The 90866-nt window shown below is 41.4% G+C and carries 75 protein-coding genes and 2 pseudogenes; 39 read left to right on the plus strand and 38 right to left on the minus strand.

Translation table 11 applies throughout. The annotated features are described in order from the left end of the window. Positions 1-553 precede the first annotated feature (553 nt). Positions 554-769, minus strand: coding sequence for an endonuclease V (locus tag HC733_RS23380; RefSeq protein WP_203219205.1), 216 nt, complete (start codon positions 767-769; stop codon positions 554-556). Positions 770-946: 177 nt separating this feature from the next. Here HC733_RS23380 and HC733_RS07455 point away from each other — a divergent pair. Beyond that, a pseudogene (locus HC733_RS07455) lies at positions 947-1216 on the plus strand (MBL fold metallo-hydrolase); the annotation flags it as partial. 134 nt (positions 1217-1350) lie between these two features. Here HC733_RS07455 and HC733_RS07460 read toward each other — a convergent pair. Next, entirely contained in the window at positions 1351-3885 is a 2535-nt protein-coding gene (locus tag HC733_RS07460) for a glycoside hydrolase family 3 protein (protein WP_238937493.1), read from the minus strand. Continuing rightward, positions 3885-5156, minus strand: coding sequence for a sugar MFS transporter (locus HC733_RS07465; RefSeq protein ID WP_238937489.1), 1272 nt, complete (start codon positions 5154-5156; stop codon positions 3885-3887). Before HC733_RS07465 ends, HC733_RS07460 begins: the two co-directional genes overlap by 1 nt. A 223-nt stretch (positions 5157-5379) precedes the next feature. On the opposite strand from HC733_RS07465, the gene HC733_RS07470 reads away from it, so the two are divergent. From HC733_RS07470 to HC733_RS07505, 7 genes are all read left to right on the plus strand, one after another. Further along, positions 5380-6717, plus strand: a complete 1338-nt coding sequence (locus HC733_RS07470; protein WP_190364430.1) for a GH1 family beta-glucosidase — start codon at positions 5380-5382, stop codon at positions 6715-6717. An 11-nt stretch (positions 6718-6728) separates the two neighbouring features. Beyond that, positions 6729-8072: a glycoside-pentoside-hexuronide (GPH):cation symporter gene (locus HC733_RS07475; RefSeq protein ID WP_190364431.1), complete on the plus strand. Its 1344-nt coding sequence runs from the start codon at positions 6729-6731 to the stop codon at positions 8070-8072. 15 nt (positions 8073-8087) lie between these two features. Continuing rightward, complete coding sequence (locus HC733_RS07480; RefSeq protein ID WP_190364432.1) at positions 8088-9089, plus strand: LacI family DNA-binding transcriptional regulator; 1002 nt, start codon at positions 8088-8090, stop codon at positions 9087-9089. A 212-nt stretch (positions 9090-9301) separates the two neighbouring features. Continuing rightward, on the plus strand, positions 9302-12262 hold the full coding sequence (locus tag HC733_RS07485; RefSeq protein WP_190364433.1) for a TonB-dependent receptor: 2961 nt from the start codon (positions 9302-9304) through the stop codon (positions 12260-12262). Positions 12263-12350: 88 nt separating this feature from the next. Further along, entirely contained in the window at positions 12351-13901 is a 1551-nt protein-coding gene (locus tag HC733_RS07490) for a tryptophan halogenase family protein (protein WP_342365998.1), read from the plus strand. Between the two features lie 14 nt (positions 13902-13915). Beyond that, on the plus strand, positions 13916-14620 hold the full coding sequence (locus tag HC733_RS07495; RefSeq protein WP_190364435.1) for a SapC family protein: 705 nt from the start codon (positions 13916-13918) through the stop codon (positions 14618-14620). Positions 14621-14629: 9 nt separating this feature from the next. Continuing rightward, positions 14630-15643, plus strand: coding sequence for a cupin-like domain-containing protein (locus HC733_RS07505; protein ID WP_342365999.1), 1014 nt, complete (start codon positions 14630-14632; stop codon positions 15641-15643). 11 nt (positions 15644-15654) lie between these two features. Here the strand turns inward: HC733_RS07505 and HC733_RS07510 are convergent, their stop codons facing one another. Both HC733_RS07510 and HC733_RS07515 read right to left on the minus strand, forming a co-directional pair. After that, positions 15655-16686, minus strand: a complete 1032-nt coding sequence (locus HC733_RS07510) for a helix-turn-helix domain-containing protein (RefSeq protein ID WP_190364438.1) — start codon at positions 16684-16686, stop codon at positions 15655-15657. After that, positions 16686-17594, minus strand: coding sequence for a GGDEF domain-containing protein (locus HC733_RS07515; RefSeq protein WP_190364439.1), 909 nt, complete (start codon positions 17592-17594; stop codon positions 16686-16688). Before HC733_RS07515 ends, HC733_RS07510 begins: the two co-directional genes overlap by 1 nt. A gap of 389 nt (positions 17595-17983) precedes the next feature. On the opposite strand from HC733_RS07515, the gene HC733_RS07520 reads away from it, so the two are divergent. The 3 genes from HC733_RS07520 to rmf all read left to right on the plus strand — a co-directional run bounded on the left by HC733_RS07520 (position 17984) and on the right by rmf (position 22946). Then, a complete protein-coding gene (locus HC733_RS07520; RefSeq protein WP_190364440.1) occupies positions 17984-20761 on the plus strand; it encodes a TonB-dependent receptor in 2778 nt (925 codons plus the stop codon). A 39-nt stretch (positions 20762-20800) separates the two neighbouring features. Next, positions 20801-22090, plus strand: coding sequence for a metallophosphoesterase (locus HC733_RS07525; protein ID WP_190364441.1), 1290 nt, complete (start codon positions 20801-20803; stop codon positions 22088-22090). A 685-nt stretch (positions 22091-22775) separates the two neighbouring features. After that, a complete protein-coding gene (gene rmf, locus HC733_RS07530) occupies positions 22776-22946 on the plus strand; it encodes a ribosome modulation factor (RefSeq protein ID WP_190364442.1) in 171 nt (56 codons plus the stop codon). Between the two features lie 60 nt (positions 22947-23006). Here rmf and fabA read toward each other — a convergent pair whose 3' ends face one another. Continuing rightward, complete coding sequence (fabA, locus tag HC733_RS07535) at positions 23007-23522, minus strand: 3-hydroxyacyl-[acyl-carrier-protein] dehydratase FabA (RefSeq protein WP_171624262.1); 516 nt, start codon at positions 23520-23522, stop codon at positions 23007-23009. Between the two features lie 195 nt (positions 23523-23717). On the opposite strand from fabA, the gene HC733_RS07540 reads away from it, so the two are divergent. From HC733_RS07540 to HC733_RS07565, 6 genes are all read left to right on the plus strand, one after another. Next, positions 23718-24575 (plus strand): 6-carboxytetrahydropterin synthase, encoded by an 858-nt coding sequence (locus HC733_RS07540; RefSeq protein ID WP_190364443.1) that lies wholly within the window; start codon positions 23718-23720, stop codon positions 24573-24575. Between the two features lie 13 nt (positions 24576-24588). Beyond that, a complete protein-coding gene (locus tag HC733_RS07545; RefSeq protein ID WP_190364496.1) occupies positions 24589-25407 on the plus strand; it encodes a M23 family metallopeptidase in 819 nt (272 codons plus the stop codon). Continuing rightward, positions 25404-25835 (plus strand): acyl-CoA thioesterase, encoded by a 432-nt coding sequence (locus HC733_RS07550; protein WP_190364444.1) that lies wholly within the window; start codon positions 25404-25406, stop codon positions 25833-25835. Before HC733_RS07545 ends, HC733_RS07550 begins: the two co-directional genes overlap by 4 nt. Positions 25836-26081: 246 nt before the next feature. Beyond that, entirely contained in the window at positions 26082-26504 is a 423-nt protein-coding gene (locus tag HC733_RS07555) for a hypothetical protein (protein WP_190364445.1), read from the plus strand. Next, positions 26501-27976, plus strand: a complete 1476-nt coding sequence (locus tag HC733_RS07560; protein ID WP_190364446.1) for an LruC domain-containing protein — start codon at positions 26501-26503, stop codon at positions 27974-27976. Before HC733_RS07555 ends, HC733_RS07560 begins: the two co-directional genes overlap by 4 nt. 24 nt (positions 27977-28000) lie before the next feature. After that, on the plus strand, positions 28001-28912 hold the full coding sequence (locus tag HC733_RS07565) for an endonuclease/exonuclease/phosphatase family protein (protein WP_190364447.1): 912 nt from the start codon (positions 28001-28003) through the stop codon (positions 28910-28912). Here HC733_RS07565 and HC733_RS07570 read toward each other — a convergent pair. Continuing rightward, positions 28886-29296, minus strand: coding sequence for a response regulator (locus HC733_RS07570; protein WP_190364448.1), 411 nt, complete (start codon positions 29294-29296; stop codon positions 28886-28888). The two genes, HC733_RS07565 and HC733_RS07570, sit on opposite strands and share 27 nt — an antisense overlap. Before the next feature lies 1 nt (position 29297). Continuing rightward, on the minus strand, positions 29298-30227 hold the full coding sequence (locus tag HC733_RS07575) for a glycosyltransferase family 2 protein (RefSeq protein ID WP_190364449.1): 930 nt from the start codon (positions 30225-30227) through the stop codon (positions 29298-29300). Positions 30228-30441: 214 nt separating this feature from the next. On the opposite strand from HC733_RS07575, the gene HC733_RS07580 reads away from it, so the two are divergent. The 14 genes from HC733_RS07580 to HC733_RS07645 all read left to right on the plus strand — a co-directional run bounded on the left by HC733_RS07580 (position 30442) and on the right by HC733_RS07645 (position 47826). Further along, the gene (locus tag HC733_RS07580; protein WP_190364450.1) at positions 30442-31593 is read left to right on the plus strand and encodes a glycosyltransferase; all 1152 of its coding nucleotides are present in this window, start codon (positions 30442-30444) and stop codon (positions 31591-31593) included. Positions 31594-31603: 10 nt separating this feature from the next. Further along, a complete protein-coding gene (locus HC733_RS07585) occupies positions 31604-33022 on the plus strand; it encodes a lipopolysaccharide biosynthesis protein (RefSeq protein ID WP_190364451.1) in 1419 nt (472 codons plus the stop codon). Further along, entirely contained in the window at positions 33015-34379 is a 1365-nt protein-coding gene (locus tag HC733_RS07590; protein ID WP_190364452.1) for an O-antigen ligase family protein, read from the plus strand. The genes HC733_RS07585 and HC733_RS07590 overlap by 8 nt, the downstream gene beginning before the upstream one ends. Next, complete coding sequence (locus tag HC733_RS07595) at positions 34370-35077, plus strand: acyltransferase (protein WP_190364453.1); 708 nt, start codon at positions 34370-34372, stop codon at positions 35075-35077. Before HC733_RS07590 ends, HC733_RS07595 begins: the two co-directional genes overlap by 10 nt. A 3-nt stretch (positions 35078-35080) precedes the next feature. Beyond that, positions 35081-36220: a glycosyltransferase gene (locus HC733_RS07600; protein WP_190364454.1), complete on the plus strand. Its 1140-nt coding sequence runs from the start codon at positions 35081-35083 to the stop codon at positions 36218-36220. Between the two features lie 139 nt (positions 36221-36359). Further along, entirely contained in the window at positions 36360-37853 is a 1494-nt protein-coding gene (locus tag HC733_RS07605; protein WP_190364455.1) for a GumC family protein, read from the plus strand. A gap of 1 nt (position 37854) precedes the next feature. After that, positions 37855-38931, plus strand: a complete 1077-nt coding sequence (locus HC733_RS07610) for a glycosyltransferase (protein ID WP_190364456.1) — start codon at positions 37855-37857, stop codon at positions 38929-38931. Positions 38932-38942: 11 nt separating this feature from the next. Beyond that, on the plus strand, positions 38943-40736 hold the full coding sequence (locus tag HC733_RS07615) for a sugar transferase (protein WP_190364457.1): 1794 nt from the start codon (positions 38943-38945) through the stop codon (positions 40734-40736). A gap of 164 nt (positions 40737-40900) precedes the next feature. Further along, positions 40901-41221 (plus strand): STAS domain-containing protein, encoded by a 321-nt coding sequence (locus HC733_RS07620; protein WP_238937490.1) that lies wholly within the window; start codon positions 40901-40903, stop codon positions 41219-41221. A 15-nt stretch (positions 41222-41236) separates the two neighbouring features. After that, positions 41237-42106 (plus strand): OmpA family protein, encoded by an 870-nt coding sequence (locus HC733_RS07625; protein ID WP_190364458.1) that lies wholly within the window; start codon positions 41237-41239, stop codon positions 42104-42106. Between the two features lie 4 nt (positions 42107-42110). Then, positions 42111-44192, plus strand: coding sequence for an SLBB domain-containing protein (locus HC733_RS07630; protein WP_190364459.1), 2082 nt, complete (start codon positions 42111-42113; stop codon positions 44190-44192). Next, positions 44189-44887, plus strand: a complete 699-nt coding sequence (locus HC733_RS07635) for a capsular biosynthesis protein (RefSeq protein WP_190364460.1) — start codon at positions 44189-44191, stop codon at positions 44885-44887. The genes HC733_RS07630 and HC733_RS07635 overlap by 4 nt, the downstream gene beginning before the upstream one ends. An 8-nt stretch (positions 44888-44895) precedes the next feature. Beyond that, positions 44896-46353, plus strand: coding sequence for a SpoIIE family protein phosphatase (locus HC733_RS07640; protein WP_190364461.1), 1458 nt, complete (start codon positions 44896-44898; stop codon positions 46351-46353). A gap of 30 nt (positions 46354-46383) precedes the next feature. Further along, positions 46384-47826, plus strand: coding sequence for a sigma-54-dependent transcriptional regulator (locus HC733_RS07645; protein WP_190364462.1), 1443 nt, complete (start codon positions 46384-46386; stop codon positions 47824-47826). Here the strand turns inward: HC733_RS07645 and HC733_RS07650 are convergent. After that, positions 47798-48835: a glycosyltransferase family 4 protein gene (locus HC733_RS07650; protein ID WP_190364463.1), complete on the minus strand. Its 1038-nt coding sequence runs from the start codon at positions 48833-48835 to the stop codon at positions 47798-47800. The two genes, HC733_RS07645 and HC733_RS07650, sit on opposite strands and share 29 nt — an antisense overlap. A gap of 21 nt (positions 48836-48856) precedes the next feature. Here HC733_RS07650 and HC733_RS07655 point away from each other — a divergent pair, with 21 nt between their 5' ends. Continuing rightward, positions 48857-49192: an Hpt domain-containing protein gene (locus tag HC733_RS07655; RefSeq protein WP_190364464.1), complete on the plus strand. Its 336-nt coding sequence runs from the start codon at positions 48857-48859 to the stop codon at positions 49190-49192. 5 nt (positions 49193-49197) lie between these two features. On the opposite strand, the gene HC733_RS07660 is transcribed toward HC733_RS07655, so the two are convergent. After that, positions 49198-50058: a gluconeogenesis factor YvcK family protein gene (locus tag HC733_RS07660; protein ID WP_190364465.1), complete on the minus strand. Its 861-nt coding sequence runs from the start codon at positions 50056-50058 to the stop codon at positions 49198-49200. A 170-nt stretch (positions 50059-50228) separates the two neighbouring features. Here HC733_RS07660 and HC733_RS07665 point away from each other — a divergent pair, with 170 nt between their 5' ends. Beyond that, a complete protein-coding gene (locus HC733_RS07665) occupies positions 50229-52238 on the plus strand; it encodes an ATP-binding protein (RefSeq protein ID WP_190364466.1) in 2010 nt (669 codons plus the stop codon). Here the strand turns inward: HC733_RS07665 and HC733_RS07670 are convergent. The 10 genes from HC733_RS07670 to HC733_RS07715 all read right to left on the minus strand — a co-directional run bounded on the left by HC733_RS07670 (position 52221) and on the right by HC733_RS07715 (position 61739). Continuing rightward, on the minus strand, positions 52221-53387 hold the full coding sequence (locus HC733_RS07670; RefSeq protein WP_190364467.1) for a nucleotide sugar dehydrogenase: 1167 nt from the start codon (positions 53385-53387) through the stop codon (positions 52221-52223). The two genes, HC733_RS07665 and HC733_RS07670, sit on opposite strands and share 18 nt — an antisense overlap. Positions 53388-53555: 168 nt before the next feature. After that, a complete protein-coding gene (locus tag HC733_RS07675) occupies positions 53556-54878 on the minus strand; it encodes a Na+/H+ antiporter family protein (protein WP_190364468.1) in 1323 nt (440 codons plus the stop codon). Next, entirely contained in the window at positions 54875-56818 is a 1944-nt protein-coding gene (locus HC733_RS07680) for a transglutaminaseTgpA domain-containing protein (protein ID WP_190364469.1), read from the minus strand. The genes HC733_RS07675 and HC733_RS07680 overlap by 4 nt, the downstream gene beginning before the upstream one ends. Then, positions 56808-57734 (minus strand): DUF58 domain-containing protein, encoded by a 927-nt coding sequence (locus HC733_RS07685; protein WP_190364470.1) that lies wholly within the window; start codon positions 57732-57734, stop codon positions 56808-56810. Before HC733_RS07685 ends, HC733_RS07680 begins: the two co-directional genes overlap by 11 nt. A gap of 8 nt (positions 57735-57742) precedes the next feature. Further along, entirely contained in the window at positions 57743-58648 is a 906-nt protein-coding gene (locus HC733_RS07690; protein WP_190364471.1) for an AAA family ATPase, read from the minus strand. Then, positions 58645-59028, minus strand: a complete 384-nt coding sequence (locus HC733_RS07695; RefSeq protein ID WP_190364472.1) for a response regulator — start codon at positions 59026-59028, stop codon at positions 58645-58647. The genes HC733_RS07690 and HC733_RS07695 overlap by 4 nt, the downstream gene beginning before the upstream one ends. A gap of 349 nt (positions 59029-59377) precedes the next feature. Next, positions 59378-59596, minus strand: a complete 219-nt coding sequence (locus HC733_RS07700) for a hypothetical protein (protein ID WP_190364473.1) — start codon at positions 59594-59596, stop codon at positions 59378-59380. A gap of 30 nt (positions 59597-59626) precedes the next feature. Further along, positions 59627-60124: a hypothetical protein gene (locus HC733_RS07705; RefSeq protein ID WP_190364474.1), complete on the minus strand. Its 498-nt coding sequence runs from the start codon at positions 60122-60124 to the stop codon at positions 59627-59629. A 123-nt stretch (positions 60125-60247) separates the two neighbouring features. Continuing rightward, entirely contained in the window at positions 60248-60655 is a 408-nt protein-coding gene (locus tag HC733_RS07710; RefSeq protein ID WP_190364475.1) for a phosphate ABC transporter substrate-binding protein, read from the minus strand. A gap of 10 nt (positions 60656-60665) precedes the next feature. Continuing rightward, entirely contained in the window at positions 60666-61739 is a 1074-nt protein-coding gene (locus HC733_RS07715; RefSeq protein ID WP_190364476.1) for a porin, read from the minus strand. A 206-nt stretch (positions 61740-61945) separates the two neighbouring features. On the opposite strand from HC733_RS07715, the gene HC733_RS07720 reads away from it, so the two are divergent. Beyond that, positions 61946-63568 carry a methyl-accepting chemotaxis protein gene (locus HC733_RS07720; RefSeq protein WP_190364477.1) on the plus strand — a complete coding sequence of 541 codons (1623 nt, stop codon included), beginning with the start codon at positions 61946-61948 and terminating at the stop codon, positions 63566-63568. Between the two features lie 187 nt (positions 63569-63755). Here HC733_RS07720 and cspE read toward each other — a convergent pair whose 3' ends face one another. The 7 genes from cspE to ggt form a co-directional block, all read right to left on the minus strand. Then, positions 63756-63965, minus strand: a complete 210-nt coding sequence (gene cspE / locus HC733_RS07725) for a transcription antiterminator/RNA stability regulator CspE (protein ID WP_070985466.1) — start codon at positions 63963-63965, stop codon at positions 63756-63758. A gap of 280 nt (positions 63966-64245) precedes the next feature. Continuing rightward, positions 64246-64818: a tRNA-(ms[2]io[6]A)-hydroxylase gene (gene miaE, locus HC733_RS07730; RefSeq protein WP_190364478.1), complete on the minus strand. Its 573-nt coding sequence runs from the start codon at positions 64816-64818 to the stop codon at positions 64246-64248. 82 nt (positions 64819-64900) lie between these two features. Continuing rightward, positions 64901-65548, minus strand: a complete 648-nt coding sequence (locus HC733_RS07735) for a sulfotransferase (RefSeq protein ID WP_190364479.1) — start codon at positions 65546-65548, stop codon at positions 64901-64903. Positions 65549-65649: 101 nt separating this feature from the next. Then, positions 65650-66360: an SIMPL domain-containing protein gene (locus HC733_RS07740; RefSeq protein ID WP_190364480.1), complete on the minus strand. Its 711-nt coding sequence runs from the start codon at positions 66358-66360 to the stop codon at positions 65650-65652. Positions 66361-66414: 54 nt separating this feature from the next. Continuing rightward, positions 66415-67230 carry an ABC transporter substrate-binding protein gene (locus tag HC733_RS07745; protein WP_190364481.1) on the minus strand — a complete coding sequence of 272 codons (816 nt, stop codon included), beginning with the start codon at positions 67228-67230 and terminating at the stop codon, positions 66415-66417. Between the two features lie 97 nt (positions 67231-67327). Further along, the gene (locus tag HC733_RS07750) at positions 67328-69022 is read right to left on the minus strand and encodes an NAD-dependent malic enzyme (protein ID WP_190364482.1); all 1695 of its coding nucleotides are present in this window, start codon (positions 69020-69022) and stop codon (positions 67328-67330) included. A 172-nt stretch (positions 69023-69194) separates the two neighbouring features. Beyond that, positions 69195-70931: a gamma-glutamyltransferase gene (gene ggt, locus HC733_RS07755; protein ID WP_238937496.1), complete on the minus strand. Its 1737-nt coding sequence runs from the start codon at positions 70929-70931 to the stop codon at positions 69195-69197. A gap of 109 nt (positions 70932-71040) precedes the next feature. Here ggt and rrtA point away from each other — a divergent pair, with 109 nt between their 5' ends. Continuing rightward, positions 71041-71628, plus strand: a complete 588-nt coding sequence (gene rrtA, locus HC733_RS07760; RefSeq protein ID WP_190364484.1) for a rhombosortase — start codon at positions 71041-71043, stop codon at positions 71626-71628. A gap of 44 nt (positions 71629-71672) precedes the next feature. Here rrtA and HC733_RS07765 read toward each other — a convergent pair whose 3' ends face one another. Both HC733_RS07765 and HC733_RS07770 read right to left on the minus strand, forming a co-directional pair. Further along, a complete protein-coding gene (locus HC733_RS07765) occupies positions 71673-71975 on the minus strand; it encodes a DUF6172 family protein (protein WP_190364485.1) in 303 nt (100 codons plus the stop codon). Positions 71976-72092: 117 nt separating this feature from the next. Next, entirely contained in the window at positions 72093-73007 is a 915-nt protein-coding gene (locus HC733_RS07770) for a LysR family transcriptional regulator (RefSeq protein ID WP_190364486.1), read from the minus strand. A gap of 107 nt (positions 73008-73114) precedes the next feature. Here HC733_RS07770 and HC733_RS07775 point away from each other — a divergent pair, with 107 nt between their 5' ends. Then, entirely contained in the window at positions 73115-73642 is a 528-nt protein-coding gene (locus HC733_RS07775; protein WP_190364487.1) for an NADPH-dependent FMN reductase, read from the plus strand. Positions 73643-73834: 192 nt separating this feature from the next. Continuing rightward, the gene (htpX, locus tag HC733_RS07780) at positions 73835-74692 is read left to right on the plus strand and encodes a protease HtpX (protein ID WP_190364488.1); all 858 of its coding nucleotides are present in this window, start codon (positions 73835-73837) and stop codon (positions 74690-74692) included. 304 nt (positions 74693-74996) lie between these two features. On the opposite strand, the gene HC733_RS07785 is transcribed toward htpX, so the two are convergent. From HC733_RS07785 to HC733_RS07805, 6 genes are all read right to left on the minus strand, one after another. Then, the gene (locus HC733_RS07785; protein ID WP_194710012.1) at positions 74997-75761 is read right to left on the minus strand and encodes a jacalin-like lectin; all 765 of its coding nucleotides are present in this window, start codon (positions 75759-75761) and stop codon (positions 74997-74999) included. Positions 75762-75840: 79 nt separating this feature from the next. Further along, positions 75841-76032 (minus strand): hypothetical protein, encoded by a 192-nt coding sequence (locus HC733_RS23120; protein ID WP_238937491.1) that lies wholly within the window; start codon positions 76030-76032, stop codon positions 75841-75843. A 23-nt stretch (positions 76033-76055) separates the two neighbouring features. Further along, positions 76056-77342, minus strand: coding sequence for a phosphatidylinositol-specific phospholipase C domain-containing protein (locus HC733_RS07790; RefSeq protein WP_238937492.1), 1287 nt, complete (start codon positions 77340-77342; stop codon positions 76056-76058). 521 nt (positions 77343-77863) lie between these two features. Continuing rightward, a complete protein-coding gene (locus HC733_RS07795; RefSeq protein WP_190364489.1) occupies positions 77864-78211 on the minus strand; it encodes a hypothetical protein in 348 nt (115 codons plus the stop codon). 432 nt (positions 78212-78643) lie between these two features. Next, positions 78644-82732: a GEVED domain-containing protein gene (locus HC733_RS07800; protein ID WP_190364490.1), complete on the minus strand. Its 4089-nt coding sequence runs from the start codon at positions 82730-82732 to the stop codon at positions 78644-78646. A 363-nt stretch (positions 82733-83095) separates the two neighbouring features. Continuing rightward, a complete protein-coding gene (locus tag HC733_RS07805) occupies positions 83096-85903 on the minus strand; it encodes a TonB-dependent receptor plug domain-containing protein (RefSeq protein WP_190364491.1) in 2808 nt (935 codons plus the stop codon). 507 nt (positions 85904-86410) lie between these two features. On the opposite strand from HC733_RS07805, the gene HC733_RS07810 reads away from it, so the two are divergent. Then, positions 86411-86725: a hypothetical protein gene (locus tag HC733_RS07810; RefSeq protein WP_190364492.1), complete on the plus strand. Its 315-nt coding sequence runs from the start codon at positions 86411-86413 to the stop codon at positions 86723-86725. A 253-nt stretch (positions 86726-86978) separates the two neighbouring features. Here the strand turns inward: HC733_RS07810 and HC733_RS07815 are convergent. Beyond that, a pseudogene (locus HC733_RS07815) lies at positions 86979-87415 on the minus strand (acyl-CoA thioesterase). A 632-nt stretch (positions 87416-88047) separates the two neighbouring features. Then, entirely contained in the window at positions 88048-88242 is a 195-nt protein-coding gene (locus HC733_RS23620) for a DUF4260 family protein (protein ID WP_194710013.1), read from the minus strand. A gap of 75 nt (positions 88243-88317) precedes the next feature. On the opposite strand from HC733_RS23620, the gene HC733_RS07830 reads away from it, so the two are divergent. Further along, complete coding sequence (locus tag HC733_RS07830; protein ID WP_190364493.1) at positions 88318-90645, plus strand: S9 family peptidase; 2328 nt, start codon at positions 88318-88320, stop codon at positions 90643-90645. A gap of 65 nt (positions 90646-90710) precedes the next feature. Here HC733_RS07830 and HC733_RS07835 read toward each other — a convergent pair. Next, positions 90711-90866, minus strand: a 156-nt coding sequence (locus HC733_RS07835) for a 4a-hydroxytetrahydrobiopterin dehydratase (RefSeq protein ID WP_190364494.1), incomplete at its 5' end; no start/stop codon positions are given.

Consider the following 90866-nt stretch of genomic DNA (forward strand, 5'->3'; position numbering starts at 1 on the left):
AATTGCGATTAAACCCAGAACTTTACTTGCCTTGGAACTATAAATCACAACGCATAGACTAAATTCTGGACTCAAGCATATTTTTGATGGTGAGTTACGCTAACTTGCCGTAAGCTCACGGTTAAACTTACCACCCAATTTGAAAAGGTGTTTTATGGTGCAGTGGGTAAAGCGCACAACCTTGATATGTATTGTGAAAGACAACAACACAAACGACGACGAAGTATAAAAAGTAGCGAAGCCTTGTTCGCTTAACATCCTCAGCTAATCGACCCTTAACTGCAAACTGATGCTCAAATACGAGTAGGGCTTAACATGTCACACAGATAGACAATTTCCCAATAACGGGATGAAAAAGGCAATCGCTAGTCGATAATGTGAATCAATTTGTTAGACTGGGGGAAAGGTTTAGTGCTTTGGTGGCAGAAATCACGCTGTAGGTTTCTTTTTTAAAGTGTCTGTCCAGTGAACTGTTTGGTGAACTGTTTGCTTTGTAACAAGGGTCTTAGATAAAAATTCTAATCAGCATGAAATAATAAATAGAAACAAAGAGCTATATGGAGGTTGGTAATTGTAAAGTGAGGTTCACAACTTGATCAGCTTTTCTTGTAGTTTCAGGCAAGCGATATTGAGGTGAAAGCCTCAATATCCATTCACAGGCGGTCGCTAGTGAAATACGGTGACCACTAGAAAACGGCGAACTGGCATCAGTCATTGTGAAAAGCTTTTTGGTTAAAGCACAATTTAACCCAAAACACGAACCAATCATGCTGACAAAGTAGGAAAAACCGCGCCTGACGTTTTGCAAATACCACCTAATTCCTGAGTTAATTTCAAAAAACAGCGTTAAGAGGAACTTTTGACATAAAAATATCAAAGGAACTGGTGTTGTACGCTTGTCTTCTTGATAATTTAATGATGACTGTCTTTTTATTTTTCTTTATTTAATATTTGCTTAATGCCAATTGCCTCCTATTTTCATGAAACTGCAGGTAAATGGTATCGAAAAGTGCATATGACGCCAGAAGATGTACTCTACGCGGCAGACGAACTGAATTGTAAAGTAATGATCCCTTGGGTATATGTCAATGCTTCGTGGAAAATAGGTGATAAAAGCTCTCACGCTCCATTATTTAGGTTACTCGGCCAATACCAGCAGTTAAATAGCAAAGTGCCTTTGGTAATATTGAATGAGGGTGATCAGGTCGAATTATAAGGCGTATTAACGTTTAGCTTGTGTTGAAAAATTGCCAACTGTAAGTTCTGCATCACTTGCTTGTGGCACGCATGATTGAGGCATTAAAAAAGGGTCTTTCGACCCTTAGAGATATGAACACATTATTTCGTTAGTTATTCACTGCATGAGTGAATATCTTCATCCCCGAGATTGGCACTGAGGAATATATTTGAAACCGTTAAGTCAAGTGGGCCTCTGCTTGCGATAGCGAAAGGGCTATACACTTTTGCCATGTTGTCGCTGTCATTGGCAAAACAATCGGTGGCAATGTGAATTGTTTGCCATTTTCCCTTGTCCTTGCTTGAGACTAACGTTGACAAAGATACACCTTGTGAGCACGCCGCATCACAATTAATGCCTACTTTGGCATTACTTGGTACATCGCCAGTTAGCATCACATCGAAGCTTAGAGCACTTCCTTTGCCGTTAAATGCGCGTAAATCCTCCGCAAAGGCGTGAGAAATTTCTACTTTACTGACTTCGTTACTCGTAAAACTAATAGCTCGGGCATCTTCTTGTACAAATCGGTCTGTTGTTCTGACTCTCACGTTATCTAACATTGCAGTGTTGCTTGTCATGGTCATCGACTTTTCAGCGCTTTGCAGTTGTAATGACCAAGGTGATTTTACCGTGCCTTGCATAATCGCAAGCTTATTAGTTGAATTTGCTGCCTTAGCAACTTCTTCAGATAGTAAGGGTAGGTTCTTTTGGTCGCGATAAGTGAGGCCATAGCCATAGGCAAACAATGGCGAATACTGCTCATCATGAACATTTACAGTTGTATCATCTGCTCGGTTAGGCCATGAAAACGACAGCTTACCTTTAAAGTCATGCTTTACGGTACCATCAGCGTTACTAAATAGAACATCAGCAATACCATTTCCCTCTGAGCCGGGTAACCAAGCGACTACAAACGCATCAGATGCATTCAACTCAGGATTGACCCAAAGCGGGCGGCCGGTAATAAATACCGATACAACGGGAATACCTTGAGCTTTTAATCGTTTAAGAAGGGCAAGGTCGCTTGCCTGACCTCGTTGGTAATCAAGGTTGTCTAAATCACCATTGCCTTCCGCGTATGGCTCTTCACCAAACACCACAATTGCCACATCGGGTTTATCAGTAAATGACCCGTTAACGCTAAGCTGTGCTTTGCCGCCTTGTGCAGATACTACATTGTTAATGCCATCATAAATCGAACTACCGCCAGGAAAGTCGTCATTACTATTACCTGTGCCTTGCCATGTGATTGTCCAGCCACCTGATTGTTTGCCGATGTTGTCGGCGCCATCACCAGCTACTAATACATTGATGCTTGGCTTAAGCGGTAAAATACTGTCATTATTTTTAAGTAAAACAAGTGATTCGCGAACAGCTTGGCGCGCAACGGCTCGGTGTTCAGGGTGCCCGATCAGTTCAGTTTTACCTGAAAGCGCTCTGTTTGCTGGGCTTGGCTTGTCAAACAGCCCAGCTCTAAATTTAACTCTGAGTATGCGAGATACGGCGTCATCAATACGTGCTTGGCTTATTTCACCGCTTTTTACCTGTGCTATGGTGTTTTCTAATAGTGGTTTCCAAGCATTGGTTGGAACCATAAAAATATCAAGCCCAGCATTTATGCTTTGACTGCAGCTTTCATTACTACAGCCTTTAACTTGGCCGTGACCATTCCAATCACCGACCACAAAGCCGTCAAAGCCCATTTGATTTTTTAACACATCGGTGAGCAAATATTTGTTGCCATGTATTTTTTCACCATGCCAACTGTTAAATGACGCCATCACCGATTGCGCACCAGCACTCAAACCTTGTACGTAGCCCTGCGCGTGAATGTTGAACAGGTCTTGTTCACTATCTAGGTTATTGCCTTGGTCATCACCCCCTTGCGTGCCACCATCACCAATAAAGTGCTTAACAGTGCTAATCACCCGTTTATCACCTAAGAAGCCGTCACCGGATCTGCCTTGCAATCCAGATACGATTGCTGCTGCATACTTTCCTACAATGGCTGGGTCTTCTGAGTAGCCCTCATAAGTGCGGCCCCAACGATCATCACGCACAACCGCTACAGTAGGCGCAAATACCCAGTCGATGCCTGTCACCATCACTTCTTTTGCGGTGATAGCGGCTATTTGTTCAATAAGTTCGGGGTTATTAGCGGCACCTAAACCAATGTTATGTGGGAACAGGGTAGCGCCAATCACGTTATTGTGGCCGTGAACCGCGTCTGTACCCCACATGGTAGGGATACTAATACCATCAAGACTATCGTCTAGCGACGCTTGATACATCTTTTCGGCAAGTGCTATCCAGTCTGCGGGTGTAGCATGCTTATTATTGTTAGGAAAAGCGCCACCACCGTTTAGGTATGAACCAAAGCCATAACGGCGCATGTCTTCAACGGTGACATCACGGATCTCTGGTTGGATCATTTGCGCGACTTTTTGTTCTAACGTCATCTTTGCCAATAGCGCCGATACCTTACTTTCGATATCTTCGTCTATAGGCACAGTTTTGGGCAATTTTGGCCATATAGCGGTGCTTGCAGCGGGTGTTGTCTGCTCAGTATTTGTTTCTAAATCTTGTGCACAACCCGTTAACCCAAAAGCGGCGATAATTACAGATGTGATTAAAGAAGTTCTTGGCATCATAATTTTTCCGGTTGAATGTCGAAGCGTTTAAATTTTTGTGGTGTCGTACCTGCAAAACCGTAATATGCGATATAAACAAAGCACAATAACGGCAATATAAAAGAAGCTTGCAAACCAATACTATCTGCAAGCATGCCTTGTAAAAGCGGCACGATAGCGCCGCCTACGATAGCAAGGCACAATAAACCTGAGGCCTGAGCGGTTTGTGATTTTAATGAGTTAATAGCCAAGCTGAAAATGGTTGGAAACATAATTGAGTTACATAACCCCACGAGCAGCAGTGACCACATAGCCAACGTACCATTGGCAAAAATAGCTAATAGCACCAGCGTTGCTCCCATCAGAGCGTTAAATACCAGTACGTTTGCAGCATTCACCTTTTGCATGACAGCCGCGCCAATAAAGCGGCCAACCATTGCGCCACCCCAATAGTAGGCAATTAAATGCGCTGCATGTGCTTCTTCAAGTCCGACAATATTTTCAAGGCCAATGTAGTTGATTAAAAAGCTACCAATGGCAACCTCACCACCAACGTATAAAAATAAGGCGATTGCGCCCAAACTTAAATGCTTGTGATGCAAAATAGCAAAACGGCTTGTTACGGTATTTTGTGCTTGTTGTTGCTCAACACTTGGCAGCTTTATTAGTGCAAACACCAAAGCCAGTACCAATAACATGGCCGATAACAATAAGTAAGAGAACTGAACTTCACTGCCATCTTGACTTGCAACACCAGCCGAGAGAATCAACATGCTGCCAAATGCCGGAGCTACGGTAGTCCCCAGTGAGTTAAATGCTTGCGTCATGGTTAAGCGAGAAGAGGCAGTTTTGGGGCTGCCTAATATACTTACAAATGGATTAGCAGAGACTTGCAAAATGGTAATACCGCTGGCCAAAACAAATAATGCGCCAAGGAATAAGCTATATTGTGCCAATGCTGCTGCCGGATAAAAAAGTGCGCAGCCTAGAGCAGCTATTAGTAACCCAGCCACGATTCCTTTTTGAAACCCAAGTTTAGCAACCAGTTTGCCAGCGGGAAGTGATACCACAAAGTAGGCACCAAAGAAGCAAAATTGGATCAACATCGCCTGAGTGTAGTTAAGCGAAAACATCGCTTTAAGATAGGGGATCAAAATATCGTTTAAGCAGGTTATAAAGCCCCACATAAAAAACAGTGTTGTGAGTGCACTGAGTGCAAACATATGATTAGTGCCGCTGTGTTGTTCGGCTGTGCCATGTGGTGGCATGACTGTTGGTGACCCTGCCATACTTGTTCCTCATTAAAATTAAACTTTTTATTTTAATAGCTTAGCGATTTAAATATTAAAACGGCTTGACCATTCGCTAGATTGCCATTAACGTTAAATGGAAATGTAAGCGCTTTCATTTATAGCATAGTCATGATGTAAAGCAACAAGCAAGGCTTTTTTGCAATCGATTTTTTAAAAAGCTAACACCGCTTTTAACAATAAAATACTAAGAGTAGAACACATGAACTCACTGAACTTGTCTAACATGTCACCGCTTAATGACCGGTCTTTTATTTTTGGCGTTGCCACGTCTTCGTTTCAAATTGAGGGTGCGCGTGACTCAAGGCAAGATACAATTTGGGATACATTTTGTAACGTACAAGGGGCAATTGCTGACTCTTCGAATGGCGATGTTGCCTGTGAGCATGTTAAGCATTGGCAACAAGACGTACAACTAATTGCGGGCCTAGGCGTAGATGCCTATCGCTTTTCTATTGCTTGGGGGCGTGTTGTTAACCAAGACGGTTCGCCAAATCCAGAAGGATTAGCGTTTTATAAAACCTTACTTAATAAGCTTGGCGAGTTAAATATAAAAGCGTTTGTTACGCTATACCATTGGGACTTACCACAGCATCTTGAGGATAAAGGAGGGTGGCTAAATCGCGAAACGGCAGTTGCATTTGCGGATTATGTGGACATTGTATCCAAAGCGTTCGCAGATAGTGTGTATTCGTATGCAACGCTCAATGAACCATGGTGTAGTGCATATTTAGGTTATGAAGTGGGTATTCATGCTCCAGGTTTACAAGGTAAGCAACGTGGCAAACAGGCCGCTCATAATCTGTTACTCGCTCATGGCTTGGCGATGCAGGTGCTGCGTAAAAATAGTCCAAAGAGCAAAAATGGCATTGTGCTAAATTTTAGCCCTAGTTATGCTGCAAGCAGCAATGAAAAAGATATTGCCGCCGCCAAGCTCGCAGATGAGCACTTTAATCAATGGTATTTGCAACCGCTTATGGAGGGGCGCTATCCAGACATACTTCAAACTATGCCCCAAGAGCACCGTCCGCAGGTTGAAGCGGGAGACATGTCGATAATTTCGCAACCTATAGATTTTCTTGGTGTAAATTATTACAGCAGAGCGATTTATCAGCACTGTGAGCATGATGGCTTTAAGGTTTGTGCGCCTCACACCATGAACCTTACTGATATGGGCTGGGAGGTATACCCGCAAGGTTTGGTTAAATTATTAACTGACTTGAATAAGCGCTACACTTTACCGGACATTTATATTACAGAAAATGGTGCAGCAATTGACGATAAGCTTGTTGATGGTCAAGTGGTAGATAATGCGCGCATCGCGTATTTTCAAAGTCATTTAAGCGCCCTGGAGCAAGCGATAGTTAAAGGTGTGAATATCAAAGGGTATTTTGCATGGAGCCTAATGGATAACTTTGAATGGGCAGAAGGGTATAAAAAACGCTTTGGTATAGTTTATGTTGATTACCAAACCCAACAAAGAACACTTAAACAAAGCGCTTTGGCATATCGAGATATGCTGCTATCGCGTAAAAAATAGAGATAACAATTATGCTGACAAAAACAGAAAAAATAGCATATGGGTTAGGGGATACGGCGAGTAATTTAATTTTTCAAACAGTAATGATGTTTTTGCTACTGTTTTACACCGATGTGATGGGCATTGAACCTGCGTTGGTGGGCACACTGTTTTTAGTTGTACGCATATTTGATGCAGTGACCGATCCGTTAATGGGGGCCATTGCAGATAGGACCCATACTAAATACGGTCAATATCGTCCTTACCTGCTTTGGCTGTGTGTGCCATTTGCGCTGATCAGTGTATTGGCTTTTACAACGCCCGATTGGCCATACAACTTAAAAGTGGCTTATGCATTTGTCACTTATGCATTGTTAATGTTGGTGTATACCGCTATCAATATTCCTTATTCGGCACTAGGCGGGGTAATGACCGCCGATCCGCAGCAACGCGTTTCGCTGCAATCTTATCGTTTTGTATTTGGGATGCTTGGTGGACTTATCATCGCAGCAGGGACCATGCCTTTGGTAGACCTGTTGGGTCAAGGTAATGTTCAAAGCGGCTATCAGCTTACCATGGCGGTTATGGGGCTACTTGGCTTAGTATTGTTTTTATTGTGTTTTTTGGGCACTAAAGAACGCGTAGCAATAAAGCCCAGCGCATCAACTCCTTCTATCTCAAGTGACTTTAAATTGCTATTTAAAAACTCGCAATGGCGTATTTTATCGTTGGTGGGGGTGAGCCTACTTACGGGGCAAGTACTTAAAGCGTCACTGGCAGTGTATTACGTTAAATATTATTTAGAGATGCCGCAAATGGTCAGTCACTTTGTAACCATAGGCATGATTGCAAGCATTTTAGGGTGTGCGTGTTCGAGTTGGCTTGCAAGCAAGGTGTGTAAGGTAAAAGCCTATATAGTGTTACAAGTGTTGGCTGCACTACTTTGTGCATTAGCATTTTTTGTAAGTCAAAGTCAGTGGCAAATTGCATTTGTACTATTTGCATTGTGGAGCTTTTTCTTACAAATGGCGACACCTTTGCTCTGGGCGATGATGGCCGATACCATAGATTACGGGCATCTAACTACCAAGCGTCGCGTTACAGGGATGGTCTATTCATCAGTGGTGTTTTTTATAAAAATGGGCATTGCATTGGGCGGCGCTATTGCAGGTTGGCTACTTAGCTATTTTGGTTATCAAGCTGATATGGCACAATCGGAGCACACTCAGCAGGGTATTGCTTTAAGTTTTAGTATATTGCCAGCATTTGGCTCAATTGTAGTTGCTTATTTGATGCGTAATTACATGCTTGATACGCAAACTATGTCATCTATTCAAGCTAAGCTTAGCGAGTTAAAACACCAACATAGTCAATAGTTTTTAAGGAAGTGTATGGTCACCATTTATCAAGTCTCTGAGCTGGCAGGGGTATCGTTAGCTACAGTGTCTCGAGTAATGAATAACAACGCTAAAGTAAGCGATAAAACCAAACAAAAAGTGTTGGACGCAATGGCTGAACTTGGCTATCAACCTAACTCAATTGCACAGTCACTTGCTTCTAATCGCTCCAATAGTGTGGGCGTTTTAGTCTCAGAGCTTCATGGCCCATTCTTTGGGGATATGATGAGTGCTATAGAAGAAACGCTAAGACACGAGGGTAAGCACACCATTATTACCTCTGGTCACTCAGATGAACAAAGAGAAAAGCAAAGCATAGAGTTTTTAATTGGTCGTAAATGTGATGCGCTAATTTTACATGCTGAAGCTGTGAGTGATGAATATCTGCTTGAGCTTGAACGCCGTGGAATAGAGTTTGTATTGATCAACCGTTATATAGAAAGCCTCAAAAATAGGTGTATTTGCCTTGATAACCGCCAAGGCGGCTACCTTGCAACACAGCACCTGCTTAACTTAGGACATCGACATTTAGTTTATATATCTGGGCCACTTTGGAAACAAGATGCTCAAGCGCGCTTAACGGGCCATAAACAAGCGCTAAATGAGGCAAAAATTGCATTTACCCAAGCTCAGTTGTTTGAAGGTGACTATCGACAAGACTCAGGTTGCAAAGGGCTAGACTATTTTTTAGAGCGAGGACAAAAATTTACCGCAATAGTGTGTGCAAATGACGAAATGGCCTCAGGGGTAATGAGTAGAGCGAGGGAATTAGGCATTGAGGTGCCCGATGAATTATCCATCGTGGGTTTTGATAATATTATCTATGCAAGTTATTTGTATCCAACCTTAACCACCATTGACTATCCCATTTATGACATGGGTAAAATGGCTGCATATTCGATACTAAAAACTGTATACAACAAAAAAGAGGTGCAGGTGACGCCTGTATTTGTGCCTCAACTTAAGGCGCGAGGCTCAAGTGTTTATCATGCGTAGCGCAACAAGTGCCTGATATATAAAATAAATAAAACTAATCAAATAGAGTGTATGATATTTTATTTGACTATAAACATCATATGTTCTAAGTTGAATGTAAGCGCTTTCATATTTTTTTAACTAAATTTGTAAGCGCTTACATTGTGTGTTTCTTGAAAATGTGCACTACGTTTTCGAGAAGCTATAAACAATCGTGTGGTCCGGGGATCAATATGACAACAAAACATTTCAACAAGTCCATGCTAGCAACGAGTTTATCGCTTATTTTAGCGGGTAACTTTGCAACCAATGCAATGGCTCAAGAACAACAAGAAAATATCGAAGTTATCGAAATTTCAGGTATCAAAGGCAGTTTAATTAAATCAATGGATGTGAAGCGAAGCGCTACAGGTGTTGTAGATGCCATTACCGCCGAAGACATTGGTAAATTCCCTGATGCCAACTTAGCTGAATCACTACAACGTATTACAGGTGTGTCGATTGACCGTAGTAACAACGAAGGCAGTAAAGTTACCGTGCGTGGTATGGGACCTGAGTTTAACTTAGTGACCTTAAACGGACGTCAACTACCAACTGTTGGCGGTCGTTCATTTGATTTTGCAAATATTGCTACCGAAGGTGTCAGTGCGGTAGAAATCTATAAAACAACTAAAGCAGATTTACCTAGTGGTGGCATTGGTGCAACCGTAAACATGCTCACCGCCAGACCGCTAACATCGCCAGGCCTTAAAGCGTCACTTGGTGTTAAGGGGGTACTAGAAACCTCAAATGAAGCAGGCGATGATATTACACCTGAAGTATCTGGTATCTATAGCAATACCTTCAATGATGATAAATTTGGTGTGTTGTTGTCGGGTTCTTACCAAGATAGAAATAATCGTGAAGAAAAAGCGGCAATCGACAACTGGATCCCCAATGTTGACTTAAGCGCTTCACCAAACCTAGAGTTAACCGACAATAACCAGCGCTCAGATGGCGCAACTTGGTATCCTCAAAACTCAGGTTACTCTATCAACGATAATGAGCGTACGCGTGTAAATGGTCAGCTTGTCTTGCAATATGCTGTTAGTGATGATTTTACAGCGACCGTTGACTACACCTATTCAAAATTGGAGTTTGAGTCGAATCGTAATGCGTTTGGTGTTTGGTTTAACAACGGTGGTAACGTAAAAAGTGCCACTATCAACGAAAACGGCACATACACCAATGTAGCGGAAATAGGTGGCGACTACGCAACTAACTTAAGTCGTGCCGAATATGAAAATGAGAACAAGTCTTTAGGTTTAAATCTTCAGTGGCAAGCGTCTGATTCGCTTAAATTTGAGCTTGATGCGCACGACTCTTCTGCAACTAATAAAGGTGCTGGTTTAGGTAACGATGCATTTTTGATCATCGGTAACACGTCTTGTGGATTTTGTGATGATGCAGGAGATGCGTTTGGTCCTAATACCGCAAACATTAATGTCAAAACCAATTCGGTAGCGGGTAGCGGTGTACCTTTGTGGGGCTTTGATTTAGTAAACGGTCAAGGTAACCCTCAGGCAGAGCTAACAGGCGCTGACATGGGGTCATTGTTTGGTGCAGTGACACAAGAAGATAAAACCAATGACATGACCCAGTTCCAGCTCAAAGGTGAGTGGGTTAACACCGAAAGCGGCTTCTTAAACAAAGTGTCTTTTGGTGCTGCGCGTACAAAAATGGAATTTAGGCATACCACTGCTTACTCTCAAAACCTACCTGCAGGTTGGTGGAACTGGTCTGCAGTGCATTTCCCTGATGACATGTTTAATCGTGTCGCACTAGATGGTTTGTTAGACGGTTTTTCAAATGCAGGTGATAAGCCAGTTAATTACTATTTAACCGCTGATTTTGACAAGGTTCTTAATCTGTTTGAAACCATTGAAGATACGATTGCTCCGGATATTTTTAACGACGGATGGCCAGAAGACGTTAATGGTAAATTCCAATCTGGGCCAATTGATAACGACAGTCGAGTAAAAGAAACGACCACATCACTTTATACGCAAGCCAATATGACCTTTGAGGTTGCACAAAGACCTTTGAATGTTTCAGTGGGTGTACGCTTTGAAAAAACTGAGATTGAATCAATGGGCTTAGAGCGCCCAGCGGTTGCCATGGAGTGGGTAAACGGTAACGAATGGGAATATGTTTACGCAACAGAACAAAGCTTCTCAGATGGCTCGGGCGATACTGAAGAGTTCTTACCAAGCATTGATATAGATTATGAGCTAGTGGATGATGTAATCGCTCGTGCTTCATACTCACGCTCTTTGACACGTCCACCTATTGATGCACTTGGTTCAACCAAAAACTTCGTTGGGAATCCAAAAGTAGGCCAACGTAAAGTTGAAGTTGGCAATCCTCAGTTAAAACCATATGTAGCTGATAACTACGACGTGTCATTAGAGTACTATTATGACCAAGGCAGTTACGTTTCAGTGGGTTACTTCAATAAAAAAGTGGATAACTTCCTTGTAAATGTAACAACTAACGAGACCATAGAAGGCCTGCGTGATGTATTTACGGGCCCACGTGCTGAAGAAGCTCGAGAGCAGTTAATCGCAGAGGGCATTCAGCCGTCAGATCAGGCTATCCACGACCGTATTAATGCCAATATGGGCGTTGAGCCTGGCACGCGTATCGGCGCTGATGAGACTGATCCGTTAGCCACCTTTGCGGTTTCTAAAGACGTAAACTTAAGAGCATCTCGTTTATACGGATGGGAAATTGGACTACAACATATGTTTGGCGACAGTGGCTTTGGTGTACAAGCAAATGCGACTTTAGTTAACGGTGACGTAAGCGTAAATCGTGATATCACAACGCCGCAGTTTGCGTTAGTGGGCATGAGCGATTCAGCTAACTTATCAGCGATTTACGATAAAGATGGTTTATCAGTAAGAATTTCATACAACTGGCGTGATGAATTCTTGTCAGATTTTGATCAGCACTCATCACCAGCGTTTACGGAAGCGTACTCGCAAATTGACGTTAACGTAAACTATCAGGTAACAGAGCAGTTGACGGTGTTCTTTGAGGGCCTAAATATTACCGAAGAAACGCAACGAGTGTACGTGCGTTACCCTGAGCAGTTCTTAAATGGCGCTCAATACGGAGCGCGTTATAACTTAGGTGCGCGTTATACTTTCTAAACTGAAACGTTTGGAATCGTACTATTATTAATTTAAAGCCGCACTTAATTGCGGCTTTGCTTTATAAAATGTCACGAGAAAAATGCATATGGCACACTCTAAACAAATAAAAAGTGTACTGATTGTTGGCGGTGGAAGCGCCGGTTGGCTAACTGCGGGTATATTGGCCGCAACGCATCGACACGAAATTGAAATAACGTTAGTTGAATCTGCCAATATAGCGATCATTGGCGTTGGTGAAGGTACATGGCCGACGATGCGCCAGACATTGGAGAAAATAGGCATAGCTGAAGGGGAGTTTATTCAAAAATGCGACGCTTCATTCAAACAGGGATCTGAATTTATAAATTGGGGTTGTGCACAGAGTCATTCGTATTATCACCCATTTTCGTTGCCAGTCGGCTTCGAGCAAGGCATTGATATGGTCACGCCTTGGCTCGATGTTAAAGATAAAGTCGATTTTGCCCATGCTGTAAGCGCCCAAGCTTACTGGTGTGATGAAAACAAAGCACCTAGGCTACCCAGCGATATGCAATTTGCGGGGAAAGCCAATTATGGCTATCACCTAAATGCAGATAAATTTGCCAAATTACTTAAAGAACACTGTACTGAGCGACTTGACGTTAAACTTGTCGTCGATGATGTTTGCGAGGTACTTGCTGATAGCGAGGGCGATATACTGGCCGTTAAGACCACAGAGCACGGCCAATTAGTTGCTGATTTATTTATTGATTGTACTGGCAGCAAGTCGCTTTTATTAGGTGAGCACTTTGGCATTCCTTGGTTATCGCAAAAGCATGTCTTAAAAAATGACAGCGCGGTAGCAGCCCAAGTTAGTCATAGTGAAGCGCATGCTAACATCGCGTCATGTACTAAATCAACGGCACAACCTTTTGGTTGGATCTGGGATATCGCACTGCCAACCCGCCGCGGCATTGGCTATACTTTTGCCTGTGATTATTGTGACTTTGAAGAGGCAAAACAACAACTTGCTAATTACATCACTGAACAAGGTTTAGCAGCTCCAGCGCTTGATAGTATTAGAGAAATCAAATTTAACCCAGGATTTAGAGAGAAGTTTTGGCACAATAACTGTGTTGCAATTGGCATGTCAGCGGGCTTTTTGGAGCCGCTTGAAGCGTCCGCTTTGGTTATGATCGAGTTAAGCGCGCAGTATCTTAGTGAAAACTTTCCCAAAACACGTTGCATGATGAATGTTGTGGCAAATCGCTTTAATGCTAAGTTTAGTTATCGTTGGCAACGCATCATCGACTTTTTAAAGTTGCATTATGTGCTAAGTAATCGTGAAGATACCCTTTATTGGCAAACTATGCGCGCTGAGCATATTCCACAGTCTCTGCAAGAGCTATTACTGCTTTGGCAATATCAACCACCGAAGCACGGTGATTTAGATTACATCGATGAGGTTTTTTCGCCAGCGAGTTATCAGTACGTATTGTATGGGATGGGCTTCTCACCTGCGCAATATCAGCGAGCTTCTGCAAATGTCATTACTCAACAAGAGATTAATACGCTATTTAAGCAAGTTACGCAAAATGCCAAGCGAGGTTTGGGAACATTGCCGACAAACCGTGACTTGCTCACTAATATTGCCAAATTTGGTATTTCAACGATTTAGTTAAAGGACGTTTTATGAGTCAAGAGCAACTACTAGATAATATTACCCATAAAGATATCAAGATCCTTACCCAGCGTAGTGCAAGTCTTGGCGACGATGTAAGTATTACGCGGGTATTTCCGTCAGAATTTGCACAATTACAAAGTGATTACCCGATCTTTTTTAAAAAGAATGGCCAAACGGGGCAGTTTGAAGCGGTCGTTTTGCTCGGATTTAACGAGCGTGAGAATTTGTATCTAACAGACAGCGGCTGGCGGGCAGATAACATACCACTGAGCATTTTACGCCAACCCTTTTTAATTGGATTTGTAGAAAAACAGCAAAATGGCATGCCAGTTAGCGAACCTGCGGTGCATATTGATATGTCACACCCAAGGGTGAATACACAAGAGGGAGAAGCGCTGTTTACAAGCCAAGGTGGCATGAGTGAATATTTGCAAAACGTCAATAGCATATTGTTGACCATACATAACGGGCACAGTCAAAGCCAAGCGTTTTTTACCAGTTTACTAAAGCATGAATTGTTAGAAAGTGCATTAATTAACGCTGGGGCAGATCGTTTGAGTGGCTTATATACCATCAATGAAGATACGCTTTCTCGTTTATCAGATAACGCATTGTTTGAGTTAAATAAACAAGGGTTCCTGCAGCATATTTATATGGTATTGGCGTCACTAGGTCAGCTACGAAAGCTAGTACGAGCTAAAGAGCAGCTTTAGGAGATACGCGTGTTAATTGGGCACATAAAGGAGCATAGCGAATTAAACGCACATGATATGGTTGCAACTGTTATCGCTGAGTCTAAAGCGCAAACACCTCAACCTCTGGTGTTTAGAAATGTGGTTAAGGACTGGCCAATTGTTGCAGCTGCAAATCACTCAAATGAAGCATTTTGCGAATATCTACAAGGTTTTGATGCTGGCGTGGGGGTGTATGCCTATCAGTGCGAGGCTAAGTATAATGGACGATTTTTTTATAAAGAAAATCATAGCGAAAAAAACTTCTCGCAAGTAAAAACACATCTTAAAGATTTATTTAATCAATTACTTAATCAAAATAGCGAAAATCAACCAAGTCTCTACATGGGGTCAACTACGTTAGGGTATTGTTTACCTAACCTTCAGCAAGATAACAATTTGCCGATGCTTGAGCTCGGGCCATTGGTGAGTATTTGGCTTGGTAATCAAAGTGAAGTGGCGGCACATTATGATGTACCAGATAATATCGCGTGCGTTGTTGCCGGCAAGCGGCAGTTTACTTTATTTGAGCCACAACTGATTGATTGCCTATACCCTGGACCGATTGACTTTACGCCCGCTGGGCAGGTAGTCAGTATGGTTGATTTTTCTAACCCTGATCATGCTAAATATCCTAAATTTAACAACGCATTACATAGCGCAAAGTTTGTAGCGTTAGAACCCGGGGATGCAATTTACATTCCGAGCATGTGGTGGCATCACGTAAAAAGCACAGAGTCTATCAACGGTTTAATTAACTATTGGTGGCGCCAAGGTGATGTGAATTTGGGCTTACCAACGGATGCATTGCTGCATGCAATTTTGTCTGTTGGCCATTTGCCAAGTGCGCAAAAACAGGCATGGAAGGCGATATTTGATCATTATGTGTTTTCTGATAATACGCATCCACATATAAACCAAGATGCATTGGGAAGTTTAGGTGACATAGATGACGAGTTGGCTAGAAAGCTGCGTTGGCAAATTATTCAGAAGCTAAATAACTAGGCGAAAGTACGCTAAGTTATCTGGGCTCTAAGCTCACTTGGGGTTTTACCCGTCCAGCGCTTAAAAGCGCGCCGAAAATTTGTAATATCACTAAAGGCCAGCGCTTGGGCTACTTGCTCATTGGAGTATCCTTGCGCTGTAATATAAATAAGAGATTGCTGCTTTTGCCACTCATCTTTGAGTAATTTAAAGCTGGTATTGTGCTGCTTTAATTTTCGCTTAAGTGTTGCACTACTCATACCCATTGCTGTTGCAATGTGCTCGCTGGTGGCTTTAGGCATTTTTGCTATTAGAGTTGAGATATATTGTTTAAAACCTATTACTAAATTGAATGGCCTTGCTTGTTTGAGATAGTAATAGGTCATTGCTGGTAGCGCATTGTCATGTGGTTTTAGCAACATGTTGCGGTTAACCGATACGATAAACATCGGGTGTGCGAATGAATATTGATAGCTTAAATGGCTATGAAATTGCTCTATGTGGCTAGGTTGAGCAATCGGGAATTTAATATGATATCCGTGTGACTCTTTACGTCTAGTGGTTGACTTGTTGACATGCCATTTCAGTAGGCATTCAATTAACCCAGCTAGTAACTCATAGAAAAACCCTTTAACAGAGTCACTAGGCTCCGACACTGAAAAATTAATTACAAAATGCAGCTGATTATCTCCGCGGTAGCTTTTGGCGTACATGTATGGGAATAGCTCGAATTGTAGAAGCTGGCTTACTCTAAACATTTGCTGCAAATTGGAGGCATGCATAAGTGCTTGAAAGGCGTTACCGTGCAGGCTATGGAATAAGCGCTCAGCAAGTAAAAAGCTAATGCCATCGGCACTTAACAGCTTGCTGGTATTGCTGATAACACAATGTAATTGTGCAAAACTTATTTGTTTGGTTTGCTTATAAAGGTCGGAGTAAAATAGCTTTGAGCCGTTGAGTATCTTATCGCTTGCAACACCGCGCTGCGCGGCCATTTCAACGATTGGTAAAATAAGCGTATGCGCATCGAAAATGGCATCTTCTACTTCATAAAACCGCGCCATTATGCCGCCGACTTCTGTGTATTTAGCTGCTCATTAATACGAGCAAGTATACCTTTTTGTTGTTCGCCTTTTTGTGCTTGCACGCATAACCAATGCACATCATTACAGCCTGAAATTGAATCTCCTTGCGCGTAGGGCTTATGATTAGACACTCTATCTGCGACCTGACTAATTACTTGCTTTGCTGTAGTCAAATTGGTGTTGGGCATCAGTACGATAAATCTATCGCTGGCGTATCGACAGACCAAATCTGTATCGCGTAAATTTAGTAAGATGATTTGGCCTACATCTGCAAGTAGGCTATTGGCTTTAGTGACACCATACTTAGCGTTAAACGCTGAGAAATCTTTTATATCAATCAATGCGATGCAAAACGCGATATTGTGATGATCTAACGCTAATAGCTCTTTATCTATTTGCTGTTTCATATACTCGGCGCGGTATAAGCCACTAATAAGATCGGTTAAACCATACTCGCGATAGAAACGCTCTTTCTTTAACAGCATAAAGTTAAGTATTTGCTGTTCTTGGTACCAAAAATACATTGCAAAAGACATAAGTATCATCCCAATAAATGCCGGAAAGGCCTCAAATGCACTGAGCCAAGTATTAGCGCTATCAAAACGGTAAAATTCATCGAGGAAGTCCATAAGCATGGATATGTGCAGCGCAGATAATCCAAAAAACAACAGCAGCGTGACTTTCCCTTTAGGTCGAGACAGAAGGGTTGCGACCAACCAAAGTAAGGTCATAAAGGCAATGCCCCCTTCGCCGATGCAATCTACCCAATCTATTGTCGCAAAGCTTTTTAGTGTGCTATTGCTTATAACCGTTAGGATAGTTAATGGGATTATTACACTTAGTATTACCCATAATGATTTGTGCAATTTAAAAAAACTTTGCTGCATAACACTCATTGATTGCCTTAATTGTCCAAATTTATATGAGGTTTTGATTATTGCCCCGATTTCACCAAGCACTTTTACATACCAAAACCAAGCTGAATGAGCAGTATTGCTCAAAGCATATTGATAAGGCAGGGTTAAAATAGCTCATACAAGGGGACAAAATGATGACAATTAACAGGCTTTTACGTTGGATTTGGCATTAAAACGGTAAATTCAGCTAAAAAGAGGGGGTCAAAATGGCTCAAAACCCTCATAAATCGTTCGAATTAATGCAAATTTCGAGGTCTTGTTAACCCGCTGAAATATTTCTTACATATCAATTCTCTATTGTTCGGTGCCGTCGTAGCAAACAGCTGTTTGTAAAATTACCGTGTAACTAGAGAGTAGCAATGAAACCGTTCACATTTTCAAAATCTAAAGTCGCATTGAGCTTAACGTGCGCATTATTTGCGTCTTCAAGCTTTGCAAGCGCCATCGCTGGCAAAATAGCAAGTGAGGGAACTAATGCATTTTTTCAAGGCGCGAAAGTAACCATAGAAGAGCTCAGTAGAAGCGCCGTAAGTGCAAGGGATGGCTCTTTTAAAATAACGAATCTTCCTGCAGGTACCTATACGCTACTAGTTGATTACCTCGGTGCTAAATCTGTGCGCAAAACAGTAGTGATTGGCAACGATGGCACTGTAAATGTTGATGTTTTTTTACAAAGCGACGATGTAACACTTGAAGATGTCATTGTAATTGGTCAACGCGCTGGTCAGGCAGGAGCGCTCAATAGACAAAAAAATGCCCAAGGGATCAAGTCTATCGTAAGTAGTGACTCTATTGGTCAGTTACCGGATCAAAATGCAGCTGAAGCGCTGCAACGTTTGCCTGGGATATTCATTCAACGAGATCAAGGCGAAGGGCGATTTGTAGGTATACGTGGTATCGACCCCAATTTAAATAACGTCACTATTAATGGCGCGAACGTGCCTTCTCCGGAAGCGGGTATACGCAGTGTCGCTATGGATGTGATCCCAAGCGAGCTCATTCAAAGTTTAGAGGTCAGCAAAACTGTGACGCCTGATATGGATGCATCTGCAATTGGTGGCAGTATTGAAGTTAAGAGCTTAAGCGCGTTTGATAGAGATGGTAGAAGCTACAGCGCAAGTGTGCAAAGTACTTATAACGCACAAGTTGAAAAAAGCAGTCCTAAGTTGTCGGCAAGCTATAGCGATATTTTTGAATTATCAAAGGGGTTTGATTTTGGTGTTGCATCGGCATTGTCTTGGTCACAAAGACGTTTTGGCTCGCACAATATGGAAACCGATGGTGGCTGGCGTGCCACTGACCTAGAAGATAGCAGCGGCAATACAACATCAGTGCTATCTGCTGAAGAAATCGAGCAGCGTCATTATACGATTGAAAGAGAGCGACTAGGTGGTGCTATCAACTTAGACTTAAAAGATAAACAGGGGAATCTGTATTATCTCAAAACACTTGTTAGTGAGTTTTCCGATGATGAGTATCGTTTACGTAACGAATACAAGTTTGATAAAGGAGAGTTGGTTGCTTCGGAATTTTCAACAAATTCAGCGTTGTTTGAAGCTGCAAAAATGGACAGAGATACCAAAGATAGATTTGAGGAGCAAAAAGTTATCTCTATCGTTGCAGGCGCGGAACATCAATTAAATGACTGGTTGGTTGAGTACAGCTTAGGTTACTCAAAATCTAATGAAAAAGAGCCAAACCGACTCGACACTAGTTTTGCAGGAAAAGGCTTTTGGCTTGGCTACGCAAGCTTAGGTGAAAAGCCCATTCTAAGAGCTAGTGATGATGCTTACGACTTGAACAAGTTCTCTTTGGATGAAGTGGTTGTTGAAAACAACTTTAGCGAAGATGAGTCAACAAGCTTCAAGCTAGACTTGAGCACAGATTTAGTTGTAGCAAATTACAACGCACAACTTAAATTTGGGGCGAAATTTACACAGCGAGAAAAACTTAAAAACGCAGATGTTTTGGTTTTTGACGGTGGTTTTGATGATGTCGTTGCAGAGCAATTCAAAGCAAACGAGCCCAACTATGATTTAGGTAAGTTTGGTCCAGGGTTAAGTCAAAACGCATTGAGAGACTTCGTTAAGCTAAATCGTAGTTCATTTGAAACCAATAGCTTAGAGAGCAATATCAAAAGTGCTGGTGGCAGTTACACATCAGAAGAGCAAATTAGTGCAGCGTATTTGATGCTCACGATGGATATTGGTCAATGGCAAGTGATCTCCGGACTGCGCTACGAAGCGACCGACTTTGACACGAATGGCAACAGAGTTGAGCTTGTTACAGATGAAGTAAACGACATTGAGCAAACTAACATTACCAAATGGCAAGCTAACAAAGATTATGATCATCTATTGCCTAACCTAACTTTGCGATATGAATATACAGATAATTTAATTACCCGTTTTGCCTATACCAGTACGCTTGCTCGACCTAAGTTTTCTGATTCTGCGGCATTTGCGATCATAGAGACTGAGACATCCCTTGATGATGGCGTGATTGAAATAGAGCGCAAAGCTGAGGTTGGTAATCCGGAATTAGACCCATATGAATCGAACAATCTTGATTTTTCAGTTGAATATTATCCATCTGGGGTAGGGGTTATCTCAGCGGGTGTATTTTATAAAGATATCGCGAACTTTATTGCTATTGAGCAAGTTCAAGGTTTAAGCACATGGTCTGGTTACAAAGAAGTGATGCAAGCACGTAATGGTGGAAACGCCGATTTAAGCGGTGTAGAACTGGCATTTAGCAAAAACTTCAGCAACGGATTGATGTTTAGCACCAATGCAACTTTTATTGATGCGGATAATAAACTGCAAAATCAATCAGACACGGTTGCGAACATGATGTTTGGCTATGAAGATGATGTGCTTTCTACGCGACTTAGCGCAAGCTACAAGAGCAAAAGTTTCCAACACGAAGAGCAAGGAAAGCGAGTTTATCAAGATGCACACTTACAACTGGATATAAGTGCAAAATACAATATTACGGAACAATTCCAATTGTATTTTAACGCGACAAATCTAACTGACGAACCGTACTACTTGTATCACGGTGCAAAGCAGTACAACTACCAATATGAAAGCTATGGCCGCTCTTATGAGTTTGGTGTGAGTTTTAATTCGTTATAAGTTTGTGGAGGCAGCCAATGCAAGTTGGCTGCAATTTATATGAAATACATTTTTACTCTATCTGCATGTTGCTTAGCCATTGCCTCTATTAACGCAACTGCTAAAGAAGCGAGCAATGACAGTTCAACAATAAGTTTTTTAGCCTTTGGTGATGGCGGCTACAGCACCGATTACCCAAAACAAAAGCACATTGATAATCCGAAAAATGCAAAACAGTTTATAGAGTCTGAGAAACAAGATTGGTTAGAGGATCACAGGCCAATAGAAGAATTCGCACACGCGCCAATATTTGTCTACCCCAATACCGACATCGCAACGGAGCAAAGTGGCGCCAAAGCGGTGGGGCAAGCGATGGCTACATTGTGTAAAACAGCACCGTGTGATTTCGCTATTCAGCTAGGAGATAACATATACCCTGATGGCGCTGACGCGAACGACGGCAAAGATGATGAAAAACGCATGAATGACCTTATTCTAGCGCCGCTAAAGCCGCTTTTTGATAATAATAAATCGCTGGTGATCTATTCGGCACTTGGCAACCATGATTGGAAAACGTCGCGTAAAGGTGTTGCACTGCAAACCGCATGGATGGCAAAGCAACCAAACTTTGTGATGGATAAGCAAGGCTATTATAGCTTCAAACAAGGCTTACCAGGTAACGATGTCGAGTTTTTTGTGATTGACACCAATATGTTACTGGCTGGTCAACATTACTACGAAGTACCGCTTAACGCGGATGGGTCGGAACAAAGTTTAGCGAGTGCGCTTGCAAAAGGGCAAGCAACAGTTGAAGAAATTGAACAGCACGAAACGCCATTAAATGGTGAAGATCATAAGCAACTAGCTTGGCTTGCAAAAGGCTTAAAAAACTCTACTGCCAAGTGGAAAATTGTTTATGGGCATCATATCTTATGGTCAATTGGTGGCACAAAATACGACGAAGGTCATGTATTACGAAGACTCATTTTACCTGAACTTTGCAAGTATGCAGATGCCTATATCGCGGGTCACGAACACGATTTAGAGCTTTTAACCGATGATTGCACGCGTGTATTACCACCAAATCATTCCAAACCAAAGCTGCCGCTAATTATCAGTGGTGCGGCATCAAAAATGCGCGGTACGCATACGCCATTTGCTCAATATCAAGAGCGCCAATTCCCTGAATATGACTTAGTTTGGGCAAAAAGTTTCACTTGGGGATTTGCGCACATTGAACTTGATAACGTACGGGATAAATTATCGGTTAATTTTTATAGCACACCTCAAAATGGAACGGGTGAACTGATAAAAGAGCGCAGTTTTAGCTTTAGCCACAGAAGTGATTAAGAATTAGTGGCCACATTAGACTGTTGCATCAATTTTAATGAACAACATTTAAATCTAACCATGATATTCAACACAATCACATTAAGTTTAGCTAACTGAACATATATGGGGACATTTGTTACATTTTAAAGTCCCCTTTATATGGCAGTGTATCTTTGATCTTGAATTGAAAAGAAAAGTTTTTATGTCAAAATTATGAATGTTTTTTTACTCTCAATTAATCAAAAACAAGTCTCTAAATGAATCAGCATTGAATATATAATCTAAAAATATTTTAATGTTGGATAGTTTATCTTTTGTTGGGATTTTAAGTTAAAACTATTGATAAAGATCATTGCATGCCTTTAGCTTATGTGATTTATTGAAGATGAAGGTTTGGCCAATCCTGCTCTATTCCAGTGCTATCGCTGCTATGCTTTTTTATAAAAGTAGATAGCGGTTCAAAGATGTACTGGTTGTTCTCAATTACTCAATAACGCGTGATGTGCGCAAGATACACATCAGTTAAAAAACAATTTCTGTGTTATCAAGGGAGTGAACTTAAAGCTCCATTGTTGGTCACAAATTTAGTGCCAATCGGTTTGATAATTACAGGTTTATTAACTAATTATTAAATGTTGATGATGATCGTAATTATACCGATTACGTCCACAACATCGTTGAAAAAAAGGTGAGGGTTTTACCTATGAAGAGACAGAAAAGAGATCGCTTAGAAAGAGCACATTCACAAGGATTTAAAGCGGGGCTAGCAGGTAGATCAAAAGAGTTATGTCCATATCAACAAATTGAGCCAAGATCAGAATGGCTGGGTGGATGGCGCGAAGCGATTGAAAATCGTAATACCTTTAAAACTTAACAACAAACCGTATTAGAGACAACAAAGCCCCTTTTCGGGGCTTTGTTGTTTTAGACGTTATTAAAACGCGCTTGTATCTTGGAATAGGCCAACTTTTAGGTCTTTCGCTTCGTAGATAACACGGCCATCTACTTCAACAGTGCCATCTGCCATACCCATGAATAGCTTACGTTTGATAACACGCTTCATATCAATTCGGTATGTTACTTTTTTAGCAGTAGGAAGAATTTGACCAGTGAATTTAACTTCACCAACGCCTAGTGCACGACCAAGACCAGGACCGCCAGACCAGCCTAAGAAAAAGCCTACAAGCTGCCACATAGCATCTAAGCCCAAGCAACCAGGCATTACTGGGTCACCTTTAAAATGGCAATCAAAGAACCAAAGACTTGGGTCAATATCAAGTTCAGCGATGATATGACCTTTGCCAAATTCGCCACCGTTGTCGTTTATTTCAATGATGCGGTCCATCATTAGCATGTTATCACTTGGTAGGCGGCAATTACCTTCGCCAAACATTTCACCACGACCACATATGATTAATTCTTCTTTTGTATAGCTATTTTTTGGTTCCATAGTTCACAATCTTTGCTAAAAATTTCCGAGATACTTTAGCGTACAGATGTACGCTAAACAACTCTGAACAGTTAATATTTGTACTTTTGTAAGAATAATTCTCATTAAAATTGAATTCTCCTACGCTTATAGGGCGATCTTTGTCTTAAAAAACTTTATAATAACCCCAGTATTAAACTAATTTACCGGAAGTTTATGATCCTTTTTGTAGATGCACTGACAGTCATTGATTTTTCTTTCCTTTGTAACAAACGTGGCGCGGTTGGCGAAAGTTGGATAGTCGATATGACTTTACATGGTCAGCTTAACGATGAATCAATGGTTTTGGACTTCGCTTTAGTTAAAAAGCAAATCAAGCGCATCATTGATGACACAATAGATCATAAATTAGCAGTCGCAAAAGGCTTTAATGGCGATGTTAAGATTGAAAATGGCAGAGTTGAGTTGGACTGCCAATTTGGGGATGCACATCATCTGGCGATGAGTGCGCCTGAGCAAGCCTTATGCCTTATTGAAGGTGAAGAAGTGACTGAGCAAACCGTTATCGCGTTTTTAAAGTCGGTTATCATGCCCAACATGCCAAGTAATGTAAAAGACATAGGTATTGAGCTGCGACCAGAACCAAGCGACAGTTTTTATTATCACTACAGTCATGGTTTGAAAAAACACGACGGCAATTGTCAGCGCATAATTCATGGTCATCGTTCGCAAATCGGCGTGTTTGTAGATGGTATGAAGCATCCAAGGCTACAAAAAGAATGGGCGAGCAAATGGCAAGATATTTACCTTGGTACGCAAGAAGATATTATCCAGCCGTCTGAGCTTAAATTTGTCACCTCCAAAGAAGGTGATATCTGCTTTGCATATGAATCGACTCAGGGCTACTTTGAACTCGCCATTAGCCAAAACCGCTGTGATATCTTACCTTGTGATACTACTGTGGAATGCATTGCTGAGTATCTTGCTGAGCAAATCAAACACCAAATGCCAGATAACGCAATCACCGTTAAAGCATACGAAGGCGTTGGCAAGGGGGCTATAGCACATGCTTAAAAAGAGCGTGGTGATGTTGGGTGGATTGCTTTGCTCACTGCATCTTGCAATACAAGCTCAAGCACTTGAGCTAAAAGGGCACCTAACTCAAGGCGGCATGGTGATTGGTAAACTCGACAACGCTACCAAAGTGAGCTTTAACGGCAAGCCTCTCAAACTGACACCTAGCGGCGAGTTTGTATTTGGCTTTGGTAGAGATGCACAGACTACACATGTGTTAACTTGGTTTGATAATAAACAAGTCAAGCACGAAAAAGAAATCGTGATCAGCCAGCGTGAATTTAAAATCGATAAAATCACTGGGGTTGAAAAGAAATATGTAACACCCCCAAAATCAGTGCTTGAAAGGATCCGTGCTGAAGCAAAAGCGGTTCGCGAAGCGCGTGCGATTGAATCAGATCTAGAATATTTTAAACAACCAGTATTAAGGCCTGCACCAGGGCGTATTTCTGGTGTGTATGGCAGTCAGCGGTTTTTTAATGGTAAGCCAAGAAATCCTCACTATGGCCTTGATATAGCGAACAAAACGGGAACTCCAGTTTTGGCACCATTACCTGGCGTAGTGACATTTGCAGATCCCGACTTGTATTACAGCGGCGGGACTGTGATTGTCGACCATGGTTACGGTATAAGCTCCACCTATATTCATTTAAATAAACTGTATGTTGAAGTAGGCGATAAGCTCCATACAGGTCACCATTTTGCAGATATCGGAGCAACGGGCAGGGTAACCGGTCCACATTTAGATTGGCGCTTTAATTGGTATAATGAGCGACTTGATCCACAATTATTAATGCAAGATACATTGGCGAGTAAAAGTAGTAACAAATGACACAGATAGATAAAGACGCAATTATTGCAAAACGTATTGAAGATTCAGTAACATCGATCACTAAAACAGTATTTCCAGGTAGAACAAATCATCACAACACCTTATTTGGTGGTGATGCTTTAGCTTGGATGGATGAAGCTGCTTTTATCGCTGCAACCCGATTTTGTCGAAAACCTTTGGTAACAATTTCATCCGATAGAGTTGATTTTAAAGAGGCAATTCCTGCTGGCACTTTTGCTGAACTTGTATCTCGCGTTGTTCACGTAGGTAATACAAGTTTAAAAGTTGAAGTTGAGATCTACTTAGAACGAATGCACAAAGATGACAAGCACTTAGCAATCTCTGGTAGCTTTACCTTTGTAGCTGTTGATGATAATCACAGACCTACACCGGTTATATGTGAGAAAATGTTGTCGGGTTTTCGCTAAATTTTTTATAGAGCCACTACATGTGGCTTAATAAACAACAACACGAGAACACATCATACAAAAGGTTTGAAAATCACGCAGAGCATCAGCGGGGTATTTAGTAGATTTTCAACAAGCGACAGCTTATGTATTCATTGTGCGTTGCAAATTGCAACTGATATAGAATGTTGTTTATTAAAATCAATAGCTTAGTTATGGCCCAAAACTTGATGAACTCACTACATCTACAGTTAAATGGGGTGAGTCATGAAATACTACTTTGTCATATCATGCTGCTTTATAGTGGTTGGATGCGGTGGCTCTTCACAAGAGCAAACCAATCAAGTCAATACACAACCGCAAAATAGTGTGCAACAGATAACACAGCAAACAGCCCAGCCAACGACACCAACGTCGACGCTGCTTATCGATAATCTAGCCGATGATAAATTTCAATTTTCACAGTTTAGTGACCACACACTTGTAATCGATCCACAAAGCTATGGATTTAGTGCCGACACTGTTTTCGTGAAAGTATATACCGAGGATGGCAATACATTGTTCTTAGGTAAGATCAGTGGAGTGCTCAACCTCAATCTATATTTAGAAAACATCAAGTCGAAAGTAATCATCGATATGTTTTCTATTGTCTCTGGCGACCCTCAGATAACTCAGGAGATTAATTTATGAGACGCTTTATTTATGCTATGTACATTATGTGTTGCTTTGAGTTATTAGCAATCGAGTCGGTAAAGTTAAAAAATACTATTCGTCAGGGGGCCGGAGAAATTGATTTGCTCGTTGCACATATTGCCGATAAAAGCCCAACAGTAGGCGACCTGGAGTGGTTTAGGCAAGATAACAGTGGTCATTTGGTATTTGCCATTGATGTTAATGAGGCAGCCAGTGGAAGCGAAAAAGCCCAGTCGCAAGCCGTAACGATAAAAAATGCCTATGTTACGGTTGTTACTCCAAGCGGAACAAAGCAGTACAGCGAATTTTTTACGCCAACAAGCACTGTAGTTGCATCTGATAATGATACCCAACGAACTTTACATTATACCGTAATAGGCGACAGCGGCTCTTCAAGGATAACTGGCAGCACTGATAGTGATATTTATGGTTCATCTTTTGATGGCACTTTATCAATCTCTGTTCCTGATGATATTTCTAATGCTATCAGCGCGTCATTAACGGTTGAGTTTTTACAGACCAACACGTCGCTTGGCGATCCTGAAGCTTTTTACGATTTTAGCGGCGGTTATGAAGATGTTGCTATATTGAGTTATAAAGACAAGGTGTATTTAGAAGAAACCGCACCGGGTGTTAGTGAAGCTCCTTTGGTCGTTGCCAACAGCGAAGTGATAGTCACGCCAGACGCTTGGTTTTACTATCCAAGCAATGGTTCATTTTTTGTTGTGAGCTACGAGGACAGCTACCCTCAACGAGGTGATTACGACTTTAACGACTTAGTAGTTGGCTATAGAGTAGGGTTTGGGATACGAGATAATCAGGTAATTTCGCTCACCGCAACGGGTTATATGATTGCTCGTGGGGCATCATATACCCATGATTGGTATTTACATATACCGTTTAGCACATCGGTATCTGCAATTGCGACTATCAATATTTACCAACCCGGTTCCTCTGTACAAATTTCTGGCTATCCTAAGTCAACACGGTTATCCAACGCTGCAGAAATGCTGGTTTTTAAAGATTCAAAAAGCCTAATGTCTATTCCAGGATTTGAATTTGCCAACACTCTACAGGACGCGCCGATTATACAAGGAAGCAAGTTCACAGTCGTTATGCACTTTGATACGCCCATACCCATGGCGAGTATACCCAATGCCCCTTATGATCCGTATTTATATACCGAAGTAACTGGGCAAGAGATACACCTTCCCGGTAATGGCACTCGGCTTAGTTTCTCGGCTAACAGTGGCAACGTAGACACGCAGTACAAAGACTCGCAAGGTTATCCTTATGCGCTTGTTTTTCCTGAAGACTGGCTCCCTCCAATAGAACACGTAGATTTAGGTGATGCATACGTTAAGTTTTTATCGTATAGCAGAGGGGATGGCAGTGGCGACACAAGTTGGTATTTAAGCCCGAATGCTGAAAAAACCAAGAATATTGGTCAGGCGTTTTGGAAATGGTAACAGTATTGAAAAGCGAGTATTAATTTGAAATACACACCGATTGCTGTTTATGGCTTATTTTTAAGCGCAGCATTTTTTAGCTCGCGGTTGGGGTATTTGGGCGATCTCATCGCGAGCTTTCGTTATCAATGGTTAATGTTGTCATTATTACCCGCGCTACTTGTCTTTTTTTATCATCGCCACTTAGGAGCAATGCTTTTTATCACAAGCTTTACTCTTATAGCCGTTCATTTAAACTGGTTCTCAGATTTGACTGTTGCAGCTAAAGGCTCGGCTAAGTTGTCGGTAAGGCAAATAAATCTAAGTTATTACAATCCTCATATTGTCGAGCAAATGTCGCATCTGGCTTTACAAAATTGGGATGTGTTGATAGTGCAAGAATTTAACGATAATAACAAAGCGCTGTTTGAGACAATAAAGCCTAAATTTTATAGATTTGGCTCAGATGATCGTGTTGGTTTTCCTATGGGGCTTGGCGTCATTTCTCGTTATCCATTGTTAAGTAGCAAGGTGGTGTACGCCTACACACAACGCGTTGGATACATTGAGTTAGACCTGTTAGTTACTGATAAAATCATTAAATTGTTTGCAATTCATCCCCCATCTCCGAGAAGTTATAAAGACTGGAAGTTAAGAAACGAATTACTACAGACGATTCATGTGCTAACACAAAAGCTGGATGGTTTTTGGTTTATAAGTGGCGACTTTAACACAGTACCTTGGTCCGATTATTTTCATTATTCTAGGAAATCTTTATGCTCTAATGCGTTAGCAAATTACCAAACTTGGCAACATTTGAAGGGCTTCCCTTTGATGTTGACAGGGTTACCCATAGATAACTGTGTTGTAAGTCAAAATATGGCTGTCAGCGGACTAAAAATTGAAGAGTTTGTTGGTAGTGACCATCACCTACTTAGCTACGACGTTAGCTTTTAGTTCGTTAAGTTCATTTTTCAAAGCGCAATTTTCCAACAACAGCGCAACGACAGATTCTAACTCAAAGTTATCCCATGGTTTAGACACAATGATGTGCGCTATATCATTACGTAGTGCATCTCGACATTCATCAATATCGGTATATCCGCTTATTAGCATTCTTCCAGAATTAGGGAAGTACGCTGCGAATTCTTTTAGTACTGTAAAACCATCCAAATGTGGCATTTTTATGTCTGATAATATCAGGTCATAATGGCAGTGCTCAAAACTCTCAACTGCTTTAAGTGGATCGCTGTACAAAGTTAAGTCGTAGCGTCTGGCAAAAAGTCGATTTAACGCTCTAAGTACTGGCTCTTCATCATCAACAATAAGTATTTTGTACATGTTATGTCCTTGCAGTTACAAGTTGTTTTAGGTCGTGTATTAAATGCTTAGCGTTGCGTTTATGTGGATTTAAACTAAACGCACAAACGGCGTAAAAAAGAGCACTAAACTTTTTGCCTTGTTCACGTTGATACTCACCGTGGCATTCACTCATTCTGGCTGTTGTTTTTATCTTGGTTTTTAAACTGACGGGATTTTTAGCGTATACACGCGCAATGATGTCTTGCATTGCTTCAATGCGACGAGTTCTGTTAGCCGTGATTGAATCTGAACGCATTAAATATCCCATGGCACACCGATAAGTGTATGCAACATTTCCAATAGAAGCGAGATTTAACCAGCAGTCCCAATCGCTTGCGCTTTTAAGTGAAGGATTAAAGCTGTTTACTCTTTTTATCGCATCGCTGCTAACCATCACTGAAGAAGTGCCAATTACGTTAGCACACAGCAATAAATCTAGCGGGTTTTCTAGAAGCATATAATCTGTTGAGTCTTTAAGTTGCGACTGATAGAACTCAGGCCAATAGGAAAAACAATCTATTATTGGCTGATATTGCTCAGTCACATGCATGTAATTGGTAAAGCTTAAAACACATTCACGGTGAGCCTTCATATAGCTGAGTTGATCTTTTAGTTTGTCGTCAATCCAATAGTCATCGGCGTCCAAAAAAGCGATGTAGGGCGCACGAGCAAGCCCTATGGCTCGGTTTCTCGCTGCAACTACACCAGATCTATGCTGTTTTATTAAAACGAGATTGGAAAGCGTTTTTTGTGCAAGTTCTAACCATTCGATACTGCCATCATCAGAGCCGTCATCAACGACGATAATTTCAGTAATAACACCTCGTTGCTTTAAAATGCTGGCAAATGCAATGGGGAGGTATTGCTTACAGTTAAAATTGGGAATGACCACGCTTACATCATATTTCATAACTAGGTTCTCCAAAAAAGATCTATCACTAGCTACGCAATAAAAGCGCCAATCAAAAAACACGGTTTTTAGCCCACTTTGGGGGGATATTTATAATTTGCGTTGCAATATGCAAATATTGCGTGCGAATTTGCTAATTTGAACTGTAAATCAGCGGTATTTGAGCAGGTATGATAATTGCCCTTACTAACTAATATCGTTAGGAGTGCATATTATGAAACATATCGCTATTTTGGTTCCCAGTTTTCCAATCGCGTCTGAAACATTTGTGATAACGGAGATTAATGCGCTGGTATCTACTGGTCACAAAGTTACAGTATTAGCCTTTAATACTCATCGCTTTACCTCGAATTTAGCTGCAAGCGTTGAAGTATTTTCCATTGCAAAACCAAAGCTAAGTGACTTCCTCAAACCTCACGCGATAAGCACTCGGCTGTTCAAAGCGCTATGTACTGCGGCAAAATTTAAGTCTATTTCAACGCGCTCATTAATAGGTTATGGCGCTGCTTTAGCAAATCTTATCAAAGAGCTTAAAGTTGACCACTTACACTGCCACTTTATGCATGGGCCTTTAGCCTACGGTATTGTAGGCGCGCGGCTTGCTGGCGTTACTGTGTCCTCAATTGGGCACGGTCATGATGTGTATGTGAACGGCGCAGACATAAAACAAAAACTCGATGAGTGCGATTTTGTTGTGGCGGTGTGCAAAGATATGAAATCGCAATTTGAACGACTTACAAATACGCAAACCAAGTTGCTGCACTGCGGTGTAAATTTAAACATATTCTCCCATAAAGTTAAGGCCTTAAACTCAGAGATAAAACTCATTTTTATTGGCCGCTTGGTGGAAAAAAAGGGCCTGCAGTTTTTGTTTCCCGCCATTAAACGTCTGCAAAGACATGCCTATATATCACTCGATATAGTCGGTGATGGGCCTATGTTTGAAGTGCTAGAAACCTTGAGTTACGAGCTTGGGATCAACCGCCAAGTTCGCTTTATTGGTCGAAAATCACCGCAATGGATAGCCGACAATTGCCGTAAATATACTGCATTAGTGGCGCCATTTTGTGTTGCTAGCAACGGCGATAGAGATACAGGTCCATTAGTATTAAAAGAAGCGATGGCCTGCGGCATCCCAGTGCTATCAACAAAGCTCATGGGGGTAACAGAAATTGTTACAGACAAAGTGGGCATGCTCTGTGAACCCGGCGATGAAGATGCTCTATTTGAGATGTTGAAAGCATTTTGCCAACTCAGTCCTTATGTTCGTTATGTTATGGGCATCAATGCAAACAAACTTGTGTCACGCTACTTCAACGCACAGTTGCAAGCTAAAAAGCTCTCTAGCTGGGTTCAAACACTATAGGTGGTGCGTTATGAGTGGCCTAAAGCAAATAGCATATTATGGGATAGCCGTCTTAGTTCTCAAAGGGCTTGGTTTTTTAATGATGCCAATAGTTACAAGGGTGCTAAGCCAGCAAGAGTATGGTTATTTAAATTTTTTAGTAACGGTGTGCGCAGCGTGTTCACTGCTTCTAAGCCTTGGCCTACCCGAATTAATTTTTAAACACAAAAGTACTAATAAACAGGAAGTTGCTTCGTTGGTTAGAGACTGTGCTTTGGTGAGTATTACCTGTTGTTCATTACTCACTTTAGGTACTGTTATGTTCGCAAGCGAGATAGTTGCCATGCTGCCTGCTGAAGTGCAAAAACTAGACTTGTATCTTTTACTCGTCAATTTGTATTGCTCGGCAATGTTGGCGATTCCCTATAGCTATTGGCGAGTACAGGGTAATGCAAAAGCCTACTGTGTTATTGCTCTTTTGCATGGCGTTGCGCAAAGTAGCTTAACGCTGCTGTTTTTATACGGTGGTTTAGGTGTAACGGGGGTTATGTTATCTGGCGCGATTTGCTGCGCGGTCACGATGTTTATAGCCTTTGCAAAGATACGGTTTGCATTGCTTTTGAGCCTTAAAACTTATCCGCTGGTCATTAAAAAAGCTGATCTGTATTTCCTGTTATCTATTGTGTTCTCAAGTATCTGTTTATACGCGTGTAATGGTGCTGAAAACTGGTTTATTGTATCAAGCTCAGATACACAAACGTTGGCTATTTATTTTGTGGCTGCACAGTTTGCCCTGATGACATCTTTTGCGTTTGAGCCAATAAGAATGTGGTGGTTTGCTAAACGTTTCGAAAAACTTGCCTACGACAAAAAGCAATACGGTTATGAAACTATCCGCAGCTTAAATCTAGCTATCCTCATCAGCATGGTCATGCTGATTTTTAGCGAGCAATTAATCGCAATTTTACTTCCTAGTAGTTACTCACAAAGCGCCACGTGGGTTACGTTGTTAATCGTTGTTGTGGTTTTGCGCCATCATGCGGACCTTTTGAACATAGGTTGCTATACCCAGCGTAATGCTCAGCTTGTGGTAGTGATTAACGCGGTATCGGCGTTGATAATGCTGGGTATGATGTCGGTGCTTGTGCCTAAATACTTAATGATGGGTGCTGTATTGTCTTTAGTTATCGTGCATGGTCTTAGAGCGTTAGCATTTTATTTCCTAAGCCAAATGCTTGAACCAGTTCCTTATAAACTAACTCATATTCTCGGTGCATGGATATGTATGATTACGCTGCTTGGTACTGGCTATATAAGTAGCGAATTTATCACTGCCAAACGACTGCTCATTTTGCTGTTGTTTGTGGCACATCTAACTTATCTCTACCGTAACGATGTCATGGGTATCGTAAAGCGTGTAGCAATTGCTTGGGAGCATCGCTATGCGTGATTTAATCTATCAAAATCGGCTTTTCCTAAGTGGCTTGGGTATTGCGCTAATCGTACTTGCGGTATACCAAGGGGCTGGAATATTAGCCGCGTTTGCACTAGTTATTCTGCCATTTGCAGCATTTAGTGCCATTCGTGTCAGTATTGCATTTATTATTCTGTTCATTTTGTTTAGTTACTTTCGTTTGCACGAGGCATTCCCAGTGCTGATGCCGTTCAAAATTCCTAAGCTACTCGCGGTCGCTTCGATATTTGGGATCGTTTGGCACCTGTTTATTTCTTTACGGTTAAAACCACATTGGAATTCTTGCCATGTGCTTTTTGCGGTGCTGTTTTTTTGGCTTACCGTGTGTGTATTTATGGCAAGTAATAGGGCCGTTGCGATGGAATATTGGAGCGGTGTGCTTACCAAGGTGTTTATTATGGTATTTGCAATCAGTTGGTGGATGACCAGTGCTAAGCACTTTAGTGTTGTGCGTATTGGCATCATGCTATCCGGTACCCTGATTGCGCTTGTTGCCATAAACAACAAGGCAAATGGTATTGGCCTTGTTGAAGGCACACGAGTCACCATATCCCGCGAATTACGATCGCAACTTGGTGATCCTAACGATCTGTCATTAGTGCTGATGTTTCCAGTATCTTTTCTCGCTGCTGAGCTTTTTGATCAAGGTAATAACAAATGGCGAAGGCTCGCTGCGGCAATCGGCTTAATGCTCGTAATTAGTGGTGTTATTGCTACTCAAAGTAGGGGAGGTTTACTGGGCATAGCGGCTGTTATGAGCTTTTTTATTTACCAAAGAGTAAAAAATCCCATCATTGTTGGTGCGATAGGCCTTGTTGGTATGCTGGCTATGATGCTCTTTGCGGGCATATCAGACAGACAAAGTGGTGGTGCTTCGGAAGAGGGCGTTGATGCATCGGCTATGGGTAGGATCTATGCCTGGCAAGCTGCAATAAATATGGCTTTGAGTAATCCATTGACGGGTGTCGGAGTTAACAACTTCTTTGTAAATTATTATTTTTACAGCCCTCATTGGGATGGCAAGAATCATGCAGTTCATAGTACCTGGTTTCAAGTATTGGGCGAAACTGGGTTTGTTGGGCTGTTGGTATTTATCATGTTGATCGTTGGGATCTTTAGAAGTTTGGCACGAATAGAGCGTCTAAACGCACTTAATAAAGACAATCAACTTATTGTAAATAGTATGGCGTTAAAAGCTGGAATGATTGGTTTTATGGTGTCTGGCACGTTTTTAACGCAAGCATTCACATGGCCTTTATACATTATTTTATCGCTGACGATCGCATTAGAAAAGCTGTCAGCTGATAAAGCGAAGGGGGAGTTATGTACATAGCAATCAAAAAATGGCTAAAAACCAGCGAGAGTCCTTGGGCCTGTAAATTATTCAAATTTGCAAAACAAATTCGCAATCCGCAATGCATTGTTGTTCCAATGTTGCACAGTGGTATTTACAGCTTGCATCGTTTTATAGCCATGTTTATATCCCAAATGCTGCGAGTTTTTTACTTCACCCCAGTATTTAAAAGCCAAGTAAAAGGGTCAAAAAACAATTTGTGTTTGTACAGTGGAATGCCGCAAATATTAGGTGATTTGACTATTACGTTAGGTGATGATGTGCGGTTATCAGGTATAAGTACATTTTGTGGGCGCAGCTGTGCAGCAACTCGTCCACAATTGATCATAGGTAATAATGTTGATATTGGCTGGCAAAATGCGTTTTCAGTAGGCACCAAAATTGTGCTTGAAGACAATGTGCGTTTAGCGGGGAGAATTTTTTTAGCTGGATTTGCAGGTCACCCGATAGATTGCACAGCACGCGCTCAAGGCTTACCTGATGAAGATTATCAAGCGGATGATATTGTTATTAAGCAAGGGGCATGGCTTGGTACGGGTGTAACTGTATTAGCTGGTGTAACAATCGGCGAGGGAGCAATCATTGGTGCCGGTGCAGTGGTAACAAAAGATGTACCGCCTTATTGTATCGCCGCAGGCAATCCAGCCAAAGTGGTAAAACGTATGAGTGAGGAATAAGTTATGCGGTTTATTGTATTTGGCGAAGACTGGGGTTCACATCCAAGTAGCACGCAGCATCTGTTCAAAGCCTTGAGTAAAAACAATAAGGTGCATTGGATTAACTCCGTTGGTATGCGCAAACCTAGCATTAATAAAACAGATATAAAGCGACTGATAAAAAAGGCATGGGCGATTTTTGCAGGTGCTAAAAAACACGTTACCAATAAGCCTCATCACAACTTAGAATGCGTAAGTAATTTGTTGTTATTGCCTTGGCATGATAACAAAGTGATCAGGGCAATTAATAAGATACTTTTTTCATTACAGGTCGACCCCCATCATGACGATGAAGCGATAATTTATTGGCTCAGTGTGCCAACAGCAATAAGCTTAATTACACCACGCGCACAAGATAAAATTATTTATTATTGTGGCGATGATTTTAGCGCGTTGGCGGGCGTTGACCACCACATGGTTGCCCCTTTAGAGCAACAACTGGTTGAACAGGCTGATTTAATTTATGTTGTCAGCGAAAAGTTGCAAGGTAAAATGCCAAGTAACAAAACGGCATTACTCACCCATGGCGTTGATTTTGAGCTTTTTAGCGAGCCTAAGCCCGCCAGTCACTTACTCAGCAATCACACAGCTAAAATTGGTTTTTACGGCTCAATCAATGAATGGCTAGATATAAAACTACTTATTGCCCTTGCAACGCAAAGGCCCCAATATGAACTTTATCTAGTTGGTGCGCTCACACGCTATACCCAAGATATAAAAACGCTGTTTTCGTTACCTAATGTCATACACATCAACGCAGTTGAGCATTGTGCACTGCCTAGGTTTTCGCAGCATTGGCAGGTCTCATTATTACCGTTTGTTGATAATGCGCAGATCAGGGCATGCAACCCCCTAAAGCTAAAAGAGTATTTAGCATCAGGCACCCCAATTGTTTCAACACATTTTCCCGCAGTACAGCACTACAATGAGACGTTATTGATAGCATGTGACACAGAGGGCTTTATATCACGTGTTGATATGGCTATTTGTATTGCGCAATTCCCATCACTTAACTTCAAACAGTCGCAAACACAGTTAGCGTTGACCCATAGTTGGCAATTAAAAGCACAGCAAGTGTCAGATATGCTTGCGTCTCTGGATTAGCACTTAATTCTTCAGGGCCAACGTGCTTGGCCCATAACCTGCAACTTAACCTTTATACCGCTCAATTTTGGGCCTGATTCTCAAATTGCAAATAAAGACGCGAGTGTCGATTGCAAAATGCAAAGTTAAGGGTTAAAGCATGTTAGTTAAGGAACAAATAAAACGACTTACTTATTTATCGCTATATGCGCTTTATAGTCGCTTTAAGCTGTTTATTGTGCCCGTATGTATTGTGCCTGTTGTGGTGTTTTTACTCTCGGCCACTGCTCAAAAACAATATGTAACCCATGCAACAATCTTGATAGAAGAATCGTCTTTGTTGAACCCATTTTTAGATGACTTGTCGTTTTCTTTCGAATTATCTAATCGGATCGATGCGCTGAGAACCTTAGTGATCAGTCGCAAAGTTTTGATTGCTGTTGCCCAAGAAACTCAGTTGATAGCAGACAATGCAAGTAATAAAGAAATTGAAAAAATCCATCAGCAGCTGGCAAGTGCACTGTCTCTTTCACTGGTGGGAGATGAATTGGTACGTATTCATCTAAAATGGCATGAGCCAGATAAGATGAAGCTGATTCTTGAAAAGGTCGTTGAAAAATTCATTGAAAGATTACTGGCGCCAACCAAAGCCTCGTTAGATACCTCTGAGCAGTTTTTTTATAAACAGCTAGATACGCTAAGAGAAGAGCTGGAGCACTCCGAAGATGAGCTTGCTAAATTCAAGGTTAAGTACAGTGATACTTTACCAGAAGTACTGAACAGTAATCGTCAAACCTTAGATAGGCTGCTCAGCGATAAGCAAAATAAATTTATTGAGCTATCAGGAGCAAAAGCCAAGCTCAATAATCTTTCCAATAAGATGGCACAAGCTAATCCAGTGCTTGGCAACTTAGAAGAGAAAATAATTCGTTTAGGTTCCGAGCTGAGTCTTTTGAAAACCCGTTATACCGATAAACACTCAAAGGTGATTGAAAAATCTCGCGAATTAGAAAGCTTGCTTAACCGTCAGAAGGTATTGTTGAGCAGAGGTGATGAGCTGCAAAAAGTAGACATTGAGCGACTTTGGCAAATGGCCAATACCATGCCAATTTCCCAAAATGGTGAAAATAGTGTGTTGGTCTCGCAAATCGTCGCGCTTGAAGAGGCCAAAAACAATGTTGAACAATTACAGCAAGAATTCAATATGTTAGACGGGCAAGTTAAAGGACTTGGTCAACGTCTATTAGTGACCAGTGACATCGAAAAACAACTAAGCAAACTGCAGCGCGATTATGACGTAAAGCAAGCGCTGTACAAAGAAATGCTCGGTCGCTACGAAATGGCTAAAGTGACAGGCAAATTGGTAAAGTATGAAGGCCCAGATAAAGTTAAAACAATCGAGCGGGCATACAGTCCTACACAACCAATTAATACCTCTTTGGCGCTATCTTTAGTTTTGGGAATTGTACTTGGCTTATTTTCTGGCGTTGCGAGCGTATTTATCGCCACGCTGTGCGATAGCCATTTAAAAGATATCGCAACAATAGAAAAACTCTCATCAGGCGCTGTTTTAACAGTGCTGCCAATCATCAAAGAATCATCCATTCTTAGCGCACATCGTATCGCTGAGCATAGACAAAATAGAGGTAACTAGTATGAAAGTGCTTCATATCGTGCAACATTTGAAAATTGGTGGCCTAGAAAAAATGGCCGTATCTATGGTTAAGCAAAGTCGCTTTTGTCATGAAACCAGAATAGCGGCTTTGGAAGGCACAATAACTGAGTGTTTTAATCACTGGCCAGAACTTGCAGGACTCAAGGAAAAGTTTGACTTTATTGAAAAAAAAGCGAAATTCGACATTCAAGTCGTCAGCAAACTAGTGGCGTTAATAGATAAGTACAACATAGAGATTGTTCATAGCCACCATATTGGTCCTATGCTCTACGCCAGTTTAGCTTGCTTAAAAAGACCACAGGTAAAACATGTCTCAACGGTACACGACGCTTGGTATCTAAACAGTATAAAACCGCGTTTAATCACCAAGCTGTTAAACAAGCTCTCGCCTGTACACTGGATAGCTGATGCCAATGTGGTTGCCCATGATTTTTACGCACATACATCGATAAAACCAAAAGCGACCATTCTAAATGGCATCGATTGCAATCAGTTTGCACCAATCAACATGCAATACGCGCGCTATCAATTGGGATTACCTAAAAACGTTAAAATTATTGGCTGTGCGGCACGATTAGAATTGGGCAAGGGGCATGTACCGCTTATCGAAGCGCTTGAAGAACTACCACAGGACTACCACTTAGCCTTTGCAGGGCGTGGCAGTTTGAACGACACATTACAAAACTTGGTGAACGAGTTAGGTTTACAAAACCGGGTACACTTTTTAGGAGGTGTTCATAAAATGGAGGTTTTTTATTCGGCCATAGACGTGTTCAGTTTGTTTTCAGAGAGAGAGGGCTTACCGCTTTCAATTTTAGAAGCAATGGCATGTGGCATTCCAATTGTGGCAAGCGATGTCGGTGGTATCAAGGAAGTATTAACAAATGAGCAAGGCTATTTATTGCCACTAGCGCTTCGTGCTCAGTTATCCATCACGTTGAAAAAAGCAACTTCTTTGCAAAGAGGTGATGCGATACGTGCTCATGCTTTGTCGATTGCGCAAATTAAAAACATGAGCAGTAAATACGACCAATTCTACCGAACACTCACCGTCTAGAGGACTTAGCCATGACTAACTTTACCATAATGTTTGTATTGTTATTGGCAATCGCCTTATATCATCACATAGGTTATGTGTGGGTTTTAAAGCTATTTAGTAGGATTCAAAAGCCCATCACCGATAACTCGATATCCGTTAATGAGGAAAAACCGTTACCACGTATTGGCGTGATGATGTGCGCTTATAATGAGCAGCATCATATTGTTGAAAAACTCAATAACTTGGGTGCTTTGTTGTATCCAAGTGATAAATACGACATTCACGTTTACCTTGATGGTTGCACGGATAACTCCGTAGCTCTTGCAGCAGCAGAGCAGCGTAATCTTAAATCGAAAGGTTTGCGCTGCGTATTGCATTTTAACAGTGAAAACAAAGGTAAAGCGCATGCGATTAATGCACTAATCGAAGCAGGACAAGGTTATGACATTTTGGTGTTTACGGATGTAAGCGCGCTGATAAGCATCGATGCATTAAATCAATTGGCCCGCCAATTTGAAAATAGCAATGTGGTTGTAGCAACTGGGCGATATACCCTTGATGATTTAGCGCCTGACAATCAAAAAGCGTATTGGGCTTATCAGAATGAGTTGAAGAAACTTGAGTCGAATGTAGGTGCACTGATAGGCGTGCCGGGGGCATTATTTGCTATTCGCGCAGATAAAGTAAAACCCCTCCCAAAAGGTGCGATTAATGACGATTTTATTCTCTCAATGCAAGCAAGTGCATCGGGCGGCCAAGCCGTACTAGATGAGAATGTCATTATTTATGAGCGTGAATGTGATGCAGTAAACGAGGATATTAAACGCCGCGAGCGCATTGGTGCGGGAAATTGGCAGCAGCTTATTATGTTACTAGCTTTGCTGAACCCACGTTTAGGCTGGACAAGTTTTAACTTTATTTCTCACAAGGCACTGCGCGCAGTGATGCCAATTATCGTGGCACTACTGTATATGATTGCTTTCACTGAGATGGTAACGAACAAAAGCATGTGGTCAATAAGCGTTTGTACGTTGCTGTGTGTTGTTCATTGCGTAGGATTTATCAGTACCACCAGCACTAACATAGTTAGCAAAGTACACTACGCATTACTGTGTTATTGGGTTGCTCTTAGAGGTGTAGCAAAATATCTCGTTGGTCGCTATAACAAGCCTTGGCAAAGAGTTCGCGTTACAAGACATAAAGACAATGGCGTGCAATTGATCAAAAGAGCGATTGATATAGTAGGGTCGAGCCTTGGGCTAGTAATGCTCACGCCGCTGATGCTGTTAGCCGCTTTGGCTATCAAACTCGATTCAAAAGGACCAATTTTATACAAACAACAAAGAGTGGGTAAAAGTACCGAGCAGTTTGTTTCACTGTTTTATGTGTACAAGTTCAGATCTATGGTCGTTGATGCAGAAGCCCAAAGCGGTGCAGTTTGGGCTAGTAAGAATGATACTCGGATCACTCGCGTTGGTCGTTTCCTTAGAAAAACGCGAATTGATGAGCTTCCGCAGCTTTGGAATGTGCTGATCGGCGAGATGTCGCTCATTGGGCCAAGACCAGAGCGTCCAGTATTTTATGCAAAGTTAGACAAATCTATTCCATATTTTGGTTGGCGCACTTATGGACTTAAACCCGGTATCTCAGGGCTTGCACAAGTGATGAACGGCTACGACGAGAGCATTGAAGATGTGAAAAGCAAAATTGGTTGGGATTATGCCTATGCGCTAAGCATGTCTAATCGTAAAAATTGGTTACAAATGGAATGGATGATTTTGTTACGCACTATCGCCGTTGTCTTCACCGGTAAAGGACAATAACCACACATATTATATGCGTTGCATAATGCAAAAGGGTAAATCAGAAATTTTTGCATTATGCATCCATGAATAAAAAGTACGAATAATTCAATAGCCTAAATACCTCTTAAACTTGGCATCTAAGTTGTAACCTCTTCATTAGTTTAATTGACTATGAGGTTATTATGATGATCACATCAATTCCAAATGACAAAACACGTCGTGTGTTGGCGCTACCAAAAGACTTTTCAGGTTACACCGTAGACAGTTTTAGAACCGAGTTCGAACAACTCGCAGTCTGTGAACAAGACTTTATAGTTTTAGATTTTTCAGAAACTGAATTCATCGACTCATCAGGTATTGGCGCAATGGTGTTTCTTTACAAGCGCATAGAGCAAAAGGGCCAGCAATTAGCGCTACTTAAGGTTAACGGTCAACCCCACAAATTGATGAATTTGTTGCGGGTAGATAAAACCATCCCGTTTATCGACAAACTAGATGCCTAATTTGGGAGCACCATTATGAAGCACATCACTTTTAGTTTTATCGCAATCAGTACTTTGCTTGGCGGGTGTGCTTCTTGGCCTGATGAAGGTCAAGGAGGATGGGCCGAGGTATATGGCCAGTATAAGCCCAACTTAGAACAGGGAAATACGGTTTTTAACGACAATGTAAATGTGATAACAAACGAATTTGAGCACTTGGCGCTGAAGCTGGAGTTATTGCAATCACAAGGCATAAAGCAATGCATGCCAGCTCAGTTGTTAAAAGCACAAGTCTATGAAAACCGCATTCGCCGCTTAATCAGCGCCAACATGTGGCAAGATGCAGAGCATGACTTAATCATTCATTATCATGGTTTAAATCAGCTTTCGCACCATTTCGATACCATCCGCCGTGTAACGCAGTGTGCCGTGCTTAAAGACGCCGAGCATACTTCTGCACCTGCACAAAACCACGTCGAACAAATCGCAAAACTGTTGAATAGCGATAATCAATTTGCTTTTGATGATCATCAAGTTACGCCCAAGTACATGGGCCGTTTGGCTCAAGCGTCCGACTTAATTAAGCACATAACAGGCTTACGTATTTTACTGGTTGGGCATACTGATAAGTTAGGCGACAAAACCAATAATTTTGAGTTAGCGCTAAAAAGAGCGGATACCGTTAAACATTGGTTGACCATATACGGTGTGCCAGCGGATGCCATCACCACATTAACACAAGGCAGCTTGCAATCTTTCAGCGAACAACCAACGTCAGATGCCAGTCGTCACTCAGACAGACGTGTAGAGGCCATTGTGCTGGGATCAGAGCAGCAAAAATCACAGTCAAAGAAAGTGATGGCGTTAAAAAATTGGACCAAAATCCTCACTAAAGCGAAGGAGTAGGAACATGCGTTATTTGATAGTAATCATTGCCCTGTACCTCAGCTTTGGGCTTGGCGCTGCGCAAAACGAACACAATGATACCGTGCAAATTGGCAATAAGTTATTTATCTATGTGCCCGGCGAGCCTGAATTTAAAGCGCTTTTTACAGTGCAAAGTGATGGCAGTATTGTGCTCCCTGAACTCGGTAAAGTTATCGTTGCCAACAAGCCGCTCTTAGATGTTGAACAGTCTTTGCAAATACAACTGTCTAAAGTTTTTAAAGCTATGGATGACTTTTACGTCGAGATCCGTGAGCACGACATTCTCATAAATGTACTCGGTTATGTAAATCAACCCGATCAGGTGAGCATACCCAGCAGCGGTAATATCCAAATGGTGATTGCCAAGGCGGGTGGCTTAAAGCCAGGCGCTCAGCTTGATAAACTGCAGATCAGGCGCGCAGATGAGTTTATTGAATTTAACTATAAAGCGTATTTAGACTCAGGAAATATATCGCTATTACCTAAGCTCAAAAGCGGCGACACAGTATTTGTGCCCGTGTCACCATTGCTAGGCAATGTGCAAATTGATTTTGATGCACAAACACTCAGCGCAACAGGCGACGCAAGTTCAGGCAGTGCCGTCACTTTACTCGGTGAAGTACACAACCCAGGCAGCTTTGCCTTTAAAGAAAACATGAGTGTGCTTGATGCCATTATGCGTGCAGAGGGCGTAACGCGTTATGCCGACGTTACAAAAATTCGTATTATCGTTAATGAGTCGCCAGAAATCTTTGACTTAAAGGCTTATTTAGATAAACCCAGTAAACATACCATGCCACAATTGTTGGCAGGCTCGACGATTTACGTACCGATAATGGTAGATGACGTCAATACCACTTCTCGCACGGTATATATCATGGGGGAAGTGCAAAAGCCCGGCGCTTATGAGGCTCAGGATAATACTAACTTTTTAGATATCCTCGCAAATGCAGGTGGACCAACTCGGTTTGCCGAAACCCGTCAAATTAAAATCCTCAAGCCAAGCGGTGAAAACCTATTGTTTGATTTACAAGGTTACAGCGAAGGTATCGTTGAAAGCGTTGTGCCAGACTTAAATCCTGGTGATGTAATATTTGTGCCTGAAAAAACCGATTTAAACGAAAAAAGCTGGTTAAAAGTGCCGCCTACTCGCGCCATCAAGATCATCGGTGCTGTGGTGTCACCCGGTCGTTATGAATGGAGCAAGGAAATGGATTTAACCGATTTGCTGGCCCATGCAGGCGGCCCTACCAAAGGTGCAAACATTAATGACATAAAAATTGTGCGACAAGGCGAAGTGACAACACGTTTTGATTTGGAGCTGTTCACCGTTGGTAACCAAGATGAACAATTGCCACAATTGGTAGCCGGCGACACAATTATCATCGAGGAGTTACCCGTTGACCCTGCTGATAATAAATCGCAGTGGATCCGTCAAGAATCGAGCAAATCAATTTATATTATGGGACAGGTAGGGTCGCCGGGTCGTTATGCTTTTAACAACCAAATGCACTTTATGGACATTTTGTCGGCAGCAGACGGGCCAAATGCCAACGCTGATATTCGTAATATTCGCATCACTCACAGAAATGGTGCGCATGCCAAAGTGAGCAAACTTGACTTAGCGCTTTACTTTGAAACCGGCGACGAAACGTTATTTCCAAATGTGATGGCCGGAGACACCATATTTATCCCAGAAAAAAACAAAAATTGGCTACGTGAACCCAAAGAGCAAGTGGTTAGGATCATGGGCGCAATTCAAAAACCTGGTCGTTATACCTTCGACGATACGATGACGTTGTTAGATTTGCTCGCAGAAGCAGGTGGACCCACGGGCACAGCCCTTATCGACAAAATTGTGGTGATAAACCATAGTTGCTGTAAAGAACAAGCCAGAGTGTTTGACTTAGAAAAGTTTGTGAAGTCTCCTAATTCAACCAAAATTCCAGTGTTGCGCGCGGGTGATACATTGTATGTACCAGATAAAGGCCAAGATCTCATGAGTCAGTTTAAAGATAACTTTCTCGATTTTATTACTATCATCGCGTTGGTGGTCGGGCTATGAAAACAATACCTTATCAATTTCAAGAACTTGAAACTGTGTGTAATGAAATCACCAATCAAAAAGCCAATTGTGTGACATTTTTATCACTCACAGGAAATGGCGGCGCAAGTAGTTTGTGTAAAAGCGTGGCTGCTGGCTTAAAAGCTGAGCGAAATAGGGTGCTTGTTATTGATTTAAACCCGCTCAATCCCATGCCTGTGCCGCAAGGTGCTGATGCGCAATACTGGCAGTTTGATGATATATCTTGTCAGCTGTGCGTGATTGAAGGGCCTGAACACGACTTTTTAACTATTTCACATCTTGCTGAGCTGGAGTCGGCAAAAAACAAGCTCACTATGCAATACGCTATAGAGCGATTGCGCCAAGAGTACGATTATGTGTTGATAGATATGTCACCAGCGATGAAGCTAAACAAAGGTAATGTGCCATTACATGCACTGAGTAGCTGTAGTCAAATGACTATTTTAATCGCCTCACTTGGCCATAATGATGAAGAAGCATTATGCATCGGACTCAAGCATTTGCGTGAAAGTGGCCATAAAACAATACGTGTGGTTGTCTCGCAGCACCACTTTGAGCCTTTGGGTGAAAGAGTAATGAGGCAGTTGTATAAGCACAAAGCGCGCTGGCCCAGACTAACGCGCTGGCTTGGCGATAAATTACAACGCCAAGCATGGCTGTTTCATAACCACTAAGGTGCTTCATGAATATTAAATTTCATAATCGTTTTAGCTTGATACGCCCAGCAATCACCGAAATACGCCATGCGCTAAAACACGTGCTTGGCTCTCTTAACGTCACTGTAGATGATACGGATGCCAGCGCATTAGTCATTACGGAGTACTTAACTAACCTGCTAAGACACAGCTTAGGTGATGACAACACCATTACACTTTTAATTGGTGATGATAGAAATCACTATACCGTGCAATTAATAGATAATTTGACACCGTATAACCTGTTTGAACAAAACCATTCGCAATGGACCATCGAAAGTGAGTGTTTAGCTGAAGGGGGAATGGGTGTTGCTCTAATTCGCCATTATTATCCAGACGCTTACTATGAATCCGTTGATGGCAAAAATTACTTTTCGTTCAATATTACTAAAGTAAAACGCAAAACGTCGTTACTTTATGTTGATGATGATATTACACAACTAGCGCTGATAGAGGCGTATGTTAAGGACGAGTTTGAGTTTATTTCCTGTCAAAACTGTCGTGATGCGTGGCAGCTAATTACACAATCTAAAGTGGATGTTTTGCTACTCGACTACAGATTAAAAAATGATACCTGCGAAACCCTCCTAAAACAGCTGGCCAGCTCAGATATCAAATCAAGTCTTGCAATTTTAATGCTTACTGGAGATAACGATGCCGCTACGATAAGAAAATTAAACCGATTTGGTATAGACGACTATATTGCAAAGCCCGTTACCAAACAGCAGCTTTTGCTGAATTTGGACCGAGTACTTAATAAAATGAAAGCGCAATTGTTTAAGCCTGCAAGCTTAAACAAAAATTATCACTATGAGATGGGCGCATTTGGCAGTGCTCATCTTTTTGGCACTATTACTACAGACTTAGGTGGTGATATTTTCATTCCATTAGAGCAACCACATAAAGGTTTTATTTTTGCTGATGTGATGGGACATGGGTTAGCTGCAAACCAAAAGAGCTATGAAATCAAAGGGTTTATTAGCGGGTTTATCAGTAGTTACGACGAAGTAGACACACTTACCAACGCTTTAAACCTTGCTTTAAATCAAGAAAAAATTTGCAAGGGAAGCCTGTTAACAATGCTCATTGTGTATTTTGACAATGAATATATGTATTTTTATAACGCGGGGCACCCACCACCAATTGCGATAATGAACAGCGGTAAAGTCAATCCTATGACTGGTACTGACCCACTAATGGGACTATCGCCTGATCACCAATATGAAAAATATCGTTATCCGCTAAAAGACGTTAAACATCTTATCTTCTACACTGATGGTTGGGTAGACAATCTAGGCTCAACACTCAATGAAGAAAATCAGATAATTGAATGTCTGCCTGATACACACATTGAAGGACAAAGCTTTGCAGAACAACTTTGGTTAAATTCTCAAGGGAGTTTGTCAAAAGAGTTTGACGATGCGTCATTAATTGTTATTAATTAATAATATGTACAAAAGACAAGGAATATGCGTATGCCCCCAAAGGTGCTAATTGTAGAAGATACCGAGTCATTGGCATTGATGTATCAGTCATATCTGATCCCCACGGGAATCCAAACCCATATCGCATATTCCGGAACAGAAGCGCTAGCGGCAATCGAAACGTTTTTGCCAGATTTGATTGTTTTGGATGTCATGCTTCCCGATATCAATGGTCTTGATATTTTGTCGCAGTTGTCTGGCGAACATAGACCTCAAGTTATTGTTTTAACTGGCCACGCAACCAAAGAAATGGCAATCGAAGCTATACGTCTTGGGGCCAGTGATTTTTTAGAAAAGCCCGTAGAAGCAGACAGATTTAGAATTACCGTAAACAACGCGCTAAAATTAAAAAGCCTCGCTCAAGAAGTTGAAAAGTATCATCAAACTTATGAAAATGGTCGGTTCTTTGACCTAATAGGCTCTTCTAGAGCCATGCAATCGGTGTATCAAATTATAAATTCCGCTGCGGTTTCTAAAGCAACGGTGTTTATAACCGGTGAAAGTGGTACGGGTAAGGAACTGTGCGCGCGTGCCGTCCATTTGGCTTCGCCTCGATCACAAAAACCATTTGTTGCTCTTAACTGTGCAGCCATTCCTAAAGATTTAATTGAAAGTGAAATTTTTGGTCATTTAAAAGGGGCGTTTACTGGCGCGATTTCTAATCGAGAAGGCGCGGCAGGTCAAGCTGATGGTGGAACACTGTTTTTAGATGAATTGTGTGAAATGGACATAAACCTGCAAAGCAAGTTATTGCGTTTTATTCAAACAGGCTGTTATCAGCAAGTGGGTAGTGAAAAAGAAGTAAAAGTGGATGTGCGGTTTGTCTGTGCGACCAACCGAGACCCTTTAGCTGAGGTACAAGCTGGTAGGTTCCGTGAAGACTTATACTATCGTTTACATGTTATTCCTATTTGTTTGCCGCCGTTAAGGGAGCGGGGCAATGATATAATTGAAATCGCCGAAGCACTCTTTAAGAAAATCGCAAAAGAAGAACGTCATGGCTACACTGGTATGTCAGAATCGGTAAAAAGGGCATTTTTAAACTACTGCTGGCCAGGTAATGTTCGGCAACTCGAAAACACTGTTCGCAATACGCTGGTATTAAATCAGCAAAGTTGGATTGAGCTAGATATGGTGCCGGATTTACATCAAGGCTCCCATACTAACGTCGTCAATATGCAGTTGCAAAATACTCATCAAGCGCCTCCCGCTTTGCAAACTAACGGGACGTTTACGGGCCAGTCCCAGATAAATGCTACTGCGACTATACTCTCGACAAAAGACATCGAGCCGCTGTGGATAATTGAAAAACGTTATATCGAGCAAGCGATTAGCTTATGCGAGAATAACATCCCAAAAGCAGCAGCATTACTTGATGTCAGCCCATCGACCATCTATCGAAAAATTAAGACTTGGGAAGAAATCGAGGCTTAGCACATAGGCAATTTCTGTACATAGTATTGAGTGTGTACCACTGTTGCTTACCAGAAAAGTGTTTTTGAATATGGTGAGCTGCAAGGTAGGTAAGCTTGCCGTGGTTGTTATTTGGCAGGTCCGTAATGATGCTGGCAAACTTACGCACCGAAAACTGCTCAACCAAGTAGCCCGTTTGTTCGTTAATAACTACGCTAGAAATAGCGCCCACATTGGTACTTATAACTAATACGTTGTTTGCCATTGCCTCTAATATTGCCATTGGAAGCCCTTCTTGACGCGAAGTTACGACTAAAATGTCAAGCTGAGGCCAGATCTTTTCGCTATCAGTCATACCGTGATAGGTGATGAAATCGAATGATGGGAGTGACGCTTTCATCGGGCCATCACCAAACACATGCCATGAAAATCTTTTGTCGTGACACAATAGGGATGCAAGCTCAATAAAATGATCAGGCCCTTTTTCATATGACAATCTGCCAACAAAGCCAACTCCTATCGGTGTAGAATTGATTTTAATAGGTCTACAAACCGACTTACTGACAACAAAATTATCTAACACCGTGGCCTTATTTATTTGTTTAGCAATCAGCTTAGAAACGGCGAAGTTTTTAGATAGAAAGCTTAAAGATTTATCTAAGCGATTGTACCATTTAACCCAACCAAAACCGGTTTCTCCAGCATGATAAGTACTTACGCATGTCATTCTTAGAAATCTGCAACATAACTTACCGACAATGCTAGCCTTGTAACCATGAGTATGGATCACAGTGTTGTGGGGCATGTGATACAACGCTCTCAATGTGCCTGCAAAACTGCCTGTTAGAAAAGAAAACTCGATATTGTTGGCTGCTAATTTTTTATAAAAATGTTGATTGTTATGGTCTTTGTAAAAAAGCACACTACACTCAATTTGATGGCTCGTTAAAAGCTTTGCCAGTTCAATAATATGAGATTCAATGCCGCCAAAGTTGGCCGAATCAACAAAAAAAATAACTTGATAACTCATAAAACCTCCGAGGGAACCATCATGTTAGATAAAACGATATTTTCTACGCTATGCAACGATGTAGGAAAGGAACTTGCGCTGCAGCTTTTGGGTGTTTACGTAACAGAATCACGAAAACAGATAAATGAATTAGCCAACAGCGACAATCTTGACTCTATCCAACACCTTGCACATAGCTTAAAAAGCAGTAGCCGCAGCTATGGTGCACTTTTGTTAGCGCAAACTTGTGAGCTAATAGAAATGACCACAAAACACCATGACATTAAACTTAGTGAGTTAGCGCCATTGATCGAAAAGGCAACAGTTCAAGCTGAACAGGCTTTCTCTGATGCAATAGCACTAATAGCTGCTAAGTAATAATGCTACTCACTCCTAAACAACAGCAATTTAGTAAATACACCATGCAACTGCTCAATATTATGCAGCTGTTTTGCGCAGTGACTGCTGCACTCTTGTGTATTTGATATCTGTGCGATCGCCTCGGGTGAAAGACTCATATCACAAAATTGATAACCGACCATTTTTTGTAGCCAATCGACGACGGCATCCTCTTTGAGCTGCGCCATGACGCTGTTTTCACGCGCGATATTTTCTACAAATATCTTACAGGCTTTGGTTCTTTGCAGCGCATGTGCAATATTATCAACTAGCAGGGCGGGCATAACGCTTGATATCGTGCTGCCAGGGCCAATTAATACAACGTCAGCGCTATAAATCGCGTTGATCGCTTTTTCATGGGCATTAACCCGTTTTGTGAGGTTTATCTGCTCTGGTAGCTGGTTCAATGCATCAATTTCACATTCGCCAATCACGGTTTGACCATTTTGCATCGTTGCAATGAGATCGACAGGTTCATCAGACATAGGTAGCACAGTTTGAGAATTACCTAAGATGGCATTGAATTGTGCGACAGCTTCTGTTGCGCTATTGGTTAGCTGTAGTAAGCCTAATAATGCTAAATTGCCTAGGCTATGACCTTCGAGTTCGCCACCGCTAAAACGGTGTTCAAATACCGTGTGTAAAAGTGAGTTATCTTCCACAAGCTCCAAACAACAGCGTCTGATATCACCCAATGCAACACATTGCTGACTATCCCTCAACCGACCTGTACTACCACCATTATCGGTCGTGGCAATAATCGCTGTTAAGTCACTAGCTAAAGGGTTGATAGCTTTTAGTATTTGCGCAAGCCCGTGACCACCACCTAAACACACTATTTTCATTGTAAGACAACCGCTTCATAACGAGTACAGATACATAAGCATAGACTATTCCACAAATATGGTGTGTGTAACTTATTGAAAGTAAGTAAATAAGGATTAATAGAAGTTGGAACAATATAAAAATGCGCACTATCATTTGCATTGTGCAAAGCAAATTTAAAGAGAATTAGATGGCAACTGGCGAATTATTCACAATTGATCAGCTAGATATAGTGTTAAGCCGCATTTGTCATGTAAATGATAGTAATGAGTTATTTCTGCTTCTGCCAAAGTTACTGGCGCCATATTTACAATACCAAGCGTGTGTTCTTTTAATTCCCGATGTCGATGAATCGTACATTAGTCACAGCCAAAGTGACATTGTATTTGAGCATACCTACTGGCCAGCTAGCCAAGTGTTCACTCAAGCAAAAATATTGGGAGGTACAATCGTCAGTGAACCTACAGCTGAGCTGGCATTTTCAGTGCAAGCACAGGCGCTGATGCCGCAACTAGCCAATACGCTCGTTATCTGTTTGGAAGACTCATCGGAACATGGGGTATTTTTATTTACTCAGGCAAAATGCTTGATAGATGTAGAGCATTTAGTCATTGATACCAGCTTTAGACTGATTTTAAAACAGCTGTGTGCACGGCTCATTGCGTTAAGAAAGCTCAACCTCCAGAGTGAGCATTTTTATGACTTATTACAGCAAACCTCCTTTCAATCTCAGTTATTTAGTGAACTTGCATCAGAGTGGTTTTGGCGCACAGATAAAAGCTTAATGTTTACTCAAGTGAGTTCATTTAACGAGGACAATGAATTTTACACGCGTAATTTTATAGATAGAGCATTACTAGCCATTGGCAATGAAAACGAACAGAAATTACAAAATAAGTGGCAACGATTCTTACACCTAATAAACCAGCATAGCGATTTTTATGATTTTGAATTTGAACTACATACAGAGCAAACTACATGGATTTCGCTCAGTGGTAAACCACAGTATGACGAACAAAACCATTACATTGGTTATTTAGGAATCGCCAAAGATATTACCTATGCCAAACAGCGCGAACTGGCATACAAGAACGCCAAAGAAAAAGCCGAAAGTGCTAACTTAGCAAAATCACAATTTTTAGCTGTGATGTCACATGAGATCCGCACCCCCATGAACGCCATTTTAGGTATGGTTGAGCTACTTAATGATACCGACCTTAATGAGCAGCAAAGGCAGTGGCTTTCCTATGCACAAAGTAGTGCGACACTACTACAGGGGCTAATATCCGATGTACTCGATTTTTCAAAAATTGAGTCGGGCATACTTGAGTTAGACTTAACGAGGGTAGAGCTGAAAACACAATTAAAATCAATCGCTGCGCAGTTTAGTGTACGCCAGTCAGAGCTACTTAAATTTACCGTAAAAATAGATGAGCAACTACCGGATTTTATCTATACCGATACAACACGTCTTGGTCAGATACTTTTTAATCTAATTGGCAATGCGTTTAAATATACCAGCTATGGTGAAATTACATTCGAAGCTACTCTGCAAAATGGGTTATTACTGCTGCGTGTTCAAGATACTGGTGTCGGTATAAATGAAGAAGAGCTTGAACATATATTTCAGCCGTTTACTCAAGTTGGTGAGAGTGTAAAGCGTAAACAGCAGGGGGTGGGCTTAGGTCTCAGTATCACCAAGAAAATCGTTGAGGCGATGAAAGGAGAAATAACCTGCCAGAGTAAACCGAATGAAGGGACAGTGTTTTGCGTAAAATTACCGTACGAAAATGCTCAAGAGCAGCTAGATAGTGAACCAAAAATATGCCAGTTACGTTCACTTAAGGTACTTGTTGCTGAAGATAATCCTGCAAATCAGGTATTGATCCGTGCTCTGCTCGAAAAGTTAGGGCACCACGTTACCATTGCTGATACTGGTTCAGATGCTTTGAATAAAGCTAAATCAACAACTTACGACTTGGTTTTGATGGACATGATGATGCCAGTGATGGATGGCCTCACAGCGACCCAATATATGAGAAAAGAGATGTCATTGGAGGTGCCCATTTTTGCTTTAACAGCCAATGCAGGGCAAGACGATAAAGAAAAATGCCTTAATGTGGGAATGGATAAAGTGCTCACTAAACCCATTCGCTTTAGCGTGTTACAAGAGGCAATTTCATCAATCTTTGTTGAATAAGTCTCGCGTGTAAACCTTATCTTTAACATCTTCAAGTGCACTAACTATGCGATTGGCAATGATCAAATCGCATTGCTTGAATGCTGAGAGATTGTTGCATAACGCAAATTCATCGTTAAACGGCTGTTTTAATTTAGGCTCATAAACAACTACTTGTGCACCGCTTTGGTGTAAGTGAGAAATAATATCTAAAATGGCTGACTCTCTAAAGTTATCGGAACCAGATTTCATGATTAACCGATAAACACCGATCTTTTGAGCGCCCTTAGCCAAAATTGTATTGGCGATATAGTGTTTTCTGGTTGCATTGGCAGCAACAATAGCCGCTATTACATTGCTCGGTACGCCATCGAAATTTGCAAGCAACTGCTTGGTGTCTTTTGGTAAACAATACCCTCCATAACCAAAGGAAGGGTTGTTATAGTGTGAACCGATTCTAGGGTCTAAACCAACGCCATTGATAATTTGTTGGCTGTCTAGTCCTTTGCTTTCGCAGTAGGTATCTAGTTCATTAAAAAATGCGACTCGCATTGCTAAATAAGTATTTGAGAACAGTTTTATGGCTTCGGCTTCTGTACTGAATGTAAGCAACACATCCACATCAACTTTTTTTGCACCTTGTTTTAGCAAATGCGCAAACTGTTTAGCATTTGTTGATTGGCTTCCAACTATAATGCGAGAGGGATATAGGTTGTCATAAAGAGCCTGACCTTCACGTAAAAACTCTGGTGAGAAAATAATGTTATCGCATTCGTACTGCTGTTGCATTCTCTGAGTAAAACCAACAGGCACAGTAGATTTAATGACGATGGTAGAGTTAGGACTGAGCTGTTTTACTTGCTTAATAACTAATTCAACACTGGATGTATCAAAAAAGTTACTTTGGGGGTCGTAATCGGTTGGAGTTGCAATGATAACAAAGTCAGCATTTTCATAAGCTATATATGCGTCGCGTGTCGCGAAGATCGGATTTGCCACTGAGTGTAAAAACTCGCTGATCTGTTGGTCAACAATAGGAGACTGCTTTTGATTAATCATGTTAACGCGTTCAACGTTTGTGTCTAATGCGCAAACATGATTATGTTGCGCAAGAAGTAGGGCATTTGCTAATCCAACATAACCCAAACCAACAACTGTAATACGTGCCATAGTAAAACTCGCTTTATATAGGGATGTATTATTAATCAGCAAGAATTATGCAGACACTAACCAATTAAAAAAATTGTTCTTAAAACAATTGGTTGAAGGGTGAGTAGTGAATAGAAATCAAGAAAAGCAACGCGCTGACGCAAAGCGCGTTGCAATATGCAAACTAGCTTAAAGTATCATTGCAGCTACCCAACCGAAAACTAACAGTGGAATGTTAAAATGAATAAACGTTGGTACAACTGAATCCCAAATATGGTCATGCTGGCCATCTGCATTTAGGCCAGACGTGGGGCCTAAAGTTGAGTCTGATGCAGGAGAGCCTGCATCGCCTAAAGCACCAGCGGTTCCAACCAGTGCGGCAGTTGCCATCACCGAAAAGCCAACTTCCATACACAGCGGTACAAATAAGGTGGCAATAATTGGCACCGTAGAAAACGAGCTGCCAATGCCCATGGTTATCAATAAGCCTACTAATAAGATCATGGCCGCAGCAAGGGGTTTGTTATCGCCAATGAGATCAGCGCAGGTAGCTACAAGACTTGCCACATCGCCAGTTGCTTTCATAACCGATGCAAACCCTTGCGCTGAGATCATAATGAAACCTATCATCGCCATCATCGCTACACCGCGACTGAAAACATCAGAGCTTTGCTCCCATTTAACGATACCAAATACGCTAAACATCATAACTCCGACCAGGCCACCTAAAATCATTGACCCACTGACATTTTGTGCTACTAATGAACTTATCACCGCAATTGAGCCAATGATCATGACCTTTTTGGGGTTCTCAACCTCTTTTGCTGCCGCGGTTTCAGCGGCTTCGTTATGACGATATTCTCGCGCTTTTTTATAGCTAAAAAATACCGCAATAATAAGACCTAGTACCATACCTATGGCAGGAATAATCATGGCAATTGGTACCTGTGTGTTTAGCATGTCTAAACCGTTATCGGATAAATTTTTGTGTAATATTGAATACAGGTAGATACCGCCAAAACCATAGGGCAATACCATATATGAAGTTGCTAATCCGAAAGTTAATATACAAGCGATTGCACGGCGGTCTAAGTTGAGGCGATTTAACAAAGTTAGTAGTGGGGGGATAAGTATCGGGATAAAGGCGATATGCACGGGAACTAAATTTTGCGATGCAATCGCGCAGCATAAAATAACCGCCATGATAGTAAAACTCAGCATGCGAGTATGTGTTTCATCGGAATTTTCAACCGCGCTGAGTAACTTTTGCGCAAGAATATGGGTTAACCCAGATTTTGATATCGCCACCGCAAAACCGCCTAACATCGCGTAGCTTAGCGCTATTTCCGCACCACCAGACAGCCCGCTATTAAATGCGTTCATGGTATCTGTTAAACCAAGCCCTGCGCTCAATCCGGCTACCATGGCACTAACGGTCATTGCCACAATAACATTAACCCGAACCAACGAGAGTCCAAGCATTAATATAACGCCTATAATTACTGCATTCATATTGTTCTCTTTGCTTTTGTTTTTATTGAATTTATCAAATTTTTGGCATGAATGTTTTGGTTTTTGCCAAAAGTTTTTCCCTGATAGCGGTTTGCACAAAAATCTGCATAAAACTGCATTAAGTCAGCGCTTTGTTCTGGAAACTGCTGCTGTAATTGCTCTATCGATTGTTTTGGCGGTGTATGCTCAAGGTCTATAGATGAAAATGAGCATAATCGACGATAATGTTTTATCGCATCAGGCTCTTTGATACGACTATTAAATTGAATATAAAAAAATATACCTGTGAATATAATGCCCAACGTGATTATTGCTATCACACCAGATAAGTGTTGATTATTTTTACCTAACATCGCTTCTAACATTGAGCTTTGCTTTTGCCGGTCAAAATTTAACACCCATCGCGTCCATTGATAATCCAGCTCTTCAAGCTTCAACCTTAACCAGTTTATTGCAGGGAAGCTTGAAAACGCAGCCAAGCTCATGCCTAAGTTTGATTGAAATTGGTTGGCCAAAGGTTGATATTGAGACAATGAACCTTGCAATCTTTCGGGGGAGACCCAAGCGGTTGGGTCTAAGCGTTTCCATCCTTCATTTGGTACAAAATACTCCACCCAAGCATGCGCGTCGTATTGATAAATGCTGAAATAGCCTTGTTTTTCATTGTATTCAGCGCCCAAATAGCCCGACACCAGCCTGGCTGGTATACCTACGCTTCGCATCATCATGGCTACTGTCGAAGCGTAATGCCCGCAAAAACCACTTTTATAGTCAAATAAAAACTGATCAATCATATGCTCAGAGGTCGCAACTTGCGGGGTCAATGTGTAACTAAAGCCTTGCTCAACAAAGTATTTACGCATAAGTGCAATAAACTCTGCCGTAGTACCACTTTGTTTGTCCCATTGCTGTGCAAGACGTTGTGCCCGAAGATTTAATTGCTTTGGAATTGCAGTGTTATGTTGATATTGCCAGCGTGACATAGTTGGGCTGGCATCTACCTTTGCAGGCGTTACAACATACTCTAAAGTCGCAGTGAGTCTATCTGTTCTAAACAAGGTACCAAAGTAATTACTTTGCACGTTATTAGTTGAGCTACTAGCAAACCCTAAAGCATACAACCAGGGAGTATTGCTTGGTTGTGCAATAATACTATAAGTGGGTTGACCACCACTTTTTTCATAATTGATAGTGGCTTTTTGTAAGTTTGCGATATGCCATTGCTGTCCATCAAATTCGTCGTGTATGATGGCTCGCCAATACAGCGGGGTTTGCCCTTGTTGAATATCAACATCGTTAAATATTGCTCTAAAAGCAAGTTCATCCGATTGCGATAACTGTGAAATACTAAACGGGCTGACAGTTTCTGATAACCCAGTTTTGGCCAGCTGCGGCCCCGGTAACTGCCAAAATGCAGGTAATTTCGGTAAAAATAAAATTAACAACACACTCAGCACACAACTAAGCAAAATTTTCGAAACGACAAACTGGCTAGTTGCTTTGATAGTGCCTACATGCTGCAAGGTCTGCATTAAAACTAGGTTAAAGCCGAGCATGAACAGCACAAGTAACGCTATATAGAGGCTTTGCGAGAATAAAAATGCGCAAGAAAAAGTAAAAAAATTCAATACTAAAACTTGCCGCCATTGTCTGAGCGTTTTAGCCTGCAGCACTTTTAGTTGACACGCTAGAAGCATTAACGCGACAAACACACTCACGGTACTTTTAATACCAATCGACATCACAGTAATAGCCATACCGACTAAGGCAACGGCGTTTAAAATAGCATTGCGTACACCTTGTTTGTTTAAGCGCAGCAGCGCGATATGCCAAACAGCCAAACACACCATCAGCGCATTAAATGCAAAACCAAATGCAGTGATAGGTAGTAGTGTTATAGTTAAATAACTAAGTGTGAAAAACAGCGCATTAGTAGTCACACAAAGCCTCCAAGCACTTTAATTTATGTGCCTCACCTCGGTTTGCCGAAAGCTCAAAACCTCCTAGTTTGAATGCATAGAAAGTATCGGATGCTTCAGCTTCTAAAACCAAATAACACAGTTTGGATAAGCGCTGTTCTACTGTGCCTTGTAGCTCAGCATAATCAAACCTAAGCGTTTGAGCGCCAAGTTCGCCCTCATACTCTTTTACCAAAAGCTGCTGCGACTTAGCATAGTGTTTCCAAGACACTCGATGCATATTCATGCCTGATTGGAAGGGGGTTAACTGCTTAAACTCATCAACAACCAGCGTAGAATTACTAAGTTCATCGCTGTTTTCAGTTGCGCGAAACGCATACATGGATTCATTGTTTTCTAACGGGTTTGGGTATGCGTAAATAGATTTTTTGAGATACAAATAACTCCATACACTTACCAAACCGAACGGAAAGTGACTTACAAATTTAAATTGTCCAATTAAGTGTTTACCGCGTTCAAGCCTAAGTGGTGCACTTTGAAGTACTGTTCGTTCAATACTTGGAATATGAATTGGCTCTTCCAAAGCATCATGAGCAATTGAAAAGTCTAACAAACGTTTATTTGAGGTTATTGCTAACGTGACTGAAGGCGGGGTATTACAATGTGCTGAGTTGATAGCGACTAGCTTTACCTCGCTAGCATTGAAGTTGGCATAGCCGTAGAGCAGTGCAATAATTAACAGCATTATCATGAGATAAGCCACTGCTAATAAAAGATTATTTTGATAGTTAATACCTAACAAAAAATTGAGCACACTCACACCGATAAAGCCTGTGCCCATAGTGGATGGCAGTATGTAGATGGTGTTGTGTTTAAACGCAATCGAGTCTGCTGAGTGCTTTTTTCGAATAAAACGTGCAAAAAGCTGCTTGAACATGCCGAACATCAAAGTGGTATTTCAACCTCAGTCAAAATGTCCGATATTATTTTATCTTGTATATGGCACGGAATATTTAGCCGGTGAGCGGCAATACTTGCAAACACAGCTTGCACATCATCTTGCGTCGCATAGTCTCGTTCATCCATCAATGCCCATGCTTTTGCAGCACTGCCCAAAGCGATACTAGCACGCGGTGAAAGAGGGTCTGAAAACTTACCACTTTCGCGGGTGTAACGAACCAAAGCGAGAATATAGTCAACCACAGCTGGTGCAAGATGAACCTGATTACATGCCATTTGTAACTCGATTAGTTTTTCTTTATCAATCACTTGCTCAACATTGATGGCACTTTGCTGCTTTAAACCTAAGATGAGCTTTTTCTCTGCTTGTTCATCTGGATAGCCCAAGCTGATACGCATAAAAAAGCGGTCTAATTGCGACTCGGGCAGGGGATGCGTACCCGCTTGATGTAGCGGGTTTTGCGTAGCAATCACAAAAAATGGCTCAGGTAGAGGATGACTAACGCCATCAACCGTCACTTGTCTTTCTTCCATCGCCTCAAGCAAAGCACTTTGAGTTTTAGGGCTCGCTCTGTTGATTTCGTCAGCCAGCAACACCTGACTAAAAATTGGCCCTCGATGAAAATGAAACTGATGCTCTTTAGCGTTAAATATTGCCGAGCCCAAAACATCTGCCGGTAGTAAATCACTGGTAAATTGTACGCGCTGATAGCTCAGGCCAAGTACATCAGCTAAGCCATGCGAAAGCGTTGTTTTGCCCATGCCGGGTAAATCTTCGATCAATAAATGGCCACGGCATAACAAACTACACACAGCTAGCTTAATTTGTTGATCTTTGCCAAAGATAATGTGAGACAGCTGAGACGTGATAGTTTCTATTGGGTGATTCATGCAATCATTTCTATGCGTTTTAATACCGTATCAACTTTTTTTGCATTAAAAGGCTTTGCGATAAATCCTTTAGCACCAAGCTCCCAGGTATTTTGTACGTTCTCTAGACTGTTATGACCGGAGCACATAATAACGTGGGTGTTTGGATAATGGTCATTAATAAATTCTAAGATTTGCGTGCCGTCGGTGTCTGGGAGTTCAATATCGAGGAAGATCACATTAGGGGGATTGCTGGTGAGTAGACTTTTTGCCGATTCAAAATCCTGAGATTCAAAAATTTCTTCAAAACCTAAGTCGGTAAGAATACTACTAAGATAATCTCTAATATCTTGTGAGTCGTCGATTATTAAAATCGGCTCCAGTGGTTTGACGAATTCCATATAACGATACTTCATATTGTTGGTATAAAAACATACTAAGGCATCAAAACCGCAAGCTCAATAACTTTGGCATTACAATTCTATGTTTAAGCATAAAAACCTGAAATGTCCGATACCGTCTAGTATTGGACTTAGTTGATGGCATCTACGCATAGATGGAGATAACGGTAAACGGACACACTAAATGGCCGATAATTTATATTATGTTAAATGATGTGTTCTATTAAAGTCGAGCTCCATTGATGTTGATTTATTTAAGATATTTTTGAGTAATCAAACTCACCTTCGTTTATAAAATAACGAAAAATGGCTGGGATGTAATTTTCTATTTGGTCTATTACTTCTAAAGCTATAAAGAACCTTTTTGTTTATCTCTTTCTCTAATGCCATCTAGCTTTGCCTGAGGCAAATTATCGTATAGTTTCTGAATATTGTTCTTTCTAGTAATAAACTCTTCAGCGATGATGTTTAAAAGGTCAAAAAGTGAAATTGCTAAGTCAGCGTCATCTTCAAGATCTATTTGTCCAGGGTGAACTGATTCATTTCCTACAACCCGTACAATGTCCATGGCTTGTTGTATTTGTGGTGCTAAACCCTGTTAAACTAATTTATTTATTTGCTTATCGATTTTTCCGTCACCAACAATGCCAGTTAAAAGAACTTGTAATGCCAATCTTAACAATGCTGCAGAACCTTTTGGCGACTGAACCAGAATTGAGGCCGCCTCTAAATATATAGACTTAACTGCTTCAGGCATGTCTTCATTTGGCTCTGGTACTTGACTCTTCGGTGGATAAACCATCTGTTCGCCTATCCACACAGTGTGGTTGTTACATTGTAAACAATTCGAAATGCTTATTTCTGTATTCAAAAAGTGCTTTGCAAATTGAGTAGCTTGATTTCCTCCTAGATTAATCATTTTTTCACATTGAGAATGTTCAAGTGTCCATTTATTGCTTAGGTATACATCTTGTATAAAACTTAACATCAAACTAGCTAGTTGAGGTTGAGATAACCATTGATGTTCCGAATACACTCCGCAGTGTGGGCACGAGAAGCTTTCGCCTTGTAAGCTTGGTTGGCAAGTGTTTATCATTTGTTGTAATCCTTTTAATAGGAATATTGAGTTTAGATCACTTTGTCTCCAGTAAAAAACCTCCTTAAAATCGATAAAAAACTCGCTCATAGAGCGAGTTTTTAGTGAGGTTAAATATTTTGATTAAAACTCTTTAACTACTTTTACATCACCAGTTACTGCGCTTGATGATACAAAACCAATGGTGTCGGGGTTAGTTGATACCGATTGGATCACTTCAGCGTCGTTGGCGGCTTCTTTAGGTGGTGTGCCCTTCCCTGTAAAGATCAGTTTTGACCAATACGCCTTTAACTGCGCAGAAGATTTGTTTAACACTTTGGTATTAAACTCTTCAGTTACCGGATTTGCGGCATCTTGGCCAATGGGAATGGCTTTGTTACCATTACTGAAGGACTTCTCTTTGCCTGTAAATATCCGATTAATGGTCGAATCATCAATTGCGCTGGCATTACTTGGGTGAACAATCACTGATACGGCTGCAAATGAATGAGCGCTTAGCGCTAAAAATGCTAAATAAATTAAATGTTTCATCGCTTAGCTCCTAAAATACTACGTCAACGCCAAAGGTGAGTGCTTTACTGTCACCGGCAACGGCGAAGTCAAACGAATCATCTTTAACTCTGTCATATTGCACTTTAAATGCAGCTGAGGGATGAAAATTCCAGCGAACACCTACAGCAGTAGTATCATGCTTTTCTGTATCACCGTCGCCGTCTTGCTCATAGTTTGAGTACATAACGTAAGGTGTTACTTCACCGAAGCGATAACCCGCACTTATCATGTAGGTATCAAAGTCGCTGTCTAGCTCTAAACGGTTTAACTCAGATAACACAAATAAGTTGCCAAAGTCGGCATTAACTGCAAGGCCATAAAACTTACCATCACGTGTGTCTTTGCCATTCCACATGGTAGGTTCGCCATTAACAAAGCGCTTATTTGTATAGCGCATATGCGTTAAACGAATTTCTAACCAGTCATGGCTTAAATTAACGACGCCACCTAAAATGTCTTCCCAAATTTCACGAGTTGGCGCTCTAAAGAAGAAGTCAGATAGAAGCTTATTTTGCTCGTCATCTTCTTTACCAGTGTAAATATTAGCTGACAGTCCCCAATCTCCGACGGACCCGTTGTACAGCAAATTTACCCCTTCATAGTTAAATATTTGCCATGTGTAGTTGTCAGCGGGCGGTCGCATCCATACGTAGGCATAGCCAACATCATAAAAATCTGAGTAGTAAAAAAGTGGTAATCGTTTCTTACCAGCTTGGACAGTCCAGTTATCATTAAGCTCATAAGATATGTAAGCCCATTCAAATTCTGCGTCATAGTCATTTGCGCCACGCGCAACAATTTGACCAGTAACGCTTAACCCCTCGCCTAAATCACCTGTGACCTGTAAGCCGATAAGTGATTCAGGTGAAAAGGAAAAATCTTTTGTGTAGGTACTTACAATCGGATAGTCAGCAAGGAACGATGGCTCGATACCAAATTGCGGTGCGCCATTACCACTGAGCACTTTACCACCGTTTATACTTGCAAAACCTGAAATGTTAATCTCTGCATGAGCTGTCGTAGAACACAGAGCAGCGATCAAGAGAGTAGTTTTTAGTTTCATATATAGCTCCGCCTAATTTATGAGTTATTGGCAAGCTAAGTATAGTTAACCCTACGAAAAAGAAAGTTTTATTGATAAAAATTGGAATATGGCTAAGCTTATCATTAGGGGAAAGTGCCAAATAGCGATAGCTGACACTTTAAAAAGGTCGTTAGCAAGGAATAACACAACTTAGGTTGTCACATTGTTATATTACAAGGTGTTATATGTCGAACTTATTGCATTTTAAAAACATGAGTATTTCAAAAAAAATCCATGCGATAACCATAGTTGCAGTTGCAGCATTTATTGTATTGGTAATGATTAACTATACCTCTTTGTTGGAGAATCAGCGCTCACTTGATGAATTAGAAAACCAAACATACAAACTGTTAATTCTGACGTCTGAAAATGTCACTGCGATGCAAACACTCGACGAAACTTACACTCAATCAGTGACCTTTGGTGACGCTGAGTTGATCAGTAAGGCCGCAGCAACACAAAAAAAACTGGTGGAAAACTTACAGCAAGTCCCTACTTTAAAGGATAACTTTCCGACCTCTAACACGGTTAAAGATTTACAAAAGTACGGTCAAATCGCTAAACAAATTGCAACTAGCATGATTGATGGCACCGCCGACTTTGCCAAGTTGCCACAAATAGCTAAACAAAAAAGTGATTTATTTGAGGGAATATTAAAAACTCTTAACGATGATAAAAAGCGTGCTAATGAGCGCTTCTCTGAGCTTATCAATAATACCAAATCAAACGCTGATGATGCCTTAACTATGATGTTTATTGTCGCAGTTGTCTCACTCGCGCTAGTTATTGTTCTTGCGGTTATGATAGCAAGAGGTATTAGCTCTTCAGCAGGCGAAGCCGCTGACAATTTACATTTACTTGCAGAAGGTAAAGGGTCGCTTAGCTCGCAACTGACCGTTTCATCGGAAGATGAAATTGGACAGGTATCTAAAAACTTCAATGCCTTTATCAATTTGTTGCGCGGCACGGTCGAAGACGTGATCGCAGTTGTTGAGCCTTTAATGGAGAACTCTACGCGTTTAGTACAAGGTATGGAATCTGCGGAACGTGCCACTCAGCAACAATCAAGCGATGCAGAAGTGGTTCGAAACTCAATGGAAGAGATGAAGCAAAGTGTTGGTGATATTTCACAATCAGCTGCTACTGCGTTTCAGGCAGCTGAGCTTGCAGAAAACGCTGTGGATGAAAGCTTAAAGCAAATAAACGTATCAGTCGCGCAATCAAAAGATTTGAGCGAAGAGATAAATAAAGCAGCTGTGACGATTAATAAACTCGCCGACGATACTCAAAACGTAACGCAAATTCTAAACGTAATTACGTCTATTGCTGAGCAAACCAACCTACTTGCTCTTAATGCTGCGATAGAAGCTGCTCGTGCAGGTGAACAAGGTCGTGGTTTTGCGGTTGTGGCAGATGAAGTGCGCGAGTTGGCGTCAAGAACCGCAAAATCAACCAATGAAATTCGAGAACTTATCAATATATTGACTGTTGCTGCGTCAGACTCTGTTAACGCGATGAATACAGCAAGAGATATGGCCACTAACAACGCTGAAGCAGCTCAAGCAACTGGCAACTCAATTCAACTTATTTCAGAGCAAATATTGGCTATCAATGGAATGAATTCGCAAATAGCAACGGCAACTGAAGAGCAAACTTCGGTCGCGGCCATGGTAGTAGACAATGTTTCTAACATGCATAGTTCGTTCGAGGAAACCATGAAAGCCTTGGAGCAAGTAGGTGATGTTGCGCAGAACTTACACAAACTTTCGGATAACTTACTAGATTCAACATCTAAGTTTAAGCTTTAGTTAGTTAAGTTTATCAAGCGCTCGATGACTCCATTTCCATTGAGCGTTTTTTATTTTCTGGGAAAATATTTAGATGCTAGAAATAGTCAATCTTTTGATAAATAACTTGAAGCGTATTTAGACTAAAATTTTGACATTAAAAAAGGCAGCTTAAGCTGCCTTCTTTGTTTCACTTAATTTTTAAAAATTAAAGTGCAACGATGTTCTCTGCTTGAGGACCTTTTTGGCCTTGAGCTAGAGTGAATTCAACGCGTTGGCCTTCAGCTAGAGTTTTGAAGCCGTCGCCTTTGATTGCGCTGAAATGAGCAAATACGTCTGCGCCATTTTCTTGAGCGATAAAACCAAAACCTTTAGACTCATTGAACCATTTAACGGTACCAGTAACTGTGTTAGACATAATATCTATCCTGTAAATTAAATTTTAAATTGCTGACTATCATCAGAGTCAGACGGAATAGCACAAAAAATAAATGATATTTAAAAACTACAGGACGGAGGTACTAACGTTAACGCTTCGAAATGGAGTGTGTATATATTCTTACTTTTAAGCTGGAGCCCACTATATAGAATTGTGAGGCCAAGTCAACTAAATTTTTTTAATTATTTCTAGGTTTTGTTATTTTTTAACCAGCTTGGTGGATAACTGCCCTGCTACACCACCAAGCAGATTTAAAACGTTAATGAAGAGCTGCGGTAAACGGGATCTCTTCACATATTTTAGCTTCGGCGATTAAGATCTCTTCTAAACGCTCATCAATCATTTGTTTATCAAAGTATTCATAAGCCAATTCAACAAACAGGTTTTTATGTTTTTCTTCGGACTTTGCAATAGCGACATAAAAATCTTTTTCTTTACCCTCAGGAAGCGCTTCTGCAACTAAAGAAAAGCGTTCATGTCCTCTTGCTTCTATTACAGCGGCAACTAGCAAACGGTCAATTAAAAACTCATCGCGACCATTTCTAAACAATGCGCGGATTTTTTTAACATAAGGGTCTTTTTGATCATTACCCAGTGTGATCCCGCGCTCAGTCATTAATTTTAGTACTTGCTTAAAATGGATCATCTCTTCAATCGCGAGATCCGTCATCGCTTTTACTAATTTAATTCTATCTGGATAGTGACTGAGCATAGACACAGCCATTCCTGATGCTTTTTTTTCTGCGGCTGCATGGTCTTGCAAAAATGTACCAAAGTCTGCAATGACTTTATGTGTCCATTCAAATGGGGTGTGGTATTTAAGTTCAAACATAATTAAGTCGTACGGCTATACACATAAAAAATTGCCGCCATTCTATCGTATTCAGATAGTCACGCAAAGTGCTCGGTTTAACTCACATTAGCGCTGTAAATAGCAAAGTGTCTTTATCTACCTTACCATTTCGCGTCGATTCAACTTTTAGTGGATGACGAATATTATTCCAAGCGGTTACTTTGCCGCCTTTGTTTGTGAATGGCATTTCTTTTAGTTCGCAACGTGCAGCACCTAAAAAGTTGCTTAGCAGCTCGAGCGAATCAGAGTGCGCAATATTAAGGGTTATGTGCTCTAACTTGTTGTCACTCAAAAATCTCAGCGCCTGTTCTTTGTGGGTTTCATAGCAGCCTTGTAAAAACCCATAGTCACTTGCTAAATCAGGAGTAAGATCTTTAAATGTATTTAAAAAGCAGCGCTTGATGGTGTCATTAAACCCACCATTGGCTCTGAGCAAATTGCTGGCCATTCTAGTTAATAACTGTGCGATTGACGGTAACCATAATGATAAATCGCGCTCTAAATATATAAAACGGCTATTTGGATAAGTTTGCGCTAGGTGTTGGTAATCATTAAAAACTGGCGTATCAGCTAAAACCTGCGCATTGCTAAAAGCTTGTACGGTATATGCTGTATGTGCTGTAGCAAAGCCAAGTTCTAAACACGCAATACAAGCACTGGTAGTGCCAGTTCTTGGTAAACCAATAATAAATATCTTTTGACTCGTCAACTTTAGCTATCCAGAGCATTTCATAGCAAAGTGGCGATTATAACAAAGGGGTCTAAAATACGATAGGCACTGAGGAGTGCCTATCATTGAGCAGGAGTTAATTACTTGATTAAATAGATTGCATACACTTGCGCTTCAATTGTAATTGCACCTGTGTTGTATGCCTCTTTGTAGCTACCTGACTCCGAGTCCATCATTCTCATTGCCGGTGCTTGGCGTAAATATGGCACTGTTGGCTCATTGATTGGTGCAAACGATGCTGAATAGAGCTTATCAACTTCCACATCAAACGCCGAAGCCAACTCTTTTGCCGCTAATTTAGCGTCTTTAATCGCTTTTAACTTTAACTTATCGGTCAACTCATCGCGGTTACTAACGCTAAACTCTGTATTGTTAAACTCAGTAATACCGGTATCTACAAGCGCTTGAAGCAGCTCAGGGTAGCTCTCAATTTTCTTTAAGTTAAGTGTTAAGCTTCGAGTTACTCTAAAACCTTCGAACTCTTCTTCATTGGTATTGCGGTTATATCTGGTTTGACGATAAACGTTAAGTTGCTCGGCATGAATATCATCTTTTTCAATGTCATACTGCTTAGCTAACTTGATGGCTTTAGCCATAATATCGTCGACTTTTTGCTTTGCCTCGGGCAACTGCTTACTCTTTTCTACGATTGCCACTCTGATAGTTGCTCTATCAGGTTGCACTTGCATTTTTGCTTGCCCTTGAACATAAAGGTGAGGGTCATCAGGTACTGTACTGGCAAATGAACTTACACTAAATAGTGAGGCGGCGAACACGCTTAACATACGCATAATTAAATTCCTTTGGTTGCAATTAGCTGTATTGAATCATATTACACTTAATGATCACTGAACGAGAAATTGAGCTTGTAATGATTGGCGAATAAAAATGCTTTCTTGCTCAAAGAACAAGTCCTTATGAAACTCTATAATATCTTGTTGTAACTGTGTGTCTTCCATTGCTTGGTTAAAAAATGTAATTGCTTGTTTTCCAAATTCTGAATTAGCGCAAACAAAGTAGCCAAATGTTGCCACAGGTGCGCCTGAAATTTTATGAAAAGTAATACCTTGCTTTCGTGATTCATGAGGGTGGTCGTAGTTAAATACTGGCGCGTATTCAATGATCGCGTCAAGTTTGCCTTGCAGCAACATTTTTCTAAGCCTAGCGGCACTGTTTGCGCCTTCATTCACAAACACACGGTCTTTGTACGCTGCGAGCATGCGGTCAATCTCTTCTCCATATGAGCGCCCTTTCGCAACGCCTAGTTGCAACCCATGCTTTGTAATGAGGTCATCAATTGATAAACTTTGAGGAAGATCTAAAGGGCTATTTACAATCAATCGGTTAGCAGGAAATGCGGTGAAAGGGTATTTGCTATATAGCGCCTGTTTTTCTCGAGTGAGCGTTTTAGCTTTGTTATAAAGGCAGGTGGTTGGATGACTGTCTAATTCACGCCACTCTCTAATACGGCTTGCTGGTATGTGATTAAAGATAAGCTTGCCATCTAATGCTTTTTGCACCTTCATTAGTATTACCATTGCGGCGTCAGTGGGCTCATTGGTTTTTGCAGGATCAAAATCAGAGGCTAAATCAATCACCAACGCATAACTTTTGCTTATAAACAGGCTAACAAAATACGCGGTTAAAAGCAGATATTTCATAAAACTCTCAAAACATTTGTTTAAATTTACCTCCTTGGTTTGTGTATTAACTATAGACATAAAAAAGCCAGCATTCATCATGCTGGCTCAATAATAATTAAATACTACGACGCTTGTAGTTTCGATATTCTGGCAACCAATAGTTCTTCTCGATTGCTGCCCATATTGCATCATCAGGCATTTCAAGGGCAACGCCCTCTTCCATTGCTTTTTTGGCAACCGCAAATGCTATACGCTTACTTAACAATTCAATCTCAACAAGCGCAGGTAACAAACTGCCCTTTCCAGTATTCGCCCAAGGCGAAGACTCAGCCAAGGTTTCGCTTGAAACCATCAACATGGCGTCTGTAATACTCGTAGCTTTAGCGGCAATTACACCTAAACCAATACCAGGGAAAATATAACTATTGTTACACTGTGGAATTGGATAAATGGTGCCGTTAAAGTCCACAGGGTCAAACGGGCTGCCCGTTGCTACAATGGCGTTACCTTCTGTCCACTCAATCACATCTTTTGGATGCGCCTCAACTTGGCGAGATGGGTTGCTCAATGGGAAGATAATAGGACGTTCACAGCCGTTGTGCATAGCACGTATAACTTGCTCTGTGAATAATCCAGGCTGCCCCGAAACACCGATCAAAATATCAGGTTTTGCACAGTGCATTACATCTAATAACGACGCATAGTCGCCACTATATGACCAGTCACTAAGGGCATCTTTACTTTGTACCAATGCAGCTTGGAAATCACGAAGATCTGCCATACCTTCAGTGAGTAGGCCAAATCTATCGACCATATAAACTTGACTACGCGCTTGTTGGTCTGACACGCCTTCAGCAACCATTTGACTAATGATTTGCTCTGCTATACCACACCCAGCTGAACCGGCCCCTACAAATACGACTTTTTGTTCGGATAGTTTTGCGCCTTTTACACGGCATGCAGCCAGTAACGACCCCACAGTAACAGAGGCTGTACCTTGAATATCATCATTAAAGCTACAAATTTCGTTACGATAACGCTTAAGTAGCGGCATCGCGTTTGGCTGAGCAAAATCCTCAAACTGCAGTAACACGTTAGGCCAACGGCGTTTAACTGCGTTAATGAAAAGCTCTAAAAATTCGTCATACTCTTGTTGCCCAATACGCTTATGACGAGCTCCCATGTACATAGGATCTGCTAGTAGCTTTTCATTGTTAGTACCAACGTCAAGCATAACTGGTAATGTGTAGGCAGGGCTGATACCGCCACATGCGGTGTACAAGGATAGTTTACCAATTGGAATACCCATACCACCGATACCTTGGTCGCCAAGGCCTAAAATACGTTCACCATCCGTTACAACGATAACTTTTACTTTACCTTTGGTGGCATTTCGCAAGATATCATCGATTTGGTGACGATCTTCATAGGCAATAAACAAACCGCGTGAGCTGCGATAAATATCAGAGAATTTTTCACACGCATCGCCCACTGTCGGTGTATAAATAATTGGCATCATTTCTTCTAAATGATCACGCACCAAACGATAATAAAGCGTCTCGTTGTTGTCTTGAATAGCACGAAGGTAAATATGCTTGTTTAAGTTGTCGCTAAAGCTTGAGTATTGTTGATAACAACGCTCAACTTGTTCTTCAATGGTCTCATAACGTGGCGGTAATAAACCTGCTAAGTTAAAGCTTTCTCGCTCACGTTGGGTGAATGCACTGCCCTTGTTAAGTAACGGCGTTTCTAAAAGATTAGGACCAGAGTATGGAATGTATAAATAATTAGGATCTGTTTGTTTAGTCATATTTACAAGTTTTGACACATTTTTATAGGCTGAGAGATCATTATTGCCCAAAGTGATTAAATTTCAATGAATTTCACTCACATCAGACCAATGTAAAAAGCCCTGTCCACAGATCACATTCTCCGTAAACAGGGCCGTACAGTATATCGTAAAGTTACTTTTAAGCCTACGATTATCGCGTGTTTTCGCCTAATGCGATACCTTCACGGCGAGGGTCTGCGCCACCAAATAATTTACCGTCTTTGACTTCTATGGCATGCAATCCGGAGTTTAAATCTCTTACCTGCACGTTATGCCCTTTTTCTTCAAAGAACGGCACTAAGTTTTCAAGTTCGGTACCTTTTTCAAGCGTCGTATACCTATTACGATTCGTTATTCTAGGTAAATTAATTGCCTGCTGCGGCGTCAATTGCCAATCAAGCACGCCAATGACTGTTTGTGCAACGTAATTAATAATACGGCTTCCACCAGGTGAGCCAACAACCAGACGTAAACTTCCATCTGGGTTAAATACCATGACCGGCGACATTGAACTACGGGGCCGTTTATTGGCTTCCACTCTATTAGCAACCCACTTTCCGTCTTTTTTAGGACTTAAAGAAAAGTCTGTGAGCTGATTGTTTAAAAGATACCCGTTCACCATAACTGTTGATCCAAACGCCATTTCGATAGAACTCGTCATCGACACAGCATTGCCTTGACTATCAACAATTGAAACATGGGTCGTGGAAGGTAATTCGTAGCCGTCGTCTTGCGCATAAGCGAGATCGCCTCTGGTAGGGTCGCCCACAGGAACATTATGATTGTCTTTATCTGATATCAATTCTGCTCGTTTTTGTAGGTAGTCATCTCTTAGCAGCGCTTTGGTAGGCACCGAAGCAAAGTCAGGATCGGCAACATAATGATTTCTGTCAGCGAACGCCAAACGCGATGCCTGCGTAAACAAATGCAATGCCTGCGGATCGTTGGGCGAATACTGCGAAAGATTTTTACTCTCAAGTAATTTTAAGATTTGCAATACAGCCACACCGCCACTGCTAGGCGGCGCCATAGAGCAAACGCTATATTGGTGATAGTTTGTGCAAATTGCGTCTCGCTGTTTGCTGGTGTAGCGCTCTAAATCACTTTTTTCTAGCTTCCCTGGTGCTATTTGCGCATTTTGCACGGCGTGAGCTAATTGCTGTGCATTTTCGCCTTGATAAAATGCAGTTATGCCGTTTTTTGCTACTTGTTTATATAAATTCGCAAGTTCTGGATTTTGCTTCAACGTGCCTACTTTAAGTGCTTCACCATCGGGGTAAAAATATTCTTTTGCAGGAGACAATTGCGTAAGCCCAGGGTTGAGTTTTTTCTCAAGGAGCATGTTCAATCTTGGTGATACCACAAAACCTTCGCTTGCAAGCTTAATAGCAGGCTCAAATAGCGTCTCCCATGGTAACTTACCGTATTGTTGATGGGCTTGCTTAAAAGCATGTAATACCCCTGGCACGCCAACGGAGCGCCCGCCAACAACTGCCTTTATCCAAGGCACTGCGTTGCCTGTCTCATCTAAAAAAAGAGTGTGGTCGGCTTTACTAGGGGCGGTTTCTCTACCATCAAACGTCACCAGCTTATTATGCTTTTTATCAAAATATAAAATAAACGTACCGCCGCCTACCCCCGACGACTGCGGCTCAACAAGGGTAAGTACAAGCTGTGTTGCTATTGCCGCATCTATTGCATTGCCGCCTCGCGCAAGCATTGATTGACCTGCTTTTGCGGCATAAGGGTTAGCTGCAGCAACCATAAATTGCTTTGCCAAAACCTGCTGCTTGTGTTGTAGTCCCGTTGCAGCTTCAGGCTCTCTTGTTTCTTGTTTTTGACTTTGTAGCGCGTAGTCACTTGAGGTGCAGCTACTAAGCAAAAACATCAGCGCTAAGTGCAGTGCGTATTTCATTTATAATCACTTATATCCATTGAAAACATTGGCATGATAAAAGCAAACGGGCACAATATGCAAAAAATAACGACTAAATGCCATGATTGAATTACCTCTAAGCAAACGTTACATCCTACCCCCTTTGACACTAATTTTAATCAGCACTTTGTTAATGCTGTTCGATGCTCATTCGTTAATGGCCTTTGATAGAGATTTAGTGCCAGCGCAATGGTGGCGTATATTCACAGGTCAATTTATGCATAGCAACTGGACTCACCTACTGCTTAACGTGGTAGGCATTGTATTTATATGGGTTTTGCATGCCGAGCATCGCTCTGCAAAAGTATATTTCTTTCACATCATATTTTTAGCCCTGTGGACTGGACTGGGGATTTGGCTATTTTGCCCCGACATTGGTATCTATACCGGTTTAAGTGGTCTTTTACATGGTGTGATTGTTTGGGGTGCGCTTAAAGATATTCAAGTTGGCATGCGTTCAGGTATTTTGTTGTTTATTGGTATTTGGGCAAAGCTAATTTGGGAGCAAATACAAGGTCCGAGCGTTGAAGTCGGTGCGCTTATCGACGCTAGAGTTGCTATAGAAGCTCACTTAATTGGAGCGATTGGAGGCCTGTTGTTGTCTTTGACTTTGCTGGGCGAGCGTTTGACCCATATACAATCGAAATAACAGAATTTGGCACTTAGTGTGACTAAGTGCCAGCTTGCATAGTTTTACTCTTCGTCTTCATCCATTAATGGCGCTTTGAAGCCTGGCTTAGCTAAAATTTCCAGATAAAAAGAAGGCAATTCAGCACCTACCGCATGGTCAATGTGCTTGTTTATCTCTGAAACTTTAATTACATCAGCTTGCTCTTGTGTGGCGCCAAAACGACAATCAAAGTGCCAAAAATCAGCGCCTGCAGGTAGGCTTTTATTACGCTCTCTACGAAGATATTTTTTTACTTCATATTTAATTGCATCAACTAATCGAGCAGGTTTTAGTTTTGGGTGCGTTAACGCAAAGTTTTTTCTCATGGTGTTCTCGATGTCAGGATAACCATTAATCAATGGATATCGAGGTTTAGGAAAGTAATAGACTATTTTAACGCATTAACTGTATGCATGCGATTAAAAGCGTTCGCTATTGTCAAATTAAGCCTCGTTTTGGCGAATACTATTTGCGTACTCATCTAACAAGTCGATAAAACAGCGCACTTTCGGCGAAAGATGCTTTTTGCTTGGATAAATAGCGTACACATTTACCTTTGGCTGTGGAAATTGCTCAAAAAGCACTTCTAGTTGGCCCTGGGCGAGTTCATTTTTAATGTAAAACTCAGGCAGCCTACATACGCCAATGCCAGAACTTGCCATTGTTGCTTGCAAATTGCCATTATTTGACATGACCTTTTGCCTTACATTAACGCTAAAGTGCTCACCTTCTTCGTTAACAAACTCCCACTTGTCTGGCGTTTTTAGGTTGGAATAGCAGATACAATCGTAATTGCTGAGCTCTTTTGGGTGATGGGGTCGGCCATGGCGAGCTATGTAGTCAGGCGAAGCAACTACATAGGTAGGGCAAGAAAACAGCCGTTTGCAAATCAAACTAGACTCTTGCAACGCCGGTGCTGCACGAACAACAAGGTCAAAGCCATCGGCAATCACATCTATACGCTTGTCACTTAAGTCTACATTGAGCCTTACATTAGGATAACGCTGCAAATATTGTTTAATCACAGGCTGTATGTAATTTTGGCTAATACCAATAGGACAGCTTATTTTTAACTCCCCTTTTGGATTATTGTCGTTGTGCGTTAAAAGCGTAAACGCATCATTGGCGTCGTTAACCAGCTGCTCACAATAGCCATAATAAAGCTCTCCTTCAGGTGTTAAGGCAATAGAGCGCGTCGTTCTATTGAGTAACCTCACGCCAAGACGTTCTTCAAGTTTGTTTATTTCTTTACTGATGTGAGAGTTTGAATGCCCCAACACACTCGCAGCTGCGCCAAAACCACCACTTTTTACAACCTGCACAAATATAGGAATACCGTCAAATATATTATTAGTCATATGGAAATAGTAACTTTACCAAAAGGCTATTAATGAAATTTGAATATCAATATACACTGGGTTACATAGAATGAATACAACTAAACAAACCCATTTAGGAGAGTGTTATGAAAGTTTTAGCATTTGCAGCAAGCAGTAGCCGTCAATCAATCAACAAACAATTAGCTCAATACACCGCGTCACTTGTTGAAGGCGCAGAGGTTGAGTTAATCGATTTAAATGATTTTGAAATGCCAATCTATAGCTCGGATAGAGAAAATGAAACCGGTATTCCTGTTCAAGCTCAGCAGTTTTACAACAAAATCACAGAAGCTGACGCTATTGTTGTCTCTTTTGCGGAGCACAATGGTACATACACGGCGGCCTATAAAAACATATTCGACTGGGCGTCACGTATTAGCCAAAAGGTGTATCAAAATAAACCAATGGTTCTATTAGCAACATCACCGGGACCTGGCGGTGCAAAAAGTGTTTTAGCGAGTGCTACAGGTTCAGCACCTTTTTTTGCGATGGACGTAAAAGCCAGTGTTTCAGTGCCAAGTTTTTATGATGTTTTTGACAGTGAAAAAGGTGAAATAAAAGACGAGGCGTTAAGGCAACAATTGAAACAATCGGCTTTTTCGTTGCAGTTATAAGAAATAATCTGGGCCAAACGCCCTGTTTGGCTCTTGACAAAAAATTAACTGATAAAAAACGCGATTTTTCCCATTTTATTGCATCTACTGCTATTGATTAGTGCTAAAAATTGCCCCATTTTACTCATTAGATATATGAGTCTGTGTGTAATGCACACAGAATTTGAATTTTGTTATTTCACTGAGGTGATTATGAAACGCGTTGTGTTATTTCTACTAACTAACTTAGCTGTCATGCTAGTGTTGGGAGTGGTTCTATCTGTCTTGATGTCGGTATTTGGAATTTCGTCTAGAAGTTACAGCGGCATTATGCTTATCGCTCTAGTGTTTGGTTTTGGTGGCGCATTTATTTCGCTATTTATGTCGAAATGGATAGCAAAAAAATCAACTGGCGCTATGGTCATTGAGCATGCTCGCAATGAAACGGAACATTGGTTATTACAAACGGTTGCTCGTCAAGCTCAGCAAGCAAATATTAAGATGCCAGAAGTGGCCATTTACGACAGCCCTGAGATCAACGCTTTTGCCACAGGGCCAAGTAAAAATAACAGCCTAGTTGCGGTAAGCTCTGGCTTGTTACATAACATGAGTCAAGATGAAGCCGAGGCTGTATTAGCGCACGAAGTTTCGCACGTAGCTAACGGTGACATGGTAACGCTGACGCTTATTCAAGGCGTGGTAAATACCTTTGTGATCTTCTTAGCAAAAGTGCTAGCTGGCATTGTAGATAATTTCTTTAGAGGCGAAGACGAAGAAGGTACTAGCTGGGCGTATTTTGTGTTTGACCTAATCTTCCAAATGCTATTTGGTATCTTAGCGTCAATCGTAGTGGCGTACTTCAGCCGTAAACGTGAATTTGCAGCCGATAAAGGTGCGGCCAACCTTGTTGGCGCTCATAAAATGCGTGCCGCGTTGGAACGATTAAAGCAAAATCAAGAATCGCAACTTGAAGGCTCTATGATGGCATTCGGTATCGCATCGGGTAAAAGCTTATCCGAGATGTTTGCCTCTCACCCACCGCTTGAACAACGTATTCAAGCACTTAGATAATGAATTACTAGCCCAACAAAGCGCCCTATATGGGCGCTTTTTTGTTTCAGTCCCCATTTTCATGTTTGTGTTCTTTTACTTTTTTTGCTTATTTTTATTCTCTTTTGTTACGCGTTGTCTTTTATCTGGAGTTCCATCTTTATTTTTTCGTTTAGGCCCTGATTTTATCGGCATAGTGTATATCCTCTATTTGTTTACTTTACCTATAAAGTGTAGTCGAGACCGTGGGCATCGTAAGAAAACTGTCAAGTTAAGCTAAAGAAGCGCCATTCTGGCGCTTTAATATACCTAGTAAAAATCGCTTTTAAGGCAAGCAACTGGCTTTTGTGAAGAAGTACCGTACTTCATAATCTTCGCAGGTTGTAATACCACTGCCACCGCCGTTACTTGAGTTCCAGCAGGCAAAGCCTGAACCGTTATTTACTAAGTTCTGCCCTGTCAGGCTTGAATCTAACTTAGTCCCCACCACGCGGGCCAAAATCGCTGCAATATCAGAGGATTCACAACTTGCGGAAATGTTACCTGACGATTTGTGTGCGTTAAATAGTTCATTATCGCCACTTGCTGGGTCATCTCTATCTAACCAATCCGTTGCGTATAAACCGCCATTAACCAGTGAGTTGTCGATTTTATAAATACCGAGTGAGTTAAGCTCGCTTCCTTCGCTGCCATGAAAGGCAAAAATCTGTTCGGATGACGTTGGATTATAAGTCGTGCAACTGCCAGTGGGCGCGCCGCCAGAAATATTACTCCCCGTGCTTGAAGTAAACTTCAAAAAGTACACTGTGTCATATCCGTACTTGGCGTCTTCCTTACAAATTCTAACTTCTCTTAAATAATCACCACTGCTGGCATCAAAACTTAATGTACTGCCCCAACTGCCACCGCTACCGCCGTAGGTAAAGCATAACTCAGAGGTGCCGACACTTGCATGACTCACACTTTGACTCGTTTGATAGCAGACTTTGAAGCCATCAATACGGCTACCTGAGCGGATCTGTACTGAACTTATACCAATTACATTAAATAAATGATCAGATATTGCGACAGATAAATGGCTTAGAAACAAGGTAAATATTTCGCTATGTAGTTATTCTACATGAGAAATATTTAACGCAGTTAATGAGTCATTTAGCTCGCTAGAATGATCAATGTATTAATAAAATTGGTATTAAGTTAAACGACCCGCCAACCAGTGCTTTGCGTTTAAGTAAGGCAATATTATCAAAGGCAGTACCTTGTGAGCTTGTACCAACAGCACTTTTTTCTACAAACTTCCAGTCAATATACTCGGATGAGTTTGACAGCCAAAAATCGTCAAACGCTTTATAGTAATTCACCCAATAATCTTCGCTACTCGCGCCTATTTTTTTGAGTAGTTGAACTTGTTCATAGGCATTAAATGGCATACCGAAAGCGTAACTACCGCCGAGATTTTTACAGTATTCAAACCCATATGCCATGTGCCTTTGGTAGTCGAGAGCTGCCAATTTCTGTCATTATCTACACATGCATGATATTGAAACGCGGTACAGGCTTTATCGGCGATAGTCTCGTCATTTTCTAGACTTGCACAATCTCCTGTACCATTAGGACGATTAGACTTCCAAGACCAAATATAGTCTTCAATTTGTACTTCATTGGCACCGTAACCGCTCGCCGCACTGGTGTTGTTAGCCTCAACGAGTGCCAGTTCCAGTATTTGCGAACCTTTTTTAGCCCAATTTTTAAGCACATTACTGCCAGTTTTGCTTGAAGATGGACCGTCGACATTAAGTTGCGTGGCATCATCTATAACAACAGTCATGTTATTTGCGTTGTACTGGGCCGTTTGGTCATTACTCACACATTCATCGTTACCGTTTTGGCAAAATGGCTGATTGCTTTGCAAATTACCGCTAGAGTCAAAAGCATCGACACCAATAAATACGGTATTCCAAAACTTAGAATAGTTACCAGAACTATGATATGAACATAAGTCACTATGATCGCGGGGCGTTTGCACCACCGCTACTAGCTGCTTTCCCGCTGCTAAAATATCGCGTTTGGTGAGTTTTGATACCGGCAAAGATGCACAGCTTTTATCAGCATATCCCCAATCAGAGGGCAAAAGCAGGTAATCGCTAATGTCATTTTGTAATCGTTCTCCTATTTTGTTGTGCCAATTGTTATGGTCATTGTGCTTATATGCTTCGATTTTTAGCAAAATCACTTCGTCGGGGTTGTCTTGCAAAAACTCTCTAATATCATCTAATCCTTCAGATAATTTGGCATGAAAGCTAGAGCACAGCGCTTTGTTTTCTAAAGAGTTGTGACACAGCATAGGCGTAGAATCAAAGGTGCCCTCTGGGTAAATATCAAATTCCATTACCCGGATCCCTCGCTTGAGCAAGCTTTTGGGGGAGTAATATTGGTTTACATCGGTGTAGGTACCCGCGCTCCAAGAATATGAAGCATACGCGTTATGTGCACCCGCCCAAAGTGTTTTTGAAAATGGTGCAAAGTTGTCAATCTGTCCTTGCAAGTCTAACCGCACTACTTTGTCATCATCAGTATCTATTGCTGCATTTACAGTTATTGGCACGCTCGTTACCAGCAAACTACTCGCTAACAGCATCGCGAGTTTATAAAACTTGTTACATTGGTTCATCGTAAATTCCTCTCCTTTTAAATATCAATTTGGTCCTTAACCAAGGCATAAAACCCTGTACTAGCAACCTGATGAAAAGGTAGGAGTGAAATGTGCAAGCAATGGGGAAGCAAATTTCCTGATAATTTTATTTATTACATCAAAAAACATTATAAAACTGCATGTTCAAGGAGGGTTTACATTAGATGAAAAAACTTAATTTACGCTATCAATCAGTTAATTACACAAATGGAAATTAGACCGAAAGTGAACGTTTTGCTAGTGGTCACGCGAGTAATTCATAAGCAATATGCGCAATAGTTGTAATGCCGTGTAATTAAAATTTTTTGGTGTCGTTGAATAGTTCCATTCATTCGGAGCAAACTTCCAAAGAGGGGTCTTTAGTTCGTCTATTTCTTAAACAAGCTCTTTACGATATATATTCAATGCTTATTGCTTGTTAGAAATATAAGTGCTGCCGCAGCCCAGAGTGTTTCAAGGAGGCCGCGGCGTTTGTGGCAGGAACGAAATTTAGCAACTTCTTAGTTTGCGTTCTTACTGATCAACAGCGTTAGTTTTTGAGTGCCTATTTCCAAAGTCGCCTCTTTGTCGTAGATAACAGTGAACGAAGGATTTATCGTGCTATCACCAACGGTAACAGCTGCTTCAACACCTACAGTTTCATCTTGGTTTGGTTTAACTGTGAGGTTATAGCTAAAACCATTATCCATCGCAAACGAGGCCATTTTGTCTGCTTCAACAATCATGGTTGGTGCGCCAACCAGTTTGCCCTGAGAATATACAGATGTAGATACTTGGTAAGTCTGTGCAGCAAAGCATGACACTGAAGCCAATATTGCAGTAACCAGTAAACTTGCCTTAATTATCATTTGAACTTCCTTATATAATTTAAATGTTGAATACCGTTTGCAATTAGGTAATTTGCTACGATAGTAAATCAATCAGCTGCAAAAAATAAATCAAAAAACTACAAAAAGTAAAGATAAGATCTTCAACACAAGACGTCGTAAAACTAACGAACGTAGCCTTTTGCTAAACATCGCCATTTGTATATTGTCATATTGGATAACTTTATTTTTTAAATCTGTTATGGCTGCTTGTAAGGCCCTATCAATACCTCGTTAAATATCATTGTTTACTCCTTGAACTTAGAATTTGAAATGATTTGGAAGAACTAAAAACCTGTTTGTTTTAGCAAGGTAACCTTTTTCGATTATCTAGCCTCAACAATAACAAGATTTAAAGACGAAAAAGCTGGCTATCCACGCTAATAGATGCCAGCTTTAGTTTCAGGTTGAATTTTATTGGTATGTGACTTTTAGCTCAGTACCTGTACCTTGACCTGTTACCATAAGGTAGTGCCAGCCAGAATTAGGGCTATTGATTGTGATAAGTTCTTCACTCGAATTGGCTGTAGTCGCTTTGTTTTCAAAGTTACTGCTACTTGGCCAACCCTGACTGTTTTGATACACGCTCGCGTCTCCATCACCCCCAGTGGTTTTTACTGTCAGTGTTGATTGACCAGCAGGTACAGATATAGCGACATATACGGTTTGACTTCCCATACAAATTGCTTCGTCATTGCTCAAATTGCCTCTAGTTTGTGGAGACTTGGTTTCACATGCATTACTAGGCGGTGTGATCACATCATCTTTGTAGCTGGCAGTTAACGTAACATTGTCAGAAGCACTGAATCCAACAACTGATACATAATAGGTACCACCTGATTTTGTGAGCTTGCTGCTATCGCAGGTTTCATCCACATTACCCCCTTTGTAAGGACGACAATCCCAGTTATTTGCGGTGTCAGAATCACCAAATTTCACGTACAGATCTGGATCGCCAGAACCGGCGCCCATATGAACATTGATATTGGTGGCACCTTGAGGCACATCAAAGGTAAACGTTTTGGTTTCACCTTTAGTTACGTTGATACCCGACTTGGTTTCATCATTTTTCAGTTCATTACTTGGCTGCGTTGAATCAGTGATGGTGACATCATAATCCTCAACTTCACCCCAACCAAAACTACCGCAAGCTGGCACTTTTCCATCAGTCAGTTCATAAGACTGCATAACACGCATCACGGTTTTACCCGTTGAACTTGTTTGTGGAACTGATAATGAGCCAACCACTTCATCAAACGTAGTCGCACTTTTTTGTAGCAATAACTCGCCAGCGTCATCGAAGCTGTTGTTTTGATTGAGGTCAACATAAACAGCCCAATTCGCTAAGTATGGACCGCCCGAGCCATGAGTAAGACCAATTTCAGTGTCACCACCTTTGTTTAATACAAAGTCCGTATCTGCAAAGTGGGTAAATTGACTCTTTTGCGACGCATTGTTTTTGTTTCCAACTCTTACGTTGCTCGTCCATTGCGTAGGAGACTTTCCATAGGCAATACAATAAGCGTCACCAGAAACGGTCACGTCTTGCTGTTTTACATAAGTTACGCCGTTTGTCAGTGTCACTTTAGCGCGCACGCTATAAGTACCTGAATACAAGTAAGTATGACTAGGATTAGACTGTGAGCTTGTGTTATCTGGGTTAACCATACCATCGCCAAAGTCATACTCTATCGAGGCGACGTTTTGACTCGAATTTGCACTATCTTCAAAGTTCACCGTTAAGTTGTTTGCAGTGACGTTGGCGGTAAATTCTGCTGGGTTTTGCGCTTTAATATCGACTGTGAAATCTTCAACTTCACCCCAGCGAATTCGACCGCAAGGCGACGACAGTTTTTCGTAGCTTTGCAATACGCGCATTCTGGTTTTACCTTCAAGCGCGGTGTCAGCCAGGTTAAAAGTGCGCTCAATTGCATTGCTGGTATTAGCGCCTGTCCAGTACCACATACTTTCACTGTCTTCAAAAGTACCATTTTGGTTACTATCGATATAAACACGCCACTCTGCGTTGTATGAAGATTTAGAGCCTGTTGCACCTTGGCGAACAGACAAAATGTTTTCTCCGTGAACAGCACCCATGATTGTTGCTGTGTGATCAGAGTAGTTTGTTGCGCCTGATGTGACGCCAGTACCATTGAGAGTGACATTGGCATTGTATTGGTATTTAGGTTGATTACCGTATGCTTGGCAGTAATCTTCGCCTGCTGGTGCGGTTACATCAACAACCTTGGTATGCGTTAGTTTTTCACCGTTTTTCAGTGTGATAGTTAAAGTGACAGTATAGCTCCCTGAGAATAAGTATCTATGACTTGGATTGAACTCAGTGCTTTTATTTGAGCGGCTAAATAACCCATCGCCAAAATCCCACTCTACAGAAGCAATATCAGCATTCGATACACCAGTAAAGCTGACATTCAAATCGTTCGCGGTAATATTCGGTGTAAATTCTGCTGGATTTTGCTCTTGCTTGATATTGATTATGTAATCTTCCACCTCACCCCACGTGAATTCGCCACAAGCGCCCAGTGTTGTTTCACCATCGCGTAACTTGTACGATTGCATAACACGCATGCGTGTTGTGCCAGCAAGCGCAGTTTGAGGAATTGTGATGTTACCCAGAACAGGCTCTCTCGATTGCGTTGTTCTAGGTACTGAATAGTGTAGAAGTTCATCCTCGCTAAACGTGTTATCTTGGTTCAAGTCGACATAAACTGCCCAATAGGCTGCATACGGGCCAAAATCATTGCCACGAGTGCCTTGCTGTAGTTCGATACCAGTAGAAGAACCTGCATAGGCAGTAAACGCGTCTTTTTGCGTTTGATCAGTATAATTTCTACGCCATGTTTCGTGTGTTAAGCCATTTACACCTACGCTTTCTATATGTTGATATAGCGCGTTGTAGCTCTTAGCAGCGCAGTACCCTGTTCCCGGGAGCGCGGTTACGGTTACTTGGGTCTTAGCCGAATGAATAAGCCCCTGGTTATCGGTTGCCGTGTAACGAACTGTGTACGTGCCAGGAAATTGATAAGTATGAGATACATTATCGCCCTGAGCATAGGGTTCATTATGATAAACACCATCACCAAAGTCCCATAGCGTCGACACGATACTGCCGTCACTATCACTTGCTTGACCAGAAAAGCTGACGGTTAGGTTATTATCCGTTGCGTTCACCTGTGTGATAGTCGCATTTGGTGCAATATGAGCGCTAGTGCGAAGCGCAGCCATGGCGGCACCACGTTCATTGTGTACACGAGCATTATTATTAGTCGCTGTTGTACCACCCACTTCATCTTTGTATATTTGCTCAGGGTTTGACCAAACATTTAGTCGCTCACCACAGTCTGAAATTGCCATAAGTGTTCGCCACGTTTTATCGGTATTACAAAAGCCATGGCCATACGCGAATGGTGTAGTGGTTGAGTCATTATCGTGACGAGCGCCATACAAATGGCCTAGTTCATGGGCGAAGGTATTTTTGAATGTACCCCAACTGCTCAGTGTAAATAGTGCACTTTGCTCATCTGTCCCGATTTGTCCTGCCCAGCCAGCCCAGGGTGACGACTTATTTTTATCCGCTAAAAATACCATGACGTCAGCCTGGTGTTCATCACGCAGACTCTTTAATTCAACCCCAAAGCCATTTGGTGCAAGCGGGTTTGGGTTTTTTAGCCAATCACTCGAGTTTTCATTGAGTAGCGTTGAGTTGTCCTCGGCCATGTCGCCAGTGGATTTGTAGAGCGTTTGATAAGAATGCACGATGCGCACGGTCGCATTTACGCCACTGGCAACGTAACTATCGTTGGTGTCTTTTTCCATCAGCGCTAAGTATGCGTCAATATCTCCAACTTCTTTCGCGACTTCTTCTGTGTAAGCAACTATCACCGTTACTTCAGGGCTGGCTTCATCGCTATTTAACACATTAGCGAGTGAATGGCTTAGGCCTTGGAAAGTCGTCGTGTTTGACAAATTATTGATTTGTGGGTGCTCTGAATCATCAACTTGAGTCTTATCATCTATAAATTTACTCAATTTATAGATGCTGCTTTTATGGGATGATGGACTAAGCAAATAGCCAACTCCGTTAACTTGTATTTTAGCGCTGTAACGGTTATTCAAGCTTACCATTGAGAGAATGGCACCGCTGTCATAGGAGCGACCTGAAATTAGAACCTTATTGCCGGTAGCCTTAGTTACTTTGGTCAGTTCAATTTGAATATATTGACCATCTATGGTGAGGCTCAGTAGGTCGCCAGCTTTTAATGTACTTGCATCAATTGTATTAATCTCGACGGATTGCACTAATGCGTTTTCAGCCGCGGAATTAACACCAAGCGCTACATTGTTATTTTTTTGTTGTGGCTTTGCGACTTGACTGCCAAAGGAAATCGCGTGGTTAAATAAATTCACTTCCTGCGCAAGCGTAGAAAATGATGTAGTAATCGCCAATGCAGCGGCTATTTTTGTTAGTTTATGCTGTTTCACTGCGTATACCTTAGTTAAATTATGCTCAAATACAGGTTTGAGCGGTTCCTGTTAACGAGTGACCTATCGGAAGGTAAATCGTGCGAACACAAAAATATAATGTATACAATATATTTTTGTGTTCATTCAGTATACATATTGGTGAAATTATTACTACCACTTTGGTGGCTTTTTCGGTATTAATGTTAAAAATAGGTAATAACTATTGGGTAAATTATACTAATGGGTTGGCGTTTGGGTGTTAATTAATTTGAAAAAGACGACTGTGCTAATAAAAATTTTTCAAGTTTAGTGGTTACGGAAATAAAATAGCCCCTTGGTAAACAAGGGGCTATAGTCTAAACATGCATGGGAATTGCTATTTTAAAAACTCACGTCTACACCAATGTAACCTGTTCTACCTAGGATAGACCAGCCATTGTATGCACCACGAGATGTGGTCCAGTGATCGCCACCATTGTTGTCAGTGATATTGTTCAGACCAACGTATAACGTAATCGTATCATTGTATTGATAGTCAGCACGCAAGTTATGGATTAGTGAATTACCTGGTGTGTCAGAGTCTCTGAAGTTTGGCTCCTCATCTTCGTTATATCGGCCTGATTCTTTAAACTTAAATGTCCAAGAAAGTGTTAGATCTTCCATTTTATACTTGGTTACCAAGTTTGCAGCCCACTTTGCTTTGCCGAGCTCACCTGCATCATTATCGGTATGACTCTCTTGATTTGCGAGGTCAAAAGTAGTGACTGAATCTTCGTATAGGCGACTCGCTTTTAAGTCAAACGATAACGCATCCCATGTGTAGTAGAGTTCAATATCCGTGCCTCGCACCCGAGCTTGATCGAAGTTTAGGCTAAGTGGTTGGACATAATCTACATCTCCATTGGCTTTTCGATGTACTAGATCACAAAACATGTTGCTGATTGAGTTCGGTGCAAGATCCACACAGTTTGCCATCACGCCAGAGCCACCAAAACCAGATATTTTATCTTTTAGCTTGATATCAAAATAATCAACTGAAACGGTTAGGTTTTCTAACATGTCAGTCGGGGTGTACACAAAACCTACAGTTAATGTATCTGCTTTTTCTTCTTTGAGGTTCGGGTTACCAGAGCTTCTTACTTCAGCACGTTGCGTTTTGATGTTTGACGACCAACCTTCTGAAATACCGAATAAAGCACAATTTCCTTTGCGGCGTCCATCTGCTGGACCACCATTGATGTTGGAATCGTCACAAGGATCATTCACTGTGCTAAAGCCAATACTTTCAGCTGAATAAAGCTCTTGCAATTGAGGTGCACGCACAGCTTGAGAGAAAATTGAGCGCAGACGTAGCTCTTCATTAAATGTCCAGTTAAGCGCTAGTTTTGTACTTTCAAAATGACTGTCACTACTTGAGTAATCAGCAATTCGATAAGCAGCCTCAATATCGATCATTTGCGCAAATGGTAAATCACTGGCTACTGGCACCAATACTTCAATATAAGCTTCTTTTATATTACGACTTGCATCAAGAGGTGCTTTTTTAGAGCTTAGCTTGCCAGAAGCCCACAATTGGGAAGGATCAAATTTAATGCCTTCATAACGAACTTCAAATCCAGAGCTCATTTGAAGCATACCTGCTGGCAATTGATACAGATCACCAGCAATATTCGCTGTCATTGCGTGGTTTATTGTATCGGTTGTCGCTACATAGCCATCAATCACATAATCCATTAATGCTTGCGATTGCCGCTCAAATGGCGAAAAGCGAGGGCAGCTATCATTTGCTTCACACTCACCAATCACCTGTAACTTGCTGTTCAATCTGTCTTGACGTAATTGTGATGGACTATCGAGATCAATCATGGATTTACCAGTGGTAAAATTGATATCCCAGAACCAACTATCATCAATTGAGCCAGAAAGTGATAGGTTCGATGAATAGAAATCTCGAGTATTTTTGTGTCTACGACCACCGAACTCGTAAAAAGTGTGGTGAAAACCAATCCAATCATCATCGCTAAAATTTTCAGTGATTGAAGTCGGTGTATCGAACAATTCTTTAACGTCAGAAACTTGCATCCATGCACGCTTAAATGGAGGGTCAATCACGTTACTTGATTCTGTGCGAGCTAACGTTATGTCATAAGAAAGATCAAAGTCTTCGAATTGATAATTCAACGACGCGAACAAATTTATGCGCTCAAATGGATCTTCTATATGACCCCAAGACGTACCTTCATAGCCTTTATCCGCGTCGACTAGCCATCCGTCATACATGTCTTTATAGCGGGCTCGTAGAGCAATATCTTGGCTTGACTCGTCAAAGTCATACCAATCATAACCGCCATCAGCATCGTTATACACTGAAAAAATAGTTTGTGGCACGCCCCAAGGGATAGGCGATACATTAGTCACCCAAATTTTGTCTGGTTGGCCCTCTCCACGGTTAGGGTTTGTTACGGAGCGTTGATAGTTATATGACTTATCACGATGTGACTGTCTCAGCACATTTTCAGACAGATAATCAAACGCCACTGTAAAGTTACCTTCATCATCATTGAAGTTAAAACCGTGTGTAATATTTAATGCCCGAGTACTGTGGCCACCTTCTTGCGTGCCAGATAAATGTACGTTTGCTTTTGTACCTTCAAAATCTTTTTTAAGAATAAAGTTTACCACGCCAGCAACTGCATCAGAGCCATATATAGCGGAACCACCGCCGGTCATAACTTCTACGCGTTCAATCAACGATGAAGGTATTGTGCCTACATCAGCAAACATACCTTGATAGTCAGTAGCAACAGATGGTGGACGTTTACCATTTACCAAAACGAGTGTGCGTTCTTCACCTAAATTTCTTAAGTTAAGAATATTTAAACCTGAGTTACCAAAACTATAATTACCAGATGCAGAGTCAAATCCATCTGCAAATTGTGGCATACCCGTTAAGATATCGTTTACGTTTTGCGCACCAGTAATTTTTATATCTTCAGCTGATATTACGATGGTTGGAGAAGGTGCTTCGAAATTAAGACGTTTAATTCTTGAACCCGTCACTTCAATTCGCTCTGGAGTTTTAGCTTCTTCTGAGCTGTCTTGTGCAAATGCAAAATTACTTGAAGTAGCTACAGCCATAGCGATCAAGCTTTTGCTGAATGCGGTGTTTATATTCCTGTGATGACGCATTGGATACCCCTTAAATATCGTCTTTATTGTTTTTATAGCTAGCATGTCTGGTGACACACAAGCAAGAATATTGTATACAATATATTGTAATATACAAAATGCAAGCCCCTTTATTGGAAAAAACTCATTAAAGGTTTATTTTTGACATCAAAAATTGGTACTTATGTTTTTGAGTTGTAGGTTGGATTGAAAGGACGGGATGTCGATTTAAATAGTTTTTAAATGTCTATCTGCTGTAAACCCCTTGCCAAAATACAGAAGGAAACATAGACGAGACGGTCGCTGTGCAAACAAGTTTGAGTGCCAGTCCATAAAATGTAACTCATTAGTCCAAGTCGGGCTGAGCATCACGAAAAATTGACACCTTTTTGATGGACAATGAAGAGAAAGTAACAATTTCACTCTTATTTTCAATGCGTAAGCAATAAATGCGAGCGTATTTTCAAGATTGGTTTAAAAAGTGCATGATGCGCAAGGAAAGTACCAAAATTTAAGAGTGTCACCAAGATGAATCAAAACACAAATACAGTATATGTGTTAAGCGGGTACGCAAAATGTTCGACCACGCAACACGGCAAATACAAGCCCGGCAACAAACATTCTATCGGCCTGCTAACAACCGATGAAAATTATCAAGATAACATCAATCAGCTTAAGACCTTTATTAAAGATTTAGGCTGGGAGTCTATTACGTTTTGCATGGTTGAAGAAGTTAACGATATTAGCACCTTGTCTAATGATGTTTTGATCTCAAGCTTTCTTCGCGCGCAGAAAAATGGTCAATCATTAGTGGTGAATGATCTCCCTATTACAGTGCATTGAGATGAAAGTACGCGTTGCGAAGCAAAAAGGAAAGTGTGTAAGGCCCTACGTCAAAGCCTGCCTACCCTACTTTGAGCGCTGCAAATTTGAGTCAGTAAAACCCAATAGCATTAACTTTCTAATGCACCAACTAACTGAAGCCTTGCCAGGTTAGTTATCGCAAAGCATAAAAAAGGTTAACTTAATCAAGTCAACCTTTCTGGTAATCGCACAATATCAGCGATGAACATGGTAATGGTAAGGCGCCAATACCCTACTGATTAATGCCCATCTCGTATTGTTTAAGTATGGTCAACATATGCTCTGGGATCGGCGCTTTTTGCCCAGTTTTCATATTAAACATCACCACAGTTGCATACCCTGTTGTGCAGAGAGCCTGTTGTGACTCACTAAACGCCTCGTAGCGCATGGTGAAGCGGTCTTCTTTTATATCGGTAATATACGAGCCGATATACAAAGTATCTGGAAAAGTAACAGGTCGTTTGTATTGTGCATATGTATCACGTAACACGGGGCTATATGTGGGTTCTGATAATATCGAAAGTAGCCCTGTTTGTTTTAAAAAGTCTATTCGTGCGGTTTCGAAGTAACGAAAGTATGACACGTTATTCACATGCCCCAACGCATCCATTTCACCCATACCACATTAATTTTGGTATTAACTGCAAACTTCTCGAAAAATTCCTGCATGATTTTGCCTTTAATTCTTGTTATTGACGTTGAGAGTAGCAACTCATCGTACCAGTAACAAGCCTTATGCGATTTTCCACAGACGATCTCTGTAAATTGTAGATAGTTGAGCGCATTTGTTATGCTGTGCGCTCCCATATGTGCTCGGACTTAAAAGAGTAGCGGTAGAGAGGGATTAGTAATACTGCAACTATGCTTATAGCTGGGATGGCAACGATTATTTCCCAGATCTCTTTGATTTCTAAGAGCAGCGGCGCGGCGTCGATTAAACTGTAAATGCTAAGGCCGAGATTCAGCTGAAATGCCACAATCGCAATACTTTTGGTTCCGACGGCTTTTTGGTAATCGTAGCCGTAAATACAAAATTGTCTGAGAATTTTGATGGCCAATGCAGTTATGTCCTATGCCTCAGGGAAAATGTAAGCAAAGGGGAGCGTGAAGGCTGCGAAAAGTATAAGTGCTGTGGTTACCCAAAATACGATCTTCCATATCAGCATGGGGTTTACTGCTCCTGAGAAACGCCCAGTTAAGGGGTGAAGCACGCAACACCGATGTTGCTGCATTGCACTTCATCACCGAAACCACCGCATACCAACAATGCCACGCGTGCTGAATCCCTCTTAAACTGTTTGTTATGTGCTTGATCTAAAACCTATTTTACCTAAATGTGTTTTGTGAAAATCACTACCATACTTTAAACCGTACCCTAAAGCCTTATCAAAACCAATATGAGCAAACCAAATCATGGAAACAGATAAAGCAGTGTCATTTGCAACTAACACGCTTGATAAAAGTAAAATTGCTGCGCCAATAATATTCCGCCCCAAATTATTGCATACAATATACCAAATGTTATATTCGTATCATCTGTTACCTTTATTCGAACATTAGGAATATCAAAAATGGCACTAACATCTCGCCCCCACATAGCCTTGCTAGGTATGCTTTCCTTACTCATAGCGTGTCAAAACACGCCACAGACTAAACTTTCAGCGCCACATTCTATTGCGAATATTACAGCAAATGATTACCGCCGAGCAGAGCAGTTTTTGCCCCACAATTTAAAACCTTTAGTGAAAAATGACTGGCTAGAAGCACACTGGCTAGAAGGTAAAAACATATTTTGGTTTCGCCAGCAAGTTGCAGATAACGGCCAGCAATTTGTTCTGGTGGATGCAAAAAATAACACTCAGGGACCTGCTTTTGATCACGCTAGATTAATGGCTGCGCTTGCAAAGCAAGGTGTAAAATCGCAAAGCCCATTTCACCTGCCACTCAACGAACCGCGTATATCTAGTAATGAACTCAGCTTTCAAAGCGATGGCAAATTATGGCAATGTGATTTAACTGACTATTATTGTCACAGCAAACCTAAAGAGCCTGCCAAAAAAGTAGCTGCAGGCACATCACCCGACGGTCAATGGCAAATCGCCGTACAAGATTACAACTTAGTACTGCGTGCAATGACAGATGACACTGAAAAGCAGCTAACTCATGATGGCTCTGAGCTGCACCCTTATGCGCTGACTCACAATAACCCTGGCAGCAGCTTTGCTAATAACACCCCCTACTCGCATAACAGCACGAATATTATGTGGTCAGCTAATAGCCGTTACGCTATCACCCACAAACTGGACAGAAGTAAAACGGGTAAGCTCACTTTAGTACAGGCAGATACAGGTAATGGATTACGCCCAAGAGCCATAAGCTATTTCTACCCAATGGCTGGGGACGAACAATTGCCGATGGCCGAGTTAGTGCTAATAGACACACAAACAGCTCAGGCGACTGTATTGGATGCGCCCGCTGTGATGCAAACCTACTATGGCGGACCCATCTGGGGATGGTGGCAAGAAAACGATCGATTTGTTTATCACGACCGAAAACGTGGTAATCAACATTATGCAATGCGTGAAATTAACCCCGAGACTAAAACCGTTAGAACACTAGTGATTGAGCAAGATGACAAGTTCATTGACCCGTGGACTCAACTTTACTGGCATCTGCCAAAGCGTAATGAGTTTGTATGGAGCTCCCAACACTCAGGCTATCAACACTTGTATTTGTACGATAGTAAAACGGGTAAACAAAAAAATGCCATTACTCGAGGCAAAATGACAGTACGCGTGATCAGGGGTATTGATGAAAGCAAAGGGCATGTGTACTTTGAAGCATCGGGCCGTGAACCAAACAGAGATCCCTACTATCGTCACCTTTACAGAGTCAATTTAGATGGTACTGAGCTTACGCTACTAACGCCTGAGCCTGCCGAACATAGCACCCAATTATCTGATGATTTCCAATATGTTATCGATACCTATTCAACAACAACATCAGCGCCCATTACCGTGCTACGTAATACAAAAACGGGTGAAGTGCTCAAAGAAGTGCAACGAGCCGATACAACGGCACTCCTCGCAATAGGATGGCAGCCCCCAAAACCCTTTACCGTGTTAGCAGGCGATAACAAAACTGCCCTTTATGGGCTTATGTACCTGCCTTCAAACTTTGATCCAAACAAAAAATATCCAATAATCGATGATATCTATACCGGTCCGCATAATTTCTTTACTCCAAAATCATTTTACACCTATGGCTCGCAGGCAAACGCATTGGCCGAGCTAGGCTTTATTATTATGAAACTCGATGGCCGAGGTACCAGTAAACGTGGCCGCGCGTTTCACGAGCATTCATTTAAAAACCTTGGTGGCGGAGTCGATGACCATGTGGTTGCAATAAAACAACTCGCTGAGCGTTTTTCTTTTATTGATCTTGATAGAGTCGGCATTTTTGGTTTTAGTGCGGGTGGATACGATACAGCCCACGCTATGTTTAAATATCCTGAGTTTTTCAAAGTAGGTGTCGCTGCTTCTGGAAATCATGACTTTAGAGTCGACAAAGCGGGATGGAATGAAATGTGGATGGGCTACCCCGTCACTGAGCACTGGGATGAGCAATCAAATCTTACCCTTGCCAATCAACTTAAGGGGAAACTCCTGCTCGCCCATGGTGAGCTCGACTCTAATGTCCACCCTGCCGCCACTTTGCAACTCGTTTCAAAGTTGATGCAAGCGAATAAAGACTTCGACTTGATGATTTACCCAAACATGGGCCACGTATTAGATAAAAACCCTTATTTTGTTCGTAAGCGCTGGGATTACTTTGTAGAACATTTGCTTGGTGTTAAGCCACCAAAAGAGTACCAAATTATCGATAATAAGATAGATTAACCCCATAAAAAACCAACAAAAAAGGCCTCAATGGAGGCCTTCTTCAGTAATTAAAAATGCTTTGGTTACAGTGCTGCAAATACATCATCGGTTTTAGCTGCACAAACAAAATCATTTTTGTGCAAACCTTTGATTGAATGGCTCCACCAAGTCACGGTTACTTTACCCCACTCGGTAAGTAAACCAGGGTGATGACCTTCTTCTTCTGCCATTGCACCTAC

This window comes from Pseudoalteromonas sp. S16_S37, assembly GCF_014694405.1.
GTDB lineage: Bacteria > Pseudomonadota > Gammaproteobacteria > Enterobacterales > Alteromonadaceae > Pseudoalteromonas.

Bases quoted from the DNA above. Each gene is read 5' to 3' on its own strand.
- HC733_RS07665 (WP_190364466.1), top strand. From the start codon at position 50,229: ATGGCAACTGGCGAATTATTCACAATTGATCAGCTAGATATAGTGTTA.
- HC733_RS07510 (WP_190364438.1), bottom strand. From the start codon at position 16,686: ATGGCGCGGTTTTATGAAGTAGAAGATGCCATTTTCGATGCGCATACG.
- HC733_RS07540 (WP_190364443.1), top strand. From the start codon at position 23,718: ATGATCCTTTTTGTAGATGCACTGACAGTCATTGATTTTTCTTTCCTT.
- HC733_RS07710 (WP_190364475.1), bottom strand. From the start codon at position 60,655: ATGAAACATTTAATTTATTTAGCATTTTTAGCGCTAAGCGCTCATTCA.
- HC733_RS07745 (WP_190364481.1), bottom strand. From the start codon at position 67,230: ATGAAATATCTGCTTTTAACCGCGTATTTTGTTAGCCTGTTTATAAGC.
- HC733_RS07645 (WP_190364462.1), top strand. From the start codon at position 46,384: ATGCCCCCAAAGGTGCTAATTGTAGAAGATACCGAGTCATTGGCATTG.
- HC733_RS07790 (WP_238937492.1), bottom strand. From the start codon at position 77,342: ATGAACCAATGTAACAAGTTTTATAAACTCGCGATGCTGTTAGCGAGT.
- HC733_RS07570 (WP_190364448.1), bottom strand. From the start codon at position 29,296: ATGTACAAAATACTTATTGTTGATGATGAAGAGCCAGTACTTAGAGCG.
- miaE (WP_190364478.1), bottom strand. From the start codon at position 64,818: ATGTTTGAACTTAAATACCACACCCCATTTGAATGGACACATAAAGTC.
- HC733_RS07520 (WP_190364440.1), top strand. From the start codon at position 17,984: ATGAAACCGTTCACATTTTCAAAATCTAAAGTCGCATTGAGCTTAACG.
- HC733_RS07685 (WP_190364470.1), bottom strand. From the start codon at position 57,734: ATGTTCAAGCAGCTTTTTGCACGTTTTATTCGAAAAAAGCACTCAGCA.
- HC733_RS07555 (WP_190364445.1), top strand. From the start codon at position 26,082: ATGAAATACTACTTTGTCATATCATGCTGCTTTATAGTGGTTGGATGC.
- HC733_RS07525 (WP_190364441.1), top strand. From the start codon at position 20,801: ATGAAATACATTTTTACTCTATCTGCATGTTGCTTAGCCATTGCCTCT.
- HC733_RS07750 (WP_190364482.1), bottom strand. From the start codon at position 69,022: ATGACTAAACAAACAGATCCTAATTATTTATACATTCCATACTCTGGT.
- HC733_RS07635 (WP_190364460.1), top strand. From the start codon at position 44,189: ATGAAAACAATACCTTATCAATTTCAAGAACTTGAAACTGTGTGTAAT.
- HC733_RS07625 (WP_190364458.1), top strand. From the start codon at position 41,237: ATGAAGCACATCACTTTTAGTTTTATCGCAATCAGTACTTTGCTTGGC.
- HC733_RS07720 (WP_190364477.1), top strand. From the start codon at position 61,946: ATGTCGAACTTATTGCATTTTAAAAACATGAGTATTTCAAAAAAAATC.
- HC733_RS07655 (WP_190364464.1), top strand. From the start codon at position 48,857: ATGTTAGATAAAACGATATTTTCTACGCTATGCAACGATGTAGGAAAG.
- HC733_RS07590 (WP_190364452.1), top strand. From the start codon at position 33,015: ATGCGTGATTTAATCTATCAAAATCGGCTTTTCCTAAGTGGCTTGGGT.
- cspE (WP_070985466.1), bottom strand. From the start codon at position 63,965: ATGTCTAACACAGTTACTGGTACCGTTAAATGGTTCAATGAGTCTAAA.
- HC733_RS07515 (WP_190364439.1), bottom strand. From the start codon at position 17,594: ATGCAGCAAAGTTTTTTTAAATTGCACAAATCATTATGGGTAATACTA.
- HC733_RS07545 (WP_190364496.1), top strand. From the start codon at position 24,589: ATGTTGGGTGGATTGCTTTGCTCACTGCATCTTGCAATACAAGCTCAA.
- HC733_RS07575 (WP_190364449.1), bottom strand. From the start codon at position 30,227: ATGAAATATGATGTAAGCGTGGTCATTCCCAATTTTAACTGTAAGCAA.
- HC733_RS07585 (WP_190364451.1), top strand. From the start codon at position 31,604: ATGAGTGGCCTAAAGCAAATAGCATATTATGGGATAGCCGTCTTAGTT.
- HC733_RS07475 (WP_190364431.1), top strand. From the start codon at position 6,729: ATGCTGACAAAAACAGAAAAAATAGCATATGGGTTAGGGGATACGGCG.
- rmf (WP_190364442.1), top strand. From the start codon at position 22,776: ATGAAGAGACAGAAAAGAGATCGCTTAGAAAGAGCACATTCACAAGGA.
- HC733_RS07615 (WP_190364457.1), top strand. From the start codon at position 38,943: ATGACTAACTTTACCATAATGTTTGTATTGTTATTGGCAATCGCCTTA.
- HC733_RS07460 (WP_238937493.1), bottom strand. From the start codon at position 3,885: ATGCCAAGAACTTCTTTAATCACATCTGTAATTATCGCCGCTTTTGGG.
- HC733_RS07715 (WP_190364476.1), bottom strand. From the start codon at position 61,739: ATGAAACTAAAAACTACTCTCTTGATCGCTGCTCTGTGTTCTACGACA.
- HC733_RS07770 (WP_190364486.1), bottom strand. From the start codon at position 73,007: ATGACTAATAATATATTTGACGGTATTCCTATATTTGTGCAGGTTGTA.
- HC733_RS07640 (WP_190364461.1), top strand. From the start codon at position 44,896: ATGAATATTAAATTTCATAATCGTTTTAGCTTGATACGCCCAGCAATC.
- HC733_RS07480 (WP_190364432.1), top strand. From the start codon at position 8,088: ATGGTCACCATTTATCAAGTCTCTGAGCTGGCAGGGGTATCGTTAGCT.
- HC733_RS07560 (WP_190364446.1), top strand. From the start codon at position 26,501: ATGAGACGCTTTATTTATGCTATGTACATTATGTGTTGCTTTGAGTTA.
- HC733_RS07490 (WP_342365998.1), top strand. From the start codon at position 12,351: ATGGCACACTCTAAACAAATAAAAAGTGTACTGATTGTTGGCGGTGGA.
- HC733_RS07765 (WP_190364485.1), bottom strand. From the start codon at position 71,975: ATGAGAAAAAACTTTGCGTTAACGCACCCAAAACTAAAACCTGCTCGA.
- HC733_RS07650 (WP_190364463.1), bottom strand. From the start codon at position 48,835: ATGAGTTATCAAGTTATTTTTTTTGTTGATTCGGCCAACTTTGGCGGC.
- HC733_RS07670 (WP_190364467.1), bottom strand. From the start codon at position 53,387: ATGGCACGTATTACAGTTGTTGGTTTGGGTTATGTTGGATTAGCAAAT.
- HC733_RS07550 (WP_190364444.1), top strand. From the start codon at position 25,404: ATGACACAGATAGATAAAGACGCAATTATTGCAAAACGTATTGAAGAT.
- HC733_RS07485 (WP_190364433.1), top strand. From the start codon at position 9,302: ATGACAACAAAACATTTCAACAAGTCCATGCTAGCAACGAGTTTATCG.
- HC733_RS07775 (WP_190364487.1), top strand. From the start codon at position 73,115: ATGAAAGTTTTAGCATTTGCAGCAAGCAGTAGCCGTCAATCAATCAAC.
- HC733_RS07700 (WP_190364473.1), bottom strand. From the start codon at position 59,596: ATGGACATTGTACGGGTTGTAGGAAATGAATCAGTTCACCCTGGACAA.
- HC733_RS07580 (WP_190364450.1), top strand. From the start codon at position 30,442: ATGAAACATATCGCTATTTTGGTTCCCAGTTTTCCAATCGCGTCTGAA.
- HC733_RS07620 (WP_238937490.1), top strand. From the start codon at position 40,901: ATGATGATCACATCAATTCCAAATGACAAAACACGTCGTGTGTTGGCG.
- HC733_RS07600 (WP_190364454.1), top strand. From the start codon at position 35,081: ATGCGGTTTATTGTATTTGGCGAAGACTGGGGTTCACATCCAAGTAGC.
- HC733_RS07470 (WP_190364430.1), top strand. From the start codon at position 5,380: ATGAACTCACTGAACTTGTCTAACATGTCACCGCTTAATGACCGGTCT.
- ggt (WP_238937496.1), bottom strand. From the start codon at position 70,931: ATGTTTTTGCTTAGTAGCTGCACCTCAAGTGACTACGCGCTACAAAGT.
- HC733_RS23380 (WP_203219205.1), bottom strand. From the start codon at position 769: ATGATTGGTTCGTGTTTTGGGTTAAATTGTGCTTTAACCAAAAAGCTT.
- HC733_RS07495 (WP_190364435.1), top strand. From the start codon at position 13,916: ATGAGTCAAGAGCAACTACTAGATAATATTACCCATAAAGATATCAAG.
- HC733_RS07690 (WP_190364471.1), bottom strand. From the start codon at position 58,648: ATGAATCACCCAATAGAAACTATCACGTCTCAGCTGTCTCACATTATC.
- HC733_RS07595 (WP_190364453.1), top strand. From the start codon at position 34,370: ATGTACATAGCAATCAAAAAATGGCTAAAAACCAGCGAGAGTCCTTGG.
- HC733_RS07795 (WP_190364489.1), bottom strand. From the start codon at position 78,211: ATGATAATTAAGGCAAGTTTACTGGTTACTGCAATATTGGCTTCAGTG.
- HC733_RS07810 (WP_190364492.1), top strand. From the start codon at position 86,411: ATGAATCAAAACACAAATACAGTATATGTGTTAAGCGGGTACGCAAAA.
- HC733_RS07830 (WP_190364493.1), top strand. From the start codon at position 88,318: ATGGCACTAACATCTCGCCCCCACATAGCCTTGCTAGGTATGCTTTCC.
- HC733_RS07660 (WP_190364465.1), bottom strand. From the start codon at position 50,058: ATGAAAATAGTGTGTTTAGGTGGTGGTCACGGGCTTGCGCAAATACTA.
- HC733_RS07610 (WP_190364456.1), top strand. From the start codon at position 37,855: ATGAAAGTGCTTCATATCGTGCAACATTTGAAAATTGGTGGCCTAGAA.
- rrtA (WP_190364484.1), top strand. From the start codon at position 71,041: ATGATTGAATTACCTCTAAGCAAACGTTACATCCTACCCCCTTTGACA.
- HC733_RS07605 (WP_190364455.1), top strand. From the start codon at position 36,360: ATGTTAGTTAAGGAACAAATAAAACGACTTACTTATTTATCGCTATAT.
- HC733_RS07675 (WP_190364468.1), bottom strand. From the start codon at position 54,878: ATGAATGCAGTAATTATAGGCGTTATATTAATGCTTGGACTCTCGTTG.
- fabA (WP_171624262.1), bottom strand. From the start codon at position 23,522: ATGGAACCAAAAAATAGCTATACAAAAGAAGAATTAATCATATGTGGT.
- htpX (WP_190364488.1), top strand. From the start codon at position 73,835: ATGAAACGCGTTGTGTTATTTCTACTAACTAACTTAGCTGTCATGCTA.
- HC733_RS07695 (WP_190364472.1), bottom strand. From the start codon at position 59,028: ATGGAATTCGTCAAACCACTGGAGCCGATTTTAATAATCGACGACTCA.
- HC733_RS07805 (WP_190364491.1), bottom strand. From the start codon at position 85,903: ATGCGTCATCACAGGAATATAAACACCGCATTCAGCAAAAGCTTGATC.
- HC733_RS07630 (WP_190364459.1), top strand. From the start codon at position 42,111: ATGCGTTATTTGATAGTAATCATTGCCCTGTACCTCAGCTTTGGGCTT.
- HC733_RS07465 (WP_238937489.1), bottom strand. From the start codon at position 5,156: ATGGCAGGGTCACCAACAGTCATGCCACCACATGGCACAGCCGAACAA.
- HC733_RS07705 (WP_190364474.1), bottom strand. From the start codon at position 60,124: ATGATAAACACTTGCCAACCAAGCTTACAAGGCGAAAGCTTCTCGTGC.
- HC733_RS07740 (WP_190364480.1), bottom strand. From the start codon at position 66,360: ATGCGTATGTTAAGCGTGTTCGCCGCCTCACTATTTAGTGTAAGTTCA.